This window comes from Cryobacterium sp. AP27 (assembly GCF_056680495.1).
In genome coordinates this window covers 1,654,242-1,769,091 of sequence record NZ_CM155285.1, presented here as the reverse complement: position 1 = coordinate 1,769,091, position 114,850 = coordinate 1,654,242, and the positions used below count along the sequence as shown (strand labels likewise).

General features: G+C 66.9%; 110 protein-coding genes and 2 pseudogenes (1 of these 112 running past the window's edge). 91 read left to right on the top strand and 21 right to left on the bottom strand.

Going from position 1 to position 114,850, the window contains the following annotated elements; translation table 11 throughout:
• A protein-coding gene (gene flgK, locus AC1MB9_RS08430) for a flagellar hook-associated protein FlgK (protein WP_479961521.1) crosses the window boundary here: on the bottom strand, window positions 1–884 show its 5' portion. The gene continues 562 nt to the left of window position 1, outside the view; only the first 884 of its 1,446 coding nucleotides appear in the window; the start codon lies at window positions 882–884; the stop codon falls past the left edge of the window.
• Window positions 885–893: 9 nt separating this feature from the next.
• Complete coding sequence (locus AC1MB9_RS08425; RefSeq protein ID WP_479961520.1) at window positions 894–1,379, bottom strand: flagellar protein FlgN; 486 nt, start codon at window positions 1,377–1,379, stop codon at window positions 894–896.
• A 311-nt stretch (window positions 1,380–1,690) separates the two neighbouring features.
• Here AC1MB9_RS08425 and AC1MB9_RS08420 point away from each other — a divergent pair, with 311 nt between their 5' ends.
• The 32 genes from AC1MB9_RS08420 to AC1MB9_RS08265 all read left to right on the top strand — a co-directional run bounded on the left by AC1MB9_RS08420 (window position 1,691) and on the right by AC1MB9_RS08265 (window position 30,059).
• Window positions 1,691–2,515 (top strand): sigma-70 family RNA polymerase sigma factor, encoded by an 825-nt coding sequence (locus AC1MB9_RS08420; RefSeq protein ID WP_479961519.1) that lies wholly within the window; start codon window positions 1,691–1,693, stop codon window positions 2,513–2,515.
• A gap of 319 nt (window positions 2,516–2,834) precedes the next feature.
• Window positions 2,835–4,007, top strand: coding sequence for a flagellin N-terminal helical domain-containing protein (locus tag AC1MB9_RS08415; protein ID WP_479961518.1), 1,173 nt, complete (start codon window positions 2,835–2,837; stop codon window positions 4,005–4,007).
• Between the two features lie 122 nt (window positions 4,008–4,129).
• A complete protein-coding gene (gene fliD, locus AC1MB9_RS08410) occupies window positions 4,130–5,491 on the top strand; it encodes a flagellar filament capping protein FliD (protein ID WP_479961517.1) in 1,362 nt (453 codons plus the stop codon).
• Window positions 5,492–5,502: 11 nt separating this feature from the next.
• Window positions 5,503–5,931, top strand: a complete 429-nt coding sequence (gene fliS, locus AC1MB9_RS08405) for a flagellar export chaperone FliS (protein WP_479961516.1) — start codon at window positions 5,503–5,505, stop codon at window positions 5,929–5,931.
• Window positions 5,924–6,229 (top strand): hypothetical protein, encoded by a 306-nt coding sequence (locus AC1MB9_RS08400; RefSeq protein WP_479961515.1) that lies wholly within the window; start codon window positions 5,924–5,926, stop codon window positions 6,227–6,229. Before fliS ends, AC1MB9_RS08400 begins: the two co-directional genes overlap by 8 nt.
• Window positions 6,230–6,379: 150 nt before the next feature.
• Window positions 6,380–6,721, top strand: a complete 342-nt coding sequence (gene flgB, locus AC1MB9_RS08395; protein ID WP_479964606.1) for a flagellar basal body rod protein FlgB — start codon at window positions 6,380–6,382, stop codon at window positions 6,719–6,721.
• Window positions 6,721–7,113, top strand: a complete 393-nt coding sequence (locus tag AC1MB9_RS08390) for a flagellar basal body rod protein FlgC (RefSeq protein ID WP_479961514.1) — start codon at window positions 6,721–6,723, stop codon at window positions 7,111–7,113. Before flgB ends, AC1MB9_RS08390 begins: the two co-directional genes overlap by 1 nt.
• A 20-nt stretch (window positions 7,114–7,133) precedes the next feature.
• Window positions 7,134–7,418, top strand: coding sequence for a flagellar hook-basal body complex protein FliE (gene fliE, locus AC1MB9_RS08385; protein ID WP_479964605.1), 285 nt, complete (start codon window positions 7,134–7,136; stop codon window positions 7,416–7,418).
• Window positions 7,418–9,004 (top strand): flagellar basal-body MS-ring/collar protein FliF, encoded by a 1,587-nt coding sequence (fliF, locus tag AC1MB9_RS08380; protein WP_479964551.1) that lies wholly within the window; start codon window positions 7,418–7,420, stop codon window positions 9,002–9,004. Before fliE ends, fliF begins: the two co-directional genes overlap by 1 nt.
• On the top strand, window positions 9,001–10,017 hold the full coding sequence (gene fliG / locus AC1MB9_RS08375; RefSeq protein WP_479964550.1) for a flagellar motor switch protein FliG: 1,017 nt from the start codon (window positions 9,001–9,003) through the stop codon (window positions 10,015–10,017). The genes fliF and fliG overlap by 4 nt, the downstream gene beginning before the upstream one ends.
• Window positions 10,007–10,615, top strand: coding sequence for a FliH/SctL family protein (locus AC1MB9_RS08370; protein WP_479964549.1), 609 nt, complete (start codon window positions 10,007–10,009; stop codon window positions 10,613–10,615). Before fliG ends, AC1MB9_RS08370 begins: the two co-directional genes overlap by 11 nt.
• Window positions 10,612–11,937, top strand: coding sequence for a FliI/YscN family ATPase (locus tag AC1MB9_RS08365; protein ID WP_479964548.1), 1,326 nt, complete (start codon window positions 10,612–10,614; stop codon window positions 11,935–11,937). Before AC1MB9_RS08370 ends, AC1MB9_RS08365 begins: the two co-directional genes overlap by 4 nt.
• Window positions 11,934–12,410, top strand: a complete 477-nt coding sequence (locus AC1MB9_RS08360) for a flagellar export protein FliJ (RefSeq protein WP_479964547.1) — start codon at window positions 11,934–11,936, stop codon at window positions 12,408–12,410. The genes AC1MB9_RS08365 and AC1MB9_RS08360 overlap by 4 nt, the downstream gene beginning before the upstream one ends.
• Window positions 12,407–13,060: a C40 family peptidase gene (locus AC1MB9_RS08355; protein WP_479964546.1), complete on the top strand. Its 654-nt coding sequence runs from the start codon at window positions 12,407–12,409 to the stop codon at window positions 13,058–13,060. The genes AC1MB9_RS08360 and AC1MB9_RS08355 overlap by 4 nt, the downstream gene beginning before the upstream one ends.
• Window positions 13,057–14,568, top strand: a complete 1,512-nt coding sequence (locus AC1MB9_RS08350; protein WP_479964545.1) for a flagellar hook-length control protein FliK — start codon at window positions 13,057–13,059, stop codon at window positions 14,566–14,568. Before AC1MB9_RS08355 ends, AC1MB9_RS08350 begins: the two co-directional genes overlap by 4 nt.
• A gap of 15 nt (window positions 14,569–14,583) precedes the next feature.
• Window positions 14,584–15,033: a flagellar hook assembly protein FlgD gene (locus tag AC1MB9_RS08345; protein ID WP_479964544.1), complete on the top strand. Its 450-nt coding sequence runs from the start codon at window positions 14,584–14,586 to the stop codon at window positions 15,031–15,033.
• 64 nt (window positions 15,034–15,097) lie between these two features.
• Window positions 15,098–16,294 carry a flagellar hook protein FlgE gene (locus AC1MB9_RS08340; protein WP_479964543.1) on the top strand — a complete coding sequence of 399 codons (1,197 nt, stop codon included), beginning with the start codon at window positions 15,098–15,100 and terminating at the stop codon, window positions 16,292–16,294.
• A gap of 351 nt (window positions 16,295–16,645) precedes the next feature.
• A complete protein-coding gene (locus AC1MB9_RS08335) occupies window positions 16,646–18,133 on the top strand; it encodes an HNH endonuclease signature motif containing protein (RefSeq protein ID WP_479964542.1) in 1,488 nt (495 codons plus the stop codon).
• Window positions 18,134–18,225: 92 nt separating this feature from the next.
• Complete coding sequence (locus AC1MB9_RS08330) at window positions 18,226–18,459, top strand: flagellar FlbD family protein (protein ID WP_479964541.1); 234 nt, start codon at window positions 18,226–18,228, stop codon at window positions 18,457–18,459.
• Window positions 18,459–19,298: a motility protein A gene (locus tag AC1MB9_RS08325; RefSeq protein ID WP_479964540.1), complete on the top strand. Its 840-nt coding sequence runs from the start codon at window positions 18,459–18,461 to the stop codon at window positions 19,296–19,298. The genes AC1MB9_RS08330 and AC1MB9_RS08325 overlap by 1 nt, the downstream gene beginning before the upstream one ends.
• A complete protein-coding gene (locus tag AC1MB9_RS08320; protein ID WP_479964539.1) occupies window positions 19,295–20,155 on the top strand; it encodes an OmpA/MotB family protein in 861 nt (286 codons plus the stop codon). The genes AC1MB9_RS08325 and AC1MB9_RS08320 overlap by 4 nt, the downstream gene beginning before the upstream one ends.
• A gap of 62 nt (window positions 20,156–20,217) precedes the next feature.
• Window positions 20,218–21,102, top strand: coding sequence for a flagellar motor switch protein FliM (locus AC1MB9_RS08315; protein ID WP_479964538.1), 885 nt, complete (start codon window positions 20,218–20,220; stop codon window positions 21,100–21,102).
• Window positions 21,099–21,806, top strand: a complete 708-nt coding sequence (gene fliN, locus AC1MB9_RS08310; protein WP_479964537.1) for a flagellar motor switch protein FliN — start codon at window positions 21,099–21,101, stop codon at window positions 21,804–21,806. The genes AC1MB9_RS08315 and fliN overlap by 4 nt, the downstream gene beginning before the upstream one ends.
• A gap of 1 nt (window position 21,807) precedes the next feature.
• Window positions 21,808–22,248: a FliO/MopB family protein gene (locus AC1MB9_RS08305; RefSeq protein ID WP_479964536.1), complete on the top strand. Its 441-nt coding sequence runs from the start codon at window positions 21,808–21,810 to the stop codon at window positions 22,246–22,248.
• Window positions 22,249–22,265: 17 nt separating this feature from the next.
• Window positions 22,266–23,138, top strand: a complete 873-nt coding sequence (fliP, locus tag AC1MB9_RS08300; protein WP_479964535.1) for a flagellar type III secretion system pore protein FliP — start codon at window positions 22,266–22,268, stop codon at window positions 23,136–23,138.
• Entirely contained in the window at window positions 23,138–23,413 is a 276-nt protein-coding gene (gene fliQ, locus AC1MB9_RS08295) for a flagellar biosynthesis protein FliQ (RefSeq protein WP_479964534.1), read from the top strand. The genes fliP and fliQ overlap by 1 nt, the downstream gene beginning before the upstream one ends.
• Window positions 23,414–24,172 carry a flagellar biosynthetic protein FliR gene (locus tag AC1MB9_RS08290; RefSeq protein WP_479964533.1) on the top strand — a complete coding sequence of 253 codons (759 nt, stop codon included), beginning with the start codon at window positions 23,414–23,416 and terminating at the stop codon, window positions 24,170–24,172.
• Window positions 24,173–25,279, top strand: a complete 1,107-nt coding sequence (locus AC1MB9_RS08285; protein ID WP_479964532.1) for an EscU/YscU/HrcU family type III secretion system export apparatus switch protein — start codon at window positions 24,173–24,175, stop codon at window positions 25,277–25,279.
• 1 nt (window position 25,280) lies between these two features.
• The gene (locus AC1MB9_RS08280; protein WP_479964531.1) at window positions 25,281–27,332 is read left to right on the top strand and encodes a flagellar biosynthesis protein FlhA; all 2,052 of its coding nucleotides are present in this window, start codon (window positions 25,281–25,283) and stop codon (window positions 27,330–27,332) included.
• On the top strand, window positions 27,307–28,248 hold the full coding sequence (locus AC1MB9_RS08275) for a hypothetical protein (protein WP_479964530.1): 942 nt from the start codon (window positions 27,307–27,309) through the stop codon (window positions 28,246–28,248). Before AC1MB9_RS08280 ends, AC1MB9_RS08275 begins: the two co-directional genes overlap by 26 nt.
• 9 nt (window positions 28,249–28,257) lie before the next feature.
• On the top strand, window positions 28,258–28,545 hold the full coding sequence (gene csrA / locus AC1MB9_RS08270; protein ID WP_479964529.1) for a carbon storage regulator CsrA: 288 nt from the start codon (window positions 28,258–28,260) through the stop codon (window positions 28,543–28,545).
• A 77-nt stretch (window positions 28,546–28,622) separates the two neighbouring features.
• Entirely contained in the window at window positions 28,623–30,059 is a 1,437-nt protein-coding gene (locus AC1MB9_RS08265) for a lipase maturation factor family protein (protein ID WP_479964528.1), read from the top strand.
• A 12-nt stretch (window positions 30,060–30,071) separates the two neighbouring features.
• Here AC1MB9_RS08265 and AC1MB9_RS08260 read toward each other — a convergent pair whose 3' ends face one another.
• A complete protein-coding gene (locus AC1MB9_RS08260; RefSeq protein ID WP_479964527.1) occupies window positions 30,072–30,443 on the bottom strand; it encodes an RNA-binding S4 domain-containing protein in 372 nt (123 codons plus the stop codon).
• Between the two features lie 62 nt (window positions 30,444–30,505).
• On the opposite strand from AC1MB9_RS08260, the gene AC1MB9_RS08255 reads away from it, so the two are divergent.
• Together AC1MB9_RS08255 and AC1MB9_RS08250 are read left to right on the top strand one after the other, a co-directional pair.
• Complete coding sequence (locus tag AC1MB9_RS08255) at window positions 30,506–31,033, top strand: adenine phosphoribosyltransferase (RefSeq protein ID WP_479964526.1); 528 nt, start codon at window positions 30,506–30,508, stop codon at window positions 31,031–31,033.
• A 64-nt stretch (window positions 31,034–31,097) separates the two neighbouring features.
• Window positions 31,098–31,565 (top strand): NUDIX domain-containing protein, encoded by a 468-nt coding sequence (locus tag AC1MB9_RS08250; protein WP_479964525.1) that lies wholly within the window; start codon window positions 31,098–31,100, stop codon window positions 31,563–31,565.
• Here AC1MB9_RS08250 and AC1MB9_RS08245 read toward each other — a convergent pair.
• Window positions 31,543–34,020, bottom strand: a complete 2,478-nt coding sequence (locus tag AC1MB9_RS08245; protein ID WP_479964524.1) for an ATP-dependent DNA ligase — start codon at window positions 34,018–34,020, stop codon at window positions 31,543–31,545. The two genes, AC1MB9_RS08250 and AC1MB9_RS08245, sit on opposite strands and share 23 nt — an antisense overlap.
• A gap of 68 nt (window positions 34,021–34,088) precedes the next feature.
• On the opposite strand from AC1MB9_RS08245, the gene ku reads away from it, so the two are divergent.
• The 5 genes from ku to AC1MB9_RS08220 all read left to right on the top strand — a co-directional run bounded on the left by ku (window position 34,089) and on the right by AC1MB9_RS08220 (window position 37,473).
• Window positions 34,089–34,892: a non-homologous end joining protein Ku gene (ku, locus tag AC1MB9_RS08240; RefSeq protein WP_479964523.1), complete on the top strand. Its 804-nt coding sequence runs from the start codon at window positions 34,089–34,091 to the stop codon at window positions 34,890–34,892.
• Window positions 34,893–34,945: 53 nt separating this feature from the next.
• A complete protein-coding gene (locus tag AC1MB9_RS08235; protein ID WP_479964522.1) occupies window positions 34,946–35,563 on the top strand; it encodes a CDP-alcohol phosphatidyltransferase family protein in 618 nt (205 codons plus the stop codon).
• Window positions 35,564–35,657: 94 nt separating this feature from the next.
• Window positions 35,658–36,071: an FHA domain-containing protein gene (locus AC1MB9_RS08230; protein ID WP_479964604.1), complete on the top strand. Its 414-nt coding sequence runs from the start codon at window positions 35,658–35,660 to the stop codon at window positions 36,069–36,071.
• Window positions 36,071–36,766, top strand: coding sequence for a transcriptional regulator FtsR (ftsR, locus tag AC1MB9_RS08225; protein ID WP_479964521.1), 696 nt, complete (start codon window positions 36,071–36,073; stop codon window positions 36,764–36,766). Before AC1MB9_RS08230 ends, ftsR begins: the two co-directional genes overlap by 1 nt.
• Window positions 36,767–36,921: 155 nt before the next feature.
• Window positions 36,922–37,473, top strand: coding sequence for a MerR family transcriptional regulator (locus AC1MB9_RS08220; RefSeq protein ID WP_479964520.1), 552 nt, complete (start codon window positions 36,922–36,924; stop codon window positions 37,471–37,473).
• 88 nt (window positions 37,474–37,561) lie between these two features.
• Here AC1MB9_RS08220 and AC1MB9_RS08215 read toward each other — a convergent pair whose 3' ends face one another.
• Window positions 37,562–38,377, bottom strand: a complete 816-nt coding sequence (locus tag AC1MB9_RS08215) for a ParA family protein (protein WP_479964519.1) — start codon at window positions 38,375–38,377, stop codon at window positions 37,562–37,564.
• Between the two features lie 77 nt (window positions 38,378–38,454).
• Between AC1MB9_RS08215 and AC1MB9_RS08210 the strand changes: the two genes are divergently transcribed.
• Together AC1MB9_RS08210 and AC1MB9_RS08205 are read left to right on the top strand one after the other, a co-directional pair.
• The gene (locus AC1MB9_RS08210) at window positions 38,455–41,859 is read left to right on the top strand and encodes a pyruvate carboxylase (protein ID WP_479964518.1); all 3,405 of its coding nucleotides are present in this window, start codon (window positions 38,455–38,457) and stop codon (window positions 41,857–41,859) included.
• Window positions 41,860–42,100: 241 nt separating this feature from the next.
• Window positions 42,101–42,592, top strand: coding sequence for a peptide deformylase (locus AC1MB9_RS08205; protein ID WP_479964517.1), 492 nt, complete (start codon window positions 42,101–42,103; stop codon window positions 42,590–42,592).
• A gap of 10 nt (window positions 42,593–42,602) precedes the next feature.
• Here the strand turns inward: AC1MB9_RS08205 and AC1MB9_RS08200 are convergent, their stop codons facing one another.
• On the bottom strand, window positions 42,603–44,435 hold the full coding sequence (locus tag AC1MB9_RS08200) for an AMP-dependent synthetase/ligase (protein ID WP_479964516.1): 1,833 nt from the start codon (window positions 44,433–44,435) through the stop codon (window positions 42,603–42,605).
• Between the two features lie 169 nt (window positions 44,436–44,604).
• Between AC1MB9_RS08200 and AC1MB9_RS08195 the strand changes: the two genes are divergently transcribed.
• From AC1MB9_RS08195 to AC1MB9_RS08185, 3 genes are all read left to right on the top strand, one after another.
• Complete coding sequence (locus tag AC1MB9_RS08195; protein ID WP_479964515.1) at window positions 44,605–45,549, top strand: ROK family glucokinase; 945 nt, start codon at window positions 44,605–44,607, stop codon at window positions 45,547–45,549.
• An 81-nt stretch (window positions 45,550–45,630) separates the two neighbouring features.
• Window positions 45,631–46,320: a lysophospholipid acyltransferase family protein gene (locus AC1MB9_RS08190; RefSeq protein WP_479964514.1), complete on the top strand. Its 690-nt coding sequence runs from the start codon at window positions 45,631–45,633 to the stop codon at window positions 46,318–46,320.
• 105 nt (window positions 46,321–46,425) lie between these two features.
• Window positions 46,426–47,805, top strand: a complete 1,380-nt coding sequence (locus AC1MB9_RS08185; RefSeq protein WP_479964513.1) for a class II 3-deoxy-7-phosphoheptulonate synthase — start codon at window positions 46,426–46,428, stop codon at window positions 47,803–47,805.
• A gap of 143 nt (window positions 47,806–47,948) precedes the next feature.
• On the opposite strand, the gene pknB is transcribed toward AC1MB9_RS08185, so the two are convergent.
• Both pknB and AC1MB9_RS08175 read right to left on the bottom strand, forming a co-directional pair.
• Window positions 47,949–49,925 carry a Stk1 family PASTA domain-containing Ser/Thr kinase gene (gene pknB, locus AC1MB9_RS08180; RefSeq protein ID WP_479964512.1) on the bottom strand — a complete coding sequence of 659 codons (1,977 nt, stop codon included), beginning with the start codon at window positions 49,923–49,925 and terminating at the stop codon, window positions 47,949–47,951.
• Window positions 49,926–49,979: 54 nt separating this feature from the next.
• The gene (locus AC1MB9_RS08175) at window positions 49,980–51,233 is read right to left on the bottom strand and encodes a LysM peptidoglycan-binding domain-containing protein (RefSeq protein ID WP_479964511.1); all 1,254 of its coding nucleotides are present in this window, start codon (window positions 51,231–51,233) and stop codon (window positions 49,980–49,982) included.
• Between the two features lie 155 nt (window positions 51,234–51,388).
• Here AC1MB9_RS08175 and AC1MB9_RS08170 point away from each other — a divergent pair, with 155 nt between their 5' ends.
• A complete protein-coding gene (locus AC1MB9_RS08170; RefSeq protein ID WP_479964510.1) occupies window positions 51,389–51,745 on the top strand; it encodes an Rv2175c family DNA-binding protein in 357 nt (118 codons plus the stop codon).
• 14 nt (window positions 51,746–51,759) lie between these two features.
• Here the strand turns inward: AC1MB9_RS08170 and AC1MB9_RS08165 are convergent, their stop codons facing one another.
• Complete coding sequence (locus AC1MB9_RS08165; protein WP_479964509.1) at window positions 51,760–52,884, bottom strand: polyprenyl synthetase family protein; 1,125 nt, start codon at window positions 52,882–52,884, stop codon at window positions 51,760–51,762.
• A 75-nt stretch (window positions 52,885–52,959) separates the two neighbouring features.
• On the opposite strand from AC1MB9_RS08165, the gene AC1MB9_RS08160 reads away from it, so the two are divergent.
• The 21 genes from AC1MB9_RS08160 to dnaE all read left to right on the top strand — a co-directional run bounded on the left by AC1MB9_RS08160 (window position 52,960) and on the right by dnaE (window position 76,732).
• Window positions 52,960–53,343 carry a DUF3040 domain-containing protein gene (locus AC1MB9_RS08160; RefSeq protein ID WP_479964508.1) on the top strand — a complete coding sequence of 128 codons (384 nt, stop codon included), beginning with the start codon at window positions 52,960–52,962 and terminating at the stop codon, window positions 53,341–53,343.
• A 279-nt stretch (window positions 53,344–53,622) separates the two neighbouring features.
• Window positions 53,623–54,054 carry a division/cell wall cluster transcriptional repressor MraZ gene (mraZ, locus tag AC1MB9_RS08155; RefSeq protein ID WP_479964507.1) on the top strand — a complete coding sequence of 144 codons (432 nt, stop codon included), beginning with the start codon at window positions 53,623–53,625 and terminating at the stop codon, window positions 54,052–54,054.
• A 97-nt stretch (window positions 54,055–54,151) separates the two neighbouring features.
• Window positions 54,152–55,102: a 16S rRNA (cytosine(1402)-N(4))-methyltransferase RsmH gene (gene rsmH, locus AC1MB9_RS08150; RefSeq protein ID WP_479964506.1), complete on the top strand. Its 951-nt coding sequence runs from the start codon at window positions 54,152–54,154 to the stop codon at window positions 55,100–55,102.
• Window positions 55,102–55,686 carry a cell division protein FtsL gene (gene ftsL / locus AC1MB9_RS08145; RefSeq protein WP_479964505.1) on the top strand — a complete coding sequence of 195 codons (585 nt, stop codon included), beginning with the start codon at window positions 55,102–55,104 and terminating at the stop codon, window positions 55,684–55,686. The genes rsmH and ftsL overlap by 1 nt, the downstream gene beginning before the upstream one ends.
• 27 nt (window positions 55,687–55,713) lie before the next feature.
• Window positions 55,714–57,522, top strand: coding sequence for a peptidoglycan D,D-transpeptidase FtsI family protein (locus AC1MB9_RS08140; protein ID WP_479964504.1), 1,809 nt, complete (start codon window positions 55,714–55,716; stop codon window positions 57,520–57,522).
• Between the two features lie 13 nt (window positions 57,523–57,535).
• Window positions 57,536–59,080: a Mur ligase family protein gene (locus tag AC1MB9_RS08135; protein WP_479964503.1), complete on the top strand. Its 1,545-nt coding sequence runs from the start codon at window positions 57,536–57,538 to the stop codon at window positions 59,078–59,080.
• Window positions 59,081–60,493 (top strand): UDP-N-acetylmuramoyl-tripeptide--D-alanyl-D-alanine ligase, encoded by a 1,413-nt coding sequence (locus tag AC1MB9_RS08130; RefSeq protein ID WP_479964502.1) that lies wholly within the window; start codon window positions 59,081–59,083, stop codon window positions 60,491–60,493.
• Entirely contained in the window at window positions 60,490–61,596 is a 1,107-nt protein-coding gene (gene mraY / locus AC1MB9_RS08125; protein ID WP_479964501.1) for a phospho-N-acetylmuramoyl-pentapeptide-transferase, read from the top strand. The genes AC1MB9_RS08130 and mraY overlap by 4 nt, the downstream gene beginning before the upstream one ends.
• Window positions 61,593–63,098: a UDP-N-acetylmuramoyl-L-alanine--D-glutamate ligase gene (gene murD, locus AC1MB9_RS08120; protein WP_479964500.1), complete on the top strand. Its 1,506-nt coding sequence runs from the start codon at window positions 61,593–61,595 to the stop codon at window positions 63,096–63,098. The genes mraY and murD overlap by 4 nt, the downstream gene beginning before the upstream one ends.
• A 2-nt stretch (window positions 63,099–63,100) precedes the next feature.
• Entirely contained in the window at window positions 63,101–64,342 is a 1,242-nt protein-coding gene (gene ftsW, locus AC1MB9_RS08115) for a putative lipid II flippase FtsW (RefSeq protein ID WP_479964499.1), read from the top strand.
• Window positions 64,339–65,406 (top strand): UDP-N-acetylglucosamine--N-acetylmuramyl-(pentapeptide) pyrophosphoryl-undecaprenol N-acetylglucosamine transferase, encoded by a 1,068-nt coding sequence (locus tag AC1MB9_RS08110; RefSeq protein ID WP_479964498.1) that lies wholly within the window; start codon window positions 64,339–64,341, stop codon window positions 65,404–65,406. Before ftsW ends, AC1MB9_RS08110 begins: the two co-directional genes overlap by 4 nt.
• Before the next feature lie 98 nt (window positions 65,407–65,504).
• Window positions 65,505–66,902, top strand: coding sequence for a UDP-N-acetylmuramate--L-alanine ligase (gene murC, locus AC1MB9_RS08105; RefSeq protein WP_479964497.1), 1,398 nt, complete (start codon window positions 65,505–65,507; stop codon window positions 66,900–66,902).
• Between the two features lie 157 nt (window positions 66,903–67,059).
• Window positions 67,060–67,902 carry a cell division protein FtsQ/DivIB gene (locus AC1MB9_RS08100; protein WP_479964496.1) on the top strand — a complete coding sequence of 281 codons (843 nt, stop codon included), beginning with the start codon at window positions 67,060–67,062 and terminating at the stop codon, window positions 67,900–67,902.
• 148 nt (window positions 67,903–68,050) lie between these two features.
• Window positions 68,051–69,247, top strand: coding sequence for a cell division protein FtsZ (gene ftsZ, locus AC1MB9_RS08095; protein WP_479964495.1), 1,197 nt, complete (start codon window positions 68,051–68,053; stop codon window positions 69,245–69,247).
• Complete coding sequence (locus tag AC1MB9_RS08090) at window positions 69,216–70,019, top strand: YggS family pyridoxal phosphate-dependent enzyme (protein ID WP_479964494.1); 804 nt, start codon at window positions 69,216–69,218, stop codon at window positions 70,017–70,019. The genes ftsZ and AC1MB9_RS08090 overlap by 32 nt, the downstream gene beginning before the upstream one ends.
• The gene (locus tag AC1MB9_RS08085; protein ID WP_479964493.1) at window positions 70,012–70,545 is read left to right on the top strand and encodes a cell division protein SepF; all 534 of its coding nucleotides are present in this window, start codon (window positions 70,012–70,014) and stop codon (window positions 70,543–70,545) included. The genes AC1MB9_RS08090 and AC1MB9_RS08085 overlap by 8 nt, the downstream gene beginning before the upstream one ends.
• Before the next feature lie 8 nt (window positions 70,546–70,553).
• On the top strand, window positions 70,554–70,847 hold the full coding sequence (locus tag AC1MB9_RS08080; protein WP_479964492.1) for a YggT family protein: 294 nt from the start codon (window positions 70,554–70,556) through the stop codon (window positions 70,845–70,847).
• 168 nt (window positions 70,848–71,015) lie between these two features.
• Window positions 71,016–71,639 (top strand): DivIVA domain-containing protein, encoded by a 624-nt coding sequence (locus AC1MB9_RS08075; protein WP_479964491.1) that lies wholly within the window; start codon window positions 71,016–71,018, stop codon window positions 71,637–71,639.
• A 4-nt stretch (window positions 71,640–71,643) separates the two neighbouring features.
• On the top strand, window positions 71,644–72,261 hold the full coding sequence (gene lspA, locus AC1MB9_RS08070; protein ID WP_479964490.1) for a signal peptidase II: 618 nt from the start codon (window positions 71,644–71,646) through the stop codon (window positions 72,259–72,261).
• Window positions 72,258–73,184: an RluA family pseudouridine synthase gene (locus AC1MB9_RS08065; protein ID WP_479964489.1), complete on the top strand. Its 927-nt coding sequence runs from the start codon at window positions 72,258–72,260 to the stop codon at window positions 73,182–73,184. The genes lspA and AC1MB9_RS08065 overlap by 4 nt, the downstream gene beginning before the upstream one ends.
• 80 nt (window positions 73,185–73,264) lie before the next feature.
• Complete coding sequence (gene dnaE / locus AC1MB9_RS08060) at window positions 73,265–76,732, top strand: DNA polymerase III subunit alpha (protein WP_479964603.1); 3,468 nt, start codon at window positions 73,265–73,267, stop codon at window positions 76,730–76,732.
• Between the two features lie 296 nt (window positions 76,733–77,028).
• Here dnaE and AC1MB9_RS08055 read toward each other — a convergent pair whose 3' ends face one another.
• Window positions 77,029–77,517, bottom strand: a complete 489-nt coding sequence (locus AC1MB9_RS08055; RefSeq protein ID WP_479964488.1) for a DUF6326 family protein — start codon at window positions 77,515–77,517, stop codon at window positions 77,029–77,031.
• A gap of 96 nt (window positions 77,518–77,613) precedes the next feature.
• The gene (locus AC1MB9_RS08050) at window positions 77,614–78,654 is read right to left on the bottom strand and encodes an NAD(P)-dependent alcohol dehydrogenase (RefSeq protein WP_479964487.1); all 1,041 of its coding nucleotides are present in this window, start codon (window positions 78,652–78,654) and stop codon (window positions 77,614–77,616) included.
• Between the two features lie 137 nt (window positions 78,655–78,791).
• Here AC1MB9_RS08050 and AC1MB9_RS08045 point away from each other — a divergent pair, with 137 nt between their 5' ends.
• The 3 genes from AC1MB9_RS08045 (at window position 78,792) to AC1MB9_RS08035 (ending at window position 82,026) form a co-directional block, all read left to right on the top strand.
• Window positions 78,792–79,466, top strand: coding sequence for a TetR/AcrR family transcriptional regulator (locus tag AC1MB9_RS08045; protein ID WP_479964486.1), 675 nt, complete (start codon window positions 78,792–78,794; stop codon window positions 79,464–79,466).
• Between the two features lie 236 nt (window positions 79,467–79,702).
• Window positions 79,703–81,187: an HNH endonuclease signature motif containing protein gene (locus AC1MB9_RS08040; protein ID WP_479964485.1), complete on the top strand. Its 1,485-nt coding sequence runs from the start codon at window positions 79,703–79,705 to the stop codon at window positions 81,185–81,187.
• Between the two features lie 74 nt (window positions 81,188–81,261).
• The gene (locus AC1MB9_RS08035; RefSeq protein ID WP_479964484.1) at window positions 81,262–82,026 is read left to right on the top strand and encodes a lysophospholipid acyltransferase family protein; all 765 of its coding nucleotides are present in this window, start codon (window positions 81,262–81,264) and stop codon (window positions 82,024–82,026) included.
• A 21-nt stretch (window positions 82,027–82,047) separates the two neighbouring features.
• Here the strand turns inward: AC1MB9_RS08035 and AC1MB9_RS08030 are convergent, their stop codons facing one another.
• A complete protein-coding gene (locus AC1MB9_RS08030) occupies window positions 82,048–82,599 on the bottom strand; it encodes a flavin reductase family protein (protein WP_479964483.1) in 552 nt (183 codons plus the stop codon).
• A gap of 70 nt (window positions 82,600–82,669) precedes the next feature.
• On the opposite strand from AC1MB9_RS08030, the gene hisD reads away from it, so the two are divergent.
• The 3 genes from hisD to AC1MB9_RS08015 are packed head-to-tail and all read left to right on the top strand — an operon-like array spanning window position 82,670 to window position 85,545.
• A complete protein-coding gene (gene hisD, locus AC1MB9_RS08025) occupies window positions 82,670–83,980 on the top strand; it encodes a histidinol dehydrogenase (RefSeq protein ID WP_479964482.1) in 1,311 nt (436 codons plus the stop codon).
• Window positions 83,981–84,007: 27 nt separating this feature from the next.
• Window positions 84,008–84,502: a transcriptional regulator NrdR gene (nrdR, locus tag AC1MB9_RS08020; RefSeq protein ID WP_479964481.1), complete on the top strand. Its 495-nt coding sequence runs from the start codon at window positions 84,008–84,010 to the stop codon at window positions 84,500–84,502.
• Window positions 84,503–84,516: 14 nt separating this feature from the next.
• Window positions 84,517–85,545: a quinone-dependent dihydroorotate dehydrogenase gene (locus AC1MB9_RS08015; protein ID WP_479964480.1), complete on the top strand. Its 1,029-nt coding sequence runs from the start codon at window positions 84,517–84,519 to the stop codon at window positions 85,543–85,545.
• A gap of 42 nt (window positions 85,546–85,587) precedes the next feature.
• Here AC1MB9_RS08015 and AC1MB9_RS08010 read toward each other — a convergent pair whose 3' ends face one another.
• Complete coding sequence (locus AC1MB9_RS08010; RefSeq protein ID WP_479964479.1) at window positions 85,588–86,661, bottom strand: App1 family protein; 1,074 nt, start codon at window positions 86,659–86,661, stop codon at window positions 85,588–85,590.
• 113 nt (window positions 86,662–86,774) lie between these two features.
• Between AC1MB9_RS08010 and AC1MB9_RS08005 the strand changes: the two genes are divergently transcribed.
• From AC1MB9_RS08005 to AC1MB9_RS07985, 5 genes are all read left to right on the top strand, one after another.
• On the top strand, window positions 86,775–87,425 hold the full coding sequence (locus AC1MB9_RS08005) for a TetR/AcrR family transcriptional regulator (RefSeq protein ID WP_479964478.1): 651 nt from the start codon (window positions 86,775–86,777) through the stop codon (window positions 87,423–87,425).
• 133 nt (window positions 87,426–87,558) lie between these two features.
• On the top strand, window positions 87,559–88,455 hold the full coding sequence (locus AC1MB9_RS08000) for an ABC transporter ATP-binding protein (protein ID WP_479964477.1): 897 nt from the start codon (window positions 87,559–87,561) through the stop codon (window positions 88,453–88,455).
• Window positions 88,452–89,132 (top strand): ABC transporter permease, encoded by a 681-nt coding sequence (locus AC1MB9_RS07995; protein WP_479964476.1) that lies wholly within the window; start codon window positions 88,452–88,454, stop codon window positions 89,130–89,132. Before AC1MB9_RS08000 ends, AC1MB9_RS07995 begins: the two co-directional genes overlap by 4 nt.
• Window positions 89,129–89,836 carry an ABC transporter permease gene (locus AC1MB9_RS07990; protein ID WP_479964475.1) on the top strand — a complete coding sequence of 236 codons (708 nt, stop codon included), beginning with the start codon at window positions 89,129–89,131 and terminating at the stop codon, window positions 89,834–89,836. The genes AC1MB9_RS07995 and AC1MB9_RS07990 overlap by 4 nt, the downstream gene beginning before the upstream one ends.
• 29 nt (window positions 89,837–89,865) lie before the next feature.
• Window positions 89,866–90,792: an ABC transporter substrate-binding protein gene (locus tag AC1MB9_RS07985; RefSeq protein WP_479964474.1), complete on the top strand. Its 927-nt coding sequence runs from the start codon at window positions 89,866–89,868 to the stop codon at window positions 90,790–90,792.
• 73 nt (window positions 90,793–90,865) lie between these two features.
• On the opposite strand, the gene AC1MB9_RS07980 is transcribed toward AC1MB9_RS07985, so the two are convergent.
• Window positions 90,866–91,816, bottom strand: coding sequence for a M56 family metallopeptidase (locus tag AC1MB9_RS07980; protein ID WP_479964473.1), 951 nt, complete (start codon window positions 91,814–91,816; stop codon window positions 90,866–90,868).
• Window positions 91,817–91,847: 31 nt separating this feature from the next.
• Entirely contained in the window at window positions 91,848–92,231 is a 384-nt protein-coding gene (locus AC1MB9_RS07975; RefSeq protein ID WP_479964472.1) for a BlaI/MecI/CopY family transcriptional regulator, read from the bottom strand.
• Between the two features lie 88 nt (window positions 92,232–92,319).
• Here AC1MB9_RS07975 and AC1MB9_RS07970 point away from each other — a divergent pair, with 88 nt between their 5' ends.
• From AC1MB9_RS07970 to cydC, 4 genes are read left to right on the top strand one after another with little or no spacing between them, the layout of a single operon-like run.
• Window positions 92,320–93,732, top strand: a complete 1,413-nt coding sequence (locus AC1MB9_RS07970) for a cytochrome ubiquinol oxidase subunit I (RefSeq protein WP_479964471.1) — start codon at window positions 92,320–92,322, stop codon at window positions 93,730–93,732.
• Between the two features lie 17 nt (window positions 93,733–93,749).
• Window positions 93,750–94,754, top strand: coding sequence for a cytochrome d ubiquinol oxidase subunit II (gene cydB / locus AC1MB9_RS07965; protein WP_479964470.1), 1,005 nt, complete (start codon window positions 93,750–93,752; stop codon window positions 94,752–94,754).
• Between the two features lie 6 nt (window positions 94,755–94,760).
• Complete coding sequence (gene cydD, locus AC1MB9_RS07960; RefSeq protein WP_479964469.1) at window positions 94,761–96,401, top strand: thiol reductant ABC exporter subunit CydD; 1,641 nt, start codon at window positions 94,761–94,763, stop codon at window positions 96,399–96,401.
• Complete coding sequence (gene cydC / locus AC1MB9_RS07955) at window positions 96,394–98,064, top strand: thiol reductant ABC exporter subunit CydC (protein WP_479964468.1); 1,671 nt, start codon at window positions 96,394–96,396, stop codon at window positions 98,062–98,064. Before cydD ends, cydC begins: the two co-directional genes overlap by 8 nt.
• Before the next feature lie 3 nt (window positions 98,065–98,067).
• Here the strand turns inward: cydC and AC1MB9_RS07950 are convergent, their stop codons facing one another.
• A complete protein-coding gene (locus tag AC1MB9_RS07950; protein WP_479964467.1) occupies window positions 98,068–98,703 on the bottom strand; it encodes a DedA family protein in 636 nt (211 codons plus the stop codon).
• A 61-nt stretch (window positions 98,704–98,764) separates the two neighbouring features.
• Between AC1MB9_RS07950 and pabB the strand changes: the two genes are divergently transcribed.
• The 4 genes from pabB (at window position 98,765) to AC1MB9_RS07930 (ending at window position 106,116) form a co-directional block, all read left to right on the top strand.
• Window positions 98,765–100,264 (top strand): aminodeoxychorismate synthase component I, encoded by a 1,500-nt coding sequence (pabB, locus tag AC1MB9_RS07945; RefSeq protein ID WP_479964466.1) that lies wholly within the window; start codon window positions 98,765–98,767, stop codon window positions 100,262–100,264.
• Between the two features lie 62 nt (window positions 100,265–100,326).
• Window positions 100,327–102,939, top strand: a complete 2,613-nt coding sequence (leuS, locus tag AC1MB9_RS07940; RefSeq protein WP_479964465.1) for a leucine--tRNA ligase — start codon at window positions 100,327–100,329, stop codon at window positions 102,937–102,939.
• A 103-nt stretch (window positions 102,940–103,042) separates the two neighbouring features.
• Window positions 103,043–103,717, top strand: a complete 675-nt coding sequence (locus AC1MB9_RS07935; RefSeq protein WP_479964464.1) for a helix-hairpin-helix domain-containing protein — start codon at window positions 103,043–103,045, stop codon at window positions 103,715–103,717.
• Window positions 103,714–106,116 (top strand): ComEC/Rec2 family competence protein, encoded by a 2,403-nt coding sequence (locus tag AC1MB9_RS07930; RefSeq protein ID WP_479964463.1) that lies wholly within the window; start codon window positions 103,714–103,716, stop codon window positions 106,114–106,116. The genes AC1MB9_RS07935 and AC1MB9_RS07930 overlap by 4 nt, the downstream gene beginning before the upstream one ends.
• Here the strand turns inward: AC1MB9_RS07930 and AC1MB9_RS07925 are convergent.
• On the bottom strand, window positions 106,093–107,163 hold the full coding sequence (locus tag AC1MB9_RS07925; RefSeq protein ID WP_479964462.1) for a glycosyltransferase family 4 protein: 1,071 nt from the start codon (window positions 107,161–107,163) through the stop codon (window positions 106,093–106,095). The two genes, AC1MB9_RS07930 and AC1MB9_RS07925, sit on opposite strands and share 24 nt — an antisense overlap.
• Window positions 107,160–108,545: an MATE family efflux transporter gene (locus AC1MB9_RS07920; RefSeq protein WP_479964461.1), complete on the bottom strand. Its 1,386-nt coding sequence runs from the start codon at window positions 108,543–108,545 to the stop codon at window positions 107,160–107,162. Before AC1MB9_RS07920 ends, AC1MB9_RS07925 begins: the two co-directional genes overlap by 4 nt.
• Before the next feature lie 208 nt (window positions 108,546–108,753).
• Between AC1MB9_RS07920 and holA the strand changes: the two genes are divergently transcribed.
• Window positions 108,754–109,803 (top strand): DNA polymerase III subunit delta, encoded by a 1,050-nt coding sequence (gene holA, locus AC1MB9_RS07915; RefSeq protein ID WP_479964460.1) that lies wholly within the window; start codon window positions 108,754–108,756, stop codon window positions 109,801–109,803.
• A gap of 6 nt (window positions 109,804–109,809) precedes the next feature.
• Here the strand turns inward: holA and AC1MB9_RS07910 are convergent, their stop codons facing one another.
• Both AC1MB9_RS07910 and rpsT read right to left on the bottom strand, forming a co-directional pair.
• The gene (locus AC1MB9_RS07910) at window positions 109,810–110,376 is read right to left on the bottom strand and encodes a hypothetical protein (RefSeq protein WP_479964459.1); all 567 of its coding nucleotides are present in this window, start codon (window positions 110,374–110,376) and stop codon (window positions 109,810–109,812) included.
• A gap of 125 nt (window positions 110,377–110,501) precedes the next feature.
• The gene (gene rpsT, locus AC1MB9_RS07905; protein WP_479964458.1) at window positions 110,502–110,765 is read right to left on the bottom strand and encodes a 30S ribosomal protein S20; all 264 of its coding nucleotides are present in this window, start codon (window positions 110,763–110,765) and stop codon (window positions 110,502–110,504) included.
• Window positions 110,766–110,947: 182 nt separating this feature from the next.
• Here rpsT and AC1MB9_RS07900 point away from each other — a divergent pair.
• The 3 genes and pseudogenes from AC1MB9_RS07900 to AC1MB9_RS07890 all read left to right on the top strand — a co-directional run.
• A pseudogene (locus AC1MB9_RS07900) lies at window positions 110,948–111,040 on the top strand (hypothetical protein); the annotation flags it as partial.
• 53 nt (window positions 111,041–111,093) lie between these two features.
• Window positions 111,094–111,333: pseudogene (locus AC1MB9_RS07895) on the top strand (Na+/H+ antiporter NhaA); the annotation flags it as partial.
• Between the two features lie 215 nt (window positions 111,334–111,548).
• Complete coding sequence (locus tag AC1MB9_RS07890) at window positions 111,549–112,007, top strand: DsbA family protein (RefSeq protein ID WP_479964457.1); 459 nt, start codon at window positions 111,549–111,551, stop codon at window positions 112,005–112,007.
• 140 nt (window positions 112,008–112,147) lie between these two features.
• Here AC1MB9_RS07890 and AC1MB9_RS07885 read toward each other — a convergent pair whose 3' ends face one another.
• Window positions 112,148–112,900 (bottom strand): alpha/beta fold hydrolase, encoded by a 753-nt coding sequence (locus tag AC1MB9_RS07885; RefSeq protein ID WP_479964456.1) that lies wholly within the window; start codon window positions 112,898–112,900, stop codon window positions 112,148–112,150.
• A 279-nt stretch (window positions 112,901–113,179) separates the two neighbouring features.
• Here AC1MB9_RS07885 and AC1MB9_RS07880 point away from each other — a divergent pair, with 279 nt between their 5' ends.
• Window positions 113,180–113,575 carry a YciI family protein gene (locus AC1MB9_RS07880; protein WP_479964455.1) on the top strand — a complete coding sequence of 132 codons (396 nt, stop codon included), beginning with the start codon at window positions 113,180–113,182 and terminating at the stop codon, window positions 113,573–113,575.
• Window positions 113,539–114,846, top strand: coding sequence for an RNA polymerase sigma factor (locus tag AC1MB9_RS07875; RefSeq protein ID WP_479964454.1), 1,308 nt, complete (start codon window positions 113,539–113,541; stop codon window positions 114,844–114,846). Before AC1MB9_RS07880 ends, AC1MB9_RS07875 begins: the two co-directional genes overlap by 37 nt.
• Window positions 114,847–114,850 lie beyond the last annotated feature (4 nt).

The window sequence follows — 114,850 nt, the reverse complement described above, 5'->3', positions numbered from 1 at the left end:
CCGGCGATCTCACCGCTGTCCACGATCACGGGGGTGCCGGAGCGGCTGGATTCCTGCCAGACGAGGCGGGGGTCGTTGTTGACGCCCGACGCTGTCGCGGCCACCGCAGCCGTCATGGTCGCCGCTCCCGATACGGCCAGCGCGTGCGCCTTGTTGCCGGAGACGAGGGCATTGCCGCCGATGAGCACGTCGACCGTGCCATCGGGCTGCTCCCGCACGGTGGCGCCGGTGAGGGCCGCGATCGTGGCGGTGAGCGCTCCGCGCTGGTCGAGAAGCTCGTTGGGGGACCCGCCCGATGCGACCGTCGAGCGGATGCGATCGTTCAGGTCGGCAACGCGGGTCGCGGCGCTGTTCAGTTCGTTCGCCATCCCGGCGAGGTCGCTGCGCACGCTTGACCACTCGGACGACACGTCCTGGTAGCCCTGCTTGATCTGGCCCACCAGCTCCGCGGCGGTGCCGAGCAGCAGGGCGGCCGGAGCGGTGGTGTCGGAGCCGTTGGCGAGCGTCTGCCATCCGGCCCAGAAGGCGCCGAGCTTGGCCGAGATGCCGTTCTCACCGGGCTCCTTGAGCGAGCCTTCGAGTGCGCTGAGGGAGTTGGCTCGCACGGCGGTGTAGCCGGCCGTGCCGGCGGAGAGGCGCACCTGGGCGTCGAGCTGGCTGTTCCCGAGGCGGGCGACGCCGTCGACCGTGACGCCCTGGCCGATGCGCACGCCGGCGCTGAACACGCCGGTCGTTGCCGGGGGAGTGAGCGCCGAGGTTTCGATCCGCTGGCGCGTGTAGCCCTCGGTGTTGGCGTTGGCGATGTTCTGACCCACGACGTCGAGGCCCTTACGTGCGGCGACGAGACCGCTGTACGCCGTGTTCAGGCCGCTGAAGGTGCTCAACGCGGCCGCCTACAGGTTCTGGTCGAGCAGTCGGGCGGCGCGGGCGGAACCGTCGGCGGTTCCGCGGGCGTCGTAGGTGTTGATCTCGGGGACCACTCCGGCCATGGTTTCCTGCATGGAGCGGCTCGCGGTTCGAATGAACTGTTCGTTCACGTCGCGCAGCGCCTTGATCTGGGTGGTGAGCTCGCCCATGGCCTTGAGATGAGCGTTGAGGATGTCGCCCCACGGGCCGGAGGGAGCGTTGGCGGCGAGTTCGCGCAGGGTGGCATCCTGGCTCGTGCCCCACTCGGTGGCGAGGGCGGCTACCTCGACGGAGCGACCGAGGCCGGCTTCGCGTACGAGCGTGAGCACCTGCTCAACCTCCCGGGTGGCGTGCTGCAGCCAACGGTTCTTGCCGCCCTGCAGCAGCAGTTGCTCCTCTTCGAGCTTGAAGACGAGCAACTCCAGAAGTTCACGTTCGCGCCAGAGCAACGCGGACAGTTCATTGGCACTCATGTGCGTCAACCACCATCTCCGATTCGTGCCGTGCCGCCCGCAAGTGCAAGGGATTCAACGCATTCGTAGGCACTATCGGCAGTGATGCACACGGCGTTAGACACAGAATACGGGAAATCGACGCCATGAACGGTCGTCTGTCCCCCTAAAAGAGGACATATTCTGCCCACATTCGGGGGTGATTTACCGCTAGGTTGGCTTCAGGTGATAATTGGCTGTGAATTACAGGTGAATTATCCTCGTCAAGTTTGTGCTATACGCGCAGGTACGGGCGTACGCGGTCATTTTTTCATTATCGGGGGGAAACGCACGTGAATCGTTCAGAGCGCAACCAACTCGTACTGGAAAATCTTCCTTTGGTGGGGTACCTCGTCTCCGAGGTTTGGGCCAAGGCGCGGCACCTCTCACGTGACGATCTGGCCTCTGCCGGCGCTGTTGCCCTGATCACCTCGGCGGATGCCTTCAATCCCGCTCTCGGAGTGCCCTTCGGCGCGTTCGCGAGGCGGCGCATCATCGGTGCCTTCGCCGATGACATGCGCGCCAACGACTGGGCGACCCGCGGTGCCCGTCGTCGAATCAAAGAGACGCTCGCCGTGCAGGAAACCCTCGCTGCGGCGTTGGGTCGCACCCCGAACGTGGACGAGGTTGCCGCATCCCTCGGGGTAGACCGCGCGGAGGCCCTGGCCGGCATCGCGGATGCGGCTCGCACCGTGTCGACGATTGACGACGCCACCACCGAGATGCTGATCGCCGACACGATTCTTCCCGAGGAGTCGCTTCTCACCGCGGAGCGCCTCGGCTACCTGCGAGCGTCGATCTCGGCACTGCCCGAGAAGTTTCGTTTCGTCGTGGAACAGATCTACTTCGAGGACCGCGCCGTCAAAGACATCGCCGCCGAACTCGGCACCACGCACTCCGCCGTGTCGCAGACCCGTGCCGAGGCGATCCGCCTCCTGCGCGACGGGCTCGGCACCCACTACGCCGACGACGCCGAAGCCGAATACGTACCCGAGTCCCGCATCGCGCCGGCCCGCCGCAGCGCCTACCTGGCCCGCCTCGCCGAGCACTCCGCCGTGGCCATGACCCGAGCCGCCGCCGCCCGCCTCCCCACCCCCGACATCTCCGTAGCCTCCTAGCCCCGCCCCCTCGCTGGTCGAGGAGCGCCGTCTACGGCGCGTCTCGAGACCTCGCGACCCGGCCTTCAGACCTGGCTCACGTGGTCTCGATCGCTCCTTCGTCGCGCCTCGACCGGCGGTTGTGGCACGTCTGCGCTGCGTCGCCCTCGTCGCTGGTCGAGGAGCGCCGTCTACGGCGCGTCTCGAGACCCCGCCTGACCCGCCCGTTCCGAAACTCGTCCCGCCAATCTCCTAACCCACCCGCACCCCCGGCCGATAGCTCTAGGTGTCCGGCCATGGATGGCCAGACGCACTAGACCCAATCACGGAGGAATACATCATGGGCATGCAGGTCAACACCAACCTCGCGGCAAACAACGCTTACCGCGCTTTGAGCACAACACAGAACGACCTGTCCAAGTCGTTGGAGAAGCTGTCCAGCGGCCTTCGCATCAACCGCGCAGCGGATGACGCGGCAGGCCTGGCTATCTCCGAAGGCCTGAAGTCGCAGGTCGGCGGCCTCACGGTCGCCAGCCGCAACGCTCAGGACGCCATCAGCGTTATCCAAACCGCTGAAGGCTCCCTTAACGAGGTGCACTCGATCCTGCAGCGCGTGCGCGACCTCGCCGTTCAGGCCGGCAATGACTCCAACAACGCCAAATCACGCGAAGCCATCACGACCGAGGTCACCGCGCTGACCGAGGAACTCAGCCGCATCGGTACTTCTACCAACTTCAACGGAACGAAGTTGCTGGATGGTTCCGCCACGGCGTTGAACTTCCAGATCGGCGCGGATGGCGCTGCCAGCAGCCAGATCAAAGTCGGCATCAGTGCGAACGTCTCCAACATCGCTGACGCCATCGGCACCAACAACAAGGGCAACGATTTTGTTCTCAATGATGCTGCTGCTGCACTGGTTAATGGTGCACAGGCCTTCACGGTCACTGAGGCCGACGGTGGTACCAGCCTTGTCACGACTGCTACTGTCGGTACCGCGAGCGCTTCCAACTCGGTTGCCGATATTGCCGCCGCGTTGAACGCCGATTCTGGTTTTTCGGACAAGCTCATCGCGTCTGTCACGCGCGATCCAAGCGGCGTCGCGACCGGGATCAACGTCAAATCATTGACCGGTGGAACTGTCAGTGCCACCGCTACTGGTGGTACGGCTCCCGACGGTCTTGCAGCCGGCGCGGGGGCAACGGGCGTTGGGGCACTGGACTTCACCACCGCAGCCGGGGCTCAGGCCGCGATCGGCCTGATCGATAGTCAGATTGAGGCGGTCTCCACCGCGCGCGCCAAGCTCGGTGCTGACCAGAACCGGTTCGAGAGCGTCATCAAGAACCTGGCCGTCTCCACGGAGAACCTCACGGCTGCCGGTTCGCGTATCCGCGACACCGACATGGCTGCGGAAATGGTCAACTACACGCGGGCGAACATCCTGTCGCAGGCCGGCACCGCCATGCTCGCGCAGGCGAACCAGTCCAACCAGGGCGTGCTGCAGCTCCTTCGCTGAACCGAAGGCGTAACCGCATCACCTGATTGAACGCGCGGGTATCAGCCGCGGGGCGAACTGGACCTCGCCCCGCGGCTGCCACCGTGTGCACCGTGTGACCCGACCGATTGAGAGGAGCCGCCATGTCGATGGCAATCGATGGACTGGTCAGTGGCCTGGACACCACCTCCCTGATCAACTCGCTCATGAAACTCGAGGCCGTTCCGCAGTCGCAGTTGCAGAGCAAGGTCGCCGCATCCACTTCTTTCATCTCGGCCCTCAGAGGGCTGAACTCGAGCGTGTCCAACCTGGGCACGCTCGCCACCAAGACCGCTAAAGACGGCGCCTTCGACCTGTACTCGGCAACGAGCAGTTCGACCGCCGCCACCGTCACCGCCTCCGCGACGGCCAGCGCCGGCCAGATTGACATCGTCGTCGACCAGCTGGCCCAACGCCAGGTATCGGTGTCAGACGCCGTCTCGGCCTGGCCGAGCGACAGCCTCAGCATCACCAACGCGGCCGGTGTGCGAACCGACATCACGGCGACGAGCACGAGCCTTGACGACGTCGTCACGGCCGTGAACAAGGCGGACGCCGGCGTCACCGCCGTCAAGGTCGCGGCCGGAACGAACGGCGGTGTTCCCGTTTACAGGCTTCAGTTCACCGCTGTCGGCACCGGCACGGCGGCCGGCTTCACCGTGGCCAACGGCGACGGCTCCGGCATTCCCGCCAACGACACGTCCGCCAACCTCACTCCGGTGCGGGTGGCGCAAGACGCCCAGGTAACCCTTTGGGCGGGCACTGCGGCCGCGCAGAGCGTCTCCTCCGCCACCAACACCTTCACGGATCTGCTTCCCGGGGTCTCCGTCACGGCCACCAAGGCGTCCGTCGACCCGGTGAGCATCACGGTCGCCCGCAACGACGCCGCGATCAGCACGATGGCGAGCGACCTGGTGAGCGGAGTGAACGGCGTGCTCGCGCTCATCTCCACCAAGTCGGCCGTGGTGAACAGCACGAACTCGGCGGGCGTTGCGGTGCTCTCGAGTGGCCCGTTCACCGGGGACAGCACGGTGCGCGATCTCAACCAGCGCGTGCTCACCGCGGCATCCGCTCCCGTCGACGGTCACTCGCCCAGCGAGTACGGAATCAGCATCACGAAGACCGGAACAATGGAATTCGATGCCACCAAGTTCGCCGCCGCACTCAAGGCGGACCCGGTGCGCACCAAGGCCGCCGTGCAGGAGATCGCCGCACGCGTCGCCGAGGCGGCCACCAACGCCTCCGACAAGTACGACGGCCAGATCACGGCGAGAATCACCGGTCAGGAATCCATGGTCAAAGACCTTGGAGACCAGATCATCGGCTGGGACCGTCGCCTCGCGTCCCGCCGCGCCACGCTCGAACGCACGTATTCGGGGCTGGAGGTGCAGCTGAGCAAAATGAACGCTCAATCAGCCTGGCTCACCTCTCAGCTCGCCGCTCTACCGACCTCGACGAGTAACTGATGACACTTCTCATGATGCCTAATGCCGATGCCCGACGCGCCCGCTACAACCGTGAGGCTGTTCTCAGCGCCACACCGGTGCGCCTCCTCACCATGCTCTACGACCGCCTGCTCCTCGACCTGAACCGCGCCGAAGCGGCCCAGGTCGCGCAGGACTGGGGCGTGGCGAGCGAGAACCTGCTGCACGCGCAGGCGATCATCTCGGAGCTCACCACGTCGCTCAATGTGGATGCCTGGAACGGCGGCGAGGGACTCTTCGCCCTCTACACCTACGCCTCCACCGCACTCATGGGCGCCAACGCGCACCGCGACGTGGCACGCACCCAGGAGTGCATCGCCCTGCTCGAGCCGCTGCGCCTCACCTGGCACGAGGCCGCCGAATCGCTCCCGGCCCAGCCGGTTGCCACCAACAGCACCGGCAACGCCCTCGGCTTTGGCTGAGACATCGCTCTGGGGCACCGTTCTCGACGAGCTCGAGCATCAGCTCGACGCCGCAAACCGGGCAGCCACGACGACGGATGCCGCTGATGTCTCGGTGCCGTGGCAACCACCCGCGCACATCGGGCCGATTCCCGCTCACCTGCAGGAACGCGCCCGGGACCTCCTGCTGTGCCAGCAGAAGATCATGCGCGAGCTCGACGATGCCCGGCTGGTCGCCGGCCAGCATCTCGCGGCGCTTCGGATGGTGCCGCCCGAGCGGGAGCTGAGCCGGTCGGTTTACCTCGACACGTCGGGCTGACGCCACCTACCTGCACATCCGCTGAGAAGTTTCTTTGCAGTACTACTAACGCGTACCCGCGAGCGGCCGATAGCTGACAGTGAGCACGGATCGCTCGTCAACTGGCCACGGATCGGCCGTCGGATTTTGTCGACGAAATGAGTATCCGTGCTGCTCCAATCCGTGACCTCTACGGCGCTCACCAGCGCCCTGGACGGCCTTGCTCTTCGTCAGCGCACGATCGCGAACAACATCGCGAACGTCAACACGCCCGACTACCACGCCCAGCGCGTCACCTTCGAAGACGCCCTCGCGCAGTCGGTGGAGGCGAGCGACGGAGCCGTCACGGCGAACACCGCGCGATCCATGGATCCCACCAACGTCAACGGCAACAACGTCAACCTCGACACCGAGACGCTCTCCAACATCGACACCGTGCTGCGGTACCAGTTCGCGGCCCGCGCCGTCGAGCTGCCGTTCACCGCGATGCGCACCGCGATGCGGACCAACTGATGACGTTCGACGCGATCGGCATCGCGGGTAGCGGCCTCACCCTGCACCGCCAGTGGCTCGACGCCCTGGCCGACAACATGGCCAACGTCAACACCGCCACGAGCACCAACGGAGACGCGTTCCAGGCCCGGTACATCGCCGCGCAGGAGGGCGACGGAATCTCCGGTGTCTACGCAACCGGCGCGTCCTTCGGTTCCGCCGAGGGTCGAATGGTGTTCGAACCCAGCAACCCCCTCGCCGACGAGGCCGGCTACGTGCGCTACCCCGAAATCGACCTGGCCGAGCAGATGGGCCAGCTCATCATGGCCCAGCGCGGCTACCAGGCCAATGCCGCCGTGGTGGACCGGGCCAAGACCACGTACGAAGCCGCACTGCAGATCGGACGTTCCTAATGCCCCTGAGCTCGATTCAGATGATTCAGGGCCTCGCCGGTGTGCAGGGCGCGACCGCCACGACGGCGACCACTCCCACCGACGGTGCCGGCTTCGCGACCGCGCTCACCGGGGCCGTTGACAACCTGCAGCAGATGCAGTCCACGTCGAACGCGCTGGCCGTCAAGGCCGTCACCGGAGACCTCACCGACATCCACTCCGCCACCATCGCCTCCACCCAGGCGCAGGTCACCCTGGAACTCGTCGCCGCCATTCGTAACAAGGGTGTCGACGCGTTCACCGAGATCATGAGGATGCAGGCCTGATGCCGGCCCAGGTCACGTCGGTGTTCCGGCGATTCGCAGACGGCCTTCGCGCCTTCACCGTTGCCCAGCGCACCGTCGCGATCATCGGCGTCGCCGTGCTCGTGCTCGGGGTCGCCGCGCTCAGCATGTGGGTCACCAAACCCGCCTACACCCCGCTGTTCTCCGGGCTCAGCGGCGTCGACGCCAACTCCATCGTCGAGCAGTTGCGAGCGGATGGCGTGGAATACGAACTCAGCGACGGCGGCGCCACCATCCTGGTGCCCGAGGCGAACGTCTACGACGAGCGTCTGAAGGCCGCCGCCGCGGGGCTTCCCACTTCCAGCACCGGGGGATACTCGCTGCTCGACAAAATGGGGGTCACCTCCTCCGAGTTCCAGCAGTCGGTCACCTACAAGCGCGCACTCGAGGGCGAACTCGCCTCCACGATCGGCGCCCTCGACGGCGTGCAGACCGCTTCGGTCAAGTTGGCCATTCCCGAAGAGAGCGTCTTCGTATCGACGAAGAGCGATCCGACGGCATCCGTTTTCGTGCGCACGAAGAACGGCGTGGTTCTCAGCACGAGCCAGGTGCAGGCCATTGTGCACCTCACGAGCGCCTCCATCGACGGCATGGCTGCCGACGACGTCTCCGTCGTGGATGCCGCCGGCACGGTGCTCTCCGCAGTGGGGATCGGCGCCACCGGCTCTGCGAACCAGCAGGCCTCCGCGTACGAGAGTCGCGTGCGCGATTCCGTTCAGAACATGCTGGACCGCGTCGTTGGCCCGGGCAACGCGACCGTCGTGGTCGCGGCCGACATGAGCTACGAATCGGCCCAACGCACCGAAGAGTCCTTCTCCACCCCGGTCGACGCCCCGGCGCTGAACGAGTCCGTGGACAGCGAGACCTACTCGGGTGCCGGCGGCGGAGGCGCGGCGGGAGTGCTGGGAGCCGACAACATCGCGGTGGCTTCGAACGGCGGTCAGGACGGAACCTTCAGCTCGGAGTCGACGACGAAGAACAACGCCGTGAACAAAATCACCGAATCGCGCACGATCCCGGCCGGCTCCATCAACCGCCAGACCGTATCGGTCGCCGTCAACAAGGACGCCGCCACCGGGATCAACGTGGCGGACGTCACGAGCCTCGTCTCGTCCGCTGCCGGAATCGACGTGGCGCGTGGTGACGCCGTGACCGTGGAGGTCATGTCCTTCAACCAGGCCGGCGCACAAACCGCCGCGGACGCTCTCGCCGCAGCCGAGAAGGCCGCGGCGGGTGCCCGACTCGCGAGTGTGTTGCGCATAGCGATCATCACCGCCGGCATCGTCATCACCCTGATCGTCAGCCTGCTTCTGTACGCGCGCCGCTCGCGTCGACAGACCCGTGAATCCGTCGATGTCGGTGACCTCAGTGAGATGCAGACCGGGATCGACTCAAGGAGCGCGCCCACCCAGCTCCTGCCGCCGATTCCTCCGAAACCGTCCCCGGCCGCCCGCGCGATGACGGAATTCGACACCCGCCGCGCCGAGATCGAACAGCTCGCCGAGAGCGACCCCCAGCGCACGGCCGAGTACCTGCGCAACCTGATGGATGACCGGCAGAACGCATGAGCGAGGTCATCACGGCGCTGACGGGCACCCAGAAGGCGGCCATCGTGCTCATGAGCATGGACCAGCAACTCGCGTCCATCGTCATGAAGCAGTTCTCCGACACCGAGGCCGAAAATATCGCGTCCGAGATCATTCAGCTGCGCAAGGTTGATTCACGGATCGCGGAGAACGCCCTCACCGAGTTTCACGAGATCACCCGGAACACCTCCCGCACCGGTCGCGGTGGCCACGAATTCGCCCAGGGCCTGCTTGAAGCATCATTCGGTGCCGAGCGCGCCGCCGGCGTGCTGACCCGCGTCGCCTCGTCGATGGCCGGCAAGGCCTTCGAATTTCTGGACACGGCCGAGCCGAGCGATGTGCTCAAGGAGCTCGAGGGCGAAATGCCGCAGACCATCGCGCTTGTACTCGCGCACCTGCGCCGAGAGCAGGCTTCCGCGATTCTTTCGGGCATGGAACCCACACTGCGCATCGACGTGGCCCAGTGCATCGCCACCATGGGGAGCGCCGCCCCCGAAGTGGTCCGCATCGTGACCGAGACACTCAAGCTGGGCGCCCGTACCGTTGTGGGGCGGGAAAGCGTCGAGGTCTTCGGAGGGGTGCAGCCGCTCGTGGAGATCATCAACCGCGCCGACGCCGCGACCGAGCGCGCCCTGCTCGAGGCCCTTGAAGAACGAGACCCGGCCCTAGCAGAAGAGGTGCGTTCGCGCATGCTCACCTTCGCCGACATCGTCAAGCTTGAGAGCCGCGACGTGCAGCAGGTGCTCCGCGGGATCGACACGAGCGTGCTCGCGGTCGCGATGAAAGGCACCTCCGGCGACGTGCTCACCGTCATCCGAGCGAACCTTTCCGAGCGCAACCGCGACCTGCTCGACGACGAGACCAAAAGCCTCGGTCCGGTGCGCGTCAGCCAGGTCGAAGACGCCCGCGCAGAGGTCGTGCGCTCTATCCGCGACATGGAGGCCCAGGGCACGATCACGGTTCGGCGCGGCGTGGAGGAAGAATATGTCAGCTGACGCCGGTTTCTCCAACGTCGCTTTCCCGCGCCTGCACGCCGTCGCCGATTCCCGTGGCGACGAGAAGGACCGCGCTGCCGGCCACGCTGCCGGCTACGCGGCGGGCCTGCGCGCCGCCGAAATCACCGCCGCAGCCCTCGCGGTGGAGCAGGCTGCCGAACACGCCGCCGTGCTGCGTCACACCGAGGCGAAATCCGACCGCGCAGTCCGTTTGCTCGCCGCCGCCGCCGAAGCGCTCGACCGCCGCACGGTCCCCGTGCTCCACGAGGCGGAGGGCACCCTGGTTCGCACGGCCCTCGACCTCGCGGAAGCGGTGCTCGGCGCCGAGCTGAGCCAGGGCGAGATCTCCGCACGGCGCGCCCTCGAACGCGCCCTGGGACAGGGCGAGCACACCGAAACACACAGCGTGCACATGCACCCCGACGACCTCGCCCTTCTCGGCGCCTCCACCCAGAGCGTGCCCGGGGTGCGGTTCGTGGCCGACGCCTCACTCGCCCGCGGAGACGCCGTCACCAAATTCGCCCACGGCTTTCTCGATGCCCGCATCGGCACCGCGTTCACCCGGGTCAAGTCCGCACTTCTGGAAACCCTCCCGTGAGCGCGCTGTCGGTCCTCGACGCAGCGGTCGGCACCGCGCGCCGCGCCGCGCAACCCCAACGCGTCGGCACGGTCACCTCCATCGTGGGGCTCGGCGTCGAGGTGCGCGGCCTCACGGCCGCCATCGGCGACCTCGTGAACCTCGGTGAACATCCCGGAATCGACGCGGAGGTCGTGGCAACCGGACCGAGCGGCATCCGCTGCATGCCGCTGGGACGCCTCACCGGTTTGCGTGCCGGTGACCGGGCGTCTGTGGCGAGCACGCCGCCGTTCGTGCCCACCGGCAACGGCCTCTTCGGGCGTGTTCTCGACGGCCTCGGCCGCCCCATCGACGGCAAGGGGCCGCTCAAGTCCGCCGGCCCGGTCTCGCTCGAGAACGCCAGCCCGTCAGCCATGCACCGCGCCCGCATCAGCCAACAGCTGCAGCTGGGCGTGCGCGCCCTCGACACCCTCACCACCGTGGGCAAGGGCCAGCGTATGGGGCTGTTCGCCGGCTCCGGAGTGGGAAAATCCTCGTTGCTCTCGATGATCGCCCGGGGAACGGATGCCGAGGTATCCGTCATCGCCCTGGTGGGGGAGCGCGGCCGCGAGGTGCGCGAATTTTTGGAGGACGACCTCGGCGAGGAAGGGCTCGCACGTTCCATCGTGATCGTCGCCACGAGCGACGAACCCGCCATGATGCGCCTGCGCGCCGCATTCACCGCCACCCGCATCGCCGAATCGTTCCGCGAGCAGGGTTCCGACGTGATGCTCATGATGGACTCGCTCACCCGCGTGGCCATGGCACAGCGCGAGATCGGGCTGTCGGTGGGGGAGCCCCCCGCCACGCGCGGCTACCCGCCGTCGACGTTCTCGGTGCTCGCGCAGCTGCTTGAGCGGGCCGGAACGGGCGAAACCGGGTCGATCACGGGCATGTACACGGTGCTCGTGGAGGGCGACGACCACAACGAACCGATTGCGGATGCCGCACGGTCCATTCTGGACGGACACGTTGTACTCGACCGCAAGCTGGCCATCGCCGGGCATTTTCCGTCGATCGACGTGCTCGCCTCGATCTCGCGGGTGGCATCCCGGGTGAACACGCCCGTGCACAATCAGGTGGCCACCACCCTGCGCAAGGTGCTTGCCGCCCGTCAGGGCGCCCAGGACCTGATCGACGTGGGCGCGTACCGGGAGGGCACGAACCCGCTCGTGGATGCTGCCGTGCACAACGAGCCCGCGATCACGGCCTTCCTGCAGCAGCGCATGGACGACCAGACGCCGAGTGCGGTGTCCTGGGAGCGGCTGAGCGCCCTCACCCGGCAGCTCGGAGTGGTCGCATGAAGCGTCTCTTTCCCCTCGCCGGACTGCTGCGATTGCGTCACCTCGAGCAGGACGAAGCCGCCGGCCGACTCGCCGTGGCCAATTCCCGCATGCAGGACAACGAATCGCGCCGTGACCGCGCCAGAGCGCAGCTGAACACCACGGCCGACTCACCGACGACCGCGGCGGCACTGCATGCCATGGCCGCCGCACGCGCGTCCTCGCGTAGCATGCTGGCCGACCTGGACGCGCTGGGCCAGGGTTACCGGGACGGCCTCCAGACCGCGCAGAGCGTCTTCAATGCCGCCCGAGCGGAATCGAAGTCCCTGGAAAAGCTCCAAGCACGACACGTCGATGCCGTTGCCGCCGCCGATCTGCAGGCCGAGCAGATCATCCTCGACGAGATCGCGTCCACGCGCTGGCACCGGGACCGCACCGCGGCCGAGAAGCGCGCGGATTCGATCCCGGGCGCCGATGGCGAGGAGTCGTCATGACGGTCGCGATGACGGATGCCCTCAGCCGCATCAGCCACATCCAGTCGATGCTGCACAGCATGGGCGCGGCGCAAGGCGCCGACAAGAGCGCGTCGGTGGCGAAAACAGGGGCCTCGGCCGCCGCCTTCGCCGCCACCCTCGCCGCCCAGACGGGCGCCGCGGATGCGACAGCGGTCGCGACTTCCGCTCGGTCCACGGCCACCGGGGCTTCCGGGACCGACGTGAGCAACGCCGCCCAGAAGTACCTGGGCGTGCCCTATGTGTTCGGGGGAGAGGACGCCACCGGAATGGACTGCTCCGGGCTCGTGCAGAAGGTATATGCCGACGTTGGCATAGAGGTGCCCCGGCTGGTGTCAGGCCAGATGAAGATCGGAACCGAGGTGGGGTCACTTGCCGAGGCGCAGCCGGGCGATCTGATCGTCACGGGCGGCGGCGACCACATTCTCATTTACGCCGGCAACAACAAGGTCATCCACGCGCCCTACCCGGGCCGCACGGTCAGCCTCGTCGACGCCTACATGACGGATGCCGACATCACGACTATCCGCCGGGTCATCCCCCCGGCGTCAACGGCCACCAGAGGTCTCGGCAGCACGAACGACATGTTCAGCGCCGCACTGGCCTCCTTCGGATCGGACGGTATGCGATGACGCTGCTAGTGACGAACGGGCCCGCGCGCCCCGGGCAGGGCGCGGGCCACCGGGCGCCGAACCCAGCCGGCGCGGGCGATTTCGCCTCCGCGCTGGAACAGGCGAGCACGCTCCGGCCGCGACCCGATCACCCCGGGAACAGCGAAAAGACCTCCGCTCCGAAGGGGCAGGGCGAGGCGTCGCGTGTGCCCCAGGCCCAGCCCGTCGCCCCGGAACCGTCAACGACACTGCCGAGTGCGGTGACCGCCGAATCCGACACCGCCGCGCGGGCGGCCGCGACGGCCGCCGACAAGGCTGCCACCGACACGACCGGCGCCGACACCGCAGACGAGAAACACGCGGGCCAGCCGCACGCCGCACACGCCCCGGCGACCGGCACCCCGGCCGCACCCGCGAACCCGCTGACCGCATTTGCCTGGCCCGCCTTTCAACCCCCGGCAGCCCCGAGCGGGGACGTCGCCGCAGCCGGCTCCGGGTCCGCAACAGGTTCCGGAGCCGCCACCGTCGCGGCCGTAACTGCAGCTGCAGCCGCCGCCGCCGCAACGGGTGCAGCAGGCACAGCAGGCACAACGGCCGCCACGGGAGCCACGCCGGCTACTGCGACGGCAGCGGCCGCCACGGGAACCACTCCGGCTGCTGCGACCGCAGCCGCCACTCCAGGCGCACCCGCGGCCGCCGCAACGGCCGCAACCGCATCCGCTGCGGCGCCGACCACCCCGTCACCGGGCGAAGCCGCGAAGCCGACCGCGGTCCCGACCGGGGCCGCGGCGCCCGCGGCCGGACAAGGGCAAGCACCCGTCGGCGTTGCCGCCGCAACGCCGACGAGCGCTGCCGCAGCGGCAAGCACGGCCGGTGCGGCCGCCGCACCGGGAGCCGCCACGACCGGCCAGGCACCCACGCGCACCGAGTTCCTCGTGGTCCCCGCCGGAGCCGCGAAGGCCGAAGCCGTGCGCATTGTGCGCACCGACGAGACAGCGCCGACAACCACCTCGTCGCTGCCCGGAGCTGCATCCGGTACCGCCGCCGTAACGCCCGCAGCAACGTCGGCGGCAACCGCGGCGCCGGCGCCGGCCGCCCCGCCGGTTCCCGCACCGCTCGCGGCGCAGGTTGCCAAGCCGCTCTTCACCCTGAGCGGCGCCAAAACGGGTGAGCACGTGCTCACGATCAACGTCACCCCCGAGAACCTGGGGCCGCTCACCGTGCGGGCGCATGTGACGGGCGACAACATTCGGGTGGAGATCTTCGCCCCCACCGACCTCGCCCGCGATGCCCTGCGCGCCATCCTCCCCGACCTGCGCCGCGACATCGCGGGCTCGACCCTGAACGCCCAGCTCGATGTGTCGTCGCAGAACTCGTCCGGCGATCCTCGGGCATCGGATGCCGGACGCGCTCGGGATCAACGCCCGCCGCCGGGAAGTCCCAGGGGCAGCGACGGCGACGAACCGCCACCGCATCCGCCCCGCAGTTTTTCCTCCACCTCCTCATCGACCATCGACGTGATGGCTTAGGCAGAAAGGTCGCCCGTGACCATCGACGCAGTTACCGCCCCCGCAACGACCGGAATATATTCCTCCTCGGTCGATCGCGCGCCGAAGCAGACCATGGATTCGGAGGTGTTCATGTCGCTGCTCGTAACGCAGCTGCGAAATCAGGACCCGTCCTCACCCATGGACACCAACCAGATGATCGCTCAGACCACACAGCTCGCCATGATGGAGAAGCTCAACGCCCTGGCCGCGACCAACGAGGAGAACTTCTCGCTGCAGATGCGCATGGCCGCAGCATCGCTCGTGGGTCAGGACGTGACCTTCACCGACAGCGACGGCAACGAAGCAACGGGCCAGGCGACCGCCGTCTCGTATGCCGGCGCCGTGCCTCAGGTGTCGGTCAACGGCCAGACCATGGCCCTCGACGCCATCTCGGGCATTGCCGCACGCACCGCGACGCCCGTTCCTGGATCCGCATCCGCCTAATCGTCTTGTTCGCCCTGTTTTCACACTCTTCTTGACCATTCGTTCTTCTTGAAAGGCAGCAACCATGCTTCGCTCTCTTTACTCCGGTATCTCAGGTCTTCGTGCTCACCAGGCCATGCTCGACGTGACCGGCAACAACATCGCCAACGTCAACACCACGGCATTCAAGGCCTCGGCCGCGCAGTTCCAGGACACGCTGTCGCAGATGCAGCAGGCCGCCGGCGCGCCTCAGGATGCCGTCGGCGGCAAGAACCCCGCCCAGGTCGGCCTCGGCGTGCAGGTTGCCGGCATCTCCACCAACTTCGCCCAGGGATCGGCGCAGTCCACCGGCCGTGCGACCGACATCATGATCGCCGGCGACGGCTTCTTCGTCACCCAGCTCGGCAATGAAACGCTCTACACCCGCGCGGGAGCCTTCGACTTCGACGCCGAGGGCCGGCTCGTCTCCCCGGACGGCGCCATCGTTCAGGGTTGGAATGCCGCGGGCGGAGTCATCAATGCCGGTGGAGCCACCGGAGATATCACCCTCCCCGTGAACACGACCAGCGCCGCGTCGAAGACGACCACGGCGGGCATGACCGGTAACCTGCCCGCCGACGCGGCCAACGGAACTGAACTGATTCGTGACATCGAGGTCTTCGACGCATCCGGTACGGCACGAACCATCTCGATTAAGTTCACGAAGACTACGGATGCTGTCGACCCTGTCAGCTCGTGGGACATGAGCGATGTCACCGACGTCGCGAGCGCGCCGTCTCTCGCGACGCTCGCATTCACTGCCGGGACTCAGACGAGCGGCCCGACCAGCTATGACGTCGGCGGCATCCCCATCGACCTCCAGAAGATCAGCGGCTATGCCGGGGAATCCACCGTGGCGATCTCCGACAAAGACGGCTATGCGGCCGGAACACTCGAGTCCTTCGCCCTCGGCGCGGACGGCACCCTGAGCGGGCTGTTCAGCAACGGCGAGTCTTTCGCCATCGGCCGCATCGCCCTCGCCACGTTCGTCAACCCGGGCGGTCTCGAGAAGGCCGGCGGCTCCGGCTACCGCGCCACCTTCAACTCGGGCGCTGCCGCTCTCGGAACGGCCGGTACGGGCGGCCTCGGTTCCTTGCAGGCGGGTGCGCTCGAAATGTCGAACGTTGACCTCTCGCAGGAGTTCACGAACCTGATCGTCGCCCAGCGCGGCTTCCAGGCGAACGCCCGCATCATCACCACCTCGGACGAGGTGCTGCAGGAACTCACGAACCTCAAGCGGTAGGCGGTCGGAAGACGTCACTGTCTTCCTCCTGATCCTGTCTGCATCTCTGGCCCCGGCATCTGCGCGGGGCCAGAGGTGTCTCCGCCGCCAAGGGATGTCGAGGGGCCCCGGGGGAGGGACCGACGAGCACGGGCGAGCCTCATTCGAGTTCGATGCCCTGTGCCAATCTCGGGGCTCGGGATCGACCGGCAGGTGGGGCGCGTTGCCGCCTCGAAACGGCGTCACCGCCGCGCTGGGGGCCGCTGGAGGGCGAAGTGCCAGGATCCCGGCGAAGAAAATGACTACGAAACTCCTTGGACAAATACGTGAGCAACCCTCGCCTATATGTACTAGTTGGGCTAAAATGGGGGTATGTTCACGACGGTGAAGTCCGGAGCTGAGATGGTCGCCCTGCTGGCGCAGGCCGACGCACTCGTCACGAATGCTCTGGCCGGGGTGCAGTTCGCGCTCCTCGACGACGAGGCGGCGCTGGCCGTGTTGGGGGCGTTGGAGGCGGTGGGGCGTCGGGTGGACGGTGGCCGGATCGGGTCCGCGGCGAATGTTGCGTGCCGCGCGGATGCGGGCTTGGGGCATGAGTCGTTGGCGTGGAAGAACGGGTGCCGGGGAAAGTTCGAACTGATCACCGGCGTGACGCGTATTTCCAGCAGCGAGGCGAAGCGGCGGATGCGGCTCGGCGGTTTGATCGCCGGTACCGCGAGCGCGTCGAGTGGGTTGCTGGGGCAGAGCGTTCCGGTGCGGCACCCCGCCGTCGCCGACGGTCTCGCCTCCGGCCAGCTCGGGGTGGATGCGGCGGAAGCCATCGTGACGGTGCTGGAGCAGATCGGCTCCCGCGTGGCGGTGGACGACCTGGACCGGGCCGAACGAGCCCTCGTCGCCTCGGCGACCGGGGCGATCACCGCGGAGACCGCGGGGCTTCCCGGGGCGGGGATCGCGTTCGGCGCCGACCTGATCCGCGCCCAAGCGCACCAGTGGGAGGCGGTCCTTGACCCGGACGGCGCCGCCCCGAGTGATGACGAGCACGCGGCGACAAGCACGGTGGGGTTCGGGGTGCTGCGTAACGGCCTCTACCCGCTGCACGGCGCGGTGACGCCGGACCTTCTCGGGGTGATGAACGGTGTCTTCGCCACGTTCCTCTCCGCCCACGCGGCCCCGGCGTTCCCGTCGGCGGAGGAGCAGGCGCTTATGGAGGCCGGCGAAGTCATACCGGGGGCCGAGGCGGTGGCCGTGGATGACCGCACGGGAGGGGAGAAACGCGCCGACATTCTCCGCGCGGTGTTCGAGACGACAGCGCGGGACCCGAAAACGCCCACTATGGGTGGTGCCGCTCCCGTGGTGATGGTGCATGTGAACGCCCGCGACCTGAAGACCGGCCGCGGCGTCGGCTGGATCGACGGCGTCGACGCCCCGATCAGCCTCCGCACCGTGCACCAACGCCTCTGCAACGGCGGATATCAGCAGGTGGTCATCGGCGACGACGGACAGGTGCTGCACCTCGGCAGCAAAGAACGGTTCTTCAGTCCGGCGCAGCGCCGGGCGATCGCCGCCCGCGACGGCGGCTGCGTCATCCCCGGCTGCACCGTCCCCGCCGCCTGGTGCGAAGTTCACCACGTGATCCCGTGGCAATCCCACGGCGCGACCGACGTGGAGAACGGGGTGCTGCTGTGCTGGTTTCATCACCACAGCATCGACACCAACGGGTGGAACATCCGCATGGTCAACGGGCGCCCGCAGCTGCGCGGACCCGTACTCTTCGACCCCACAAGAACCTGGCGGCCCGCCGCCACCCACCGGGCCAACACCCCCAGCACCGACCCACCCTGGAACAGATCCAGACAATAGCGCGTGGTCTCTCGACTAACGCGGGGGAGTGTGTGGCCGACAGTGACCGTTGACGCCTCGCCGGAAGCGTTCGGTACCAGGGATGAGCACTCATGATCGTCGTCACGCGACTCAACGACAGCCAGTTTGCGATCAACCCTGATCTCATCGAACGCATCCACGCCAATCCCGACACCACGCTTGTCATGGTTGACGGGGCGAACTTCATTGTCACCGAGTCGATGGAAGAAATCATCGAGAAGATAGCCCAGTACCGCGCACGGGTGATTTCGCTCGCTTACGACCCTGAGCCGGGCGAAGCGCCCCGCGGTCCGCGGAGGATCTAATGGATCCCGCAACCATTATCGGCATCTTCATCGCGTTTGGTGCCCTGTACGCGATGCTCACCCTCGAGGGCGCCCACGTCGGGAGCCTTCTTCTGCCGGCACCGATGATTCTCGTTTTTGCCGCGACGATCGCCGTCGGAATCGCCGGCGGAACCATTCAGGACGCCGTGCTCGCCTTCAAGGCCTTGCCGCGGGCGTTTCGCGGCAAGACCACGCCTCCCACCCAGGTCATCGACCAGGTGGTCGGCCTGGCGGAAACCGCCAGAACGTCGGGTCTGCTCTCCCTTGAGCAGGAAGCCGACAACGTCAAGGACCCGTTCCTGCGCGGGGCCCTGCAGAACATTGCCGACGGAACCGACGGCGACGAACTGCGCATGGTCCTCGAGGATGAGATTTCCACTCGGTCTCGCAGCGATCGCATGGCGGCCAAGTTCTTCACGACCCTCGGCGGGTACGCTCCCACCGTCGGCATCGTCGGAACCGTGGTGTCTCTCACCCACGTTCTGGAAAACCTCTCCAACCCTGACGAGCTCGGTCCCATGATCGCGTCGGCCTTCGTTGCCACGCTCTGGGGGCTCCTCTCCGCAAACTTCATCTGGTTGCCGATCGGGTCACGCCTGAAACGACTGGCCGACCTTGAGGTCGACCGCATGACCCTGCTCATGGAGGGAGCTCTGGCCGTGCAATCCGGAAGTCAGCCGCGCCTGCTCGGGGAGCGCCTGCGTGCCATGGTCTCGGCCGAGGCCCTCGGAAAATCCGGAAAAGGCACAAAGGCCGACAGAGCCGGAAAGAGCTCGAAGACGTCAGGGGAAGACGGTCCCCTTGACAAGGCAGCATGAGCGCGCGCACGAAGCGCCGCGACTTCGGCGGGGACGAAGAGGAACATCCCGACGAGCGCTGGATGGCGTCATACATGGACATGGTCACGGTGCTCATGTGTATGTTCATCGTGCTCTTCGCCATGTCGAGCGTGGACGCGGACAAGTTCGCCCAGCTCAGTAACTCGCTCGCCACCGGCTTCGGGAGCGTCAACGTGGGGGCGATTGACACCGCAACCGGCGTTGTCGTGCCGGCCGAGCACGCCGACGCCGAAGAGGAAGCCTTCGCCGGGGCGGCGCCGACGCCGACGCCGGCCACCGCCGAAGAACTCGCGGTCGCAGAGGTCGACGACTTGTCCCAGCTCGAGGCCCAGATTAACGCCAACCTGACTGCCATCGGCAAGGAAAACCTGGTGCAGTTCGCGATGGACGAGCGCGGCCTGACGGTCGGTCTCGTCGGTTCCGAGACCTTTTTCGCACCTGACCAGGCGGACCTGAGCCCCGCGGCCATCGAGATCCTCGATGCCATGGCGTTGGCTATGGTCGGGAGCGATCGTGAGATATCCATCGAGGGTCACGCCGACGTGCACGGCCAGACCGTGAATTTTGCGACCGACTGGGAGCTCTCAGCCGGACGCGCCACGCGAGTGCTGCGCCGTCTCGTCGAGCAGGGCGGCGTGGACCAGGCCCGAGTGGCCGCGATCGGCTACGGTGCGGCTCGTCCGGCATCCACCGGATCGGCCCTGGCCGATATGGCCATGAACCGCCGCGTCGACGTGGTGTTGCTGTCGTACCTGCCGGACACCGTTCGGTCCCTCATACCGGGGATCGTGTCCGGAGCGAGCACCACGGCGGAAATCGGTCACGGCAGCACCTAACGCCGCACCGGTGACGGCCGATAGTGCCAAACGTGACGGTCCAGGAACAAGTAAGCAGCGGCGTGCCCGCCAGGCCGCCGGGCACGGTCGAGGTATACGATTTTCTTCGTCCTGCGACCCTTGCGCGTGAACACGCCCGAGTCCTGGAACTCGCATTCGAAACCTTCGCCCGTCAGTGGGGAACTCAGCTCACCGCGCGCGTGCGCCTGCTCTGCCAGGTGACATGCGACCAGGTGCGGATGCAGACCTACGATGAGTACGCTTCGAGCCTGCCACCCACGACGGCGATGGTGTTGTGCAGCATCGACGGTGTCTCCGCGAAATCCATCATGCAGTTTCCGACTCGGGCCGCGCTGAACTGGGTCGACCACATGCTCGGCGGCAACGGCAGCAAGGCCGCCACGGAGGAACGCAAGTTTACCCCGATCGAGCAGGCACTCGTGCGTCACCTGGTCGAGGAAGGCCTGGAAGACCTCCGCTATTCGCTCGGAGACCTACTGCTCACCGACGTGACCATGGATGGCATCCAGTACAACTCCCAGTTCGCGCAGGCCGCCGCGACCGGCGATCTGATGATCGTGGCCACCTTCGGCATCCGAACCGGCAGTGATGCCCCCGTGACCGCCACCGTCGCCATCCCGGAGCACGTCCTCATGCCCCAGCTCGGCGAGGCGAATCCTCCGAGCCTCGCCGAGAACGCGCGGGGACTCCTCCAAAAACAGCTCGCCTACGTGCCGGTCGACGTCTCCCTGCAGCTCAACCCGATCCAGGTGCTGCCCAGCCGCATTCTCAGCCTGGCGGTCGGAGACCTGCTCTCCATCCCGCATCCGCATCATCGGCCGCTTGACCTCATCGTCGGCGACCAAATTCTGGGCACGGCCGCCGTCGGAGTGAACGGCTCCCGTCTTGCCTGCATCGTGATCGACACCGAGGAGAAACCCCAATGACCGACACCGGAGTGTTGTCTGCAGCCGCCGTTGATGCCCTGATCCGCATCCTGCCCACGGGTGAGCCCGTGCGTGCCCTGGAGTCGCACGGTAGTCCCGAGCTGACTGCCCGACTCGGGTCTGCGGCCGTGGCATCCTTCGTGGGCGCGACCTCGGCCGACCTGGCGATCGTGCTGATGGACCCCGCCGCGTTCGACGCGGCATCCGGGTCAACGTCCGCTCTCGTGGCGAGCCACGACGTTCTGCGTCCATCGCTGGAAGGCGCCTCCGCCGTGCTCGGGGTCGGCGTGCTCGGCGACACACGCGTCGAAGACGCGTCCGCCCTGTTCACGGATGCCGAAACGCGCGTTTTCGAGCTGGGCACCGCCGGTCAGGTGACCGGTTGGTTCGCGCTGCGCGTGCGACAGAACGGATCTGTCGTCGGCGGCGGTAACGGGCTGACGTCCAAGGCCCTGGGCAACCTCGGCCGGATCAACAACGTGTGGATGTCCCTGGCGGTAGAGATCGGGCACACCCGCATGCCCGTTCGCGACGTGCTCGCGCTCGAACCGGGAGCCGTCATCGAACTCGGGCGGTCTGCCGGCTCGCCCGCCGACGTCTTGCTCAACGGTCGTCTGATCGCTCATGGCGAGATTGTCGTCGTCGACCAGGACTACGCGATTCGCATCACCCAGATTCTCGACGTGCTCGAGGGCACTCCCTAAAGTGGACACCCTGATCGTGGCGTTGCGGGTGGTGCTGTCCCTCTCCGTCGTTCTCGCACTCCTCTGGTACATGCAGCGCCGCTTCACCAAGGGTGTGCGCAGCCGCGGGGGAGCCAACCTCGTCACCGTCGTGGGCCGGCAGGGCCTCGGCCAGAAGGCATCCGTCGTTGTCGTGGACATTGACGGCCAGCGCCTGGTCCTGGGCGTCACCGAGCAGTCGGTCACCGTGCTGCACGGCTCAGACACCCCCGTTCCCGCCGAGGGCCACGCCGCCTTCGCGCGCACCCTGACGACGGCCGCGACGGAGAACGACACCGATGTGGCGGCGCCGCTCGAATTTCGACCGCGCCGCAAGACCCCTGCCACCGCTGCGCTCGGCGGGTCGATTCTCTCGGCCTCCACCTGGCAGCAGGCTGCGGCCGCCCTTCGGCAGGGTCGGTGATTTCCCGGGGCGCACGGATGCCTGCCCCCTCCTCACCGGCTCGAAGTGCACGGCGCCGCTTCCGCCGGCGGCTGTGGTTGCTTCTGGCCGCCGTCATCGTCATCACCGTCGGGGTGCTGTGGTTCACCGCCGCCGCCGGTCACGCGCTGCCCGTCGATCCGAAGATGCCGGACCCGACCGACCCCACGGCGCCCACCGACCCGGTGGAGCCGAGCGTGGGCGGCGGCGGACTGACCGTCGACATCAACGGGCCTGACGGTTCACCGTCCTCGGCCATCGTGACGCTCGTGGGCATCACGCTTCTCTCCGTGGCACCCGCCCTGCTGCTCATGATGACGAGCTTCACCAAGATCTTCGTGGTGCTCGCCATGACGCGCAACGCACTGGCCCTCCCGTCGATTCCGCCCAACCAGGTGCTCGCCGGCCTCGCACTCTTTCTGTCGCTGTTCATCATGGCGCCGGTGCTCACCGACATCAACAGCCTCGCCGTCGCCCCGTACCTCGACGGCACGATGACGTTCACGGATGCCCTCGCTGCGGCATCCGCTCCGCTGCAACACTTCATGATGGGCAACACCCGCGAGGAAGACCTCGCGCTCATGACGCGCGCCGCGGGGCAGGAAAACCCGGCGAGCCCCGACGACGTCGAGCTGTTCACCCTGATTCCCGCGTTCATGATCTCCGAACTGCGCGCGGCGTTCATCATCGGTTTCGTCATCTTCATCCCGTTCCTCGTCATCGACATCGTGGTGTCCGCGTCGCTGATGTCGATGGGCATGATGATGCTCCCGCCCGTGATGATTTCACTGCCCTTCAAGATTCTGCTCTTCGTGCTCGTCGACGGCTGGAGCCTGATCATCACGTCGCTCATCGGCAGTTATCAAATCTGATGGACACCAACGCCGTACTCGACATTGGCCTGCAGGCCCTCATCCTCGCCGCGAAGCTGTCGGCACCCATCCTGATCACCGCGCTCGTCGTGGGCTTCTCGATTTCGCTGCTGCAATCCATCACCCAGATTCAGGAGGTGACGCTGTCCTTCGTACCGAAGGCCGTGGCGGTGTCGCTCGCCCTGCTCATCGCCGGGCACTGGATGATCTCCGAATCGGTCGCATTCACACACGCCATGTTCGAGAAGATCCCCGCCCTGATCGGCGGCGGGTAGGTGGAATTCACGCTGAACTTCGCCTGGATCGAAGCCGTCATGCTCGCGAGCGTGCGCATGACGGCGTTCCTGGTGATTGCCCCGCCGTTCTCGTTCAATGCCTTCCCGCTGCGCATTAAGGGGATGCTCGCCATCGGGCTCGGCCTCGCCATCTCCCCACGGGTCACCTCCAGTTATGAGTCCCTCAACACCTCCGGGTTTTTCGGGGCGCTCGTGCTCGAAATACTGGTGGGCGGTCTGCTGGGTTTTCTGGTCTACGTGGTCTTCGCCGCCGTGCAATCCGCCGGCGGCCTCATCGACATGTTCAGCGGTTTTCAAATGGCCCAGGGCTTTGACCCGCAGTCGATGGTCAACGGCGCCCAGTTCACGCGCCTGTTCCAGATGACCGCTCTCGCCCTGCTCTTCGCCTCCGACGGCTACCAGCTCATCATCGGCGGCCTCGTCCGGTCGTTCACCGCGCTCCCGCTCGGCGGCGGGCTCGACATGGCCGCCCCGATGCAGGCTCTCGTCGAATCCGTCAGCCAAATGTTCCTCGCCGCGGTACAGATCGCCGGCCCGCTGCTCGTGGTGCTCTTTCTCGCGGATGCCGGCCTCGGTCTCATCACCCGCGTCGCACCCGCACTCAACGCCTTCGCGCTCGGCTTCCCGCTCAAGATCCTCATCACCCTCACGCTCGCGTCCACGGTCTACGTGGCACTGCCACGGATCGTCTCCTCGCTCACCGGCCAGGCCGTGAGCGCGCTCCTGGGGGTGAAGTAATTGCCAGAACCTGATTCCGGAGAAAAGTCCGAACCGGCGACACCGAAACGCATGAAGGAGGTGCGCGGCAAGGGCCAACTCTCCAAATCCCAGGATGTGACCGCGTGGCTCGGCGTCGGCGCTGCCGCCGTGATGATCCCCGTCACCATCGACGCGGCCGCCGCAGCCGGAACCGTGCAGTCTCTCTCGATCGCCAACATCATCCAGAATCCCGATCCGCTCGAGGCGGTCACCGCGCTCGGCGACGGCCTGGCGTCCCTGCCGGGCATCCTCACCCCCATGCTGCTCGCCGTCGCGGCCGCCGTTCTCGCGGGCGCCGCGCTGCAGGGCGGCATCCACTTCAAAAAGTTTGAGGCGAAGTTCGAGCAGTTCAACATTGTGAGTGGTCTCAAGCGGGTCTTCGGCGGCCGCGCGCTCTGGGAGGGCGTGAAATCCCTGCTCAAAACGGCCGTGGTGGGGATTGTTCTTGTCACGGTCATCCAGGGGCTCATGCCCGTGCTGATGACAGCCGGCGGCCTGCCCGTCTCCGAGCTCATCGGCGCGGCCGGCGGGGGCGCGGCGGCCCTGCTGCGCACCGCCGTCACCGCGGGTCTTGTGCTCGCCGCGGCCGACGTGTTCGTCGTCATGCGCCGCAACCGCAAAAAGACCCGCATGACCAAGAAGGAGGTGCGCGACGAAAACAAGGCCTCAGAGGGCGACCCCCAGATCAAGTCCCAGCGTCGCGCCCGTCAGCTGGCCATGAGCCGAAACCGCATGATCTCCTCCGTCACCGACGCGGACGTCGTGCTGGTCAACCCCACGCACGTGGCCGTGGCCATCAAATACGAGCCGGGCAAGTCCGCTCCCCGCGTCGTGGCGAAGGGAGTCGGGCACATCGCCACACGCATTCGCGAGCAGGCCGAAACCGACCAGGTTCCGATCGTGCAGAACATCCCGCTCGCCCGGGCCCTGCACGGCGCGTGCGAGATCGGGGAAGAGATCCCGGTCGACCTGTACAACGCGGTCGCGAGCGTTCTCGCCTTCGTCATGGCGCTGAAGAGTCGCGGTTCAGGCGGCGGCGTTCACACCATGACCCATCAACCAGCACTGACAACCGGAGGCAACTGACGTGAATCGCAGTCTCACCAAACTTGCCGTTCCCATCGGTGTGGTCGGCATCATCCTGCTGCTCGTGGTGCCCGTGCCGGCGCCGATGCTCGACGTGCTCATCATCCTGAACATCATGCTCGGACTCGTGACACTGCTCACGACGATGTTCGTGAAAAAGCCCCTCGACTTCTCCGTCTTCCCCTCGCTGCTGCTCGTGGCCACCCTGTTTCGGCTCGGCCTCAACGTGGCATCCACGCGCCTCGTTCTCGGCAACGCCTACGCGGGCCAGGTGATCGAAGCGTTCGGCCATGTCGCCGTCGGCGGTTCCATCATCATCGGCGCGGTCATCTTCCTCATCCTGGTCGTGATCCAATTCGTGGTGGTCACCAAGGGTGCCGAGCGTGTGGCCGAGGTGGGCGCGCGATTCACCCTCGACGCGATGCCCGGCAAGCAGATGGCGATCGACGCCGACCTCAACGCCGGCCTGATCACCGACGCCCAGGCCAAGGAACGCCGAGCCGAAGTCTCCGCCGAGGCCGACTTCTACGGCGCGATGGACGGAGCGTCCAAGTTCGTCAAGGGTGACGCGATCGCCGGAATCATCATCATCATCATCAACCTGGTCGGCGGAATCGCGATCGGCATGCTGCAGATGGGCATGTCGATCACCGACGCCCTGAACACCTACGCGCTGCTCACGATCGGCGACGGCCTCGTCACCCAGATTCCGGCGCTGCTCATGGCCGTCTCCACCGGCATGATCGTCACCCGTTCCAACGCCGAAACCGACATGGGCACCGCGGCCTCGGCCCAGCTGGGACAGTCACGTTACGCCCTCATCATCACCGGCTCCGCGGCCATCCTTATGGCGCTCATCCCCGGCATGCCCGTCTTTCCGTTCCTGGTCGTCGGAGTGGCCCTGATCGTGATCGCGCAACGCATCAAGGCGGGGGAGACCACGAAAAAGGCGGCAGAGGATGCCTCCGTCGCCGCCGAAAACACGGCACCGCGCTCCGATACCCCCGAAGACCTGATCGAACAGATGCGCGTGCACGCGCTCGAGATCATGCTCGCTCCCGACCTCGTGGACATGGTCTCCGGCGCATCGGACGACCTCCTGGCGCGCGTGCGGGGACTGAGACGCAAGATCGCCCTCGACCTCGGCGTCGTCGTGCCGCCCGTGCGCACCCGCGACAGCGTGGACCTGCCCGCCTCCACCTACTCCATCCGCATCGCCGGAGTGGAATACGGGCGGGGACAGGCGCCCTCGGGCAAGGTACTCGCCCTGGGCGAGGCCCTCGGGTCGTTGCCCGGCGTCGTCACCGAGGAACCCGTTTTCGGCCTGGCCGGCAAGTGGGTACCGAGCGAGATGCGCCACAGCGCAGAGATGACGGGTGCCACCGTGATCGACCGCGTGTCGGTGCTGATCACCCACCTGTCCTCGATCATTTCGGTGAACGCGGCCCGGCTGCTCACCCGAGAAGACGTGCGCGTGCTCACCGACGGCGTGAAACAGGTGAACCCGTCGGCCGTCGACGACCTCATCCCCGGGCTGCTCTCCCTCGCCGAGGTGCAGCGCGTGCTGCAGGGACTCCTGATCGAAGGGATACCGATCAACGACCTGCCGCGCATCTACGAATCCCTGTCACTGCGCGCGAAGACGAGCACCGACCCCGAGGGACTGATCGAGGCCGCCCGCCAGGCGCTCGGCCCCGCCCTCACCGTGCAGTACCTCGACGGCAACCTGTTGCGCGTGATCATGATCGAACCCACCCTGGAGCAGTCCATGCTCGAGAACATGCGCCCGTCCGAGCACGGCACCCAGATCATGATGGATGCCTCGAAGGTCGAGACGGTGCTCGACAGTGTGCGGTCGTCCGTCGCGACAGTCGAGGCGAACGGACTCAGCGCGGTTCTCGTGTGCGCGCCGGCCCTGCGCCCCGCCATTCGCCGTCTCGTGTCCACCCAATCCGGCGGCCTCCCCGTGCTGTCCTATCAGGAAGTGACCTCCGCCAACGTGACCATTGAGACGGTTGGAGTGGTTCGTGGAACCGAATCGCTTTCTGCTTAAGGGCTCCACCGTCCAGAACCTGCAGGCGCAGGTTCGCCTTGAGTACGGGTCCGACGCGCGGATCATTCTGGTGGAACGGGTCACCGTGGGAGGAATCCGCGGATTCTTCGCCCGCGAGCACTTCGAGGCCACGGTCGAGTTGCTGCCGAAGCGCCAGCGCCCCGGCCGCGCGGTGCTGGACATGCCCGCTCGGCTGGGCATCGCGGCGCTGCTCGACGACGCCGACCGGGCGGAGGCACACAGCAACGGCGTCGCCGGCGACCCGGGAGTGTCCACGGCGTCCCCCGATTTCGCGGCGCTGATGGACGACCTCACGTTTGCCACCGCACCGCCCGCCCCCGTACCGCCGCCGCGCCCCCCACTCGGCGAGGCGCCCGCCTACCTCGCCAGGCCCGGAGACCTCGTGCTTGTGATCGGCCTGACCGACGAGGGACTCGACGTGGCGCGGGCGATCGCCGACGGCAGCGCCGGGCGAGCTCTTCGCGTCGGCGGTGCGCTGGCCCCTCGCGGCATCGATCGTGTCGACGACCGTCGAGACGCCCAGGGAGCCAGGGCCAGGGGCGTCGAGCTCGGCGAGGTCGTGTTTCTGGCCTTCGGGCTGAGCCGTCCCGGCATGACCATGGCCACCGATCTCGCGATGCGCGCCGCGAGTCTCACGAGCGTGGCCGCGGATCAGGTGTGGGTCGTCGTCGACGCCGGGCGCAAGAGTGAAGACACCGCGCAATGGGTGCAGGCCGTCGTCGAGTCGGTCGGGATTGACGGCGTCCTCGCCATGGGCCGGGGCCTCACGTCGACGCCCGACAGCGTTTACGACCTGCAGCTGCCCGTGCGGTGGCTCGACAGAGCAGCGCCGGCGCCGACATCCGGCCGACGCGCGGCAGCCCCGGCACAGAGTCTGACGGACGGGTCGCGATAGGCTGATGCAATGCTGGTTCTGACGCGCAAACCGGGGGAGAAGATCCTCATCGGTGACGACATCGTCATCACCGTTCTCGACGCGCGCGGGGACAGCGTGCGGATCGGCATCGACGCGCCCCGCGGCGTGAAGATACAGCGCGACGAGGTTCTGCGCGCGGTCACCGAGGCGAACCTCGCGGCCGTCGAAGCGGACGCCGACGCCGAAGACCGCATCAAGCGTAATCTGGGCCTGCTCGGCATGCGTGCGACACCGGTACCCGTCGACGCGCCGGTCGCGCCGAAGCCCGCCCCCTGACTCGGGGCGCCTCCGGTCGGCGACCTTATGCGGTTGGCCATTGAAGTAACGCGGCGCTGCGCCTACATTGGCGCCAAATGGACTGGTTCGCAGCGGGTGACTACGAGATCGCACGCCAGATTCTGCAACGCGGAGTCGCGGCCTGCTTTCTGATCGCGTATGTCTCCGCCATCAACCAGTTTCCCGCTCTCCTCGGTGACCGCGGGCTGTTGCCCGTTCCTCGCTTCCTCGCCCGCGTCTCCTTCCGCGAGGCCCCGAGCCTGTTCCACTGGCGCTATTCGGACGGCCTGCTGCTGGGCATCTGCTGGGCCGGTGTGCTGGTCTCCGCAGCCCTGCTCATCGGTATTCCCCAGCAGGGAACGGCGTGGGTGCCGATGATCGCCTTCCTTCTCCTCTGGGCCGGTTACCTGTCGCTCGTGAACGTGGGCCAGACCTTCTACTCGTTCGGTTGGGAAAGCCTGCTGCTGGAGGCCGGATTCGTCGTGGCCTTCCTCGGCTCTCGCGACGTGGCACCGCCGATCGTGATCGTGATCTTCGTGCGGTGGATCGTGTTCCGGCTCGAATTCGGTGCGGGCATGATCAAGATTCGCGGCGGCCCGGAATGGCGTGATCTCACCGCGCTCTACTACCACCACGAAACCCAGCCCATGCCGAACCCGGTCAGCTGGTACGTGCACCACCTGCCGCGCTGGTTCCACCGCGGAGAGGTACTCGGAAACCACGTCGTCCAGTTGCTGGTGCCGTTCTTCCTCTTCGCGCCGCAACCGCTGGCATCCGTTGCCGCGACGATCATCATCGCCACCCAGCTCTGGCTTGTGCTCACCGGGAACTTCTCCTGGCTCAACTGGATCACCATTGTGCTCGCCTGTTCGGCGATCGACGACGCCGCGTACCGGGCGGTACTCGGCGTCGTACCGCCGGCGTCGTCGGCCGCGACGCCCGCATGGTTCATCGTCGTCGTGCTGACAGCGACCGTATTCCTGTTGGTGCTCAGCTGGGCGCCGCTGCGCAACCTCGTCACGAGGGGGCAGCTCATGAACGCGAGCTTCAATCGCTACCATCTCGTCAACGCGTATGGCGCCTTCGGTACCATCACACGGGTGCGCTACGAGGTGATCGTGGAGGGTAACGATGACCCCGCGCCGGGACCGCACGCGACCTGGCGGGAATACGGGTTTCGCGCGAAGCCGGGGAGCCCACTGGCGCGGCCGCCGCAGGTCGCGCCGTACCACCTGCGACTGGACTGGCTGATGTGGTTCCTGGCCCTCGGCGCACGCGACACCCGCTGGTTCGAGGTGTTCCTGCTGCGCCTGCTGCAGGGGGACCGGCGCACGCTGCGTCTTCTCAAACACAACCCGTTCCCCGAGCATCCGCCCCGGTGGATCCGGGCGCGGCTGTGCGAGTACCGGTATTCGACGCCGGTCGAGAAACGAGCGACGGGCGCCTGGTGGGTGCGCAGCGACGTTGGCATGCTGGTACCGCCCGTGGCCTTCGAGGACCATCCCGAAAGCTAGCGTCGCGCCGGCCTAGTAGCCGCGGAACTCCTCCATGACGCGGCGCTCCCGTTTCGTGGGCCGTCCCGCCCCGCGGTCGCGGGTGGGCACGAGTGCCCGCTCCTCCCGCGGCGGCGGCGGGGGAGTCTGGTCCTCGTAGCACTCGGCGGCCACGGTCGCCCCGACCCGTTTGATGATGAGTCGCGACACGATCAGGATGCGATCGAAACCGTCGGTGCGCACGCGCACCTCGTCGCCGATTCGCAGCGACTGGGACGCCTTGGCCTTGTCCCCGTTCACGCGCACATGCCCGGCGCGGCATGCGGCCGTGGCCATGGACCGGGTCTTGAACAGTCGAACCCCCCAGGCCCAGCTGTCGACGCGTGCGGTGTGTAGCGGCTCCATGGCACAATTGTACCGGCGAGGGTCTGCGCGGGCGGCGCCGGAAACCCGCCTAGGCTTAAGCAGTGAATACACCCGCCGCCACCCACGTGCACACCCTCTTAGCGTCCTACCCCGACTTCCCTCAGCCGGGCATTCTTTTTCAGGACCTCAACCCGGTCTTTGCGAACGCGGCAGCATTCCGGTCCATCATCGACGAACTGTCCGACCAGCACTTCGGCCAGTTCGATGCCGTGGCCGGCATCGAGGCTCGCGGGTTCCTGCTCGCCGCCGCGATCGGCTACGCCGCCCGTGTCCCGGTGCTCGCCGTGCGCAAGGGCGGGAAGCTTCCCGGGACCGTGCTCGCCGAGGAATACGATCTGGAATACGGGTCCGCCCGCCTCGAGCTGGAGATCGGACAGCTGGAACCGGGCTCCCGCGTTCTCGTGGTCGACGACGTTCTTGCCACCGGTGGAACGATCGGTGCCACCTCCCGCCTGATCGAACGTGCGGGCTACACGCTCGCCGGCGTGGGCGTCGTTCTGGAGCTGACCGACCTCAACGGTCGAAGCCGCCTCGGGGATTCCGTGGTCCACGCGATCATCTCGCTCTGACCGCGGCCGCCGACCTTCGGCACGGTCGGTTGAGAACGACATCCACGAGGTGCATGCTGGAGTGATGAGGAGCGAGAGCGGCGATGCGTGGGTCTACGGACCCGACGGCGGCAAATACTGGGGTCGTTTCGGCGCCGCCGGGCTCCTCGTGCACGACGCGCAACGCGGGGTTCTCCTGCAGCACCGGGCACTGTGGAGCCATTTCGGAGATACCTGGGGTCTTCCCGGCGGTGCTCGGCACGAGCAGGAAACCGCGGTCGAGGCCGCCCTCCGCGAAGCGAAGGAGGAGGCCGGTGTACCCGCTGACCGTCTTCAGGTGCGATTCACCTCGGTTCTCGACCTCGGATTCTGGTCGTACACCACGGTCGTGGCGCAGGCCGTGACCACTTTCGATCCCGTGATCAGCGACTCGGAGAGCATTGCGCTGCGCTGGGTTTTGCCGGACGATGTCGCCCGACTGTCCCTGCACCCCGGTTTCGCCGCCAGCTGGCCGGCGCTGCAACTGCGGATCATGAGTCCGGCTCCCGCGTAACGTCATCCGGCCCTTTGTCCGGTCGGAGGCCGCGCCAGGACGGATGCCGCAACCGCCCGCCCGGCGTCCACTCGGTGAATTCCACCTCGCCGACGAGCACGGGACGAACCCACGTGGACTGCGCCGCCTCCTCGGCCGGCAGGTCCTCGAACGGGCACTCCCCGGTCTCCAGCTCATCCAGCCGGCTTCGAAGCGCGGCGAGAGCACGGTCGGTGAAGCCCGTTCCCACCCGACCGACGTACCGCAGCCCCGCCTTGTGCGGAATCCCCAGCAGCAGGGCCCCGATCGTGGCGGCACGGTTACCGGCGCCGCGCCGCCAACCACCGACGACGACTTCCTGAGTGCGATGGTGAGTGATCTTGACCCACCCGCTCGAACGCCGGCCCGGCTGGTACAGCGAGTCGTGCCGTTTGGCCACGATTCCCTCCACGCCGAGGTCGAGGCTGGTCTGCAGGGCCGCGGTCACCCTGCCGTCGAACGACACGGGAACCCGAACGGACCGCGTTTCCGCCACCACCCGGCGCAGCTGCTCACGCCGCCGGTCGTAGCTGAGCCCGGTAAGCGACCGGCCGTCAACGTCGATCGCGTCGAAGACGAGAAAGGTGGCGGGGGTGGTGCGCGCGGCCGCCGCGGCCGCGCCCGCGTCAACAATGGACATGCGCGTCTGCAACCGGGAAAAGCTCGGCCGATTGCCCGGTCCCATGGCCACGACTTCGCCGTCGAGCACCGCCGACCGGGCCCCCACCGCCTCAACCAGACCGCCGACGACCTCGGGGTACGCGGCCGTCACATCGAGTCCGTTTCGAGTCGTCAGCCGCACGCGGGCCGCGTCGGGACCGGGGCTGTCTCCCGCCGGCTCTGGTGGCGCGGCCACCGCCGCGAGGATCCGGATCCCGTCCCACTTCATTTCGATGGCCCACTCATTTTCCGGGATCAGGTCCTGTGGGGTTCCCTTCGTGGCCAGCATCGGCGAGTAGCCGGCGCCCGGTGCAGCGCCCGACACCCGCGGCCGCGGGGGAGGAGGGCTGCCGACCGCATCCGTCTTCATCAGATGGATGAGCCAGTTCTTCTCCGACTGACCGGAACCGCCGGTGCGTATCAGGGCGATGCGGCGCGGCCCCCCAAGGCTCTCGCCCGGGCGAGAATCGTTGGCCGGGTCCGGCAGCAGGGTCGCGATCACCTCGTCGTCGCGCCACTTCTCGAGCCGGTACGTTCCCGAGTCCCAGATGAAGATCGTTCCGGCCCCGTATTGCCCGTGCGGGATGGTGCCCTCGAAGCTGCCGTACTCCAGCGGATGGTCCTCGGTGCGCACAGCGAGGTGGTTCACGGTCGGGCTCGTGGGCACGCCCTTCGGCAGTGCCCACGACGCCAGAACGCCCTCGTGTTCCAGCCGGAGGTCCCAGTGCAGGCGCCGGGCATGGTGCTCGTGAATGACGAAGGACGCACCGCTTGGCGTTCTTCGGAGGCCATCCCGCCCCGGGTTGGGCATGGGTTCGGGGGTCGCCCCCGGGTTGCGCCTGTCCCGGTACGTGGCGAGACGGTCCTCCGCAGAAAGGCCCCCCGTCGACGAAGCGAGCAGGGCGCCCAGCGGGTCGAGCCCCGAGGCGACGCGTCGGGTGACCTCCCGCACATCCAGTTGCGCCAATCCCGGTTCGCCCAGCTCCGCCCAGGTGCGCGGCGCCGCGACGAACGGCCGGAACGTGCCGCGCAGAGAATAGGGTGTGATCGTGGTTTTGGAGCCGTTGTTCTGGCTCCAGTCCACGAAGACCTTGCCCGTGCGTGCGGTCTTCTTCATGCTGCTGACCACGTGTTTCGGGTAGGCGGACTCCACGGCACGGGCGAGTTCGTGAGCGACGGCGGACACCTGCTCACTCGTCGACGTCAGGTCGAGGGCGGCATAGAGGTGAATCCCCTTGCTGCCGCTCGAGACCGGGAAGGGCTCGAGGCCCATGCCGGTCAGATAGCCGCGCAGAATCTCCGCCACCGCGGCGCAGTCCGCCAGGCCGCAGCCCTCACCCGGATCCAGGTCGAGGACGAGCCGGTCCGGGTTCATTCGTTCCCCGCGCTCCGAAAATCTCCACTGCGGCACGTGGATCTCGAGGGCACTCATTTGGGCCAGCCAGGTCAGCGTCGCCAGGTCGTTGACCAGCGGGTACTCGTTCCGGTGCGTGCTGTGCTCGATCGTGCGCCGCTGCACCCACTCGGGCGCCTGCGCCTCGAGGTTCTTCTGAAAGAACGAGGGCCCGGGGTCCGCCTCGGTGCCCACGCCGTGCACCCAGCGCTTTCGGGTGGCCGCACGATCCGCCGCGAGCGGAATGAACAGGGGCGCCACGGTCGCGTAATAGGAGAGCACGTCGGCCTTGGTGGTGCCCGTGGCGGGATACATCACCTTGTCAAGATTGCTGAGGGTCACCCGGTGGCCCTCCACCGTGACCACCTGGTTCGTGCGATCCATGCCAACAGCATGCCTCCGCGGGCCGCGCGGGGCTAGCCCCGCCCGGCGAACGGGTGTGTACTGGTCCTGTGAGATCGATCTGGAAGGGCGCGGTCACGTTCGGTCTGGTCAACGTGCCCGTCAAGGTGTACAGCGCCACCGAAGACCACGACGTCGCCCTGCACCAGGTGCACGACGAAGACGGCGGTCGCATCCGGTACCAGCGTAAATGCGAGATATGCGGGCGGGTCGTCGACTACGAACACATCAACAAGGCGTGGAACGACGGCGACCGGTCGGTCGTGCTGACCGACGCGGAAATGGCGGGGCTTCCCGCCGAGCGCAGCCGGGAGATCGACGTGGTCGAGTTCGTTCCGAGCGATCAGCTGGACCCGATCATGTTTGAGCGCACCTACTACCTCGAACCGGACGGGGCCTCGATCAAGGCCTACGAGCTGCTGCGGCGCACACTCGAAGCCACCTCCCGCACCGCCATCGTCCGCTTCGCCCTGCGCCAGAAGACGCGGCTGGGCGCCCTTCGCGTGCGCGGCAAGGTTCTCGTGCTCCAGTCGCTGCTGTGGAGCGATGAGGTGCGGGCGGCCGAATTCCCGGCCCTGGAGACTCCCGTCACCCTGTCCGACCGGGAACTGGAACTCTCCGGCGCCCTCGTGCAGTCTTTTGCCACGGACTTCTCGCCCCAGGAGTTCACCGACGATTATCAGGCCCAGCTGAAGGAGTTGATCCGCACCAAGCTGGAACGCGGCGAGGCTCAGGACCTGCACGCGGCGGGCGAGGCCGCGGAGGAAGGCTCGGGCGGGGAGGTTCTCGACCTGATGGAGGCGCTGCGGCGCAGCGTCGACCAAAGCCAGCGGCGCAACGCCGACGCCGGGTGACCTGCGGGCTGTTCCCGGGCTGCCATAGTCAATAATTCGCTATGCTTCTGACTGTGACGAGGGCAGGGAATGACGAGGTCGGCACCCAGATCTTCACCGTGCCCAACGGCCTCAGCATCATCCGCCTCGTTCTGGTTCCCGTCTTCCTCGTGCTGCTCGCCCAGGGACAGGATGCCCTCGCCCTGATCGTGCTCGCCTTCTCCAGCCTCACCGACCTGCTCGATGGCTTCATCGCCCGGCGCTTCCATTCGGTCACCCGGCTCGGTCAGCTCCTGGACCCGGCGGCGGACCGACTGTACATTTTCGCGGCCCTGATCGGCCTGGCCTGGCGAGACCTGGTGCCGTGGTGGTTCCTGCTGCTCGTCGTGGGCCGGGACGTGTTCATGTTGATGCTCGGGGTCGTGCTCGCCAACTTCGGATTCGGCCCGCTTCCGGTTCATCAACTGGGAAAAATTGCGACGTTCTGCCTGTTCTACGCCCTCCCCATGATCATGCTGGGGCAGGCGTTTCCCGACCTCGCGTGGTGGTCGGGGCCGGTCGGCTGGGCCTTCGGTCTCTGGGGCGTCCTGCTCTACTGGTGGGCCGGATTCATCTACGCGAGTGAAACGTTCCGGGTGATTCGAATTCCACGCGTCATTGTGCCGGTTCAATCAGATACGCTGGAAACATAGGAGGTGCACCGTGGCCGATTTTGAGAATTCGAACAAGGAGCAGAACGTGCCCGTGCCCAAGGGAACACCAGATTCGGTCAGCACCGACACGACCATGAACTTCAGTCAGGAGTTCGCGGCCCAAATGGCGTCGATCGACTCGAATGTCACGGCGGAAGAGCAAGAGGCCATTGCCGCCCTGCCTTCGGGGTCGGCCTTGCTGATTGTTCGCCGTGGTCCCAACGCCGGAGCCCGATTCCTGCTCGACGCCGACCTCACGACAGTGGGACGACACCCGAACGCCGACATCTTCCTCGATGACGTCACCGTGTCACGGCGTCACGCCCAATTCCTGCGCCACGAGCGTGCCTTCGAAGTGAAGGACCTCGGTTCGCTCAATGGAACGTACTACGACGGGGAACGCATCGAAACGTCTCCGCTGATCGATGGCGCCGAGGTGCAGGTCGGCAAGTTCCGCCTCACGTTCTACGCTTCCCGCCTCGACCTCGCGCACGCGGCGAGCGAATAATGTCGGCGTCCTCCGCCCAGGTGAAAACCGTGGGCGCAGCGCCGCTACTGAGCATCGGTCAGGTGTTGTCTCGGCTCACGCCGGACTTTCCCGAATTGACCCCGTCCAAACTCCGCTTCCTGGAAGAGCAGGGTCTCGTGTCGCCCGCCCGCACGGATTCGGGTTATCGCAAGTTCTGTTCCAGCGACCTGGAACGGTTGCGGCTGGTCCTGTCCATGCAGCGAGACCACTACCTGCCGCTCAAGGTCATCCGGTCCTACCTCGCGGATCTGGATGCCGGGCTCTCCCCGACGCTGCCGGGTGGGTCCACGCCCGGACTGTCGATGCTGTCGATCGCCCGTCGTCTGAGCCGTGAGGAACTTCTCCGCGAGGCCGGAGCTTCGGCCGGACTGCTGCACGACGCGGTGTCGGCGTCGATCATTCTTCCCGCCGACTACTACGGCGACAACGTGCTCAGCGTCCTGCGGGCGCTGGTCGAGCTGCAGCGCAGCGGTATCGAGCCGCGGCACCTGCGCGGCTTCCGCGCCGCCGCGGAACGTGAACTGGGCCTGATTGAAAGTGCCCTCGTTCCGCTCGCGCGCCGGAAAGACGCATCCAGCCGGGCCAAGGCCGCGGAGATGGCCGGCGAAATCGCCGGACAGCTCGAAGTGATCCGCAGCAGCCTGATTCGTTCCGCCCTGGGGCGGTTAAGCTAGTCATTACTACGCACCAGAGTGCCGCGGTGGAGCGTGTCGAGATTTCGACACGGCAAACTTCGGTACGAATGTCAGCCGTCACGGGTGCAGAAGTCGGTACCGTTGACGACAGCGATCAAAAATTACATCGCGAACATATCCCGGGAGGCAGTCGTATGAGTGAGCTCAGTTCTGACGTCGACGCTTCGCGATACTCGCAGGGATTGCTGTTCACCGATGGCCTGCCGGAACTCGACGAGAACTCCGGCTATCGGGGTGCCGTTGCTGCCCGCGCCGCCGGCATCAGCTATCGCCAACTCGACTACTGGGCTCGCACCGGGCTCGTGGAGCCCACGGTGCGCGGCGCCGCCGGTTCCGGTTCGCAACGGCTCTACGGCTTTCGGGACATTCTGGTGCTCAAACTGGTCAAACGCCTTCTCGACACGGGGATATCGCTTCAGCAGATCCGTACCGCGGTCAACCAGCTGCGCGAGTCGGGCATCAGCGATCTGGCGCAGACCACGCTCATGAGCGACGGCGCCAGCGTGTACCTGTGCACGTCCAACGATGAGGTCATCGACCTGGTCAGCCGCGGCCAGGGCGTCTTCGGCATCGCCGTCGGCAAGGTGCTCCGCGAGGTTGAGACCAGCCTCGTGGAACTCAAGCAGCAGGGCACCGACCCCTCCGACGAGCTCGCCGCTCGCCGCTCGACACGCAAAATCTCCTAGCGTCGCCCGCGCCGGCCTCCCGGACGCGACCAGTAGCCGCGGAGACGGTGACCAACCCCGCATCCGCGTCGGCGCCCTCTCGGGTGCCTTAGCGGGGTGCTGCGGCGTCGGCGTACTCGCCGATTCGCGCCGTGCGCAGCACACGGTCCAGCAACTGGTCGAAGTAGCGGGCCATTTCCTGCGCGCTGTCGCCCGGCCAGATGTGCAGGGGCTTGGCTGCCCCCTGGGCCTGCTGCAGCGAGGTGCGCTCCGGCAGCTGGGGGCTGAGCACGAGCGGGCCGAACATGTCACGGAGTTCCTTGATGCGGAACTGGTGCTCGAGCGACGCCGTGCGCGCACGGTTGACGATGATGCCGAGCGGTTGCAGGCGCGGGCTCAGCCCACGCCGGATCTCCTCGATGGCGCGCAGGGCGCGGTCGGCGGCCGCCACGGAGAACAGCCCGGGTTCGGTCACGACGGCGACGCGGTCGCTCGCCGCCCACGCGGTGCGGGTGAGCGCGTTCAGGGACGGGGCGCAGTCGATGAGGACCAGGTCGTATTCCTTCTCGACGGTAGAGAGTGCCTCTTCGAGCTTCCAGATCTCCCGAATGCTCGGGTGCGGACCGTCGAAGTTGATGGCCGACGGGCTGCCGATCATGACATCGATCGTGCCCTGGCGTCCGCGTGTCCACCCGCTGGGGGCGATGGCGGCGCGCACGGTCTTCTCTTTGGGCGACGCCAGAACGTCGGCCACGTTGAGGTGCCCCGAGACCTCGATGTCCATACCCGTCGAAACGTCCGACTGGGGATCCAGATCAACAACCAGTGTTCGCACACCGCGGGCGAAGGCTGCAGAAGCAAGACCAAGGGTCACCGTGGTCTTTCCTACACCTCCCTTGAGGGAGCTAACGCTTAGTACATGCACAATTAGACACGTTACCTTCAGTAGTCTGGGAGAACCTAACCGTTAGCTGTATGCCGCTTCACGTACGAAAGGTCTGCATGTTTAAGAAGATCCTTGTTGCCAACCGCGGCGAAATTGCGATCCGTGCTTTTCGCGCGGCCGTTGAGCTCGGAGCCAAAACGGTTGCCGTGTTCCCCTTTGAGGATCGCAACTCCCTGCACCGCCTGAAGGCCGACGAGGCCTACCAGATCGGCGAGGTCGGCCATCCGGTGCGTGCGTACCTCGACGTGGAGGAAATCATCCGCGTGGCCCGCGAGTCGGGCGCCGACGCGATCTACCCGGGCTACGGGTTTCTGTCCGAAAACCCCGAGCTGGCCGAAGCCGCTCGCGCGGCGGGCATCACGTTCATCGGCCCGGGCGCCGACGTGCTCGAGATGGCCGGAAACAAGGTCACGGCCAAGGAACACGCCATCGCGGCGGGGGTCCCCGTGCTCCAGTCCACGCCACCCTCCCAGGACGTGGAACTGCTCATCAGCCAGGCCGACGCCATCGGTTTCCCCATCTTCGCGAAGGCCGTTGCCGGCGGCGGAGGGCGCGGAATGCGCCGGGTCGAGAAGAAAGAGCAGCTGCGCGGTTCGCTTGAAGAAGCCATGCGCGAGGCGAACAGCGCGTTCGGCGACCCGACGATGTTCCTCGAGGCCGCGGTGCTTCGTCCCCGGCACATCGAGGTGCAGATCCTCGCCGATGCCACCGGTGAGACCGTGCACCTGTTTGAACGCGACTGCTCGGTGCAGCGCCGCCACCAGAAGGTTGTGGAGATCGCCCCGGCACCGAACCTGAGCGACGAGATCCGGGTCAAGCTGCACGCGGATGCGATCAAGTTCGCCCGGTCGATCGGCTACGTCAATGCGGGAACAGTCGAGTTCCTTCTGGACACCGTCGGCGAACGCGCCGGCCAGCACGTGTTCATCGAGATGAACCCGCGCATCCAGGTGGAGCACACCGTCACGGAAGAGGTCACCGATGTCGACCTCGTGCAGTCGCAGATTCGCATTGCCGCGGGGGAGTCCCTCGCCGACCTGGGCCTGACGCAGGACCAGATCCAGCTGCACGGTGCCGCCCTGCAGTGCCGCATCACCACCGAGGACCCCACCGCTGGTTTTCGCCCCGACACCGGCAAGATCACCACGTACCGTTCCCCCGGAGGCGCCGGCATCCGCTTGGATGGTGGAACCATCAACCCCGGCACGCAGATCAGCCCCCACTTCGACTCGATGCTCGCCAAGCTCACCTGCCGGGGCCGCGACTACGCGAGCGCCGTCCTGCGGTCCAAGCGCGCCCTCGCCGAATTCCGCATCCGTGGTGTGTCCACGAACATCTCGTTCCTGCAGGCCGTCCTCGATGACCCCGACTTCGCCGCCGGCGACGTGAGCACGTCGTTCATCGACGAGCGACCGGAATTGTTGCGTACCCCCGCCTCCAAGGACCGCGGAACCAAAATCGTCAACTGGCTTGCCGACGTCACGGTGAACCAGCCCAACGGCGCCCCGGTCACCGCGATCAGCCCCGCCGAGAAGCTGCCGGTCCTCGACCTCGGCACCGCGGCACCGAGCGGCTCACGCCAGCAGCTGCAGCTGCTCGGCCCGACCAAGTTCGCGGCCGCGCTGCGCGCCCAGACGCCCCTGGCCGTCACCGACACGACCTTCCGGGACGCGCACCAGTCCCTGCTGGCCACCCGGGTTCGCACCAAGGACCTCGTCGCCGTGGCACCGTACGTGGCCAGGCTCACCCCCCAGCTGCTGTCCGTTGAGGCCTGGGGCGGCGCCACGTACGACGTGGCCCTCCGCTTCCTCGGCGAAGACCCCTGGGAACGCCTCGCCGCACTGCGCGAAGCCCTGCCCAACATCAACATCCAGATGCTCCTCCGCGGACGCAACACGGTCGGCTACACGCCGTACCCGACCGAGGTGACGGATGCCTTCGTGCGGGAGGCCGCCGACACCGGCGTCGACATCTTCCGCATCTTCGACGCCCTCAACGACGTGTCGCAGATGCGGCCCGCGATCGACGCGGTCCTCGCCACCGGAACCGCGCTGGCCGAGGTGGCCGTGTGCTACACGGGAGACCTGCTCAATCCGGCGGAGGACCTGTACACGCTCGACTACTACCTGCGCCTCGCGGACCAGATCGTGGAGTCGGGTGCTCATGTGCTCGCCATCAAGGACATGGCCGGTCTGCTGCGTCCGGCGGCCGCTGAGAAGCTCGTCACGGCCTTCCGTGAGCGTTTCGACCTTCCCGTCCACGTGCACACCCATGACACGCCTGGCGGCCAGCTCGCGACTCTCCTGGCCGCGGCCCGCGCCGGAGCCGATGCCGTCGACGTTGCGAGCGCACCGATGGCCGGCACGACCAGTCAGCCGTCGGCCTCCTCGCTCGTCGCGGCACTCGCCCACACGGAGCGCGACACCGGCATCTCGCTCACGAGCGTGACCGACCTGGAACCGTACTGGGAGGCCGTGCGCAACGTCTACCGTCCGTTCGAGTCAGGCTTGAGCGCGCCCACAGGCCGGGTGTACACCCACGAGATCCCCGGCGGCCAGCTGTCGAACCTGCGCACCCAGGCCGTGGCGCTGGGACTGTCCGATCACTTCGAACTGATCGAGGACATGTACGCCGCGGCGAACAAGATCCTCGGACGTGTTCCCAAGGTCACGCCCTCGTCCAAGGTCGTCGGCGACCTCGCGCTGTACCTCGCCGCGGTGAAGGCCGACCCCGCCGACTTCGAAGAGAACCCGGACAAGTACGACGTGCCCGACTCGGTGGTGGGTTTCATGGCCGGTGAGCTGGGCGACCTGCCCGGCGGTTGGCCGGAACCGTTCCGCACCAAGGTGCTCGCCGGCCGCACGATTCGCATCGGGGTCACCGAGATCTCCGACGCGGAGCGCACCGCGCTGAACATGGACAGCACCACCCGGCGCACCATGCTCAACCAGCTTCTGTTCCCCGCGCCGACACGTCAGTTCGAGCAGATTCGTGAACTCTTCGGCGACCTGTCCGTGATCGACACCGTCGACTACCTCTACGGGCTGCAGCAGGGAACCGAGCACGCGGTGGACATCGCCCCGGGGGTTCGCCTCTATGTGGGCCTCGAGGCGATCGGCGAGGCCGACGACAAGGGCATCCGCACCGTGATGACCATGCTCAACGGCCAGCTTCGTCCCGTGTTCGTTCGGGACCGCAGCATCGAGGTTGAGGCACGCGTTGCCGAGAAGGCCGACGCCAACCAGCCCGGCCAGATCGCGGCTCCGTTCTCGGGCGTGGTCACCCTCCAGGTTGAGGACGGTGCGGAAGTCACGGCCGGCCAGGCGGTCGCGAGCATCGAAGCCATGAAGATGGAAGCGGCCATCACCACGCCGATCGCGGGGTACATCGAGCGCGTGGCCGTCCCGAAGACCCAGCAGGTCGACGCCGGCGACCTACTCGTGGTGGTCCGTCCTCGCTAGGACACGTGCCGACCACCGAGGAATAGAGTCAGTTTTGGCAGATGAGTACGACGATGCAGACGGCACGGCCCCTACGACCCGCAGCTCGCGGCCGGCAGCGCCGTGTCGTACGCGGACCTGAAACCGATCACCCGCCTGGCCGCCCGCACGCTCGCAGCGCTCGTCGTCGAAGGGCGTCCCGCCCGCCGCAGCGGGTAGCCGATCCACCCGTCAGTTCACCACCAGCATTGGAAGTCCCACTGTGCCCGAGCGCCAGATTCGTCTCTTCGGAGACCCGGTCCTGAAAACGGTCTCCGACCCGATCCTTGCCATTGACGACGGGGTCCGCGGCCTCGTGCAGGACCTCGTGGACAGCGTCCGGCTTCCGGGTCGCGCCGGGGTCGCGGCCGCACAGATCGGTGTGAACCTGCGTGCGTTCAGTTACCACGTCGATGGCGAAGTCGGGTACATCCTCAACCCCACCCTCGTCGAACTCTCCGGCGAGCCGGAACTGGTCGACGAGGGGTGCCTGTCCGTTCCGGGCCTCTGGTACCCGACGAAGCGCTATCCGTATGCCCGCGCGACGGGCATCGACCTGGACGGTGCGCCCCTCGAACTGTCCGGGACCGGCATCATGGCGCAAGCTCTGCAGCATGAAACCGACCACCTCGACGGCCTGCTGTACCTGGACCGGCTCGACAAGGAGAACCGGAGAGCCGCCATGAAGGAGATTCGCGAGTCGTCCTGGTTCTGATTCGCCCCGTTCAGTCCCGCAGCGAGAAACCCTCCGTGATCGGGGCGCCGGCATAGAGACGATCGATCTCGTCGGCGAAATCCGTCAGAATCACGTTGCGCTTGATGCTCATCTTGGGCGTCAGGTGTCCGCTGTCTTCCGTGAGCTCGATCGGCAGGATGACGAACTTGCGAATCGACTCGGCCCGCGAGACCGTGTCGTTGGCTCGGTCCACGGCGCGCTGCACCTCGGCGAGCACCAGTGGGCTCACGGCGGCCTCCGCCAGGCTCATCCCGGCATCGCCCTTGTTGTTGTTCAGCCACACGGGCAGCATGTCGGGGTCGAGGGTGACGAGCGCGGCAATGAACGGCTTCTGGTCGCCGACGGCGATGACCTGACCGACCAGCGGGTTGGACCGGATGGGATCCTCGAGCGCGGCGGGGGCCACGTTCTTGCCGCCGGCCGTGACGATGATCTCCTTCATGCGACCGGTGATGGTCAGGAACCCCTCGTCGTCGAACTGTCCGATGTCACCGGTTTTGAGCCAGCCATCCGCAAACGTGGCCTCGGTCGCTTCCGGGTTCTTCCAGTACTCCTTGAAGACGTTGACGCCCTTCACCTGGATTTCTCCGTCGTCGACGATGCGAACGGAAACACCGGGAAGGGGCGGGCCGACCGTGCCGATCTTGGCCCGGGTCGCCAGGCTGACCGTGGCCGGTGCCGTCGTCTCGGTGAGTCCGTAACCCTCGAGAATCACGATGCCGAGGCTGTGGAAGAAGTGCCCCAGGAACGAGCCGAGCGGAGCGGAGCCCGACACGGCGTAGCGCACGTTGCCGCCCATCGCGGCGCGGAGCTTGCTGTAGACGAGGCGGTCAAAGAGGGCGAACTTGATCTTCATGCCGAGGGGGACCGACTCGCCGGCCTGCACGGCCTTGGAGTGCGCCACGGCGACGGCGACGGCCGCCTTGAAGATCTTGCCCTTTCCACCGGCCTCCGCCTTCTGACCGGCCGAGTTGTACACCTTCTCGAACACGCGCGGTACGGCGAGCAGAAACGTAGGCTTGAAACTTCCGAGGGACGGAAGCAGCTGGCGGGTGTCCGGCTGGTGCCCCACTCGCACGCCGGCATGCACGCACAACACGGCAATGAAGCGCGCGAAGATGTGGGCGGTGGTGATGAACAGGAGGGTGGAGGCGCCGTTCGGGTCGCTAAGCACCTCTTTGAGGGCGACCGCCGCATTTCGGCTGGTTTCCACGAAGTTCGCGTGCGTGAGCACACACCCCTTGGGCTTACCGGTGGAACCGGACGTGTAGATGAGCGTTGCCATGTCGTCACCGACGGCAAGATTGCGGCGGCGCTCGATCTCGGCGTCGGTGACATCGACGCCCCCCGCAACGAGCTTGCCGAGGTCGCCGAGGTCGATCTGCCAGACCTGCGTGACGGCGGGAAGATCGGCGTGCACCTCATCGAACCGGGCGAAGTGATCGGCCGTCTCGAGGATCACGGAGGTCGCGCCGGAGTCGCTGAGATTCCACTGCACCTGGCTGGGGGAGCTCGTGTCGTAAACGGGTACCAGCACGGCGCCCGCGAACCACGTCGCGAAGTCGATGAGTGTCCACTCATAGCGGGTCTTGCAGACGAGGCCGATCTTGTCTCCGGGCTCGATGCCGGCGGCGACGAGGCCCTTGGCCAGGGCCATGACCTGCGCGTAGAACTCCGTCACGGTCACCGGGGCCCACCCGCCCGCGTTGGGCAGGGAGAAGAGCACGAGGTCCGGCGTCGCCTTGAGGCGCTCGACGAGGAGGTCAGAGACGTTTGCGCTTGGGTCGGCGGGCACAACGGCTGGTGTGTCGAATTGCTTCACGGTAACTCCCTTGGTACCGGCGGGGATGACTACGCTTCCCCCGCAGATGTTGGCGGTGATCTGGTGCTTCGCTGCACGACGGGCTGCTTAAGTACACTCTAGGTGGTGCAGTGTTGGCCTGCTAGGTCGCCACGCCCGCTCCGTCCTGCCTCCCACGAAAGGTGCCGCCATGCACGCCATTGGAATTGATATCGGAGGCACCAAGATCGCCGGCGCTCTGGTCGACGAAAACGGAGTCATCCTTCGTGCCGACCGCAAACCCACAAATCCCGCCGATCCGGGCGAGATCGAAGACGTCGTGGTCGCGATGATCACCGATCTGGCGCAGGGTGAGAACGTCGTCGCCGCGGGAGTGGCCGCCGCGGGTTTCATCGATGCGGCCCAGTCCACGGTGTATTACGCCCCCAACATTCGCTGGCGCAACGAACCCTTCCGCGCCAAGCTCGAGGCGCGGATCGATCTGCCGATCATCATCGAGAACGATGCCAACGCGGCCGGCTGGGCCGAGTTCCGTTACGGGGCCGGCCGTGACTTCACCGACATGGTCACGCTTACCATCGGCACCGGTGTCGGCGGCGCCATCGTCGCCAACGGCAGCCTGTTCCGGGGCGGCTTCGGCGCCGGCGCTGAACTGGGTCATCTGCGTCTTGTTCCCGACGGGCTGCCGTGCGGCTGCGGGGCCCGCGGATGCATCGAACAGTACGGTTCGGGCCGGGCGCTGCTGCGCATCGCGAACGAGATCGCCGATGCCGGCCCGATCGGCGTCGGCCTGGCGGCGGCGCGGGAGCGCAAGGGCAAACTCACCGGAAAAGAGGTCGGGCGTCTCATCGAAAGCGGCGATCCCGGAGCGGTCGCCGCGCTGGGAACCCTCGGCGCTTCTCTCGGCGCGGCCTGTGCAAGCCTCGGCGCCGTTCTGGACCCCCAGGTCTTCGTATTCGGTGGGGGAGTCGCCGCGGCCGGCGACCTGCTGCTGGAGCCGATACGCGCGGCGTACCTCGAACACCTGCCGGCGCGCGGGTATCACCCCGAGGCCGGCTTTGCCATTGCGCAGCTCGTGAATGACGCGGGCGTGGTGGGCGCCGCGGACCTCGCGCGGATCGCCGCCCTGCGCTGATCACGGCGCGCGCGGAGTGCGCTGCAGAAATGACGTGCGCACCCGCCGTATGATGTTGGAGTCGGATGGAGATCGAGCACAATGTTTTACTGGTTTATGAAGAACATTGTGGTCGGACCGCTTTTGCTGGGAATCTTCCGGCCGTGGGTGGTGGGGCTGGAGAACATCCCCAAGACCGGCGGGGTCATCCTCGCCAGCAACCACCTGTCCTTCATCGATTCGATCTTTCTTCCCCTCGTCGTGTCGCGCCGGGTGGTGTTCCTCGCGAAAAGCGAGTACTTCACCGGGACCGGGCTGAAGGGCTGGGCGACACGGCAGTTCTTCAAGGCCACCGGGCAGCTGCCGATCGATCGCTCGGGCGGCAAAGCGTCTGAGGACTCGCTCAACACAGGCCTGCGCGTGCTCGGCGCGGGAGGGGTGCTCGGAATCTACCCCGAGGGCACCCGCAGCCCCGACGCCCGAATGTATCGGGGACGTACCGGTGTGGCCCGCATGGTGATGGAGTCCGGCGTGCCGGTGATCCCCGTCGCCATGATCGACACCGAAAAAGCCATGCCCACCGGAACGCGCATACCCAAGGTGCGCCGCATCGGGATCGTCGTCGGCACCCCGCTTGATTTCACCCGCTTCGAGGGCATGGAGGGTGACCGTTTCGTGCTGCGCTCGGTCACCGACGAGCTCATGTACGAGCTGCAGCGACTGAGCACCCAGGAGTACGTGGACGTGTACGCCACGAGCGTGAAAGAGAAGCGGGCCAACCTTTCGCGATAAGCTGAAAACACTGCGCTCTGCCCCCTTCAGGGCTGTGCCCCGTGTGGGCGCCGCACCATTCAGGCGCACTTGTGTGCGCCGCAGACAGGAAACAGGAATTATCTCGTGGTAGACCCCACCGAACCAGTCGTATTGGCAGAAGCATCTGTAGTCGCCGGACTGGATCACTGGCGTACGCTGCCGATCAAGCAGCAGCCCCGTTGGCCCGATGCCGATGCCGTCGCCGCGGCTTCCGCCGAGCTCGAGACGCAGCCCCCGCTGGTCTTCGCCGGCGAGGTGGACATCCTGCGGGATCGTCTGGCCGAGGCCGCGTCCGGACAGGCGTTCCTGCTGCAGGGCGGTGACTGCGCGGAGACCTTCAGCGGTGCGACGGCCGACCAGATTCGCAATCGGGTCAAAACCGTGCTGCAGATGGCCGTCGTGCTCACCTATGGTGCGTCGATGCCCGTCATCAAGATGGGCCGCATGGCCGGCCAGTTCGCAAAGCCGCGCTCCAGCGACTTCGAAACTCGCGGTGACGTGACGCTGCCCGCCTACCGCGGCGATATCGTCAACGGCTACGACTTCACGCCCGAGTCGCGTCAGGCCGACCCGGCCCGGCTTGTGAAGGGCTACCACACCGCCGCATCCACCCTGAATCTGATTCGCGCCTTCACACAGGGCGGTTTCGCCGACCTGCGCCAGGTGCACAGCTGGAACCAGGGCTTCGCCGCGAACCCCGCCAACCAGCGGTACGAAAAGCTCGCCAAGGAAATTGACCGGGCCATCAAGTTCATGACCGCGTGCGGCGCGGACTTCGAGGCGCTCAAGCGCACCGAGTTCTACACCAGCCACGAGGGTCTGCTCATGGACTACGAACGCCCGATGACGCGGATCGACTCGCGCACCGGAACGCCGTTCAACACGTCGGCGCACTTCATCTGGATCGGTGAGCGCACCCGCGACCTGGATAGCGCCCATGTCGATTTCCTGTCGCGCGTGCGCAACCCGATCGGTGTGAAGCTCGGCCCGAGCACCTCCTCCGACGACATGCTGCGTCTCATCGACAAGCTGGACCCGGACCGTGAGCCCGGTCGCTTGACCTTCATCACCCGCATGGGTGCCGGCAAGATCCGGGATGCGCTCCCGCCGCTGCTGGAAGCCGTCAAAGCGAGCGACGCGACGCCGCTGTGGGTCACCGACCCGATGCACGGCAACGGTGTCACCACGCCCACCGGCTACAAGACTCGTCGCTTTGACGACGTGGTCGACGAGGTCAAGGGCTTCTTCGAGGCGCACCGGTCCGTGGGCACGCACCCGGGAGGAATCCACGTGGAGCTCACCGGCGACGACGTCACCGAGTGTCTGGGAGGTTCGGAGCACATCGACGAGGCGGCTCTCGCGACACGGTACGAGTCCCTCTGCGACCCACGCCTCAACCACATGCAGTCCCTTGAGCTGGCCTTCCTCGTGGCCGAAGAGCTCGGGCGTCCGCCGCGCGGGTAGTTTCCGAAACGGTGAAGGGCCGGGCCGTCGCGCGAGCGTCGGTCCGGCCCTTTCTCTGTGGTGCGCCCGACCTATGCGGAGAAGTTGACCTTCACGCTGGTTCCTCGGGGAAGCGAGGTGCCGGCGCTGCGATGGTGCCGGCGCTAGCCGAACGGGTTGGTCGGCTTGAGCGTGATGGTGCTGCCCTTGGCCGCGGAGGTGCCGGCGGCCGGATCGGTGGACTGCACCTGGAGCAGGGCCGAGATGGCGTCGGCGCCCGGGTTGTAGCTCAGTTTGAAGCCCAGGTCGGTGAGCTTCTTCTTGCCGTCGTTCCACGACATGCCGATCACATCGGGCACATCGACGGGCGCAGGGCCGCGCGAGATCGTCAGGCTGAACGTGTCCCCGACGCGCACCGGCCCCTTCGCCTCCGCGGAAGCCGTGATCACATCACCCTCGGCGACCGTCTCGTTGTAGGTTTCCTCCCCGGGGACGGCAACCAGGCCCTTGTCCTTGAGCACGGCGGTGGCCTCGTCGACCGACTTGCCCGCGACATCGGGAATGGCGCCGAGTGACACGACCAGGTTCACCTTGAGTCCCTGGAAGTAGCCGCCGCCCTCCGAGACGTCGCCGTCGTCGCTGGCGCGGCTGGCCGAAATGACCGTGTCAGCCTCAGCCGATGGGCTGAAGATCGCGTCCACGCTGCCCACCTCGGCCAGCAGGGCCGTGATCTGGCTCGACGCGTCGTCCTGACTCAACCCCGCGAGTGGGGGAAGAGTGATGGGTTGCAGGCCGAGGGAGACGACGACGGTCACCGTGCTGTCTTTGGACACCCGGGTTCCGTCCGAGGGCTTCGTCGCGATCACGATGCCTTCGGGAACATCGGCGCTGTACTCGGAGCTCTCCTCCGATGCCAGACCCACGCCGGAGATCAGCGCGGCGGCCTCGGCGGGGGACAGATTCGCGACGGCGGGAACGGCGATGTCGGAGCCGGGGCCGGAACCGAAGTACCAGCCGGTGCCCGCGAGGGCCGTGGCGATGAGCAGTACGAGGGCGAACAGCCAGAAGCCTCGACGTTTGCGGCGGCGCGATTTCGTGGCGAGTGCGGTGCTGTTGTCGGGAGCCTGGGGCGCGACGCCGGCCGCCGTCACGGGGCCGAGAACGCTTGTGGGCGGCATGCTGCCCTCGCGGGCGGCCGCGGCGAGGATCTGCGTCTCCGCGTTGGCGGTCACGCTCGTGAGCCCGGGCAGCATCATCGTCGGCTGGAGCGCGGTGGGCTCCTGACCGCGAGAGTCGGCACCGGGATGCCCGCGCCCCGCCAGGAGCTGATCGAGCATGACGCGCGCGTCTCTGGGGCGCTCCTCCGGGTCTCTGGCGGTGGCCCACTGCACGAGCTCGTCCAGATCGCGCGGGGTCGAGGTGACCTTGCTGCTGGGCATCGGTACCGTGTCGTTGGCGTGCTGGTACGCGATCTGCATGGGCGCCTCGCCCACGTACGGCTGCTCTCCGGTGAGCATCTCAAAGGTCATGATGCCGAGGGCGTAGATGTCGCTGCGGGCATCGGCGATGCCCCTCGTTACGAGTTCGGGGGAGAGGTAGGCAATCGTTCCGAGCAGCGCCTGCCCGGTCGCCGTGTTGTTGTTGACCGCGCGGGCAAGGCCGAAGTCGCTGATCTTGATGCGGCCGTCATCGGCGAGCAACACGTTCTCGGGTTTGACGTCGCGGTGCACGATTCCGGCGCTGTGTGCCGCGGCGAGGCCGCGGAGCACCGCCTCCAGAATGTCCACGGTCTGCTCCGGGGTCAGCCTGCCGTAATCCTTGAGCAGGTCACGCAGGGTGATGCCCGGCAGATACTCCATCACCAGGTAGGCCGCGTCGGCGTCCTGGCCCTGGTCGAAGACGTTGACCACGTTGGGGTGCGCCAGGCGGGCCGCGGAACGCGCCTCCTGGATGAACCGGCTCTTGAAGGCGTTGTCGTCCGCGAGATGGCCGTGCATGATCTTGATCGCCACGCGGCGTTCGAGGCGGAGGTCGGTGGCAAGGTACACCGTGGCCATACCGCCTCGAGCGATTCTGGAGCGCACCTGATATCGACCATCGATTAGACGGCCGATCATCTGGTCGGTCGGGGTTTCACTCACTCGTCGAGTCTAGAGAAGCTCAGGGCGATGAGCCTGCTAGAACGCCGCGCGCCGCTAGCCCAGTTGTGCGAGCCAGGCCCGAGCGGACGTCTCCCACTTGGCGTAGTGGTCGGGATAGGCGGAAATTTGCACGGCCTGGGCGGCCTGCGTGACCGTCATCGACTCCCAGCCCGCGATTTCGAGCAGGCCCCGGGTGACCCCGGCATTCGGGTTGCTGCTGCCCCCGAAGAAGGCGAGCGCCGCGCGCGCGGGGTCCATGGTCTGCTCAGGGGTACCCCAACCCACGCTCGGGCGCTGCTGGAATAGTCCGAGCGAATCCCGGTCGCCGTGATCGACATTGCGCAGACCCGATTCCTGGGCTGCCGCCGCGAGGGCGATGACGAGTCCGTGGTCGGTGACGCCGATGGAGCGCCCCACGGCCACGATCGTCGCCGCGTTGGCGCGCATCTCGGCGGTCAGCGGCGTGACGTGGGTTGCGTCGGGCAGCACGGAGGCCGGCGAGGGAATCGTGAGCACCTGACCCGGGTAGATCATGCTCGACCAGCCGAGGCCGTTCGCATCCAGGATCGCCTGAATGCTGATGCCGGACGCTGCAGCGACGCCGCTGATCGTGTCACCGGTCTGGATCGTGTGCGCGGTTGCCGACATCGGCGCCGTCACGGGCGCCATCGGGGTGATGAAGGCGGCCTGGACCATGTGCGGGGCGGACTCCGCGCCGCCCGGCAGGACGACGACCTGGCCGGGGTAGATCACGCTGCTGCGGTCGAGGCCGTTCGCGCTGAGCACCGCGTCGGTACCGAGACCGTGCGCGGCGGCGATGCCGCCGATCGTGTCTCCGCTCGCCACCGTGTACGACGCGGCGGATGCGGCAGGCGAGGCCGAGGCGACGGGCGTCGCCGCGGCCGTCCGGGCGAGCTCGAGGACCTGGCCGGGAAAGATCAGGGCGGCCGAATCGAGACCGTTGAGCGACAAGACGGCCGAGGTCGACAGGCCGAAGCGCGCCGCGATGCCGCTGACGGTGTCTCCGGAGGCGACGGAGTACTGGGACGGCGCGGTCTCGGTGGCGGTCTTCACGACCGGAGCCGTTCTTGTGGCGCTCTCAATGAGTTTCGGATTCAGCGGCTTCTTGGCCACGGCGGCATGTGCGGGTGCGGCCAGGTTCAGGCTGATGGCCAGAGTGCCGACGACCACGATCGGAACGGTGAGGAGCGCCCTCGATCCCTTCCGGTCTGCGGATTTGGTGCGGCGATCGCGCTGCGTGTCTTCTGCAGCGACCGCGTCAACGATTGTGCTCACCTCGGTCGACATGGAACTCCTTCTTTGTACTACACCCAAGTCCCCCGGATGAGGCTGGCACAGTTGCCTACTCGAGTCAATCAGTGATACGTGAGCGATTTTTACCAAAACCCACGTCGGAACGCAACTCGTTTTGCGAGTTCGCCGAGTCATGGCAAGCTTAAGCTGTGACCGAAGAGTTTGCAGATCCCCAGAATTCAGAGCCAGAATGGCTGACCATCCCCGCACTCGTCGAGATGCTCGGAATAACCCAGAGCAGGGTCCGGCAGCTGATCGACGACCACCACCTTCTCGCCATCCGCCGCGACGGCGTGCTGCAGGTTCCCGCGGAGTTCCTCCGGGACCGCGCGCCCCTGCCCGAACTGCGCGGAACGATTTTCGTCCTCAACGACGATGGCTTCACCAACGAGCAGGCCATGAGCTGGCTCCTTGATGTGGACGACAGCCTGGGCGTGGCTCCGATTGCCGCGCTTCGCGCCGGACGCAAGGCCGAAGTGCGTCGCGTCGCCCAGGCGCTCGCCTAAGGGGTACCCACTCCTCAGAACGTCCGGCGCGCCACCTTGTCGGCAAGGGCGCGGAGTTGATTCTTCGCCCGGCCGCTGAGGTCGGCGGTATCCATCACGGCAAGGCTTTCGGCCAACCGTTCCGTGATGAGGGCTTCGACCCGCTCCACGGCGCCACTGTGCAGGATCGATTCCTGCAAGGCCGCGATGCGATCGGCGTCGAGGTTCGGATCGCCGAGCTGCTCATCGAGGACGACTCGCGCCTGCGCCGAGAGTCCTTGGCGGGCGAGCGCGATCAGCACAGTGCGCTTGCCCTCACGGAGGTCATCCCCGCTGGGTTTGCCGGTCACCGCCGCATCACCGAAGACCCCGAGCAGGTCGTCCCGCAGCTGATAGGCGATGCCGAGAGGCAGCCCGAACGCCCGCAGGGAGTCCAGCTGTTGGTCGCTGCCGCCGGCGAGGGCGGCACCGATCACGAGCGGCGCCATCACGCTGTACCGTGCGGACTTGAATTCGATCACCCGCATAGCCCGGTCGCACAGCTCATCTTCCGGCGCCGTGCGCCAGGCGCGCTCTTCCAGGATGTCCAGGTACTGCCCGGCCGTCACCTCGGTGCGCATCCGGTTGAATTCCGATCGAGCGGCGAGGGCCGCTTTCCGATCCGACACGGTCGCCAGCCCCTCGTCGAGCAATTCGTCGCTCCAGCCCAGGAGCAGATCGCCGAGCAGGATCGCCGAGTCCCGGCCGAATTGCGGCGAGCTGCCCACCCAGCCCTCGGTGCCGTGCAGTCGCTCGAAGAGTTTGTGCGCGGACGCCGCGCCGCGGCGAGTGTCGGAGTTGTCGATGATGTCGTCGTGCACGAGCGCGGCGGCGTGAAAGAACTCGAGTGCCGATGCGGCGCCCACAACGGCCGACAGATCCTCGTCGCCGGGGCCCGTCCACGGGGCAGAATCGGACGTCGACGCGTCGGTGCGCACACTCTGCCAGCCCCAGTAACAGAAAAGCGCCCGAAAGCGCTTGCCACCGCTGAGAAACTGCCGAGAAAAGGCCACAAGAGGCGTAAGTTCGGGGCTGATCAGGGCCACAATTGGTTCACGGGTAGTGAGGAATCGGTCGATGCGGGATTGAACAAGATCGACGACATGAGTGCTTTCAGCCACCCGCCTAGCCTAGTCATCCTGACGGGACTAGAATTATGATTCAACCCGCTCGATCCCGAAATTGGAGGGAATGAGATGCCGCTTTCTGAACAAGAGCAGCGACTCCTTGAAGAGATGGAGCGCAGCCTCTATCACAACGATGCAGATTTTGTCGCAAGTGTAGGCGTGTCGCGCCTTCGTCCCAACTACCGCTCAATCGCCATTGGCGTGCTTCTCGCTGTTCTGGGCATCGTTGCCCTGATCGCCGGAGTGGCGCTGCAGCTGTTGTGGCTGGGCATCGTCGGTTTTGCTGTGATGTTCACGGGGGTATTGCTCGCGCTCTCGCCCGGCGCATCGATCAAGGGGTTGAAGGGTGCACCGTCCGCCGGCCCGTCCGGTCGTCCGGGGCAGGGTCGCACGGACAAGGGATTCATGGATCGACTGAACGAACGGTGGGACCGCCGCCAGGACGGGCAGTAGACACCGAACGCGGAGAGTTCTGACAAACTCCCCGGCGCTCCCTCTCACGGGGATTTTTGCCTAAAGAAGGACCGATCATCTGATCGGTCCTTTTTTTGTGCCCAAACTCGGCCGCGAATCGATGAACGGATCTCTTTTTCCTCCACTCGCCGATCCCTTATTTTTCTTGGCATGCACCGCAAGAAAAGTGGAAGATGTGGGAATATTCCGGATTTTGTGGTTGAGAGTGGAGTAAAGTGGAGCAACACCTGAATCCGGCCGGAAGAGAAGGGGTGATGCATGTTTCTTGGCACCTACGCCCCCAAGCTCGACGAGAAGGGACGCATCATCCTTCCCGCAAAATTCAGGGACGAGATGTCGACGGGTCTGGTGATGACCCGCGGCCAGGAACACTGCATCTACGTCTTCAGCTCCCGGGAGTTTGAAGACCTGCACGACAAGATCCGTCAGGCACCGGTCACCAGCAAGCAGGCACGCGACTACCTGCGCGTCTTTCTTTCCGGAGCCAGCTCCGAGACACCCGACAAACAGCATCGGGTCACCATTCCAGCCAATCTCCGCTCCTATGCGGGACTCGACCGCGAACTCACCGTTATCGGTGCCGGCAGCCGAGTAGAGATTTGGGACAGCGAGGCCTGGGCCAGCTATCTGGCCGAGCAGGAAACCTCATACGCCAACACGACGGAGGAGGTGATTCCGGGACTTTTCTAGCCCCTGGCGCCTGACTCCCAGCCGTTCGCCCTGACACACTTCCCCGGTGCCAGGACAGAATGGATGGGGATCAGGCGGCAGGGACCAGCCCGGCATTATGGCCATAGACGACATCCACACCCCAGTCCTGCTCGAACGGTGCATCGAGTTACTCGCCCCGGCGCTGACACCTCCCGGGGCGGTTCTCGTTGACGCGACCCTCGGCATGGCCGGACACGCCGAGGCGTTTCTGCAGCGCTTTCCCGAGCTCACGCTCGTGGGCCTCGACCGTGATCCCGAAGCCCTCGCCATTGCGCGAGAGCGTCTCGCTCCCTTCGGCGACCGCGTGCACCTCGTCCACACCGTGTACGACGGGATCGGTGACGCCCTCACGGAACTCGGCATTCCGGAGGTCCAGGGGGTGCTGTTCGACCTCGGCGTCTCGTCTCTTCAGATCGACCGGGTCGAGCGCGGCTTCTCCTACTCCAAGGACGCGCCGCTCGACATGCGGATGGACAACACCTCGGACCTGACCGCCGAAGTCATCCTCGCCACCTACAGCGAGCCGGATTTGCGCCGCATCTTCCAGGACTACGGCGAGGAGAAACTCGCTGCCCGCTACGCCAAGGCCATCGTCACGGCGCGGGAGGCCACTCCGTTCATCCGTTCCTCCCAGCTCGTCGAGGTGATCACTGCGGCCACCCCGGTCGTGGTGCAGCGCATGGGGCACCCGGCCAAGCGGGTTTTCCAGGCGCTCCGGATCGAGGTCAACCAGGAACTCTCGGTGCTGGAACGGGCGATCCCCGCGGCGCTGGACGCGATCACCGTCGGCGGACGAATCGTCGTGATGGCCTACCAATCCCTCGAAGACCGCATCGTCAAGCGGGCACTGGCGGGCGCCTCCGGGTCCACGGCGCCAGCCGGGCTTCCGGTGGAGCTTCCCGAACACCGGCCCGTCTTCAAACTTCTCGTTCGCGGCGCTGAACTCGCGTCCGACGATGAAAAAGCGGAAAACCCGCGAGCAACACCCGTGCGGCTGCGTGCCGCTGAGCGTTTGAGGAGGGCCTGATGAGCGACAACCTTGCACGAGTGCCACAGGCGGGTGCTCCGCAGCGTTCGACGGAACACGCCGAGGAGCACCGCCGGTTTCAGATTGTGTCCCCGTCGGCCGGGCGTCGCTCCCGCCCGCGCATCGCGTACGCGCTCACGGCCATTGCCGGGGTCGGCGCCATCATCGTCGCGCAGCTGCTGCTGAGCGTGGGCATTTCGCAGGGCGCCTACGAGATCTCGGCGCTGCAATCCAGCCAGGCCGAACTGAGCCGAACCGAGGCCAGCGTGAACGAAGACCTCGTGCAGGTGTCATCGCCGCAGAGCCTCGCGGCCAATGCCGCGGCCCTCGGCCTGGTCACCAACTCCAACCCGGTGTATCTGCGGCTCTCCGACGGTGCCGTTCTGGGAGCTCCCAGCTCCGCCTCAGGTTCACAGGCGACTTCGGCGAGCCTCGTTCCAAACTCCCTCCTCGGGGATAACATCGTGCTCAGCCAGCTGCCCGCAGGCGCGGCCGGAACCGACGTGAACGGTGCGGCTGCCGCAGTTGCCGTGACGAGTGCACCCGTGATTCCCGCGGGCCTGCCATCGCCCACGACCCGCTAGTGCTCAGGCCGAGGTAAGGATTTGACCGTGTCGAAGAAAGCCGTCCCGACCAGGCCGCACACCACCCGGTCGGCTCGGCGACGGGTCGCGGCCACGGTCGTCGTGCTGTTCATCATCATGTCGGTGTTCGTCGGTCGGCTCGTCGACATCCAGGTCGTGCGTGCCGAGGCGCTCACCGCCGACTCCGTCGGCAACCGTTCGGTCGACCAGACCGTGTACGGGACGCGCGGGGCAATCGTCACCGAAGGCGGGGTGGTGCTCGCCGAATCCGTGATGCGCTACGACATCACCGTGTCACCCAAGAACGTGGGGGAATTCACGCGCGCGATTGAGGACAGCGACGAGCGGGCGACGGTCACGGTCGCGCAGGCATCCGCCGAACTGGGAGCCATCACCGGCCAGACCGGCGACGCGATCCAGCTCATCATCTCCGACGCCCTCGCCGCCAACGCCGAATCGGATTTCGCCTACATCGCCAAGCAGGTCGACGTTGACGCCCTCCGCGCCATCAACAAGCTCGACATCCCCTGGTTGTACCCGCGGACACACCCCAGCCGGGTCTACCCGAACGGTGCCGTTGCCGGAAACCTGGTCGGATTCGTGTCGGGGGAGGGCACCGCACAGGCCGGTCTCGAACGAGGGCAGGATGCCTGCCTCGCCAGTGAAGACGGCACGGAAACGTACCAGAAGGGAGCCGATGGCGTTCGGATCCCCGGGAGCAGCATTACCACCAAGGAAGCGGTCGACGGCGGTGACGTCATCACGACCATCGACTCGGACCTGCAATTCTTCGTACAGCAGACCCTCGCCGCTCGGGCGCAGGAAACGGGCGCAGCGTGGGGCACGGCCGTCGTGCAGGACGCCAAGACAGGCAAGCTCCTCGCCGTGGCGGACTATCCCTCCGTCGACCCCAACAACATCGGCGGCACCGCCGACCCCAACGATCGCGGTTCCCGTGCCTTCAGGGCGTCATTCGAACCCGGATCAACCCTGAAGGCCCTCACCGCCGCATCCGTTCTCGACGCCGGCGTGGCCGATCTGAACACCCAGGTGCTGGCGCCGTATCGCTACCTGCCGTCGAACGGCGCCAACATCAACGACAGCCACCAGCACCCCGACCAGCAGATGACGATGACGGACGTGCTGATCGATTCGTCGAACACGGGCATGTCCAAATTCGGCGAAATGCTTACGAACAAGCAGCGCTACGACTACCTGACGAAGTTCGGTGTGGGAACGGCCACCGGCGCCGGATTCCCGGGGGAAGACGGCGGAATCCTGCACCCGTACCAGGACTGGGACGCCCAGACCGCGTACGCCACCATGTTCGGTCAGGGCCTCACGACCACCGCCCTGCAGGTCGCCAGCGTCTACCAAACGATAGCCAACGACGGCGTGCGGATGCCCGTGCAACTCCTGGCAGGCTGCCGACACGCCGACGGCACGATCACCGGCCAGCCGGAGCCGGAGGGAAACCGGGTTCTCTCCGAGAAGGCCGCGAACGAAACCTCCGAGGTTCTCGAAATGGTCTACAACAACAGCTGGGTGAGCGGCGTGTGGAACATCCCCGGCTACCGTGTCGCGGCGAAAACCGGAACGGCGCAGATGCCGGACGGCCACGGAGGCTACTCCACGGGCTACCTCGTGTCGGTCTCGGGCTTCGCTCCCGCGGACGATCCGGAGTTCGTCGTCTCGGTCAGCCTGGCTGACCCTGTTAAAATGAATACGTCCGCTGCACCCGCCCCGATCTTTCAAGAGGTCATGAGCCAGGTGTTGAAAAAGTACCGGGCGGTGCCCTCGGGCGTTCCAGCCCCTGACCTCCCCACCGCCCAGTAAGAAAGTGAGCCCCGTGACCAACCCGGTACCCTCGGCTCTCCGTCCCCAGCATCCCGTTCCGCGGTCGTTGTCGGGACTAGTCGATGAATTCAATCTTGAAGCGCGTGGCACCCTCGCCGACGTCACCGTCACCGGCGTGAGCCTCAGCTCGCGCACGGTGCAGCCCGGGGACCTCTACGTCGGGGTGGCCGGCCAGCACAGCCACGGCGCGTCCTACGCCGCCGCCGCCCGCGACGCGGGCGCCGTCGCCGTGTTGACAGACGAAGCGGGCGCGGACCTCGCCGCCGGGAGCGGCCTGCCGATCATCGTCACCGAGAACGCTCGTGCCGCGCTGGGCACGGTGGCGGCGTGGATCTATCGCACCGAGGACAACCCCGCGACGCTCTTTGCCGTCACCGGAACGAACGGCAAAACCAGTGTGGTGTACCTGTTATTCGGCATCCTGAACCAGCTCGGGGTGACGTCCGGTCTGACATCCACGGCCGAACGCCGCATCGGCGACCTGGCCGTCACGAGCTCACTCACCACGCCGGAGGCCAGCGAACTGCACGCGCTGCTCGCGCGAATGCGCGAGGCGGAGGTGCGCGCCGTCGGCATAGAGGTCTCGGCGCAGGCGCTCAGCCGACACCGCGTCGACGGCCTCGTCTTCGACGTGGCCGGGTTCACGAACCTCAGCCACGACCACCTCGACGACTACGCGGCCATGGACGACTACTTCAGGGCCAAGCTCGAACTCTTCACCCCCGATCGCTCCAAACGCGGTGTCGTCACCGTCGACTCGCCCTGGGGCCGACGCCTCGTCGACGAGTGCCGTATCCCCGTGACGACGATCAGCAACCAGGCGGATGTCCCCGCCGACTGGCGCATGAGCGTCGTGGGCGAAAATGCCGCCTACACCGAATTCGTGCTGGAAGGCCCCGAGGGGCGCCGGCTGCAGACCCGCGTACCCCTCATGGGCTGGTACATGGCCGCCAATGCCGCGCTGGCCATCGTCATGCTCGTGGAGTCGGGCTTCGACCTCGACCGGATCGCCCATGCCCTGGAGCGCGACGGCGGCATCGACGCATACATTCCCGGGCGCGCCGAGCTCATCTCCGGATCCACCGGACCGCTCGTGTATGTGGACTACGGGCACAGCCCCGACGCGTTCCTGAACACGCTGGCCGCCATTCGAAAGTTCACGCCCGGACGCCTGATCATGCTGTTCGGCGCCGATGGCGACCGCGACGCGACCAAGCGCGCCGACATGGGTGCCATTGCCGCCCGCGGCGCCGACGTCGTCGTCGTGACCGACTTTCATCCCCGCTTCGAAGACCCGGCGAGCATCCGCGCGGCGCTGCTGGACGCGGCCCGCGCGGCCGTTCCCGACGGTGAATTCTACGAAGTCGCCAATCCGCAGGCGGCCTTCCGCCAGGCGCTGGCGCTTGCCGGGGAAGGCGATGCGATCCTGTACGCTGGCCCCGGCCACGAAAACTACCATGAGGTTGCCGGTGTCAAAATTCCGTATTCAGCTCGTGACGATTCTCGCCAGGCGCTCCGTGATGCGGGGTGGCTGTAAATGATCGCCCTGTCCCTGCGCGACATCGCCGACAGCGTCGATGGTGCGCTCCACCTTCCCGCGGGGCAAACTGACCCCAACGCCCTCGTCAGTGGAAGCGTACAAACCGACTCCCGTGAGGTGCAACAGGGCTCGATCTTCGTCGCCAAGCCCGGGGAGACCACCGACGGGCACCTCTTCGCCCCGACGGCGGTGGAGCGCGGTGCCGCGCTTCTGCTCGTCGAACGCCTGCTCGACCTTCCCGTGGCCCAGATCGTGGTCGCCGACGTGGTCCTGGCTCTCGGAGCGCTCGCGTCGACCGTCGTCGCCCGGGTGCGCGCGGACGGCCGGCTCAAGGTCGTCGCCGTCACCGGATCCAACGGCAAGACCACCACCAAGAACCTGCTGCGCGAAATACTCGAACGAGTCGGTCCGACCGTGGCCGCCCGGGGATCCTTCAACAATCAGGTCGGCGCCCCGATGACCATGCTCGAGGTCACCCACGACACGACGTACCTCGTGGTGGAAATGGGTGCAAGCTCCGTCGGTGCGATCGCCCGCCTCGTCGGGCTCGTTCGACCCGATATCGGTATCGTGCTCTCGGTCGGCCTGGCACACGCCGGCGAATTCGGGGATATCGACGCGACGGTGCGCGCCAAATCCGAGATGGTCACCGAGCTGCTGCCCGCTGACGTTGCCGTGCTGAACGCCGACGACCCCCGCGTCGCCCGGATGAGCGAGAAGACCGGCGCCCGCGTCGTCTACTTCGGCCAGTACGGCCAGGCGACCGTACGTGCGACCGACGTGCGCGTCAGTCGCGCCGGAACAACCTTCGTACTGCACCTCGCCTCCGGCGAATCAAGCCCGGTGACATTCCGGGTTCTCGGCGAACACCACGTCATGAACGCACTGGCGGCCGCCGCGGTCGCCGACGTGCTCGGTGTTCCGCTGGCCGTGATCGTCGCCGGTCTGGAATCCGTGCAGCGGGCCGAACGCTGGCGCATGGAGGTACTGGGCGGACGCGACAACGTCACGGTCATCAACGACGCCTACAACGCGAGCCCGGACTCGATGACGGCGGCGCTCAAGACGCTCGCGCAGATCGCCGACCCCGGCAGCCGCACCATCGCCGTGCTGGGCGAAATGGCCGAACTCGGCGCGCTCTCCGGGGACGAGCATGACCGCATCGGGCTGCTCGCCGTTCGCCTGAACATTTCACAGGTCGTCGTCGTCGGACCGCGTGCGCGGCGCATGCACATCAGTACCATTAATGAGGGATCGTGGGACGGTGAATCCGCCTACGTCGACACGGCGGACGAGGCCTTCGAGCTGCTCGGCACCCTCGTGCATCCTGGCGACACCGTACTGGTGAAGTCATCAAACTCCGCGGGACTGCGTTTCCTGGGTGACCGGTTGGGAGACCTTTTCTCGTGAGAGCACTACTGCTGGCCGGCGCCTTGTCGCTCGCCTTCACCCTTTTTCTGACACCGCTGTTCATCCGGCTGTTCCACAAGCTCGGCTGGGGACAGTTCATCCGCGACGACGGCCCCAAAAGCCACCACGCGAAACGCGGTACCGCCACCATGGGCGGCATCATCCTCATCTTCGGCGTGGTGATCAGTTTCTTCACCGCCAAGCTCAGCCAAGGGGAGCCGATCACGGCCTCCCCGCTGCTCGTGCTGTTCATGATGGTCGGCCTCGGCCTCGTCGGCTTCGTCGACGACTTTCTCAAGACCCGCAACCAGCGCAGCCTGGGACTCGGCGGCTGGTCCAAGATCGCCGGCCAGGTCATCGTGGCCGGAGTGTTCGCGTGGCTGTCCCTGCAATTCCCGAACCGGAATGGCCTGACCCCGGCGTCAACGCACATCTCATTCATCCGCGATACGTCCCTGGATTTCATGGACCTCGGCGTGATCGTCGGACTGATCGTGTTCATCGTCTGGATCTGCCTCATCGTCGCCGCCACGTCCAACAGCGTCAACGTCACGGACGGCCTCGACGGGCTCGCCACGGGCTCGTCGATCCTGGCCATCGGATCGTTCATCGTGATCGGATTCTGGCAGTTCAACCAGTCCTGTTTCAGCGGCGGTTCCGACTCCACCGACCTGTATCGGTGTTACGAAATTCGTGATCCCCTGGATCTTGCCGTCGTGTCCGCCGCCATCGTCGGCGGTTTGATCGGGTTCCTGTGGTGGAATACGTCTCCGGCCAAGATTTTCCTCGGCGATACCGGGTCACTCGCCATCGGTGGCGCCCTCGCCGCCCTCGCCGTGCTCAGCCGCACCGAGCTGCTCCTCGTGCTCATCGGCGGCCTCTTCGTGATCGAGTCCGGCTCCGTCATCGTGCAACGTGCCTACTTCAAGATCACCCGGGGAAAGCGCATCTTCCTGATGAGCCCCATTCATCACCACTTCGAGCTCAAGGGCTGGGCGGAGGTCACGGTCGTCGTGCGCTTCTGGATCATCGGCGGCCTGCTCGTCGCCGCCGGCGTGGGAACGTTCTACCTCGAGTGGCTGTCGGCGGTTCCGACCCGATGAGCGACGCATCTGCACCCGGCGTCCCGGTGAGCCGCCTTGACGGGCTCACAAGCTGGCACGCCGACTGGTCCGGCCTGCGCGTGGCCGTGCTGGGACTCGGCGTGACCGGTTTCGCCGCCGCCGATACCCTGGCCGAGCTCGGTGCCGATGTTCTCGTGGTCGCAGCGAGCGGTCCCGACGAACGAGCGCAGCTCCTGAACGTGCTCGGCGTTGCCCTCGTGCAGTCCGACCTCACCGAGGTGCCCGCCGAACTCGCGGCGCACCGGGCGGACCTGATCATCGTTTCCCCCGGCTTCCACCCCGACCATGCGCTCCTCAACTGGGCGCGCGCGCAGGGCATCGCGGTATGGGGCGACATCGAACTGGCCTGGCGGCTGCGCGACAAGGTGGGAATCCCCGCCGAGTGGCTGCTCGTGACGGGTACCAACGGCAAGACCACGACCGTGCAGCTCGCGGCGACGATGCTCGCCGCCGCCGGCCACAGGGTCGCACCCTGCGGCAACATCGGCGTGCCGGTGCTCGACGCAATCCGGGACCCGCAGGGCTGGGATGTACTTGTCGTCGAGCTCTCGAGCTACCAGCTGCACCACCTGCCCCGCACCGGTCCCGGAGCGCTCGCGCCCTGGTCGAGTGTCTGCCTGAACGTGGCCGACGACCACCTGGACTGGCACGGCTCCGCCGAGGCCTACCGCGAGGCGAAAGCCACGGTCTACTTCAACACCGGCGTCGCCTGCATCTACAACAAGGCCGATGCCGCGACACTGCGCATGGTCGAGAACGCCGAGGTTCAGGAAGGGGCACGGGCCATCGGCTTCGGCCTCGGAGTTCCGGGCCCGAGCGAGCTGGGAATCGTCGACGGCATCCTCTGCGACCGGGCGTTCCTTGACGACCGTTTCGAGCGTGCCCTGGAATTTGCCACCGTCGCAGAGCTGGCCGATGCAGGCCTCTCCGCCCCACACGTCGTCGCCGACGTGCTGGCCGCGAGCGCTCTCGCCCGTTCCTTCGGGGTCGACCCGGAGACCGTGCGCGCCGCGCTCGCGTCGTTCCACCTCGACGCCCACCGGATCGAGGTGGTGGCCCTGCACGAGGGCATCCACTGGATCGACGATTCCAAGGCCACCAACCCGCACGCCGCCGATGCCTCGCTGGCGTCGTTCGACTCCGTGGTCTGGCTCGTCGGCGGCCTGCTCAAGGGCGTGAACGTCGATGAGCTGGTGCAGAAGCACGCCTCTCGCTTGCGCGGGGCCGTCATCATCGGCGTCGACCGGCTGGCCCTGCGGGACGCATTTGCGCGACACGCGCCGCTGGTGCCGGTCTTCGAGGTCGAGTCGGACGACACTGAACAGGTCATGCCGGGTGCGGTGAGGTTCGCCGCAAGCGTGGCCCGGTCTGGTGACGTGGTGCTGCTCGCCCCGGCGGCGGCATCCATGGATCAGTTCAACAGTTACGCGGCGCGAGGCCAGGCCTTCAACCAGGCCGTTCATCAATTTCTGGGGAGGTGAGCATGCCCACAATCCCACGCACGCGGTCGCCGCGGACTCCGGCATCCCCGACAGCGCCGCAACCCCATGACGGGAACGCCATGGGAGCCTCGGTACGCATCAGCGTCGGTCGGGTCTTCAAGTCGGAGTCCACGAACTATTTCCTGCTGCTCGGCACGACGATATTTCTGGTGGCCTTCGGGCTCGTCATGGTGCTCTCCTCCTCGTCCGTCGACTCCTACCTGGCCGACGCCGGTTTCTTCGGCGGTCTGATCCGTCAGGGCGGGTTCGCACTGATCGGCGTGCCCCTCATGCTCGTGGCCAGCCTGATGCCGATTACGTTCTGGAAGCGTGTGGCCTGGCCCGCGCTTCTCATCGCATCGTTCCTGCAGTGCCTCGTGGTGTTCACCCCCATGGGGTACACGATCGCCGGGAACACCAACTGGTTGTCCATCGGTGGAATCCAGTTCCAGCCGTCTGAGGGCATCAAGATGGCCCTCGTCGTGTGGCTCGGCATGATCCTGGAACAGAAGAAGGACCGCCTCGACGACTGGCGCCACATCTTCATTCCCGTGTTCGGTGTCGGCGGCGGCTCCGTGCTGCTCGTCATGATCGGCGGAGACCTCGGAACGGTCATGATCATGGCCGGGCTCTTGTTCGGTGCGCTGTTCTTCGCCGGCGTGAAGCTGCGGCTGCTCGCCGTGCCCGTCGCGGTCGGCGTGGTGGGAGCGCTCATCCTCGCCCTGACCAGCAGCAACCGGCTCACCCGCATCATGAGCTTCGTCAACGACGGCTGCGACACACTCAGCGGACCCATATCTGACAGCTGCTGGCAGCCGCTGCACGGCACCTGGGCCCTCGCCAACGGCGGTATTCTCGGCGTGGGACTCGGCAACTCGAAGGCCAAATGGTCCTGGCTCCCGGCCGCCGACAACGACTACATTTTCGCCATCATCGGTGAAGAACTCGGACTCATCGGCGCCATCGTCGTGCTGTGCATGTTCGTTCTGCTGGCCTTTGCGTTTCTTCGGGTGATGCGCGCCAGCACGAGCGTCATGGCCCGGATCACGACGGCCGCCGTCATGGTGTGGATCATCGGCCAGGCGCTCGTGAACATCGGCGTCGTGCTCGGGGTGTTCCCCGTGCTCGGCGTTCCACTACCGCTCATTTCAGCCGGCGGCACCGCCCTGATGACCACACTCGTGGCGATAGGGATCGTGTTGTCCTTCGCCAGAGGCCAGCACGCAGGGAGTTCCGCCACATGACCACCTACCTTCTCGCCGGCGGCGGAACCGCGGGCCACGTCAATCCGCTGCTCGCCATCGCGGACGCCCTGCGCGCCCGCGAACCGGACGCCGTCATCATCGCCCTCGGCACGAGCGAAGGGCTCGAGGCTCGGCTCGTTCCGGCGCGCGGCTACGAACTCGCCGTTGTGCCTCGAGTCCCGTTTCCCCGTCGGTTGAACCGGCAGACGCTGACCTTCCCGGCTCGGTTCAACGCGGCCGTGACCGGCGTGTCCGACCTCATCCGCTCGCGCGGCGTCGACGTTGTCGTGGGCTTCGGTGGATTCGTGTCGACCCCCGCGTATCTGGCGGCTCGACGCCGCGGCGTGCCCATCGTCATCCACGAGGCGAATGCGAAGCCCGGACTGGCCAATAAGCTTGGGGCCCTGTTCACGTCGAAGGTGGGCGTCGCCTTCTCCGGTACCCGGATTCGGCACGGACATTTTGTGGGGATGCCGCTGCGGCCCGAGATCGAACGACTCGACCGGGCGGCAGTGCGCCCCGAGGCGCACGCTTTCTTCGGTCTGGACCACGGGCGTCAGACGCTCCTCGTCACCGGCGGCTCCCTCGGCGCCCGGCGACTCAACAACACGATTCTCGAGTCCGCCCCCGCGCTGGTCGCCGCCGGATGGCAGGTGCTGCACATTCAGGGCGATCGCGGCGAAGTGGTCGATCCGAAGCTCGACCACTACCGACTGATCGACTACTGCGACCGGATGGATCTCGCCCTGGCCGCCGCCGACTTCGCCGTCTCGCGTGCCGGCGCGGCGACCGTCAGCGAACTGTGCGCCCTCGGGATCCCCGCCGCGTATGTGCCATACCCCGTTGGCAACGGGGAGCAGCGATTCAACGCCGCGGATGCCGTTGCCGCCGGCGGCGCGCTGCTGGTCGACGACGCGGACTTTCTTCCCGCATGGGTGGCGGAGTCGCTCGTGCCGCTCCTCGCCGACACCCGTCGGGTGGAGGCCATGGGCACAGCGGCCGGCTCGGTGGGGATCCGCGACGGATCCGCCCGGATGCTCGAACTCATCTCCCAGAGACCCTGAGCAGCCACCGCTTACGGGGCGCCCGATCACCGCGTAACGTTATACCCGCACCGTCAGTTGTTTCCAGACACACCAAGCCGAGAAGAGCGTAAGCACCCGTGATAAAGCCCGACCTCACTCTCACCATCGGCGATGACCTCGGGGCCGTGCACTTCGTCGGCATCGGTGGTTCGGGCATGAGCGGAATCGCCCGCCTCTTCCTCAGCAAGGGCTACACGGTGACCGGTTCGGACGTACGCGAATCGGACAACGTGCTGGCCCTGCGCAAGCTGGGCGCGCGCGTCGCGATCGGTCATGACGCCGCCAACGTCGGAGACGCCGACACGCTCGTGGTCACGGGCGCGCTGTGGCAGGATAACCCGGAGTATGTACTCGCCCTGGAACGCGGTCTTCCCGTGCTGCACCGCGCGCAGGCGCTCGCGTGGCTCGTGCAGCACCAGCGACTCATCGCCGTCGCCGGAGCGCACGGCAAGACGACATCAACCGGGATGATCGTCACCGGCCTGCTCGGTCTGGGACACGACCCCAGCTTCGTGAACGGCGGCGTGATCGAGTCGCTCGGCGTCAGCTCCGGTGCCGGCACCGACGACCTGTTCGTCGTCGAGGCCGACGAATCCGACGGTTCCTTCCTGCTTTACAACACCAACATCGCCCTCATCACGAACGTCGACCCCGACCACCTCGACCACTACGGTTCGCTCGAGGCCTTCGAGACCGCCTTCGTGGACTTCGCGCACAAGGCCAGCGAGCTCGTCGTGATCTCCTCCGACGACCCGGGCGCGGTGCGGGTCACCGCGGGCTTGTCCGCGGAGCGTGTGATCACGTTCGGTGAGGCGGCCGGAGCCGACGTGCGCGTTCACTCCATCGTCACCGACGGGCCCGTGCGTTTCAGTGTCAACTGGAAGGGCGCCGACTACGAGACCACCCTGCGCATCCCGGGCACGCACAACGCCATCAACGCGGCCGGAGCGTTCGCGGTGCTCGTGGGGCTCGGGCTCGACCCGGCAGGTTCCCTCGCCGCCATCAGCGCGTTCGGCGGCACCCAGCGTCGTTTTGAATTGCACGGCACGGTCGGCGGCGTGAGCGTCTACGACGACTACGCGCATCACCCCACCGAGGTCGCCGCGGCACTCTCCGCGGCCCGCACCGTCGTCGGCGAAGGCCGGATTATCGCCGTGCACCAACCGCACCTGTACAGCCGCACGCGACTGTTCGCGCAGGAATTCGCCGATGCCCTTGAGGCCAACGCGGACCAGACCATCGTGCTCGACGTGTACGGCGCCCGGGAAGACCCCGAGCCCGGTGTCACGGGCGCGCTCGTGGCCGGACGCTTCACAGATCCCGCTCATGTGGCGTTCGTGCCCGACTGGCAGGATGCCGCCGACTACCTCGGCACGATCGCCCGCGCCGGCGATTTCGTGGTCACACTCGGCTGTGGTGACGTGTACCGCATCGTACCCCAGCTGCTCGACGCGCTGCGCGCGACAGACGAATGAGCACACGCCCGGTATGAAGCGACCAGGTAGTTTTGATCGGCCCCCCTCCCCGCCCACGAGTCAGGGCGGGAAGGGGCCCGCAGTCCCTTCCCGACGACAGTCGACCGGTGCCGGCAAACCCGGCTCGCCCCGGGAAGCAAACACCGAACCGATTTCTGTGCCCGCCGAAAACCTCGCTCCCGTGTCGGGTATCCGCTCGAAAAAGACCGGTTCGGCACCGGTGGGAAAGTCCGGGGTGGCCGTGGCCGGCGCGGTGCTTCGGGGTGCCCGGCGGGCCAGAAAACGCTTCGAACGCGCGGAGGTGCGCCGCTTCACCTGGCGGTCCCGCCGTCGGCGCACGATCTGGTTCGTGTCACTCGGCATCAGCGTCGTGCTGCTCGGTGGCGTGATCGCCGCGGCGTACTCTCCGCTCATGGCCCTGCGCACGATTGACGTCGTCGGAACCAACCGTGTCGGTGCCGAGCAGGTCGTCGACGCCCTCGACGATCAGCTCGGCACGCCGCTGCCGCTCATTGACTTCTCGCGCGTGAAGGAGCAGCTCGCCTCGTTCATGCTCATCGAAAGCTTCGTCACCGAGAGCCGTCCGCCGGGGACGCTGGTCGTGCGCATCGTGGAACGCGAGCCGATCGGCGTGATCACAAGCGACACGGGCTTCGACCTGGTGGACGCCGCGGGCGTGCGCATCGACTCATCGGCGGAACGGCCGGAAGGATACCCGCAGATCGAGGCCCCCGACGGGGTGGGCAGCGCCGGATTCCTGGCCGCGGGAGAGGTCGTCCACGCCCTGCCGGAGAGCATTCGATCGGAGCTCGATTCCGTGGCGGCGGTCACGACCGATGACGTCACGCTCACGCTCATCGGGGGAGCCAAGGTGGTCTGGGGGAGTGCGGAACAATCCGATCTCAAGGCCGTCGTGCTCGCCGCACTGATGGTGGGGCATCCGACGGGCAGCGTGAACGAATACGATGTGTCGTCACCCAATAGCGCAGTCTTGCGGTGACATAACAGAATTCTCGCAACACTTCGCGACACGCGGGCGCGCCTCCCCAAGCCGCGCGCTGTCACGCATAACTTCGAAATCAGCAATTGCATACTCAGCATAACTTTAAACTTCGAGTAGAGGTTTAGAGTTCCACCGGAGGCCGGACGTGTCAAACAACCAGAATTATCTAGCGGTCATCAAGGTCGTCGGAATCGGCGGTGGCGGCGTGAACGCCGTCAACCGCATGATCGAGCTCGGTCTCCGCGGAGTCGAGTTCATCGCGATCAATACGGATGCCCAGGCGCTTCTGATGAGTGACGCCGACGTGAAACTGGACGTCGGACGTGACCTCACTCGGGGCCTTGGCGCAGGTGCGGATCCCGAGGTAGGCCGTCGGGCCGCCGAGGACCACGCCGAGGAAATCGAAGAGGCGCTTGCCGGAGCCGACATGGTCTTCGTCACCGCCGGTGAAGGTGGCGGAACCGGAACCGGTGGCGCCCCCGTCGTCGCCCGCATTGCCAAATCCATCGGCGCCCTCACCATCGGTGTTGTCACCAAGCCCTTCGGCTTTGAGGGCAAGCGCCGCCAGGCCCAGGCCGAAACCGGTGTCGCCTCGCTCAAGAACGAGGTCGACACCCTCATCGTCGTGCCGAACGACCGCCTGCTGGAGATCAGCGACCGCGGAATCAGCATGCTCGAGGCCTTCGCCACGGCGGACCAGGTGCTCCTCGCCGGTGTGCAGGGCATCACCGACCTGATCACCACCCCGGGGCTGATCAACCTCGACTTCGCCGACGTGAAGTCGGTCATGCAGGGTGCCGGTTCCGCACTGATGGGGATCGGTTCCGCGCGGGGAGCCGACCGCGCCATCAAGGCCGCAGAGCTCGCGGTGGCATCCCCACTGCTCGAGGCCAGCATTGATGGCGCACACGGCGTGCTGCTGTCCATCCAGGGTGGCTCGAACCTCGGAATTTTCGAGATCAACGACGCCGCGCGCCTCGTGCAGGAAGCCGTACATCCCGAGGCCAACATCATCTTCGGTGCGGTGATCGATGACACCCTCGGCGACGAGGTTCGAGTGACCGTCATCGCGGCCGGATTCGATGGCGGCGAACCGGGTGCCAAGGCAGTCGAGGTCCGCCGAGCCGATCTCGTGGCTGCCGGCGTTGCCGCCGGCTCCGGCGCGGCCGCGTCCGGCGCTCTGTCGGAGGCCGCGTCCTCCACCTCGGGTTCCTTCCCGGACAGCGACGCGACGACATCCGTGTGGTCGCCGGCCGATTCCGCCGCGAGCGGCGCCACCGCGGCCGACCCGGCGTTTGAAGAAGAGTCCGATGACCTGGACATCCCCGATTTCCTCAAGTAACGACGAACGCTCCGAAACCGGGCAGGAGCCGCTTGGCTCGTGCCCGGTTTCGGTTGTCGATCCGGGTCTGTCGACCCGGCTCGACAGCGTGCGTGCCGGCGTCGCGGATGCGGCCCGCACGGCCGGGCGCGACAACGCCGACATCACCACCATCGTCGTCACGAAGTTTCACCCCGCGTCGGTCATCCGAGCTCTCGCCGCGCTGGGCGTGAATGACGTGGGGGAGAACCGGCACCAGGAGGCGCAGGCCAAGGCCGCCGAACTCGCCGACCTCAGCCTCACCTGGCACTTCGTGGGTCAGGTGCAGGGCAAGAAGGCGCGCCAGGTGCGCGCCTACGCGAACGTCATCCACTCCGTGGATCGGGTGTCACTCGTTGATGCCCTGGCCTCACCCGAGTCCTCCGTGGACTGCTTCATCCAGGTGAACCTCACGGATGATCCCGGTCGCGGGGGCGTGGCGCCGCCGGATCTGTCGGCGCTCGTCGATCGGGTGCAGCAGGCGGATGGCCTGAACCTGCTGGGGCTGATGGCCGTGGCCCCGCTCGGCGGAGAACCGCGACGGTCGTTTGCGTACGTTCGTGAGCTCAGTGAGGGCATCCGTGGTGCCGCTCCGCAGGCCACGCGGCTCTCCATGGGCATGAGTCAGGACTACGCCGCGGCCGTACTCGAAGGTGCGACACACCTAAGAATTGGCACGGCAATCACCGGGAAACGCCCGGAACCAGTTAATCTCAACAGAGAAGCACAACAACACGGAGGTCGACATGTCTAACCCGCTCAAGAAAACCATGGTCTACCTGGGTCTGGCAGACGAAGAGCTTGAGTACGAGGCGCCCGCTGCGGCTCGTGTTTCCGCGGTTCCGGCCGCCCCAGCGCATAATGCCGGTCACGCGCCGGCCGAGCGCTCCACTTCGGGCAGTGCGTCGCACAACAACGCCCAGAACACCGGCGGGCGTGCTCCCGTCACCCCCCTGCGAAAGACTTCGACCCCCCAGAATGTGGCTGCGTCAGAAATGAATGAAATCCTTACCGTCCACCCCCGCCAGTACCGCGACGCCCAGATCATCGCCGAGTCGTTCCGTGACGGCATCCCGGTGATCATCAACCTGTCGCAGATGAGCGATGCCGACGCGCGTCGCCTCATCGACTTTGCGAGCGGCCTCTCCCAGGGGCTGTACGGCAAGATCGAACGCGTCACCGCCAAGGTTTTCCTGCTGTCGCCGTCCCACGTGGTCGTGTCCGGCGATACCGCAACTGAAGAATCCGCCGAAGAGGCGTCCTTCTTCGCTCAGGCCTAGTACCGCACGTGGCACTAGTCGGCAACCTCCTGTACTTTGTTTTTCTCCTGTACTTTTTCGTGCTCTGGGGTCGATTCATCATCGACCTCGTTCGCGGGGTGAATCGCGCCTGGCGCCCGCAGGGATTCACGCTCGTTCTCGTCGAAATGGTGTACACGCTCACCGATCCGCCGGTGCGCTTCTTCCGTCGGCTCGTGCCCGCCCTGCGAATCGGCCCGATCGCCTTCGACTTCGGATTCACCCTCACCATGGTGTGCGCCATTGTGGGCATGTCGCTCGCCGGCATTCTGCAGCGACTCTGATCGACACTCACGGCGGCAAATGCCGCTCCCGACACCGGGCCGGGAACGCAACCATGTATTCTTATTCGGTGTCACTCGCGCGAAAGCCTGAGCCATGGCAGCTCGATTAGCTGAGCTGCACACAAACCAACTGTTCGCATAAATATCAAGTTCTAAGGGTGGAAAGCCATGGCGCTAACTCCGGAAGATGTAGTCAATAAGCGGTTCCAGTCGACCAAATTCCGTGAGGGATACGACCAGGACGAGGTTGACGACTTCCTCGACGAGGTCGTCGTCGAGTTGCGTCGCCTGACCCAGGAAAATGAGGAGCTCAAGGCTCGCATCACCGCAGACGGCGGCGTCATCGCCGAAACCGTCAGCGCTCCTGCTGTCGTTGCCGCACCCGAGGTCGTTGTCGAGCCCGTCAAGCCGGTCGAGGAGGCAGCACCTGTTGCCGCCGTCGCGGCAGAGCCCATCGACGAGACCGCCGGCACCACCAACCTGCTGCAGCTGGCTCGCCGCCTGCACGAAGAGCACGTGAAGGAAGGCGCTGAGAAGCGTGACGCCCTCATTGCCGAAGGACACGCCACGGCCGCCCGCGTCATCGCTGAGGCCGAAGCCAAGCAGCGGTCGCAGATGAAGGTCCTCGACGACGAACGTTCGGTTCTCGAAACGAAGATCGAAAGCCTGCGCACGTTCGAGCGCGAATACCGTCTGAAGCTCAAGAGCTACATTGAGGGTCAGCTGCACGACCTCGATGCCACCTCGTCCGTCGGTGCCGGTGTCACGAGCGACTCGAAGTCCAGCTTCTAGGGTTTTGGCGCCTAAGACCCGCACACAGCGCGGTACTCGTGCGCTGATCCTCCTCGCGTTCGTCGCGCTGGGGATCTACGCTCTCGACCAGGTGAGCAAGTACCTCGTCGTGGCCAACATGGCCGAGGGAGAAGTCGTCCGGGTTCTGAACGGTGTGCTGCAACTGCACTTCGTTCGGAACCCGGGTGCGGCGTTTTCCCTCGCCAGTGGGTCGACGTGGATTTTTTCCATCATCGCCGCGGCGGTCGTCGTGTTCATCATCTGGTTTGCGCGGCGCATCCGCTCACTGACGTGGGGGCTCGTCTTCGGGCTGCTGCTCGGTGGCGTGCTCGGTAATCTCACCGATCGTCTCGTGCGCGAGCCGAGTTTCGGTGAAGGCCATGTCGTCGATTTTCTGTCGACGCCGTGGCTTATTCCGGCGATTTACAATGTCGCGGACATGTCGATCGTGACCAGCATGGTCATCTTCATGATCCTGACCATTCGCGGCATCGGTCTCGACGGTGAAAAGATCGTGGACGCCAAGACCGTCACGGCGACGGATGACCCCGCCGGGCCGGAGGCGCATCCGGTCGTTTCAACGCACGACGAACCAAAGCCTCACAGCGGAATTGCCCCATGACGTCCCAGTCTCGATCCCTGCACCTCCCCGACGGACTCGAGGGGGTGCGGGTCGATGCCGGCCTGGCCAAACTGTTCGGGTTTTCCCGAAGCTTTGCCGCCGAAATCTGTGAGCTCGACGGGGTGACCCTCGACGGCTCCGTTGCCGGCAAGTCAGACCGGCTGCATGCCGGCAGCTGGATTGAGGTGAATTGGGAGACGAAGGAACCGGTGCGCATCGTTCCGATCGCCGTTCCCGACCTCACGGTCGTGCATGACGACGACAGCATCGTCGTCATCAACAAACCGGCCGGGGTTGCCGCCCACCCGAGCATCGGATGGAACGGACCGACGGTTCCCGGCGCACTGGCCGCCGCCGGCTACCGCATCGCCACCTCCGGCGCGGCGGAGCGGGCGGGGATCGTGCACCGCCTCGACGTGGGCACCAGCGGCCTCATGGTCGTCGCCAAGTCGGAGATGGCCTACACGGCCCTCAAACGCGCCTTCCACGATCGTGAGGTGGAGAAGATCTACCACGCCGTCGTTCAGGGACACCCCGACCCGCTTGCCGGCACCATCGAAGCGCCGATCGGGCGTCATCCGAGTTCCGCCTGGAAATTCGCCGTGATGAGCGAGGGCAAGCACGCCGTGACGCACTACGAAACGCTTGAGGCGTTTCCCTCGGCCTCTTTGCTCGAAATCCATCTGGAGACGGGCCGCACGCACCAGATTCGTGTGCACATGGCGGCGCAGCGGCATCCGTGCGTGGGTGATGCTATGTACGGTGCGGATCCCAGCATCACCGCGAGGCTCGGCCTCGGCCGCCAGTGGCTGCACGCCAAACAGCTCGCCTTCCACCACCCCGCGACCAACGAGTGGGTCACGTTCAACGCCCCGTACGCGCCCGACCTCGCGCACGGACTGTCCGTACTACGCGGCGACTAACCCGCAGATTGAGCACCGTGAGCACCTCTGAGACCGCGACGGATTCGTTCGTACACCTCCACGTACACAGCGAGTACTCGATGCTCGACGGAGCAGCCAGAGTCAAACCTCTGATCAACGCGGCCATCGAGCAGAAAATGCCCGCCGTGGCGATCACCGACCACGGAAATGTCTTCGGCGCCTTTGACTTCTGGCGCACCGCGACGGATGCCGGCATCAAGCCGATCATCGGCACCGAGGCCTACATCACCCCCGGCACGAACCGCCGGGACAAGACCCGGGTGCGGTGGGGCACCGGCGCGCAGAACCGGGACGATGTCGGCGGCAGCGGCTCGTACACGCATATGACGCTGCTCTCCGAAAGCACGGAGGGAATGCACAACCTGTTCCGGTTGTCGTCCAAGGCGAGCCTCGAGGGCTATTATTTCAAACCGCGCATGGACCGGGAACTGCTCAGCGAGTTCTCGAAGGGCCTCATCGGCACGACGGGGTGCGTCGGTGGCGAGGTGCAGACCCGCCTGCGTCTCGGACAGTACGACGAGGCGAAGAAGGCTGCCGGAGAGTTCCAGGACATCTTCGGCAAGGAGAACTTCTTCTGCGAGATCATGGACCACGGCATCGACATCGAGCGCCGCACCATGACCGACCTGTTCAAACTGGCCAAGGAACTGGACCTTCCCCTCCTGGCCACGAACGATTTGCACTACACGCACGCGCACGACGCGACCGCCCACGCCGCCCTTCTGTGCGTGCAGTCGGCATCGACCCTGGACGACCCGAATCGGTTCAAGTTCGACTCCAGCGAGTTCTACCTCAAGAGCGCCGCGCAGATGCGGCACCTGTTCCGGGACTACCCGGAGTCGTGCGACAACACGCTGCTCATCGCCGAGCGCTGCGACGTGGAATTCAACACCAAAGCCAACTACATGCCGCGCTTCCCCTGCCCGGAGGGGGAGAACGAGGAAAGCTGGTTCGTCAAGGAGAACGAGGTCGGGCTCGCCAAACGCTACCCGAACGGCATCCCGGCGGACGTGCGCAAACGTGCCGACTACGAAATCGGCATCATCATCCAGATGGGCTTCCCCGGTTATTTCCTCGTCGTGGCCGACTTCATCATGTGGTCGAAGCAGCAGGGCATCCGTGTCGGCCCCGGTCGAGGCTCCGGCGCCGGTTCGATGGTGGCCTACGCGATGGGCATCACCGACCTTGACCCCCTCGTGCACGGCCTCATCTTCGAGCGGTTCCTCAACCCCGACCGTGTCTCCATGCCGGACTTCGACGTCGACTTCGACGAGCGCCGCCGCGGCGAGGTGATCCGCTACGTCACCGACAAGTACGGCGAGGAGCGCGTCGCGCAGATCGTCACCTACGGCACCATCAAGGCCAAGCAGGCCCTCAAAGACGCCAGCCGCGTTCTCGGCTTCCCGTTCGGGATGGGCGATAAGCTCACGAAGGCCATGCCGCCGGCGATCATGGGCAAGGACGTTCCGCTCACCGGAATGTTTGACAAGGACCATGCCCGTTACCGTGAGGCCGCCGATTTCCGGGCCGTGATCGAATCCGACCCGGAGGCCCGGACCGTGTTCGACACGGCACTTGGCCTTGAAAACCTCAAGCGGCAGTGGGGTGTGCACGCGGCCGGGGTGATCATGTCGTCGGACCCGCTGATCGACATTATCCCGATCATGAAGCGCGAGGCCGACGGCCAGGTCGTCACCCAGTTCGACTACCCGGCCTCCGAAGCACTGGGCCTGATCAAGATGGACTTCCTCGGGCTTCGCAACCTGACGATCATCGATGACACCCTCGACAACATTGAGGTGAACCGCGGCCACCGCCCCGTGCTCGAGGACCTCGGCCTCGAAGACCCCGCCGCGTACGAACTGCTCGCTCGGGGCGACACGCTCGGCGTCTTCCAGCTCGACGGCGGGCCCATGCGCTCCCTGCTGCGGCTCATGAAGCCCGACAACTTCGAAGACATCTCGGCCGTCATCGCCCTGTATCGACCGGGCCCCATGGGCGCCAACTCGCACACGAACTACGCCCTGCGCAAGACCGGTCAGCAGGAGATCATTCCGATCCACGCGGAACTCGAAGAGCCCCTGTCCGACGTCATCGGCAACACGTACGGCTTGATCGTGTACCAGGAACAGGTCATGTCGATCGCCCAGAAGCTCGCGGGGTTCTCCCTCGGTGAGGCAGACCTGCTCCGCCGGGCCATGGGCAAGAAGAAGAAGTCCGAGCTGGACAAGCAGTTCGAGGGCTTCTCCCAGGGCATGAAAGACAACGGCTACTCAATGGATGCCGTCACGACGGTCTGGAACATCCTGCTGCCGTTCTCCGACTACGCCTTCAACAAGGCGCACTCCGCCGCGTACGGGGTGTTGTCATACTGGACCGCGTACCTCAAGGCCAAGTACCCCGCCGAGTACATGGCCGCGCTGCTGACCAGCGTGGGGGACTCCAGAGACAAGCTCGCGCTGTACCTCAACGAGTGCCGCCGCATGGGCATTCAGGTGCTCGCCCCCGACGTGAACGAGTCGATCGGTTTCTTCGCGGCCGTCGGCACCGACATCCGTTTCGGACTCGGCGCGGTACGCAACGTGGGCTTCAACGTCGTCGAGGCCATTCGCGCGACCCGCGAAGCCCAGGGCCGCTTCGAGTCGTTCCACGATTTTCTGCGCAAGGTGCCGCTGCCGGTGGCCAACAAGCGCACCATCGAGTCGCTCGTCAAGGCGGGGGCCTTCGACTCGCTCGGCGCCACCCGCCGCGGCATGGTCGAGATTCACGAGTCCGCGGTGGAGTCCGCGGTCAAGATCAAGCGCGAAGAGGTCAACGGCAACATCGGTTTCGACTTCGACAGCCTCTTCGACGAGCCGCAGGACACCGACCAGGTGCCCGAGCGACCCGAGTGGAGCAAGAAGGAGAAGCTCGCGTTCGAACGCGACATGCTCGGCCTGTACGTCTCCGATCACCCGCTCGCCGGTCTGGAGATCCCGCTCGCGAAGCACGCCAGTACCTCGATTGCCGACCTGATCGCGTCGGAGACCGCCGAAGACGGCGACACCGTGACGGTGGCCGGCCTGATCACGAGTGTGCAGCATCGCACAGCGAAGAAGTCCGGCAACCAGTACGGCATGATCCAGGTCGAAGACTTCGGCGGTGAGATCACCGCGATGTTCATGGGCAAGGCCTACGTGGAGTTCGCGCCCGAGCTGATCAGCGACGCGGTCGTGGTTGTGCGGGGCCGGGTGAGCATGCGCGACGACGGCATGAACCTGCACGCCTTCAGCGTCTTCCAGCCCGACCTCGGGCAGGCCTCCGACCAAAGCTCCGTGGCGATCACCGTCGCCGAGGCGCGCGCGACCACCGACACCGTGCGGTTGCTCGGTGAAATCCTGAGCCGTCATGCCGGGAACGCGGAGGTGCGCCTGAGGCTCGTGAAAGGGGACACCGCTCGAATCTTCGAGTTGCCCCACCGAGTGACCGTGAGCGCCGATCTCTTCGGCGAGCTGAAGAGCATTCTCGGACCGAACTGCCTGAGCTGACGTCGCATCGCCCCGCTATGTGCTGGGCGGTCCGGGCGGACTGGGCGTTCTCGCGATAGCATCCGTACCCTCGCGACTGACCCCGGGGGGTCTACACATGGCTGCGGAGGACGCCAGCAGGATCATCGAGACCACTCTTATCGAAGGTGAAAATCCCAGCGGTTCCCATGCGGAGCGCGGCCGGGCTCGCACCGGACCGTTCGTGAGCAGGCTCTCTGCGCATACCGCGACTGAGCTGGTCACTGTCGGCCCGGTGTCTGCGGCGGGCTTCACGCCGTAGGACTTTACACGGGTACCTACTGTCGAAGGTCCTGTCGAAGGTCAGCCCTCGCGGGACCGGCTGGAATGGCGATGGCTCGAGGCCACGTCCAGGCGGAGCGCAGGATGAAGGCCAGCAGCAGCACCTCGATTCCGATGGAGATGCCGTAGAAGGCTGCCCACTCCCGGGTCGCCCCTGCCGCGTTGAAAATCGAGTAGGGGATGAGGAGCGATGCAACGACGAGGTTCGTAGCGCGGTTCACGCGGGCGGGCAGCGTCATGGAGAGCACCACCATCAGGGCCGGGATCGACACGGACACGAGGAAAATCGTCAACAACGTCGAGCTGATGTCGAACCTCCAGATGAGGCCATTCAGGATGCCGTCGACGACGCCGGGCTTGTAGAAGTTGAAGAGGTCGACGTAGATGTAGAGGAACATGAAGCTGGTCCATGCGGCGGTGAGCTTGGCCTGCACGGGGACGGGCGGGTTGCCCCGCAGGTTCGGGGTTTTCGTTCGGATGGTCATCGGTTCTTCTTTCACGAGGTGCGGTCCGTCCGCCGGAGTGGCGGCAGGTTTGGTCGTGCAGACGCACGAGTTGAGTCGTTCTCGTCGGTCCGGTCGTCAGAGAGTGATCACGACCTTCCCTCGGGTGTGGCCGGCCGCGACGTAGCGGAGGGCGTCGGCTGCTTCATCGAGGGGGTAGGTGCGGTCGATGACGGGCGTGACCTGCCCGATCGTGAGCAGGTCGGCCAGGGTGAGCAGGTCCTGGCGCTTCTCGACCGACGCGAAGGGCCTCAACCGCTGACGGGAGAACCCGGACAGCACGCGCGCTTTGACGATCCGACCGAGGGGGCCGAGCCGGCGGCCCCCGCGTCCGCTGTTGGGGATCAGAGTGCCGGTGGGCGTCAGCGCTCGGCGGACAGCCGCCAGCGGCTGGGCTTCCACGTTGTCGAGGATGACGTCATAGCGCTTCTCGGCGCGGGTGAAGTCGGTCCTCGTGTAGTCCACGACGTGGTCGGCACCGAGTGAGCGGACCAACTCGACGTTGCGGGTGCTGCACACACCCGTCACCTCGGCGCCGAAAGTCTTGGCGATCTGTACGGCGAAGGAGCCCACGCCGCCCGACGCGCCCGTGACCAGCACCGTCTGGCCCGGTTGAACGTTTGCGATCTTGCGCAACGCCTGTAAGGCCGCCAGGGCCGACGTGGGCACCGCTGCCGCGTCCACGACCGACACGTTGGCGGGCACGGACACGAGGTTGTCCGCGGGGACGCAGGCGTACTCCGCGAGCGTTCCAGCGGTGCTCCACCCGAACACTTCGTCGCCGGGGCGGAGGGCGGTGACATCCTTCCCGACCGCTGCCACCACGCCAGCGAGATCCCTGCCGGGGATGCCGTGGCGCGGCCGGCGGAGCCCGAACACCAGGCGCACCACGTATGGCTCCCCGGTCATGACGAAGTAGTCGCCAAGATGTACCGAGGCCGCGCCCACCTGGACGAGCACATCGCCTCGACCGGGCAACGGGATCCCGACCTCGGACGACTCAAGCGCTGAGGGCGGGCCGTAGCGGTGCTGGACGGCAGCCCGCATCGTCGCCGCTCCGGCCGGACTCGCCCCCGGCACCAGGCGTGCTTCGGTATTCGATCGCTTTTTGATTCCCACAGAAGCCTCCTCACGTTCGAGCTGCGACTCTCGCTGGCTCGTACACCGTACGTCGTACACTGTACTAGTAGCGTACACTGTACGATGAAGAAGCGCTAGACGATTTTGTCAAGCCGTTCGAGTGAGCGAGGAGACCCGTGTCTGCGAGGGAACAACACCAGGACGCGTCAGACGCGGGGCTGAGCAAGCAGCGGGTGGTGGTCGAGGCGGTCCGGCTCGCCGACCGCGAGGGGGTCGACGGGCTGAGCATGCGCCGGCTGGCTGGCGCGCTCGGCGCGGGCGCGATGTCGCTCTACCACTACGTGGCGAGCAAAGATGAGTTGCTGGACGCCATGATTGACATCGTGTTCGAGGAGATCGAGCTCCCGATCAAAGAGACCGACTGGCAGTCGGCGATGCGACGGCGGGCGGTATCCGCCCGACAGGTTCTCGCACGCCACCCGTGGGCGATCGGCCTGATGGAGTCGCGGACATCGGCGGGGCCCGCGAACCTCCGCCACCACGAAGCGGTCACCGCCTGCCTGCGGAGGGCTGGCTTCCCGGTCTTGATGGCGACGCACGCCAACTGGTTGCTCGACAGCTATGTCTACGGTTTTGCCCTGCAGGCAGCCAGCCTGCCGTTCGACACCACCGACGAGTTCGCGGACATGGCCGAGGACGTCTACCTGCCCCAGCTTCCTCCTGACGAATTCCCGTACCTCAACGAGTCCGCCGCGGCGCTCGTCGCTGCCGGCTACGACCCAGCCGAGGAGTTCACCTTCGGCCTGGACCTCGTCCTAGCTGCCCTCGAGCCCCTCAGGGCCTCCGCATAGCCACGCTCATGGACCGTCGCGCGGCCGCTCTGCATCTCAGTTCCGATCCATGGCCGCCGTGCTGTCGTGGGCTCGTAGCGGCCGTGCGCCTGGAGTGCCTACCTGACCTCATCTGGATGACCAAAGCCTCGTGGTCCTGGAGAATTGACACCTGGAGGGGAATTTAAATACGAAGTTCAGAGATTCTATTCTGAGGAACTCCCGCTTTTATGTGCTAATCGGGCTAAAATGGGGGTATGTTCACGACGGTGAAGTCCGGAGCTGAGATGGTCGCCCTGCTGGCGCAGGCCGATGAACTGGTCACGGCCGCTCTGGCCGGGGTGCAGTTTGCTCTCCTCGACGACGAGGCGGCGCTGATGGTGTTGGGGGCGTTGGAGGCGGTGGGGCGTCGGGTGGACGGCGGCCGGATCGGATCGGCGGCGAATGTTGCGTGCCGGGCGGATGCGGGGTTGGGTCATGAGTCGTTGGCGTGGAAGAACGGGTGCCGGGGCAAGTTCGAGCTGATCACCGGTGTGACGCGTATTTCGAGTTCGGAGGCGAAGCGGCGGATGCGGCTCGGTGGTTTGATCGCCGGCACCGCGTCGGCGGCGAGTGGGTTGCTGGGGCAGAGCGTTCCGGTGCGGCATCCGGCCGTCGCCGACGGGCTCGCGTCCGGCCAGCTGGGGGTGGATGCGGCGGAGGTTATCGTGACGGTGCTGGAGCAGATCGGCTCCCGGGTGGCGGTGGACGATCTGGACCGGGCCGAACGGGCCCTCGTGGCGTCGGCGACCGGGGCGATCACCGCGGAGACCGAAGAGCTCCCTGGCGCGGGGATCGCGTTCAGCGCCGACCTGATCCGCGCCCAGGCCCACCAATGGGAGGCCGTGCTCGACCCGGACGGCGCCGCCCCGAGTGGCGACGAGCACGCGGCACAAAGCACGGTGGGGTTCGGGGTGCTCCGTAACGGCCTGTACCCGCTGCGCGGCGGGGTGACGCCGGACCTTCTCGGGGTGATGAATGGTGTCTTCGCCACGTTCCTCTCCGCGCACGCGGCACCCGCTTTCCCGTCGGCCGAGGACCAGGCGCGGATGGAGGCCGGGGAGCTCGTGCCGGGGGCCGAGGCGGCGGCGGATGACCGTACCGGTGGGGAAAAGCGTGCCGACATTCTCCGCGCGGTGTTCGAGAAAACCGCGCGGGACCCGAAAACACCCAGTATGGCTGGTGCGGCGCCGGTGGTGATGGTGCATGTGAACGCTCGCGACCTGAAGAGCGGCCGCGGCGTCGGATGGATCGACGGTGTCGACGCCCCGGTGAGCCTGGGCACCGTGCGGCAGCGCTTATGCAGTGGCGGGTACCAGCAGGTTGTCGTCGGTGACGACGGGCAGGTGCTGCACCTCGGGGTGAAGGAACGGTTCTTCAGCCCGGCGCAGCGTCGGGCGATCGCCGCCCGCGACGGCGGCTGCATCATGCCCGGCTGCCGGGTCGCTGCCGCGTGGTGCGAGGTACACCACGTGATCCCGTGGCAATCCCACGGCGCCACCGACGTGGAGAACGGGGTGCTCCTCTGCTGGTTTCATCACCACACCATCGACACCAACGGGTGGAACATCCGCATGACCCATGGCCGGCCCCAGCTGCGTGGCCCCGTGCTCTTCGACCCCAGCCGAACCTGGCGGCCCGCCGCCACCCACCGCGCCAACACGCCCAGCGCCGACCCACCGTGGAGCAGATCCCGGCAGTAGGCCGGGCGGCCGGGCTGGGCCGCGAAACGGATCGGCAGTGGAAACCGGCGAGCAACGACCCGTATTCTGGGATCATGAGACGGATAGAGCCCATCTACAGCACCGCGATCACGGTGGGCAGAGCGATTTTCGGTTCCCTGCGGGTGCATCCCGCACTTGAGGGCGGCCAGCACCTGCCGAGCGAAGGCGGCGCCGTTCTGGCGATCACGCACTTCGGCTACCTCGACTTCGCCCTCGTGGAATGGCAGATGTGGAAGCGCAACCGCCGTCATATCCGCTTCATGGCGAAGAAGGGGGCCTTCGACCAGCCTCTGGTGGGCAGGCTCCTGCGCGGCATGCGCCACATCTCCGTCGACATGACGGCGGGCGCCGCCGCCTATGGTGAGGCGGTAACGGCCCTGCAAGCCGGCGAAGTCCTCGGCGTGTTCCCCGAAGGGGGCGTGAACGCCTCATTCACGGTGCGTGAGCTCAAGACGGGAACGGCACGGATGGCGGCGGAGGCCGGTGTTCCGGTCATCCCGGTCGCCGTCTGGGGCGGCCACCGGCTCCTGACGAAGAACCACAAGCCCGTACTGCGGGAGCTCTTCGCCGTACCGGTGCTGTTCGCCGTGGGCGAGCCGCTCACCGTGGCGCCGAGCGACGACATTGCCGCGGCGACGCAAACCCTGCACGGCCGGCTACAGAGCCTCGTGGATGGTCTCCAGGCGCGTTACCCGGTGCCGGGAGCCTCCCGCTGGTGGCAGCCGGCGCACCTCGGAGGAACCGCGCCGACGCCGGCCGCAGCCGCCGTCGTCGAAGCCGAACGCCAGCGTCGCCGGGCCGCCGAACGCGCCAAATAACCCCGTCCCCGTACCGGGCGGCTAAACGATGGGGCCCGGCACGCGGTAGGTGCGCTCGTGGTACAGCAGCGCCTCGTCATCCGGGCCGATCCCGCCCCCCTCGATCTGAACAACGACGACGGCGCTGTTGTGCACCGACACCCGCTCGACGATGCGACCGACCATCCACGACGTGACGTCGTTGAGCACGGGCAGGCCGTACGGCCCCGCGTGCCAGTGGTCTCCGTCGAACCGGTGAGCCCGGGGGCCGGCCAACTGATCGGCCACGTGCCGTGACCGCGAACCGAGCATGTGGATGATGACGTGATCATTCTCGACGATGGCCGGCCACGTGCTCGCCGACCGGGCCATGTTGAAGGTGGCGAGCGGCGGCACGGCCGACAGGGAGGCGAGGCTCGTCGCGGTGAACCCCACCGGGGTTCCGTCGGCGGCGAGAGTGGTGACGGCCGCCACCCCCGCGGCGTGCCGACGAAAAGCATGCTTGAAGGCCGCGAGGTCGAGGGGAGCATTCGGATCTGACTCGAGCGGAGGTGTGGGAGCGTCGGAAATCCGGGACGCGGTCGTGTCATTCATTACTAACCAACAATCTGTTCACCGTCCACACTATTCCCGGCGCCAAATGTTCGCCGATAGGCTGGACACGATGATCCAGACTATTGACCTCCGCGGAACCCCGAACACACCTGCCGCCCTCCTCGCCGCGGTGCCTCGCGCACTCACCAGCGTCACCTCGGCGAGCGACATCGCCGCCGAGCTGATCGACGACGTGCGCGCCCGCGGGAGAGCGGCGTTGCTCGACCAGGCCGAACGCCTCGACCACGTACGCCCCGAACACATTCGGGTGCCCGCCTCCCACCTCACGGAGGCCCTCGCCCAACTGGACCCCGACGTACGATCCGCGGTGGAGGAAACCATCCGTCGCGTGCGTCTCGGCAGCGCCGCCCAGGTCCCCCCGGCCGTGACCACGACGATTGACGCCGGCGCGACCATCACCCAGCGGTGGCAGCCCGTTGACCGCGTCGGTCTCTACGTGCCGGCCGGGAAGGCCGTGTACCCCTCGAGCGTGGTCATGAACGTGGTTCCCGCGCAGATCGCCGGCGTCGCGTCGATTGCCCTCACCTCCCCGGCGCAGAGCCGGTTCGGCGGCCGCGTGCACCCGACCATCCTCGCCGTCGCCGCCCTCCTCGGGGTTGACGAGATCTACGCCATGGGCGGAGCCGGGGCCATCGGCGCGCTCGCCTACGGCGTTCCCGACCTCGGGCTCGAGCCCGTGCAGATCGTCACGGGACCCGGCAATGTGTACGTCGCCGCGGCCAAACGCCTCGTGCGTGGCCAGGCCGGAATCGATTCCGAGGCCGGGCCCACCGATATCCTCGTGATCGCCGACGAGGCCGCCGACCCGCTGCTCGTCGCCGCGGACCTCGTGAGCCAGGCCGAACACGACGAGCTGGCCGCCGCCGTGCTCGTGACCGATTCGGCCGCCCTGGCCGATGCCGTGTCGGCGAGACTCACTGTGCTCGCCGCCTCCACCACCCACAGCGAGCGCGTCACGGCCGCACTCACCGGCACGCAGTCGGCCATCGTGCTCGTTGATGATCTGCAGGTGGCCGCGAACTTCAGCAACGCCTTCGGGCCGGAGCACCTCGAAATTCAGACTCGGAATCCGGAATCGGTTCTGGAATCGATTCGAAACGCCGGAGCGATCTTCCTCGGCGCCCACTCGCCGGTGAGCCTCGGCGACTACTCCGCCGGGTCCAACCACGTGCTGCCAACCGGAGGACAGGCTCGGTTCTCGTCCGCGCTCGGCGCGTACACATTCCTCCGCCCGCAGCAGGTTGTCACTTACAGTCGTGAGGCGCTGCGCACCGTGGCCGACAACATCGCCGCTTTCTCGAACGCGGAGAACCTCCCGGCCCACGGCGACGCGGTCACTGCCCGCTTCGCACAGGACTGAAGGCCGGCGCGATAAGCTGGAGGCACCATGTTCTGTCCCTTCTGCCGCCACCCGGACTCCCGGGTCATCGACTCCCGCACGAGCGACGATGGACTGTCGATTCGCCGTCGCCGCCAATGCCCCGAGTGTGGACGCCGCTTCAGCACGACCGAGACGGCCAGCCTCAACATCATCAAGCGCAGCGGCGTCGTCGAACCGTTCAGCCGCGAGAAAATCGTGACCGGAGTCCGAAAGGCCTGCCAGGGCCGACCGGTGACCGACTCCGACCTCGCCATGCTCGCGCAAAAGGTCGAGGAAACGATACGGCAGACCGGCGCATCACAGATCGACGCGAACGACATCGGACTCGCCATACTCGCACCGCTCCAGGACCTGGACGAGGTCGCGTATCTGCGCTTCGCGAGTGTGTACCAGGGCTTCAGCTCCCTCGAAGACTTTGAGGGAGCCATCGCCCAGCTGCGCCGCGAACACGCGAGTGCTGCAGACAGCGCCACCGCGGCATCCGCTGCCGAACGCGCCTGAACCCGAAACGGCGCATGTACCCCCTCTTCTTCTCCCTCGTACTCAGCCGCCTCGACCCCGAACGCGCCCACCACCTCGCCTTCGCCGTGATCAAACGCCTGCCGCTCCTCGGAGCCGGCCGACTCGTGGAACGACTCACCGCCCCGCGCACCGACCTGAGCGTGCAGGCGCTCGGCCTGAACTTCCGCTCGCCCTTCGGGGTTGCCGCCGGCTTCGACAAGGACGGCGAAGCGGTGCTGGGCCTCGGCCACCTGGGGTTCGGTCACGTGGAGGTCGGAACGCTCACCGCCATTGCGCAGCCCGGAAATCCGCGGCCTCGCCTGTTCCGGCTTATTGCCGATCGTGCCGTGATCAACCGGATGGGGTTCAACAACGGGGGAGCGCAGGCGGCCGTACCGCGGCTCACCCGCATACGGCAGACGCGCGGCCGCCCCGTACTCGGCATCAACATCGGCAAGAGCCGCGTCACCGCGGTCGATGACGCAACCGAGGACTACCTCACGAGCACCCGTCTGCTGGCACCCCTTGCCGACTATCTCGTCGTCAACGTCAGCTCACCCAACACACCCGGACTGCGCGGCCTGCAGGAACTTGACCGACTCGCCCCGTTGCTCACCGCCGTCAAGTCCCATGCCGGTGCCACCCCGCTGCTCGTGAAGATCGCCCCCGACCTCAGCGACGACGAGGTGACCCGTATCTCGGAGCTCGCCGTGTCCCTTGGCCTTGACGGAATCATCGCCACGAACACGACGCTGTCACGCGCCCAGCTCGCAACGGATGCCGCGACTGTGCGCGCGGCCGGTGCCGGAGGTCTCTCCGGCGCGCCCCTCGCCGCCCGCTCACTGGCCGTTCTGCGTCTGATCCGCACGGTGGTCCCCGACAGCTTCTGCGTCATCTCCGTGGGCGGCGTCGAAACGGCCGAGCAGGTCGCCGAACGCCTCGCAGCAGGCGCCACACTCGTGCAGGGCTACACGGCGTTCCTGTACCGCGGACCGTTGTGGGCCAGGCAGATCAACCGCGGCCTGGACCGACTGCTCGCCTGACCCTCGGCCAAACCAGCTACCAGTCCAGACCGGCCGTCAGCGTCAGAGCAGCTTGAACGCGGCGAGCTGGTTCGCGAGGCTGGAACCGTCGGGTCCGTAAACCCACGGGGTGTCGGGCGTTCCCTGCACCGCGTCTTTGGACCGGCTTCCGGCCAGGACCGCCTCGCTCGGGGACAGCTGGCGAATGGCCACCGCGGCCACACTGCCCGGAAACTCGTTGAGGAATTCGGTGTAGATGGCCTCGTCGTGTTGCCCGTCGTCACCGACGAGGATCCAACGGATGTGCGGAAATTCCTGGGCCAGACGGCGCAGATTCTCGCGTTTGTGCTCGCGCCCGCTGCGGAACAGTCTGTCGTGGGTGGGGCCCCAATCGGTGAGCAGCAGCGCCCCGGCCGGGTACAGGTTGCGGGAGAGAAAACGGGTCAATGTCGGCGCCACGTTCCAGGCGCCCGTCGACAGATAGATCAGCGGTGCGCCCGGTGTGGCAGCGGCGAGGCGCTCCAGGAAAACGGCCATGCCCGGTGTCGGTACCCGAGCGTGCTCATCGAGCACAAACGTGTTCCAGGCTGCCAGGAGCGGGCGCGGAAGGGTCGTCACCATCACCGTGTCATCGACATCTGAGACGATACCGCGGTCGGTGCCCGGAGCCACAATGAACAGGGGCGCCTCCTGCACGGCGGAATCCTCGGTGTGCAGCCGTGCGACATGCCATCCGGGCAGCAGCGACACCGGTACGACCGCGTCGACGACGCCGCCGCGATCCGCGATGACCTCATGGTGGTGACCGTTGATCTCGATGACCACGGTGACCGCCTTCACGGGCACGCTCGTGAAACTGCGCCAACCGCGGATCCCGGCATCGCGTCCGTTGCTGCGCTTCTTCTTCTTGCGCGGCGCGGCGCCGGCCTTGTCGGGTTTGGCCAGGAGAACCCGGCAGAGGATGCGCACCCAGCCGGTCGATCCGTAGCCGGTGTAGGGGATGACCGTGGGGCGGTAACCTCGCCTTCGGGCGAAGCTTTCGCGGCGGTCGTGCAACCAGTCCTCGACTCGCGCCGCTCGGTGCATCATTCGAGCGGGAGTGAGCGCAATCGGCGTCTTGTCTCGGGACTCTGGCACCCCTTCAGTCTCTCACGCGTGGGGGCCGGGACCGGCGCGCTCCGTGTCGGCCCCTAAACTAGGGATGCGCCGTGCCGGGACGTAGTATGGGCACTCATGTACTAAGGGGAGTTATGTCGCAGGTCGACTTTTTGGGTGAAGCCAGCATCGCCCCGGGTGTTCAGGCACGGGCGGAACCGATACAGCAGCGCAGCGCGGCTCGCCTGTCGGGACTGCTCGACGCCGCGGCATCCGTCGTGGATGAGGTCGGATTCGACCGGATCACCACCGCGATGATCGCCGAACGTGCCGGCGCCTCCATCGGGACCGTGTACCGCTATTACCCTGATCGGGTAGCGGTTCTCAACGCCCTGCACGAACGCGCGGTCTTGCGTCTGCGCCAACGGGTCACCGAAGAACTCGGCACGAACAAGCCGGAGACCTGGTGGGATGCCGTCGACGGCGCCATCACCGCGTGCGTCGGGCTGTACCGCTCCGAGCCCGGCTTTCGCATTCTCAACTTCACCTACCGGCAGGCCCCGAGCGTCGGCGAGGACGTCGACACCGAATCTGCGTCGTTTGCCCGCCAGATGGCCGCGGCGTTCGCCAAAGAATTCGACCTGCCACACGGCCCCGAGCTCACCTTTCGGCTAGAAGTCGCCGTCGAACTGGCCGATGCGCTGCTGTCCCGCGCCTTCCAGGTGGACCCGCAGGGGGACGAGAACTTCATCGCCGAATGCCGGCGGGTGCTCCACGCCTACCTCCTGAGCTTCTACCAGGGCTGAACCGTCACACTCTGACGCGGGGGCGCCGTGACCGAGTTCTTATCCAATCGACTTTGCCTCGGGCGCCGAACAGTGGTTGGGTTGAGCAACTGGTTTGTGTCGATCCGACGCCACGCGAGGAATGAGCCACAGCATGATTGAATTTCGTTCGGTAACGAAACAGTTTCCCGATGGCACGGTCGCCGTCGAGGATTTCAGCCTCGTGCTTCCCTCACACAAGACCACCGTTCTTGTCGGTTCCTCGGGGTCGGGCAAGACGACCCTGCTGCGCATGATCAACCGGATGGTCGACCCCACGAGCGGGTCGATTGAGATCGACGGTGACAACATCGCGACGCTCGCGCCGGTGAAACTGCGCCGGAGCATCGGCTACGTCATGCAGAACTCCGGACTGCTGCCGCACCGCAAGGTCGTCGACAACGTCGCTACCGTGCCGCTGTTGCGCGGTGTGCCGCGCCGGCAGGCTCGCACCGACGCACTGGCGCTGCTCGACACGGTCGGGCTCGATCGATCGCTGGCCGACCGTTACCCGAGCCAACTCTCCGGCGGGCAGCAGCAACGCGTCGGAGTGGCGCGCGGCCTCGCCGTGAACCCCAACATCCTGCTGATGGATGAGCCCTTCGGCGCCGTGGACCCCATCGTGCGCGCCGAACTGCAGCAGGAGCTGTTGCGCCTGCAACGGGAGCTGGATAAGACCGTCGTGTTCGTGACCCACGACATCGACGAGGCCTTCCTGCTCGGCGACCAGGTGGTGATCCTCCGCACCGGCGGTCTTATCGCCCAGGTGGGATCGCCCGCCGAGATCCTGGCGAACCCCGCCGACGATTTTGTGGCCAGTTTCGTGGGCGCGGACCGCGGAAAGCGGGTGCTGCACCTGGAGGCCCGCACGCACGGCGACGTCCTCGTCGACGGTGACGGCCGACTGGCCGGCGTGTTGGCGGGTGGATCGCGCGCGGACGCGGCCCCTGAGGAAAAGGCCGGTCCCGTCGCGGGACCGGGTGCCCCGGCGCAGGGTGGGGATCCCCGGTGACCTGGATCTGGTCGAACCTGGACCTCATCTGGGATCGCACGCTCGATCACGTGCTGGTGAGCGTTCCCCCCATCATCCTGAGCTTTCTCATCGCGGTGCCGCTGGGCTGGGTCGCACACCGCTTCCGCGTGGGCCGCGGCCTCATCCTGTCCAGCGTCGGGTTGCTCTACGCCGTGCCGTCGTTCCCGCTGTTCGTCGTGCTCCCGTTCATCGTGGGAACGAGCGGGCGATCGCCCCTCAACCTGATCATCGCGTTGACACTGTATGGAGTCGCTCTCATGGTGCGCGTTGTCGCGGACGGCCTCGCCTCCGTCGACCGGGACGTGCGCCAGTCCGCCACAGCCGTGGGTTTCTCGGAGCGCAGTCAATTCTGGCGCGTTGAGCTTCCGCTCGCGGGACCCGTGCTGTTGGCCGGCCTGCGCGTCGTCGCCGTGAGCACGGTGAGCCTCACTACGGTCGGCGCCGTCATCGGCGCCCAGAGTCTCGGCAGTCTGTTCACCGACGGGTTCCAGCGCGGAATCCAGGCCGAGATCATCGCGGGGATCGTCGCAACGGTCGTGCTGGCCCTGCTCTTCGACGGGGCCCTGGTACTCCTCGGGCGCCTGCTCATGCCCTGGACCCGGGCCGCCCAGGCCACCGGGCGAGCCACCCGCACCGCGGTGGAGGCGACGGCATGACCTTCTTCATCGAGGCTATGGCCTGGCTCGCCGACCCGGCCAACTACGTCGGCCCCAATGCCATCGGCCTGCGAGTTCTGGAGCACCTCGGGTTCACGTTGCTTACCCTGTTCTTCGCCTCCGTGGTGGCCGTGCCCATCGGTTTCCTGATCGGACACACCGGACGGGGGCGCGGCCTGGCCGTCGGGTCCTCCGGCGCACTCCGAGCCATCCCCACCCTGGGACTCCTCACCCTGGTGGCCCTGTCTGTGGGCATCGGCCTGACCGCACCGTACGTTGCGCTCACCGTGCTGGCGATCCCGCCCATTCTCGCGGGCGCCTACACCGGCTTCGAAGCGATTGACCGTAAGACGATTGACGCGGCCAGGGCCGTCGGCATGTCAGAGGGTCAGATTGTGCGCAAGGTCGAGGTGCCCCTCGGCCTTCCCCTGCTGATCGGCGGACTGCGGTCGGCGACACTGCAGATCGTCGCCACGGCCACCCTTGCCGCCTACGTGGCCGACTTCGGCCTTGGCCGATACCTGTTCGCGGGGTTGAAAACTCGCGACTATGCCGAGATGCTGGGCGGGTCCATTGTCGTGATCCTGCTCGCGCTGGCGCTCGAAGGTATTTTCACGGTGCTACAAAAACTGGTTGTTCCCCGCGGTGTTGCGGCGGGACGCCCCACAGACATCCGGGCCAGATCCCCCCGACTGGCTCGGTGATGGAATTCGCCATCATGGAAGGAAAACGCATGTTCACAGCACAAAAAGGCCGACTCGCGCTCATCAGTGTGGTCGCGGTTGGGGCCGTCGTAGCCCTTGCAGGGTGCGCGTCCGGTGATCCCCTGGGCAGTGGAGGTAGCGACACCACCGCTGCAGACACCCTGGTCGTCGGTTCGCAGGACTACTACTCGAACGAAATCATCGCGGAGATCTACGCGCAGGCGCTGGAGGCCAACGACTTCACCGTCGACCGTTCCTTCCGCATCGGCCAGCGTGAGGTTTACCTGCCCGAACTCGAGGCGGGCGGCGTCGATGTCTTCCCCGAGTACACCGGCAGCCTGCTGCAGGCGCTCGACGCGAACGCCGCCGGCGGTACGAGCGACGAGATCTACACCGCGCTCGAGTCGGCGCTGCCCGCAGGCCTCCGCGTGCTCGACAAGGCGGATGCCTCCGACCAGAACTCCTGGACGGTAACCCAGGCCTTCGCCGAGAAATACAACCTCACCGACATCGCATCGCTGACGAACGTCACCGAGCCGATCACGGTCGGCGGCAACTCGGAGCTGCAGACCCGGCCATACGGTCCCGACGAGCTCAAGGCGAAGTACGGCATCGAGACGGCGGGCTTCGTCCCCATTGAAGACGGCGGCGGACCGCTCACCGTGAAGGCGCTCGTCGACGGCGATATTCAGCTGACCAACATTTACACGGCAAGCCCGAACATCAAGTCGGACAACCTCGTGGCACTGAGCGACCCCGACGGCCTGTTCTTCGCCGACAACGTGGTTCCCGTCGTGTCGGAGAAGGTCAACGACACGGCCGCCGAGGTGCTCAACACGGTCAGTGCGGCCCTCACCGCCGACGACCTGGCCAGCCTCAACTCCGAGAGCAAGAACGACCAGAAGTCCGCCGAAGACATCGCGGCGGCCTGGCTCGAGCAGGCAAACCTCTTCTAGCCGAACCGTTCCATCCGAAAGCCCTCACACCGGCCCGACGCGCCGAGGTGAGGGCTTTTGCGTGCGTGCGGGACTACGCGCGAAGCAGCACCATGGCCGGAGCGAGGGCGAGCGTGATGGCGGTCGTGATGGCGGCCACGGCGGCGACCCGTGACAGCGGGATGGCCGCCGTCATGAGCCGATGAACCCGCGGGGCGACGAGCGCGTGCTCGGGTGAGGACATCCACACCTCGCCGGACGCGGTATCGGGTGACGCCGCCGGCACATCCGCCTGCTGCCCCAGGCCCACGAGCGCAATGGCGGTGGCGAGCGTGCGGTCGTCGACGACCCGTCGGGCCCGATCGTCGGCGAGCATTTCCACGAGGAGAGCCACCGCATGCTCGGCGCGGTTGGCGATCGGAAACCACGGCAGCGCGCTGTGCCACGATTTGAAGGCGAGGAGCACGAGATGGTGCTGCTGGCGCAGGTGGGCCTGCTCGTGTTCGATCACGCCCCGGAGCTGATCGGCGCTCAACAGGCGCAGCAACCCCTTGGACAGCACGGTCGCGGAGCGGGCCGCGCCCGGCAGGCAATAGGCGACCGGGGCCTCGTAATCGATCACGCGCATGCCCGGTCGGTCGGGGAGCGGATCACTCAGCAGGGCGATCAGGTGCAGATGTCGGCGGCGCTGGCGCTCGGCGCGCAGGAACGTCGCGGCCAGGTTGAGGAGCAGATGGGTGCCGAGCAGAAGCGCGCCGCACAGGGCGAGCACGTGGGCGAAAATCACGCCGGCCCCCAGCGTGCCCGCCAGGATTGCGGCGGAGAGGGCGCGGACCCCGTCGGCCACGCCGGTGCCGAACGGACTCAATCCGTAGCAGAGCAGGGCGCCGATCATCGATACGCCTCCGGCCAGGGCGATGCCCTGCCAGAGAGCGAGGGCGACGCCGGGGGAGCGGGCCGGCCAGCGAGCGGCCGCCAGAAGCAGGGGGACCGGCCCGGCCAGGGCGACGGCGAGCGTGCCGAGTACTAGTGCGGAAACCAGCATGGGAGCGGGGCCGCCCGGAACAGCGGGACGGTCACCGTTTCGTGGCTGTGACGGAGCCGAGCAGCTCCCGGAGGGTGTCGGCTTCCTGGGAGGTGACATTCCCGATGAATCGGGCGAGGGCCTCGTCGCGGTCGGGCACGGAGCCGAGGACCTGGTGCATGAGCTGTGCCGTGTGCTCGGCCCGCGTCGTCACGCAGGTGTACAGGTGCGGACGGGTTCCTCGATCCCGGCTGACGAAACCCTTGGCCTCCAAGCGGGACAACACGGTGAGAATCGTGGTCGCGGCGAGGGGCTTGGGGCTGGCATCATGACGCGGTTCGATGAGTCGATCCCGCAACTCGGTGGCGGTGAGCGCCTGTTCCGTGTCCCAGAGAACGTCCATGATCAATCTTTCGAGTACACCCAAACTTCCCATGTCTCAATCCTAGGCCGCGCCACGGTATTTTCTACGCTCCGTAGAAGGTATTATTTCTACAGGACGTAGAGGCAATGCTGGAGGGCATATGAATGAGTGGCTTGACCCCCTGATTCTTTCGCGGTGGCAATTCGGTCTGACGACCGTGTACCACTTTCTTTTTGTGCCCCTCACCATCGGCATGGCCCTCACGGTGGCCATCTTCCAGACGGCCTGGGTGCGAACGGACAAGGCCAAGTACCTGCAGCTCACGCACTTCTTCGGCAAGATCTTTCTGATCAACTTCGCGATGGGCGTCGTCACCGGCATCGTGCAGGAGTTCCAGTTCGGCATGAACTGGTCAGACTATTCACGCTTCGTCGGCGATGTCTTCGGTGCCCCGCTCGCCTTCGAGGGGATCCTGGCATTCTTCCTGGAAGCCACGTTCATCGGCCTGTGGATCTTCGGCTGGGACAAACTGCCGAAAAAACTGCACCTCGCCACGATCTGGATGACCGTCATCGGCAGCATCACCTCCGCGTATTTCATCCTCGCCGCCAACGCTTTCATGCAGAACCCGATCGCATACACCATCAACCCGGAGAAGGGCCGCGCCGAACTGACCAGCATCGGCGAACTGCTCACCAATCCGATCGCACTCGCTGCCTTCCCGCACACCATCTTTGCGTGCTTCATGGTGTCGGCGGGGCTGATCATTTCGGTGGCCGCCTGGCACCTGGCACGCAACCAGCACTTCGAGACCATGCGTCCCGCGCTCAAGTTCGGCATGTGGATGATGATCATCGCCGGCATCGGCACCACCCTCGCCGGCGATCAACTCAGCCTCGTGATGGGCGAGGTACAGCCCATGAAAATGGCCGCGGCCGAGGCGCTGTACCACACGGCCACGGGCGCCAACGCATCCTTCTCGCTCTTCACACTCGGCACCCCCGACGGCGTGCACGAGTTGTTCTCCATCCGGATCCCGTACCTGCTGTCCTTCCTCTCGACGCACACCTTCGACGGCACCGTTGAAGGCATCAACAACCTGCAGGCGCAGTACGTTGCCACATACGGTCCGGGGGATTACACGCCCACGATTTGGATCACCTACTGGGCGTTCCGTTGGATGATCGCTCTCGGACTCCTGCACATGCTCGTCGCCGTCGTCGGACTGTTCCTCACCCGCAAGGGTCGGATGCCCACGCAGAAGTGGGTGTGGAAACTGGCCATCTGGAGCTTCCCCGCCTCGTTGCTCGCGATGACGGTCGGCTGGGTCTTCACGGAGATGGGACGCCAACCGTGGCTCGTCTTCGGACTGTTGAAGACGCAGGACGGGGTCTCGCCCGGGGTCACCGGAGTGGAGATTCTCATCTCGCTGATCGCCTTCACCGTGCTGTACGGCATTCTCGCTGTCGTCGAATTCCGGTTGATCCTGCGGGCCGTGCAGAAGGGGCCGGACGACGCGCCGGAACTCGATGAACAATCCGGCGGCGTCAAGCACGCGGTCACGGTCTACTAGGGCAAGGGGAGCACACCATGGATCTCAATATTCTCTGGTTCTGGATCATCGCGTTCATGTTCATCGGATACTTCGTCCTCGACGGATTCGACTTCGGAGTGGGCATGTCCCTGCCGCTCCTCGGCAAAGACGACACAGATCGGCGAGTGCTGATCAACACGATCGGTCCGGTCTGGGACCTCAACGAAACCTGGGTCATCGTCGCCGGCGCTTCGCTCTTTGCGGCCTTCCCCGAGTGGTACGCCACGATGTTCAGCGGCTTCTACCTGCCGCTGCTGTTGATCCTTCTCGCCCTGATCGTGCGCGGCGTGTCCTTCGAATACCGGCACCAGCGACCCGAGTCCGAGTGGAAGCGGTGGTTCGACGGCATGATCATCGTCGGCTCCGCCGTCCCGGCGCTGCTGTGGGGCGTGGCGTTCGCCAACGTCGTGCGCGGTGTGCCGCTCGACGCCGACTTCAACTACACCGGAACCGTCCTCGACCTGCTCAATCCCTACGCCCTCCTCGGAGGTCTGACGACGCTGCTCCTGTTCTTCACCCACGGCGTCATCTTCGTGACGCTGAAAACCGAGGGCGACATCCGTCGTCGTGCCCAGAAACTCGCCACGCGCGCCGGGCTCGCCACGATCGTCGTCGCCGCCGCGTTCCTCGGCTGGACCACGTTCGGTTTCGGCACGCCGACCTCCGGCCTGTTCGCGGCCGCCGCGGCCCTGACCCTGATCGTCTCCGTCGTTGCCAACCTGCTCGGCTCCGAACGCTGGGCCTTCGGCCTGATGGCCGCGACGATCGGCCTCGCCGTGCTCACGCTCTTCGCCTCGCTCTTCCCCTTCGTGATGCCGGCGAGCAACGATCCAGCCAACAGCCTCACCATCGCCAACGCATCATCATCGCCGTACACGCTCCAGGTGATGAGCTGGACGGCCCTGATCGGGATGCCGTTCATCCTCGGGTACCAGGCCTTCACCTACTGGGTGTTTCGCAAGCGAATCGCTCGTTCTCACATCGAGTCCGCCGTACACTGAAGCCTCGTGCGACCACTCGATCCCCGACTCCTGCGCTACGCGACCGCCGCGCGCTGGTTTCTGGTCATCGGCGCCGTGCTGGGACTGGCGCAGACCCTGGTCGTGGTCGCCGTCGCCTGGCTGCTGACCCGCACGATCACCCTCGCGATCGCCGGGACGCCGCTGAACGAGCTCACACCCACCATCGCCGCCCTCACCGCCGTCGTCGTGGCGCGCGCCGGTTTGATCTGGCTGCTCGAGGTTGCCGCGAGCCGCGGCGCCGCCCTGGTCAAGACCCAACTGCGAGCCCGGGTGCTGGACCGGCTCGCCGAGTACGGCCCCGACTGGGCCGCCGGTCACCAGGGAGCACGGCTCACGACCACGGTCACAACGGGACTGGACTACCTCGACAACTACTTCTCTCGCTACCTGCCGCAGCTGTTGCTGACCGCGATCGCCACGCCCATCCTCGTCGTCGTCATATTCCTGAACGACGTCGCGAGCGGAATCACGGTGCTGATCGTGCTGCCGCTCATCCCGGTGTTCATGGTGCTGATCGGCCGGGCGACCGAGGGCGTTCAACAACAGCAATGGCACGCCCTGCAACGCCTGGGCACCGGCTTTCTCGACCTGGTGGCCGGGCTCGGAACGTTGAAGATCTTCGGGCGTGCGGCACGCCAGAGCACCAGGATCCGCGACATCACCGAGGAGTACCGTGCGCGCACCATGAAGGTGCTGCGGGTGTCGTTCCTCAGCAGCTTCGTGCTCGAGCTCGCGGCGAGCCTGTCCGTAGCCCTCATCGCCGTGTCGATCGGGCTGCGACTGGTCGACGGGTCCCTCGCCCTCTCCGTGGGCCTGTTCGTGCTCCTTCTGGCGTCGGAGGCGTTCCTGCCGGTGCAGCGGGTCGGCGCCCAGTTTCACGCGGCCGCCGACGGCCTCGCCGCCGCCGAAGACGTCTTCGCGATCTTGCAGGACGGTGCGACGCACACCGTGCCGCACATGACGGATGCCTCCGGACCGTACCGGCGCCCGTTCGGCTCGCTGCACCTCGACGCGGTCACCGTTCGTCGGGGCGGTCCGGCCGTCATCGAGCGGTTGGACGCCGACTTCGGTGTGGGGGACATCACCGTGCTGGGCGGCCCCAGCGGAGTGGGAAAATCCACCCTCGTCGCCGCGCTCCTCGGATTCGTTCCCTACGAGGGTGCCATCTCGCTCGGCGGACGGCCCCTGCACGCCGCCGGCGACCGATCCTGGCTGGCCTGGTGCGGTCAGCGCCCGGGGCTGCTGCGCGGGACGGTGCGCCACAACGTGGCGCTCGGCGAAGACGCGGTGGATGCCGGACTGCTCACGCAGGCACTGGCCTGGGCCGGGGCGGGGGAGCTCGACCCCGACACTCTGCTCGGTGCCAACGGAGACGGGCTCTCGGGAGGTCAGGCACACCGGGTCGCGGCCGCGCGCGCCATCTATCGCGCGCAGGCACATGACTGCCCCGTCGTCGTCTTCGACGAGCCCAGTTCGGCGCTTGACGGCGCAACAGAACGAGACCTGCTGCAGGGACTGCGCCGGCTCGCGGACCAGGGCCGGGTCGTCATCATCGTCAGTCACCGGACCGCCGTCATCGCGGCATCCAGCCGGGTCGTTCTCCTCAGGGACAGCGCCCATGTCTAGGTCCGCCAGTCGCTCCGCCACCCGTGCGGTCCTCCGCCTGGCGCAACCGCATGCCCGGCGTTTTCTGCCCGGCCTCGCCGCCGGCGTGCTGAGCGCCGTCTGCGCCGTCGCACTGCTCGCCGTGTCGGCATGGCTCATCACCCGGGCCGCCGAGATGCCGCCGATCCTGTACCTGTCCATGGCCGTCGTCGGTGTGCGCGCGTTCGCGCTCGGACGGTCCGTCTTCCGCTACCTTGAACGGGTCGCCAGTCACGACGCCGCCTTCGGCCAGCTCGCCGAGCTGCGCACCGGGATCTTCGCGACCCTGCTGCCGCTCGCGCCGGCCGGGCTGGCCCAAACGCGGCGCGGCGATCTGCTCAGCCGCCTCGTGCGTGACGTGGACGCCCAGCAGGACCTTCCGCTGCGTGTGGTGCAGCCGCTCGTGGTCGCCGGGATCACCGCGGCGCTGAGCGTGCTGGGCGTATGGCTGCTGTTGCCGCCGGCCGGCCTGGCGCTCCTCGTGTGCCTCATCGTCGCCGGCGTGCTCGGAACCCTCGTCGCCGGGGCGCTCGCGGCACGGTCCGAACGCGCTCTGGCGCCCCTGCGCGGGGCCCTCGCCGACGAGGTGCTCGAGATCCTCGACAACCTCGATGTGCTCACCGCCTTCGGTGCCCTCGACGCCCACCTCGAATCCTTTGCACGCGCGGATGACGCGCTGCGCCACGCGAGCCTGCGCACCGCCCTCGGCGCGGGCGTGCAATCGGCGGTCGTGTCCCTGTGCGCCGGCGCCGCCACGATCGCGGCCCTGCTTTGGGGCATCCCCGCCCTCGGCGGCGGCGCGGCGCTGACCGGCCCCGGCTTCGTCGTGATTGTGCTCGTGCCCCTCGCCGTGTTCGAGGTCTTCGCCATGATCCCGCTCGCGGTCGGCGCGTGGCGCCAGGTGCGCTCGAGCGCCGAGCGAGTGGCAACCGTCGTTCCCCGGGACGTTTCGCCCGAGATTCCGGTCGACGCCGCGTCGCCGCTGAGCCTGGATACGACCACACCGGTGGTGTTGGAGCTGGAGAACCTCGGCGCCGGATGGCCCGGCGGCCGGGAGCCCGCGGTGAGCGGGGTCACGCTCCGGCTCGCGCCGGGGGATCGGGTGCATCTCGGCGGAGCCAGCGGCGCGGGCAAGACCACCGTGGCCAACGCGCTCGTCCGCTTCCTCGACTACACGGGGTCATACCGTCTCGGCGGGATCGAGGCGCGGGAGCTGGCTCAGGAGCAGGTGCGCCGCGTGGTGGGGTTGTGCGAGCAACGTCCGTGGCTCTTCGACGACAGCATCCGTCAGAACCTTCTGTTTGCCCGCGACACCGCGAGCGACGACGAGCTGGAGACGATGCTCGAACGGGTCGGACTGCGGGGCTGGGCGGCCGAGCGGGGTGGGCTCGATGCTCGGGTCGGGGAGCGCGGTGCACTCGTGTCCGGGGGGCAGGCTCAACGCCTCGCCCTCGCCCGGGCGCTGCTGGCCGACTTTCCGATTCTCATCGTGGACGAACCGACGGCCAACGTCGACGCCGAACAGGGCGACCGGCTCGTGCGCGACATTCTGACCGCCGCGGCCGCCGATCACCGTGCCGTACTGCTGATCTCGCACACACCGGTGCCGGCCGACCTGATCACCGGCCGGGTGCTGCTCGGGTGAGGCCTAGTGCATGTGACGGGACTCACGGCGATGCAGCCACTTCTTCACCAGCACGACGGCGAGAATGAACACGACGATGACGCCGACAAAGAAGTAACCGGCGGTGTGCAGTTGCCCACTGACCTCCCGATACGTGCCGGCAGCGGCGGACCCCACCGAGACATACGCCGCCGACCAGAGCACGCACGCCGGCACGGTCCAGGCGATGAACGTGCGATAACGCATCGGGCTCATCCCCACGGTGAGCGGAATCAGAGAGTGCAGCACGGGGAGAAAACGGGAGATGAAAACGGCGACACCGCCGCGGCGCTCCAGATAGTTCTCCGCCCGCACCCAATTCGTCTCGCTGATGCGTCGGCCGAGCCGGCTGCGGCGAATGTACGGCCCGAAGTGGTGGCCGAGGGCGAAACCGATGCTCTCCCCGATGACGGCGCCGCAGATGACGGCGATCATCAGCGAAAAATACTCCACGGGGCTCGTCACGGCCGTGCTCGCGACGATCAGGACCGTGTCGCCCGGCACGATCAGGCCGACCAGAAATGACGTCTCGAGGAGAATGGCGAGACCGGCGAGCAGCGTGCGCAGCACGGGATCAACGCTCGACACGATATCGAGCAGACCCGAGAGCACATCATTCATCTTTGACACCCTATTCGGATCACGTCGTCTGTCGCCCCAATCGGCAGCCTAGGCTTGCAGGGTGAGTGAAAACGTGCGGCATATTCCCCTGGGGGAATGGTGGGATCCGTCGCGCGTCTTCGAGACACTGTACGGCACCGCCTCGCACGCATTCTGGCTGGACGCCGGTGCGGACGCCCGCACCGGCCGCAGCTACCTCGGGGCCGCCGGCGCGCGCTCCCGGTTCGTGACCGCCAGCGTCGCGGACAACACCGTGAGCGTCATCACCCCGGCGGCACCGGAGCGCCCACCCTCGGTAACGACCGGAACCATCTTCGATTTTCTGCGCGCTGAGCTGCCCGCGCCGATCCCCGCGGCCACGGACGCCGGCTTCGATGGGGAATTCCGGCTCGGCTGGGTCGGCTGGCTCGGCTACGCCCTCGGGGCTCAAACCGTCGGCGGCACCGTCCCGGTATCACCGTCGTCGTCGTCCGCGGCGTCACCGGATGCCGCGCTGCTCGAAATTGATCGGGCGGTCATGTTCGACCACGCCACCCGCACGGTGACCCTCATCGCAAGAACGTACCCCGACGATTCGCCCGGCACCGTCGACCGCTGGGCGCAGCACGTGGTGAGCGCCCTCCGCGCTGCACGCGTCCGCGCCACCCGGCCGGACCCCGTCCCTCGTTTGCCGCTCGCGCAGGCTCGGTGGCGACACTCTCCCGAACGGTACGCCCGGCTGATCGAAGAATGTCTCGTGGCCATCCGAGCCGGTGACGCCTATCAGGTGTGCCTCACGAATGAGATCACGGTCGACGGCCGGGTCGATCCGGTCGAGGCGTATCGACGTCTGCGGCACAGCAGCCCGAGCCACCACGGCGGCCTCCTGCGGTTCGGAGACGCGTCGCTGCTGAGCGCCTCGCCCGAACAATTTCTGCACGTCACCCCGGCGGGCGCCCTCCGAACGAAACCGATCAAGGGCACCAGGCCGCGATCCCTCGATGCCGCCCGAGACCGGGACCTGGCAACGGAACTGCGCTCCAGCGACAAGGAATGCGCCGAGAACCTGATGATCGTCGACCTGATGCGCAACGATCTGGGTCGGGTGGCCGCGCTCGGATCCGTCGCGGTCACCGCGCTGCTCGCCGTGGAAAGCTACCCGCACGTGCACCAACTCGTCAGTACCATCGAGGCCAGGCTCGCCGCCGATCGCACCGCGATCGATGCGGTCGAGGCCTGCTTTCCCGCCGGTTCCATGACCGGGGCCCCCAAACGCAGCGCGATGACGATCATCGACGACCTCGAGGACGGACCCCGCGGGGTGTACGCCGGCGCGTTCGGGTATTTCGGCCTGGACGGGACCATCGACCTGGCCATCGTCATCCGCAGCATTGTGTTGAGCCCGAATGCCGCGGTGATCGGCACGGGAGGGGGAATCACCGCCCTGTCGAACGCCGCCGAAGAAATCGAGGAAACCCGGGTGAAGGCGGCCGCCCTGCTCGCCGCCCTGGGCGTGCGGGACGCGTCGTCCGCGGCACCCACCGACGCGCCCGAGTCAACGCGAGGCACGAGCGATGAGTAACCTAGAGGGGTGACTGCCTCTACCGGGCGCACTTCCACGAGCCTCGGCTCGTTCCCCTCGCAATGAATGAGAGTCCCGTGGCACACGAGCACGACACCGTCCCTTCCCACGACTCCGTGCACGCGCACGTCGACAGCGACGAAGAGATGTACGACTTCGCGGCCATCCAGGCCAAGTGGCAGCCCATTTGGGAAGAGCTCAAGCCGTTCAGCACGAGCGACCCCGAGGACAGCCGCCCGCGCAAATACGTTCTTGACATGTTCCCGTACCCCTCCGGCGACCTGCACATGGGTCACGCCGAGGTCTACGCACTCGGCGACATCGTCGCCCGCTACTGGCGTCACCAGGGCTTCAACGTGCTGCACCCCATCGGCTGGGACTCCTTCGGCCTGCCCGCGGAGAACGCGGCGATCAAGCGCGGAATCGACCCGCGCGGGTGGACCTACGACAACATCGCCCAGCAGAAGAAGAGCATGCGGCTCTACGCGACGAGTTTCGACTGGGACCGGGAACTGCACACCAGTGACCCCGAGTATTACCAGTGGACCCAATGGCTGTTCCTGCAGCTGCACAAGAAGGGCCTCGCCTACCGAAAGGACAGCTGGGTCAACTGGGACCCGGTTGACCAGACCGTGCTCGCGAACGAGCAGGTGCTTCCCGACGGAACCTCCGACCGCAGCGGCGCGGTCGTCGTCAAGAAGAAGTTGACTCAGTGGTACTTCAAGATCACCGACTACGCCGACCGCCTGCTCGATGACCTGAACCAGCTCGAAGGCAGCTGGCCGTCCAAGGTGCTCAACATGCAGCGCAACTGGATCGGCCGGTCCATCGGAGCGGACGTTGAGTTCGAGATTGAGGGGCGTGAGGAACGCGTCACCGTGTTCACAACCCGACCGGACACCCTGTTCGGCGCGACCTTCATGGTCGTCGCGCCAGACTCCGACCTCGCCGCCGACCTCGTGGTCGACGCCTCACCCGAGGTCCAGGCATCCTTCCAGGAATACCTGGTGCAGGTTCAGCGCAGCACCGAAATGGAGCGTCAGGCCACCGACCGCCCCAAGACCGGTGTCTTCCTCGGCCGGTACGCCGTCAACCCCGTCAACGGAGAACGACTGCCGATCTGGACCGCCGACTACGTCCTGGCGGACTACGGCACCGGAGCGGTCATGGCGGTCCCCGCGCACGACCAGCGCGACCTGGACTTCGCCCGCGCCTTCGACCTCCCCGTGCGCGTCGTCGTCGACACCAACGCGGCCGTCACCGGAATGATCCCCGTGATCACTCAGGAGATGCTCGACGGAACCGAGGACCTCCCGCCGCTCGACCCGGCCGCAACCGGTATCGCCCTGGCCGGCGAGGGACGACTCATCAATTCCGGTCCGCTCAACGGCATGAGCAAAGCCACCGCGATCAAGCGCATCATTGAGCAGCTCAGCGCCGACGGCACCGGCCGTGCGGCCAAGAACTACCGCCTGCGCGACTGGCTCATTTCGCGTCAGCGCTACTGGGGCACCCCGATCCCGATCATCCACGGCGCCGACGGCGCCGAGATACCCGTTCCGGAAGATCAGCTGCCGGTGCGACTGCCATCGACCGAGGGACTCGACCTCAAGCCCAAGGGAACGTCGCCGCTCGGCGGCGCGACGGACTGGGTCAACGTCGCCAACCCGATCGACGGCACGCCGGCGCTCCGCGACGCCGACACGATGGACACCTTCGTGGACAGCTCGTGGTACTTCCTGCGGTTCCTGAACCCGACCGACCCCAGCCGCGCCTTCGACCCGAAGGAAGCCGAGAAGTGGGCGCCGATCGACCAGTACGTCGGCGGGGTGGAGCACGCGATCCTGCACCTGCTCTACGCCCGTTTCATCACGAAGTTCCTGTTCGACGAGGGCTACGTCTCCTTCACCGAGCCCTTCACCGCCCTGCTGAACCAGGGAATGGTGATCCTCGACGGTGCCAAGATGTCCAAGAGTCGCGGCAACCTGGTGTACTTCACCGAAGAGGTCGAACGCCACGGCGTCGACGCCGTGCGCCTGACGATGGCGTTCGCCGGACCACCGGAAGATGACATCGACTGGTCCGATGTCTCCCCGGTCGGCTCGTCGAAGTTCCTCGCTCGTGCCTGGCGCGTCGCCCGGGATGTGACCAGTGCATCCGACGTGGAATGGAAGTCGGGTGACGCCGCCCTGCGCCGGGTAACGCACCGTTTCCTCGCAGACGCGCCGGGGCTGGTCGAATCCTTCAAGTTCAACGTTGTCGTCGCCCGCCTGATGGAGCTGGTCAATGCGACACGCAAGGTGATCGACACCGGCGCCGGCCCCGCCGACGGCGCGGTGCGCGAGGCCGCAGAGGTCACCGCGATGGCGTTGAACCTCTTCGCCCCGTACGCGGCGGAGGACATGTGGCAGCACCTCGGCTACGAGCCCTGCATCGCCCTCGTGCTGTGGCGCAAGGCCGACCAGACGCTGCTCGTTGAGGAATCCGTCACGGCCGTCGTGCAGGTGGACGGCAAGATGCGCACCCTGCTCGAGGTGTCGCCGAAAATCTCCAGTGAAGATCTGGAGAAGATGGCGCGGGAGGCCGTTCCCGTCGTCCGTTCGATCGGTGAGCGGGAGGTTGTGCGGGTGATCGTGCGGGTTCCCAAGCTCGTGTCCATCGTCACGCGCGGCTGAACAGGCCGGCCGGCCACTCCTCCCCACCCGTGGGCGGCGGTCGGCCGTGCACCGTTGTCCGCGGCCGGCCACGCACACGGTACGTTCGGCCTAGTTTGCGGGAATGACGAGTGAACCCCGTGACGACCTCGCGCGGCTGAGCGCCCACGCTCGAACCCCGGAGCGTGCTCGCCTGCGATTGGGCGTCGGCGCGGCCATCGTGCTGCTGATCGCCGCGCTTGTGACCGCGGTGCTGGTCTCCGCCCTGGCCCAGCCTGCGGGTGACCGCGTCGGAACCGGGGAGGACGCGGCTGCGGCCGCGGGGACCTTTTCTCAGGCCCCGGAAGCGACGGCCTCGGCGGCACCCACGTTGTTCGTGCACGTGCTTGGTGCGGTGCGTACTCCCGGGGTGTTCGATCTGCCCGCCGGATCCCGGGTGATGGATGCCGTCGCGCATGCCGGGGGACTGCTGGAGACAGCGGATTCGGCCGGGGTGAACCTCGCGCGCGTGCTCGTCGACGGCGAGCAACTCTACGTTCCGCAGGTGGGGGAGTCTCCGCCGAATGCGGCGGCCGCCGGAGGTGTCGGCGCACCCGGCGTGCCGGGTGCCATGGTCAACATCAACACCGGCTCGCTGAGCGACCTCGAGACGCTGCCGCATGTCGGGCCCGTGATGGCCCAGCGCATCATCGACTACCGCGCCGCCAACGGTCGCTTCACCAGCGTTGAGGACCTGCGCAATGTGACCGGCGTCGGCGAGAAGACCTTTGAGGCACTTAAAGACCAGGTCACGACATGAGCCTCGATCTGCGCTTGGTCATCCCCGCGACGGTGTGCTGGCTGAGCGCGGGAATCCTCGTGACCTTCCCCGCGGCGGCGGTGATGGTGGGTGCGGCATGCTGGGTCTTCGCGATCGCCTGCCTGGGCTTGCTGATCCGGACGGCGCGTTCCGCGCGACGGCGGGCCGGAACCGGGCAACTGTGGGGCACACTGATGGTGTGCGGGGCCGCGGCGGGGCTGATGGCCGCCGTGGTCGTGGTGTCCGCGCCCGTTCGGTTGCCCGGCGAGGTGCGCCACGCCGCCGAGTCGCATCGGGCCGTCGGCATCACGGCCACGGTGTGGTCGCTTCCGGTGTCGGTCACCGGCGGCATCGGCGCCGGCATGGGCGGTCGCGTGCGGTTTCGAGCGACGATGACCAGCCTGTCGAGCGCGTACGGGTCCGGTGCGGACCATTCCGCGCTGTCGGATGCCAAGGTTCCGCTTCTCGTGTACGCGCCGGCGCCGAAAACGGTCGAAGCGGGCGAGGGCACGCCACGCATCGGCGAGACCGTGCGACTCGTGGGCACCCTGCGGCTCACGGAGCCGGGAGAGTCCACGGCGGCACTGTTCTACGCCGACGAACGACCGCACCTGATCGACGCCCCCGGGTGGGTTCTGCGGTGGGCCGGCGAGCTGCGCTCCGGATTCGCCAGGGACGCCGCGGCGCTTCCCGGAGACGGCGGCGACCTGCTCCCCGGACTGGCGATCGGGGACACCACCTCGGTGAGTCCTGCACTCGACGACGCCATGAAGGCAAGTTCGCTCAGCCATCTCACGGCGGTATCCGGCGCGAACTGTGCCGTCGTGATCGCCGCGATCATGCTCCTCGGCCGTCGACTGCGGCGGGGCACGCGAATTGTGCTCTCCCTCGCTGCCCTCCTCGGTTTCGTCGTGCTCGTGACGCCGGAGCCGAGCGTGCTGCGCTCCGCGGTGATGGCGACCGTGACCCTGATCTCGATCGGGGTGGGGCGCCCGGGCCGCGGAGTCCCGACCCTGGCCCTGTCGGCGATCCTGCTCCTGCTTCTGGACCCGTGGCTGGCCCGCAACTATGGTTTTGCCCTGTCCGTTCTCGCCACCGCCGGTTTGCTCGTACTGGCCGGTCCGTTGTCCCGGGTGCTGGCGCGATGGATGCCCTCTGGCCTGGCCATCGTCATCTCCATTCCTTTGGCCGCCCAACTCGCCTGCCAGCCGGTGCTGCTGCTGCTGACCCCCACCCTCGCCCTGTATGGGGTGCCCGCGAACCTGCTCGCCGGGCCGGCCGCCCCGGTCGCCACGGTGATCGGACTGCTCGGCTGCCTGGTGCATCCGCTGTTTCCCGGCGTCGCCGTCGCCCTGGTGCACGTCGCGTGGCTTCCCGCGGCGTGGATCGCCGCGGTGGCCACGGCGACCGCAACGTTCCCCGGAAACCGCCTCCCGTGGCTGGCAGGGGTCCCGGGGGCGCTGACGCTCGCGCTTCTCACCGTGCTCGCCCTCGAACTGATTCTGCGGCGACGGGAACCACGGTCACGTCGCTGGACGGCCGCCGCCCTCGCGGTGCTGCTCACGTGCGGCGGCGCGTATGCGGGCTCGCTTCTCGGGTCCGGGATCGGCCGCGCCGTGCGCTTCCCGGCCCGCTGGCAGATCGCCGCCTGCGACATCGGGCAGGGGGACGCCGTCGTCGTGCGCGACGAGGATCGCTACGCGCTCGTCGACGTGGGCCCCGACCCCGGCCTGCTCGACGGCTGCCTGTCCACGCTGGGTGTCTCCCGCATCAGCATGCTCGTGTTGACGCACTACGACCTCGACCACGTCGGCGGCCTCAGCGCCGTCATCGGCCGGGTGGATACCGTCCTCGTCGGCGTGCCGGAAAACGCGCAGGATGCCGCGCTGCACGAGCAACTGGCGCTCGGCGGCGCCACCGTGCTGCAGACCGCCCAGGGCGATCACGGCACGCTCGGCGCTCTCGACTGGCGGGTGTTGTGGCCCATCCGAGGATCCAGCCGCATGCAGACCGGCAACCCCGGGAGCGTCACGATCGAGTTCGCCGGGAGCGGCATCCGATCGGTCTTCCTCGGCGACCTCGGCGAGGACGCGCAGAACGCCGTGCTGCGCTCCGGTGCGCCCGCCGAGGTCGATGTGGTCAAGGTCGCGCACCACGGCTCAGCCGATCAGAGCGCAGACCTGTACGCCGCGCTGAACGCCCGCGTCGGTCTCGTGTCCGTCGGCGCCCGGAACACCTACGGCCACCCGACCGGGCGGCTGCTGGATCTGCTGGCCGAGGTGGGCACGCGCGTCGAGCGCACCGACCGGCAGGGGATGATCGTCGTGTCGGCCGACGAAGACGGGTCGCTGCTGGTCTGGAGCGAACGGGCGGACTCAGCGGCCAAGCTCCCGGAATAGTGACGTGTCGGGCGTATGGCCGAGACCCATGAAGTCGGTCAGTCCGCGCGCCAAATGTTTGGTCGTGAACCGTTCCTCGACCGAGGCCCGGGCGCGCCGCCCGAGCGCGGCGGCCTCGACGGGGTCGGCGAGCGCGGCGAGAATGCGTTCGCTCATCGCCCGGGGATCACCCATGGGGGTCAGCCATCCGGTTTCCCCGTCAATGACATAGTCACGCAGGCCCGGTGCGTCGTTGATGACCACCGGGCGACCCGTCGCCATCGACTCCAGACTGACGGTCAGCCCGGACGCATGCAGGTTCGGTTTCGTCGCAACCGCGACGACGCTGGCCCGTGCGTACAGCGCCTGCAGCTCCACGTGGCTGAAATGCTCGACCCTGCTCACTCCGGGCGGCGGCGGTACGGACGAGGCGCTTTGCACCACGATCTCCACCCGGGGCAGGCTCGCGCGCACGAGGCTGAGCGCCTCGTACAGCACGGCCGCATCCCGGTCCCGGTCGCCGCCCACGCTGACGATCAACGGCGCCTCGGGGTAGGGTCGGGCGCGCCAGAATGTCTCGTCAACGCCGAAAGGAATGAAATCGACCGGCGGGCCGTCCGAACCGAGGAAATCACGCAGCGGCTCCACCTGCGCGCGGCTGTTCACGAAAATTCCGCGCATTCCGCGCAGCACCGATCGCAGGCGCGCATCCGCGCCGGACGCGCCCGAGCGCGCGACCCGGTCGGTTACCCAGATCGCCCCGGAATACATGTCGCGCCGGGGTCGCAGCGCGCTCATCCGCACCGCAACGTTCTCGTCCCACGCCAGGCCCGTGCCGATGGGAGCGAACCGCGGCAGCCGGGCCCGCGCCGCCGCCGGGATCAGCCGCGCGAGGGCCGACTGCGCCCGGCCGGGATGTGGCACGGATGCAGCGGTGACCGACAGGCCCGTCGGCGCCAGCTCATGCAGCCCGTACGGCCACCGGCCAGGGACTTCATCGGCCTCGAAGCGTTCGATCCACCGCGGGAGGTTGCGCTCCATCGGGTAGCAGACCTCGATGGCGTTCACAGCGGGGAGTCCGGGGTCGCGGCCGCGACGGGGGACGAATCCGCGGCCGGCTCCGCGCGGCGCCGGCCGAGGTCGCGTTGCACGTACCAGAGGTTCGGGAAAATCTGGCAGATGAGTACCGCGGCGGACGCCCCGGCCACCGCTCCGGCGGCACCGAGAAGGGGCACGAGCCACCAGGAGAGGCCGAGGCTGATCGGGACCATGGCAATGACCGGGACGACCTGGAAAACCAGCCCGCGCCGATCCGTCATGTACATGCCGAACGGGTACTTGGCAGCCTGCAGCCCGACGAAAACGACGAACATCACCAGCAGCAGGGGATCAAGCTCGATCTGCCCGCTCGAGACAAAGTCGGCCACCCAGGGGGAAACCAGGGCCAGCAAACCGCCCAGGGTGAGCCCTCCGAGCAGAAACCAGAGCGTCGGAATGAGCGGCGACTGCACGGTCGCCGTTGATCGTGCGCGGGCGTAGATCGGCCACAGGGCGATGCCGGCCGCCGCAATGGTCTGCAGAACGATTCCGAACAGCTGGGACGCAAGGTTGTACTTGGCGAGCTCGTAGCTCGTGGAGAGGTGGCTCAGCAGCAGCCGGCCGGTCTGCATGGCCAGGGGCAGGGCGAGCATCTGCACGAGCACGGGCCAGGCCAGGCCGAGGGCCGGAACACTGCGCACCCGACGCACCCGAGGGATATCGCGAACGGCCAGCCGCAACTGGGGTGCCAGGGCCCGGGCGGCGATGACGAGGCAGATGACCGAGACGATGCCGCTCGCCACGTAAGACAGCACGGCGATGTAGGTTCCGGCCGGCGCCGACACGGCGATGAGGATGCCGATGCAGAGCAACATGAACGGGGCGATCACCGCCTGACTGGCGACCTGCGCGCTCGTCTTCCGGAGGCCGACAAGGATGCGCTGGCCCACGGTGAGCGGAAGGACCAGCCCGAAGATCGCGAGGCAGGCGAAGGCGGCGACGCTGCCCCCGTCGGGCAGCAGTCCGTCGCCGAGCAGGAGCGGCCACCATCCCAGCAGGTGGATCGCCAGGGCCCCCACGACAATGAGCGTTCCCGACACGATGAGAATGCGAAAGGCCGTCACGATGACGCGCCGCACGTACTCGTCGGTGCGCACATTGTTGGATCCGGCTACCGCGTTGATCACGATGGCGGCGATCCCGAGATCGGCAAAAGGGAGCAGTGCCGGGAACGTGGTCAGCAGGCCGTACTGCGCGTACGCGTCGGTTCCGAAATGCGCGATGATCAGCCGGCTGGTGAATATGCCCAGCAGCCCGGACAAACCCACCACCACGATCTTGGCGACCGCGGTGGTGCCGACCGTTGCCAGCATCCCGCCGGAGGTCTCGCGGGACGTGGACGGCTTGGGCACAACAACTCCGGTTCGGTGCTACGACTGCGCGTCGGTGAATCAGGAACCGCGCATGGGACTTCGGGGGGCTTCGTGTATTCATATCAGGAGAACGGCGCGCGCGGGGGCCGCTGAACGGAGAAAGCCAGACCTTGGCGCGAAGTGGGGGTGGCCGGGGCGGCGCGCGCCGACGCGGGTTAAGCTTGAAGCCGCAACCGAAGGGAACCGTATGGTCGCCAAAGCGCAGGGAGCTCGCCGGGCCGCACCACAGGCGCGGACGACAGCCAAGGGGACCACGATCCCGCAAGTGTCGTGGCACCAGATTCGCCCGGCCCCCATCGTGCTCGTCTCCGGAACAGAGACCTTCCTCGCCGAGCGGGCCACCCGCCAGCTCCGGGACTTCTTGAAATTGGAGGACCCGAGCCTCGAAATCACCGACGTGCAGGCGGACAGCTATGCGCCGGGCGAACTGCTCACCCTCGCGAGCCCGTCACTGTTCGGGGAGCCTCGCCTCATTCGGGTCAGCGCCGTCGAAAAATGTTCGGACACCTTCCTCGCCGAGGCCCTCGACTATCTGAGCAACCCGGCCGACGACACCTACGTGGTGCTGCGCCACGGCGGGGGAGTGCGAGGCAAGAAGCTGCTCGACACCATTCGCGGCGGTGCCGGCGGCGGCATCGAAGTCGTCTGTGCCGAGCTCAAGAAAGACACCGAGAAGTACGAGTTCGCTTCGGCGGAGTTTCGGGCGTCCGGAAAACGCGTCACCGCAAGCGCGCTCCGAGCGCTCGTCGCCGCCTTCTCGGATGACCTCGCAGAGCTGTCGGCCGCGTGCCAACAACTCATCTCGGACGCCACCTCCGAAATCACCGAAACCACGGTGGACCGTTACTACGGCGGACGCGTCGAAACGAACGCGTTCAAGGTAGCGGATGCCGCCATCGCCGGGCGCAACGGCGAAGCGCTCCTCACCCTGCGGCACGCCCTCTCCTCCGGCGCCGATCCTGTGCCCATAGTGGCGGCCTTCGCGAGCAAAATTCGCACGATGGCCAAGGTCTACGGAGCGCGCGGCTCATCGTCTCAGCTCGCATCCACGCTGGGACTGGCGCCCTGGCAGGTGGAGCGGGCGCAGCGGGACCTGCGCGGCTGGACGGATGAGGGACTGGCGCGCTGCATCGAGGTGCTGGCCGAGACGGATGCCGGCGTGAAGGGCGCCGGCCGTGACCCTGTGTTCGTGCTCGAACGTCTCATCGGCGTCGTCGCCCGCCGCGGAAGCGCCTGAGTCGTTCTACCGCCCGGCCACGCCCAGCGTGACACCGGTGCGCGTGAGGTAGAGCCAGACGCCGTCGCTGAACTCCGGATTGCCGCAGACGTCGGCGGTCACCCGAACCGGAATGGTCGCCGCCGTCCCCGAGATGTCCGCGCTTCGTGCCAGCCCCGCGAATGAACTCGGCAGTGTGGGACAGTACTCGAGAACGATCCGGCCCGTCGGGTCGGAGAACTGCACCGTCACGCTCTGATCTGCCGCCGGCAGGAACAGCCTCACCGCGAGCATCCCCACCACCGCGAGTACCGCCAGGACGCCGGTGAGACCCGCCACCCGGTCCAGTCGCGTCGTGCGCACGTGGCCGAGCCCGGCGGACAGCCCCAACACGACGGTGCCGAGCAGCAGAGCGACGCCCACCAGGCCGAGGGCGGACCAGACGGGTACCGAACCGTCCGTCGCCGACAGGAACAGCAGACTCACGGTCAGCGCCATGGCCCCGCCCGCCGCGAGAACGGCCAACAGCGTGCCGTGGCGCAGTCTCGGTTCGGGTGGGATCGTGGCGGTCGGGGGGTGCTCAGCGCTCATCACGGCGATATTCTAACGCCCATGCTCCCGCGCCCGGAGGACCCAAACGGGGCGCACCATGGTCGGAAACGGAGCGGACACACGAATGGCCCCCGCCGTGAAGCGAGGGCCGTTCGTGTATGAGTCGATTAGACGAGTGCTGAAACAGCCTTCGCGATTGCCGACTTCTTGTTTGCTGCCTGGTTCGAGTGGATGACACCCTTGCTGACGGCCTTGTCGAGCTTCTTGGAAGCAACGACCAAGCTGGCGACAGCCTTGTCCTTGTCGCCGGCGGCAACTGCGGTACGAGTCGCGCGGATGGCCGACTTGAACTCGCTCTTGACCGACTTGTTGCGCTCCTGAGCCTTCTTGTTGGTGCCGATTCGCTTGATCTGCGACTTGATATTTGCCACGTTTATATACGCTTTCGTTAGGTTCTAGTACGGACTGCCGCTGAGCGATAGAGGGCGCTGCTACGGCGAAAATCGTGTGGGGTGGGACCCAACACGCAAGTCAACGGCCAACGATACCAGTAATTGACCCGATCCCCAAACCCGGCCGGTCGCCATGAGCGGTTGCCCGCTCCCGTCAGCCAATGATCGCGGAAACCGGGCGCGGACCGATGTACTTCGTCCTGGGCACCGCGGTGTGGGTCGCCACCGTGGCCTCGGGCGTTCACCCCACCATCGCCGGCGTGGCCAGATGTGCTGGCCAGCGCCGTGACCTCACCGGTCACCTGGGGTGTCGTGGCAGGGCTGGTCGGCGGCAAGCTCCTGGGGATCCTCGGTGGCCGCGGTGTGGCTGCGTTTGGGGGACGTGGCACCCGGGCTGGACCGGTGGCAGATCGCCGGGGGTGCGGCGCTGTCGGGGATCGGCTTCACCATCTCGCTGCTCATCGTCGACCTGGCCCTGCGCGACGACGAGGTGCTCGCCGACCGGGCGCGCATCGGGGTGCTGACCGCCTCGCTGGTCGCGGCGGTCGTGGGTTGGTCCCTCTTCGCGCTGGGCCGCCGCTTCGGGTCGGCCGCGAACTCCGCGCCGACCACGCTCGTGCCCCCGGTCGACCCCGACCGTGACCACGTTCATGTTCTCGACGGCCCGCTCGACGCACTCGGGGAGCCGGAGGCCACGCTCATGGAGTTCGCCGACTTCGAAAATGCCCTTTCTGCGCCCGGGCGACCGGGTCGATCGACGAAGTGCGAGCCCACTACGGGTCCCGGCTGCGCTATGGCTTCCGCCACCTGCCGTTGGTCGACGCTCACCCCCGAGCGCTCCTTGCCGCTCAGGCCGCCGAGGCTGCGGGCGCCCAGGGCAAGTTCTGGGAGATGCATGACGCTCTGTTCGCCGACCAGGACCACCTCTCCTACGACGATCTGATTGACCGCGTTGGGGCGCTGGGCCTGGACGAAAAGCTCTTCGACGAGGCCATCGGCGCACCAGCCACCGCGGCGCGGATCCGCGATGACCTCGCCAGTGCCGAGGCTTCCGGGGCCCAGGGCAGTCCCACGTTCTTCATCGACGGACAGCGCTGGACCGGGGCGATCGACGCGACGAGCCTCATCGCCGGCATCAACGCGTCTATCGACGCGCCGCGCCGCGCGGGCACCACCGTTCCCGGCAGCGACCACGACGGAATGAGCCCGTCCGCCGAATGATCGGGCCGAGTTAACCGGGCTCCCAGACGAAAACCGCCCGAGCACGCCAAACCGGTCGAAACCTGAACATCCACTCCCGGACTGTACTCATGCGACGGGAAGAGCTGCAACCGATCGGCACACAGGTGGTAGACGGGCGGTTAGAGCGGCGAAGTTGTTCCGGTCGATGGCCGGCCGCTCACCTGCTCCGCAATTTGCAGCAGAATCGCTGTGAAGCGCTCCGGCTGGGCCAGGCTGGAGAGATGGGTAGCCCCCGGCACCACAACGACCCGTCCGTTCTGGCAGGCGGCAAGAAAACGCCGCTCATTCAGTCGAAAGTGATCAAGCGCGCCGTTGACCAGCCAGATTGGTCCGGGGTAGACGGCCAGGCTGGCCAGCGGAGTCAGCGTCGACGTTGCCCCCAGGCCGGAGTCCATCACGTCGAGCGCGGCGCCGCCGGCCAGGACATCGCGTGCCCCGGCTGCGGGCAGCAGCCGACGCGCCATGGTCTCGTGCAGCCACAACCCGCGATCGGGCAGGCGATGAATAGCGCGGGCCAGCAGTCGGTACCCTTCAAGCAACATTCCCCGGGGAACGGCGCTGCACCCCGCAGCGACCAGTCCAGCCACCCGATCGGGATGCTCGGCGGCGTAGGCGACGGCGTAGTAGCCGCCGAGCGAGAGCCCCACCAACAGGACTCGTCCGCCGAGGACGGCCACGCCGTCATCGATGGCGGCCAGGGCGGCCGACACCGTGAACGGTTCGCCGATGCGCTGTCCGTGGCCGGGAAGGTCGATCGCAAGCACCGGATACCCGGCCGCCCGCAGCTTCTGCTCCTGAAAACGCCACATTGTGGCCGAGGCACGGATGCCGTGCACGAGCAGAACCGGCACGCGGGCCGCGGGAAGTTCCATGCCCGGGAGCCTAGCCAGTCGCGCCCGACGCCGGCTGGGCACGCGCCGGCTGGGTGCTCTGCGGCGGCCATGATCGGGTCGTAGCCATGTTCGTGCGGTGCGGTGCGGTGCGGTCTCTGCTGCGCCAGTGGCCGTCCGAGAACTTTACTTGCCGCAGCGGCTTCGTGCTGCCCGAACAATTTCGAAAGAACTCCCAGGTTTGTGAGCATGGGTGTCGATTCCGACCTGTCTCGATCGTCATGTCAGTGTCACTATCAATCAAGCAGAAGGGAATCCACCATGCAGTACTCACTGCTCGTTATGAGCCTGGAAGCCGGCGACGCCGAGCTCAGCGACGAGGCCATGGAATGGGGCCGCCGGGCGTTCGACGCCTACGCGAAAACGCTCGACGCCGCGGGCGTGCTCGTCTCCGCCGACATCCTGCAGCCGGTCGCCGTCGCGACCACCATCTCGGTGCGGGACGGTGCGCTCCGAGTGCAGGACGGACCGTTCGCTGACACCAAGGAACGCCTCAACGGCACGTTCGTCGTCCAGGTCCCCGACCTGGACGCGGCCATCAGCTGGGCCGAGAAATGCCCGGGCGCTCAGTATGGCGCCGTCGAGATTCGACCCTCAGCGATCATCTTTCACGATGGCGCGTGGCACAGCCAGGTCAGCGAAGCGACGCAGGTCTGAGCACTGACGCGAAAGCTGACTCCCGGGCGCGGGCCGAGGAGGTGGCCCGCGCCGCCTACGGGCGCCTGCTCGCCGTGCTCGCTGCGCCCACGGGCGACATACCCGCAGCTGAGGACGCCCTCGCCGACGCGTTCGAGCGCGCCCTGACAACGTGGCCACGTGCGGGCATCCCCGACAATCCGGAGGGCTGGCTGGTGACCGTCGCACGCAATCGCCTGCGCGACCTGTGGAAATCCGCTGCTGTCCGTCGCCAGACCCCCCTCGGTGACAGCGAACGCTACACCGAAGCGTTCGCCGGCGGGCTGAACGACATCGACGTCGACCGGATCGGCGACAAGCGTCTGGAACTGCTTTTTGTCTGCGCGCACCCGGCGATCGATCCGGGCATCCGTACGCCGCTCATGCTGCAAACCGTGCTCGGCATCGACACCGCCCACATCGCCGCCGTGTTCCACCTGCCTCCGGCCACCCTGGCGCAGCGTCTGGTCCGCGCTAAACGGCGCATCCGCGATGCTCGAATCCCATTCTCGGTTGCCCACCGCGCTGACCTTCCCGCCCGGCTCCCAGCTGTGCTCGAAGCCGTGTATGGCGCCTATTCCATCGACTGGCAGACGGCCAGTTCCCGCGAGGTCGACTCGCTCACCGGAGAAGCGCTCTACCTCGCCACGACCCTCGCTGCCCTCTTGCCGCGGAACGCCGAGGCGCTCGGGCTGGCTGCGCTGCTCTCCTTCTCCCTGGCCAGGGCGCCCGCCCGCTTCTCCGCGACCGGGGAACCGATCCCCATCGATCACCAGGATCCCACCCTGTGGGATACCGCGCTGCTGGCCCAGGGCGAGGCGTTGCTCCGTCGCGCCCACCGGCTTGAATCCATCGGACGGTTCCAGTTGGAAGCGGCCATTCAATCGGTGTTCAGCGAACGGACGAGATCCCACGGCACCGACCGCGTCGCGCTGAAAACACTGCATCAGGCGCTGGTGCAGCTTGCGCCCACCCTTGGAGCACGCGTTGCCCTCAGTGTGGCGATCAGCGACGTGGATGGTGCCGAGGCCGGCCTGCGCACGCTCGAACAGATCGAGGGGGCCGACGACTTTCAGCCGGCCTGGGCGACTCGGGCCTACCTGCTGGCCCAGGCCGGTCAGGTTGAGCGCGCCCGCTCCGCCTACGCCAGGGCCATCGTCCTGACCACGGATGCCGGCACGCGCACGCAGCTGCAGCACAGCCTCGACGACCTCGACAGGATTGGTGATCTGGGCGGCCAGCGCAGCCCGTGATCAA

Bases quoted from the DNA above. Each gene is read 5' to 3' on its own strand.
- AC1MB9_RS08425 (WP_479961520.1), bottom strand. From the start codon at position 1,379: ATGAGTGCCAATGAACTGTCCGCGTTGCTCTGGCGCGAACGTGAACTT.
- AC1MB9_RS08415 (WP_479961518.1), top strand. From the start codon at position 2,835: ATGGGCATGCAGGTCAACACCAACCTCGCGGCAAACAACGCTTACCGC.
- fliD (WP_479961517.1), top strand. From the start codon at position 4,130: ATGTCGATGGCAATCGATGGACTGGTCAGTGGCCTGGACACCACCTCC.
- fliS (WP_479961516.1), top strand. From the start codon at position 5,503: ATGATGCCTAATGCCGATGCCCGACGCGCCCGCTACAACCGTGAGGCT.
- AC1MB9_RS08390 (WP_479961514.1), top strand. From the start codon at position 6,721: ATGACGTTCGACGCGATCGGCATCGCGGGTAGCGGCCTCACCCTGCAC.
- fliE (WP_479964605.1), top strand. From the start codon at position 7,134: ATGATTCAGGGCCTCGCCGGTGTGCAGGGCGCGACCGCCACGACGGCG.
- fliF (WP_479964551.1), top strand. From the start codon at position 7,418: ATGCCGGCCCAGGTCACGTCGGTGTTCCGGCGATTCGCAGACGGCCTT.
- fliG (WP_479964550.1), top strand. From the start codon at position 9,001: ATGAGCGAGGTCATCACGGCGCTGACGGGCACCCAGAAGGCGGCCATC.
- AC1MB9_RS08370 (WP_479964549.1), top strand. From the start codon at position 10,007: ATGTCAGCTGACGCCGGTTTCTCCAACGTCGCTTTCCCGCGCCTGCAC.
- AC1MB9_RS08360 (WP_479964547.1), top strand. From the start codon at position 11,934: ATGAAGCGTCTCTTTCCCCTCGCCGGACTGCTGCGATTGCGTCACCTC.
- AC1MB9_RS08355 (WP_479964546.1), top strand. From the start codon at position 12,407: ATGACGGTCGCGATGACGGATGCCCTCAGCCGCATCAGCCACATCCAG.
- AC1MB9_RS08350 (WP_479964545.1), top strand. From the start codon at position 13,057: ATGACGCTGCTAGTGACGAACGGGCCCGCGCGCCCCGGGCAGGGCGCG.
- AC1MB9_RS08340 (WP_479964543.1), top strand. From the start codon at position 15,098: ATGCTTCGCTCTCTTTACTCCGGTATCTCAGGTCTTCGTGCTCACCAG.
- AC1MB9_RS08335 (WP_479964542.1), top strand. From the start codon at position 16,646: ATGTTCACGACGGTGAAGTCCGGAGCTGAGATGGTCGCCCTGCTGGCG.
- AC1MB9_RS08330 (WP_479964541.1), top strand. From the start codon at position 18,226: ATGATCGTCGTCACGCGACTCAACGACAGCCAGTTTGCGATCAACCCT.
- AC1MB9_RS08325 (WP_479964540.1), top strand. From the start codon at position 18,459: ATGGATCCCGCAACCATTATCGGCATCTTCATCGCGTTTGGTGCCCTG.
- AC1MB9_RS08320 (WP_479964539.1), top strand. From the start codon at position 19,295: ATGAGCGCGCGCACGAAGCGCCGCGACTTCGGCGGGGACGAAGAGGAA.
- fliN (WP_479964537.1), top strand. From the start codon at position 21,099: ATGACCGACACCGGAGTGTTGTCTGCAGCCGCCGTTGATGCCCTGATC.
- fliP (WP_479964535.1), top strand. From the start codon at position 22,266: ATGCCTGCCCCCTCCTCACCGGCTCGAAGTGCACGGCGCCGCTTCCGC.
- fliQ (WP_479964534.1), top strand. From the start codon at position 23,138: ATGGACACCAACGCCGTACTCGACATTGGCCTGCAGGCCCTCATCCTC.
- csrA (WP_479964529.1), top strand. From the start codon at position 28,258: ATGCTGGTTCTGACGCGCAAACCGGGGGAGAAGATCCTCATCGGTGAC.
- AC1MB9_RS08265 (WP_479964528.1), top strand. From the start codon at position 28,623: ATGGACTGGTTCGCAGCGGGTGACTACGAGATCGCACGCCAGATTCTG.
- AC1MB9_RS08260 (WP_479964527.1), bottom strand. From the start codon at position 30,443: ATGGAGCCGCTACACACCGCACGCGTCGACAGCTGGGCCTGGGGGGTT.
- AC1MB9_RS08250 (WP_479964525.1), top strand. From the start codon at position 31,098: ATGAGGAGCGAGAGCGGCGATGCGTGGGTCTACGGACCCGACGGCGGC.
- AC1MB9_RS08245 (WP_479964524.1), bottom strand. From the start codon at position 34,020: ATGGATCGCACGAACCAGGTGGTCACGGTGGAGGGCCACCGGGTGACC.
- AC1MB9_RS08230 (WP_479964604.1), top strand. From the start codon at position 35,658: ATGAACTTCAGTCAGGAGTTCGCGGCCCAAATGGCGTCGATCGACTCG.
- ftsR (WP_479964521.1), top strand. From the start codon at position 36,071: ATGTCGGCGTCCTCCGCCCAGGTGAAAACCGTGGGCGCAGCGCCGCTA.
- AC1MB9_RS08220 (WP_479964520.1), top strand. From the start codon at position 36,922: ATGAGTGAGCTCAGTTCTGACGTCGACGCTTCGCGATACTCGCAGGGA.
- AC1MB9_RS08210 (WP_479964518.1), top strand. From the start codon at position 38,455: ATGTTTAAGAAGATCCTTGTTGCCAACCGCGGCGAAATTGCGATCCGT.
- AC1MB9_RS08195 (WP_479964515.1), top strand. From the start codon at position 44,605: ATGCACGCCATTGGAATTGATATCGGAGGCACCAAGATCGCCGGCGCT.
- AC1MB9_RS08190 (WP_479964514.1), top strand. From the start codon at position 45,631: ATGTTTTACTGGTTTATGAAGAACATTGTGGTCGGACCGCTTTTGCTG.
- AC1MB9_RS08175 (WP_479964511.1), bottom strand. From the start codon at position 51,233: ATGTCGACCGAGGTGAGCACAATCGTTGACGCGGTCGCTGCAGAAGAC.
- AC1MB9_RS08160 (WP_479964508.1), top strand. From the start codon at position 52,960: ATGCCGCTTTCTGAACAAGAGCAGCGACTCCTTGAAGAGATGGAGCGC.
- mraZ (WP_479964507.1), top strand. From the start codon at position 53,623: ATGTTTCTTGGCACCTACGCCCCCAAGCTCGACGAGAAGGGACGCATC.
- rsmH (WP_479964506.1), top strand. From the start codon at position 54,152: ATGGCCATAGACGACATCCACACCCCAGTCCTGCTCGAACGGTGCATC.
- ftsL (WP_479964505.1), top strand. From the start codon at position 55,102: ATGAGCGACAACCTTGCACGAGTGCCACAGGCGGGTGCTCCGCAGCGT.
- AC1MB9_RS08130 (WP_479964502.1), top strand. From the start codon at position 59,081: ATGATCGCCCTGTCCCTGCGCGACATCGCCGACAGCGTCGATGGTGCG.
- murD (WP_479964500.1), top strand. From the start codon at position 61,593: ATGAGCGACGCATCTGCACCCGGCGTCCCGGTGAGCCGCCTTGACGGG.
- ftsW (WP_479964499.1), top strand. From the start codon at position 63,101: ATGCCCACAATCCCACGCACGCGGTCGCCGCGGACTCCGGCATCCCCG.
- AC1MB9_RS08110 (WP_479964498.1), top strand. From the start codon at position 64,339: ATGACCACCTACCTTCTCGCCGGCGGCGGAACCGCGGGCCACGTCAAT.
- AC1MB9_RS08090 (WP_479964494.1), top strand. From the start codon at position 69,216: ATGACCTGGACATCCCCGATTTCCTCAAGTAACGACGAACGCTCCGAA.
- AC1MB9_RS08085 (WP_479964493.1), top strand. From the start codon at position 70,012: ATGTCTAACCCGCTCAAGAAAACCATGGTCTACCTGGGTCTGGCAGAC.
- AC1MB9_RS08075 (WP_479964491.1), top strand. From the start codon at position 71,016: ATGGCGCTAACTCCGGAAGATGTAGTCAATAAGCGGTTCCAGTCGACC.
- AC1MB9_RS08065 (WP_479964489.1), top strand. From the start codon at position 72,258: ATGACGTCCCAGTCTCGATCCCTGCACCTCCCCGACGGACTCGAGGGG.
- dnaE (WP_479964603.1), top strand. From the start codon at position 73,265: ATGCTCGACGGAGCAGCCAGAGTCAAACCTCTGATCAACGCGGCCATC.
- AC1MB9_RS08055 (WP_479964488.1), bottom strand. From the start codon at position 77,517: ATGACCATCCGAACGAAAACCCCGAACCTGCGGGGCAACCCGCCCGTC.
- AC1MB9_RS08040 (WP_479964485.1), top strand. From the start codon at position 79,703: ATGTTCACGACGGTGAAGTCCGGAGCTGAGATGGTCGCCCTGCTGGCG.
- AC1MB9_RS08035 (WP_479964484.1), top strand. From the start codon at position 81,262: ATGAGACGGATAGAGCCCATCTACAGCACCGCGATCACGGTGGGCAGA.
- AC1MB9_RS08030 (WP_479964483.1), bottom strand. From the start codon at position 82,599: ATGAATGACACGACCGCGTCCCGGATTTCCGACGCTCCCACACCTCCG.
- hisD (WP_479964482.1), top strand. From the start codon at position 82,670: ATGATCCAGACTATTGACCTCCGCGGAACCCCGAACACACCTGCCGCC.
- nrdR (WP_479964481.1), top strand. From the start codon at position 84,008: ATGTTCTGTCCCTTCTGCCGCCACCCGGACTCCCGGGTCATCGACTCC.
- AC1MB9_RS08015 (WP_479964480.1), top strand. From the start codon at position 84,517: ATGTACCCCCTCTTCTTCTCCCTCGTACTCAGCCGCCTCGACCCCGAA.
- AC1MB9_RS08005 (WP_479964478.1), top strand. From the start codon at position 86,775: ATGTCGCAGGTCGACTTTTTGGGTGAAGCCAGCATCGCCCCGGGTGTT.
- AC1MB9_RS08000 (WP_479964477.1), top strand. From the start codon at position 87,559: ATGATTGAATTTCGTTCGGTAACGAAACAGTTTCCCGATGGCACGGTC.
- AC1MB9_RS07990 (WP_479964475.1), top strand. From the start codon at position 89,129: ATGACCTTCTTCATCGAGGCTATGGCCTGGCTCGCCGACCCGGCCAAC.
- AC1MB9_RS07985 (WP_479964474.1), top strand. From the start codon at position 89,866: ATGTTCACAGCACAAAAAGGCCGACTCGCGCTCATCAGTGTGGTCGCG.
- AC1MB9_RS07980 (WP_479964473.1), bottom strand. From the start codon at position 91,816: ATGCTGGTTTCCGCACTAGTACTCGGCACGCTCGCCGTCGCCCTGGCC.
- AC1MB9_RS07975 (WP_479964472.1), bottom strand. From the start codon at position 92,231: ATGGGAAGTTTGGGTGTACTCGAAAGATTGATCATGGACGTTCTCTGG.
- AC1MB9_RS07970 (WP_479964471.1), top strand. From the start codon at position 92,320: ATGAATGAGTGGCTTGACCCCCTGATTCTTTCGCGGTGGCAATTCGGT.
- cydB (WP_479964470.1), top strand. From the start codon at position 93,750: ATGGATCTCAATATTCTCTGGTTCTGGATCATCGCGTTCATGTTCATC.
- cydC (WP_479964468.1), top strand. From the start codon at position 96,394: ATGTCTAGGTCCGCCAGTCGCTCCGCCACCCGTGCGGTCCTCCGCCTG.
- AC1MB9_RS07950 (WP_479964467.1), bottom strand. From the start codon at position 98,703: ATGAATGATGTGCTCTCGGGTCTGCTCGATATCGTGTCGAGCGTTGAT.
- leuS (WP_479964465.1), top strand. From the start codon at position 100,327: ATGAATGAGAGTCCCGTGGCACACGAGCACGACACCGTCCCTTCCCAC.
- AC1MB9_RS07935 (WP_479964464.1), top strand. From the start codon at position 103,043: ATGACGAGTGAACCCCGTGACGACCTCGCGCGGCTGAGCGCCCACGCT.
- AC1MB9_RS07930 (WP_479964463.1), top strand. From the start codon at position 103,714: ATGAGCCTCGATCTGCGCTTGGTCATCCCCGCGACGGTGTGCTGGCTG.
- holA (WP_479964460.1), top strand. From the start codon at position 108,754: ATGGTCGCCAAAGCGCAGGGAGCTCGCCGGGCCGCACCACAGGCGCGG.
- AC1MB9_RS07885 (WP_479964456.1), bottom strand. From the start codon at position 112,900: ATGGAACTTCCCGCGGCCCGCGTGCCGGTTCTGCTCGTGCACGGCATC.
- AC1MB9_RS07880 (WP_479964455.1), top strand. From the start codon at position 113,180: ATGCAGTACTCACTGCTCGTTATGAGCCTGGAAGCCGGCGACGCCGAG.